Genomic DNA, 115,343 nt, shown 5'->3' with positions numbered 1-115,343 from the left:
CAAATATATATATAATTATAAGATGACAAGCTTTTCGTATTTTTCTGCCTTTTTATTTGTCAAATTAGATCTGACCGTAAGTTTATAAATATAAACACCCTTTCCTATCCGGTCTCCAAAATCATCTCTTCCGTCCCAGGTTATCTCTCTCGATAAAAAGCCTTCTGTAGTAATGACCTGGTTTTTTGTCCAGACTACTTTTCCTGTGATAGTCATTACCTGAACCTGAACATCTAATGGTTCATAAGGTCTGTTGTGGGAAAACCAAAATTGAGTATAGGTAGAAAAAGGATTAGGGTAATTAAGAACGTGAGTTAGTGTTAATGATTCATCTCCAACAACTACAAATTGTATTTCGCTTGTCACCGGATTGTTGTAAACATCCCATGCTGTAAAGCTTATAGTATGCATGCCCGGAGCTAAATTTCTTAAAGGGAAACGTAAATTTCCGTTAGTATAATCGTCTAATTTTGTTTGATAATAATCATTTAGAATATAGGGATTACTAACGTCTCCGTCCAGAATTGCTACAATGTCATGCCCGATTCCGCTTGCTGTATTTATTCCATTTTCATCCTCCAGAAACGCCAGTAAAAATGGCGATTCGTTTGTAGTCCCGCCAGATACAAAAGTTTCATCGTTCATATATAACTTAACTTTTGGATTTATATTGTCCTGAGGTGCATTTTCATTTATTCCTCCTATTTTAATGGTAGTATTGTAGCCGGTTTGGTTTTCTAAAGCCTGATTTTTTTTCGAATAAAAACTAATTCGCCCATAATCAACGGGAACCCTTATATCTCTTGGTACCACAAAGCTAAATTCGAACTGGCCATTGGTTACGGATGCATTTCCTCTAAAAATAGTTTCTCCCAGTATTTTAAATGACATTGCAGGGCTATAACCATCATTATTTAGGGTACTTGTTGTGATTAATTTGTCAAAAATTGCAGTGGCTAATTCACCATTATAGTTGCTTAGAAGATTGTTATTTTCATCGGTAATCTCTCCTGAAATTTTAATTTTTGCCAAAGATTTAAAGTCCGGAATTGATTGCGAAATCACAACATCATTGACTTTTGTTAAATTAATTCTCGGTTTTGGAATGGCTAATATTAAAGCAGGATCGCCAATATAAAAAATAACATTACTGGCTGAACTTGGATTCTCGTTTTTAGAAATTCGGAGCGCCTCGGCAATACTGGTGTACTGATTCGATCCGTACGAAAGCAGGTTTTTGCTTAGGCTGTCATTAAAATCTTCGGCATTAAATTGTCCTATGGCGCGAATGGTTGTCAGCATAGAAATTGCTCCTCCTTTAGGATTCCAGAAAGTGTATTCGCCTGCTGTTGGTCTTGTTGGGTCATCAAATCGTGAAAACTCACAAGTAATGGTTATAAATAAAGGATACTTATATTGATTGTTTAGATTTTGCCCATCTGATTTTTCCCAGATACGTTCGCTCGCCAGGCCATCTTCGCCACCGTGGCCTAAATAATTAAAAATTAAAGCGCCTTTTTCGAAAGCATTAAATAAATCGGTTCTGGCTTTAGGATATCTTGATCCGCCGGCAGAAGCTTCTTGCGTGTAGGCATCCAAAATGATTTTGTCGACATTCAAAAAAGGTTTCTGCGTAGAAATGTTGTCTGCCAGATTGTTTTGGTAAAACTGTAATGTTGCGTCTGAAGTTTGATCAGAATCATCACTCACCATAACAATATTATTGCGCCAATTTCCATAGGATTTGGTATCGTGGTATTCTAAAACTTTATTCACCATTTCACCTGCCTGAGCATTGTCAGATACCAGTATTCTGCCAACCGCAATATCAATTCCGCCAAAAGGCGAAACCACCACTCCTTCGTTGTTGTCCATTAAGCCATAAAAGTCATCAGATGCAAATGATGTTTCTCCGGTCGAATTGCTAATTACAGATTGATATATAGGTACAATATTGTTATTGTTGGTAATTCTGTCTTTATAGTCAAAAGAGGCATCCCCAAATAAATTCAGATATTTTATTTTTTTGTCTGGAGATGATGCATTGTCATAAATGTATCTGATGCAATTTCTAATGGCTGCGATATCTTGTTTTCCTGAAGAGAATTCCTGATAGATGTTTTCTAATGCAATTACCTTTACATTCAAATTAGAATATGTTCTATGAAAATTCGCTAGTTTTTCGGCTTGGGAAACTAAAAATCTGGGAGTAACAATTACGTAGTCGATATCCTGAAAACTGTTTTGAGTATTTTTAAATAATGTTCCTTTTAGGTTTTGATTGGCAATTTTTGATTGGTTTTCTTTTAAAGGAGTAAAATAATCCGCCGCATCAATTGCAATGTATTTTCTAATTTCTCCTAAGGATGCCTTGAAGCTAAAAGTTGCCTGATTGCTGTTTTCTATTTTTGATACATTATATAGGTCTGTAATGTCCCAAATTTGAGAAATTCCGGAAGCATTGCTGATGGTATAATTTACTATTCCACCGGTTGCGCCGGCTAAGTCGTATTGAAATTTAAATTGTTTGCCTGTGCCTGATAATTTTCTTTTTACGATTAAATTGATGTAATCCAGATAGCCTTTTGATCCTGGAACACCATTATTATTATAGGTAAGTTTTATTTTTATGTTTTCGGCACCGGTAAACGAAGTGTTCGAAGCTAATTTTTGAGTGTAAAACTTTAATTCAGAGTTCGAAACTAAAGCCTGGAAATTAATAGTGCCAATATTTTGACCATTGGCAGCAACTGCAAACGAGGTTGGGGTAAAAGCTGCCGAAGCGGTATTTACTTCTATTTTTACAGGTACTGAAGTTTCGATATTCGGGAAACTAAATTCGAATTCCTGTTCCTGATTAATATCAAATGATTCTCCAAACCATTGGCGACCCAAATGAGCAATGTTGGTTTTGTCGATTTCATGAAATTGATAGTCGTCAAAAGTGTTTAGTTCTAAAGTGCTGTTTCCTGTTGGCTGGTTGAAGTTAGGAATGCGTTTTCCTTCGCCGCCTGCCACCGTAACATAATAATAGGATTTTGTAGTATATAAATTAAGATTTGTTTGGCTTTCAGTATTCCAGTTTTCTACTCCTTCACCATAAAAAAGAATATAATCTTCATTGTTAAAAATGCCGTCGCTTTCTCCAATAATCTGTATCGCATTTTCTGTTAAATCCTCGGGATAGTAAGTGCTATTGGCTAATGGGAGCATTTTTCCTCCATTTCCATAGATCTTAATTCTTCGTGGATCTACTTTTGACGGATCAAATCCAAGGCTTTGTAGGAAAGATTTCGAAATTTTATATACGCCGGATTTTTCGATATAAAATCGGTACCAGTCTCCAGAGGCTAAAACTGAATTATAAACAGAATTTGATTTTTTAAAAGAAGATGAATTGCTGTTGCTTCCTGATGTTGAGTTGCTTGTTGAATAAGAAAAGGATCTCATTCGTTTAAAGCTATTTCCTTCCTTTATTATAGGTGATAACGACAGGAAAGTTTGTCTTTGATCTCTGGAAATAGTTGTTTTTAACGTTTCATTTGGTTTTTCCGGGATGTTTTCGAGTGATAAGTCGCCCAGCTCAGCAATTGAAACAGATTCATAAATAACGTTGGTAATTTGAACGGAATTATTGTTTGAGGAACCAGTTTCGCCTAGGTGAAGCAATAAGCTTATGTTTTTTTTAGTAGTATCGTACCTAAAACTGCCTCCTAAAAAGTAGGGGATTTTTATTTTTGATTCGCCAAAACTCATCTCTTTTTTGTTTTGCCAATCTAGCGTAAAGCTCCCATTTACCTGAGAAAATGAAAGGAACGGAATCAAAAAAAGATATAAGAATAAGGCTTGTTTCATTGGTAGATAAAACTGATTTGTGTTAAAAATATTTTAGTAAGTAAAAATATAGTATTTCATGTTATAGTAAATAATAAAAAGTATATTTTTGCGTTCGTAACTATAGGTTATTTTCTGGTAAAAAACAGCTAAATAAAATTATTAGAACAGATGTTGCTAATTAAATGTTAATTATTATATTGCAGCACCTAAATTTATCACCTAAGAATGAGTATGAAAGTAAACAAAATTGTAGTCTTGCAATTAATGATGTCAATGGTATTGATGTTGGGCACGGCTAGTTGTAGCAAAAAATCGAGTTCCAGTCACGCTTCCAGAGCAACTGGTTGGGATGTAGATAGTCAGAATGGAACTGCTGCTAGAAATGCAGGGAAAAAACAACAGGCTGGTCCTGGTTTAGTTTTTGTTGAGGGAGGTACATTTACTATGGGTAAAGTACAAGATGATGTTATGCACGATTGGAATAACACACCTACCCAACAGCACGTTCAGTCATTCTATATGGATGAAACCGAAGTTACGAATGGTATGTACTTAGAATACCTGGAGTGGTTAAAGAAAGTTTTCCCTCCAACAGAAGAAAATTACAAAAATATTTACGAAGGAGCATCTCCTGATACTTTAGTATGGAGAAATCGTTTAGGATACAACGAAACGATGACTAATAACTATTTGAGACATCCATCTTATGCAAACTACCCTGTAGTTGGTGTTAACTGGATCCAGGCTGTTGAATTTGCTAAATGGAGAACTGACCGTGTAAACGAAGCAGTTTTAGAGAAAAATGGTTACCTTAAAAAAGGAGCTAAAACACAAGATGTTAGTGCTGAAAGTATATTCAACACAGAAGCTTATGTTGCGTCTCCAAGTACTACTTACGGTGGTAATGAAGAACTTGTTTTAAAGAAAAATCCAAACGGAAAAAGACCTAAAGCAGGAAAAGACGGTGTAGTTCCGGAAGAAAAAAATGTTTACGCACAACGTTCTTCAGGAATCATCTTACCAGAATACAGACTACCTACAGAGGCAGAATGGGAATATGCTGCAGCAGCTGATGTTGGACAAAGAGAATACAATATATATAAAGGACAAAAGAAATATCCTTGGTCCGGAGATTATACACGTTCATCTAAACGTAAAAACAAAGGAGATCAATTGGCTAACTTTAAACAAGGAAACGGTGATTACGGTGGAATTGCAGGTTGGTCTGATGATGGTGCTGATATTACAAATGCTGTAAAAAGCTATGCGCCTAACGATTTTGGGTTATACGATATGGCTGGAAACGTAGCCGAATGGGTTGCCGATGTTTACAGACCTATTATTGATAACGAAGCGAATGATTTTAACTACTTTAGAGGAAATCAATACGCTAAAAACAAAATTGGTAAAGACGGTAAAATTGAAATTATCACTAAAGATAACATTCAATACAAAACTTTAAGTAACGGTAAAAAAGTTGCAACAAACTTACCAGGAGAAATTGCTCAGGTTCCGGTTGACGAAAATGAAACTTACCTAAGACAGAACTTCAGTACAAGCGATAACATCAACTATAGAGATGGTGATAAACAATCATCTAAATATTTTGACTTTGGAGATCCTGAAGGAGGAACAAAAGCGGATCAGTCAATGTATAATTCTCCTAAGCACAATGTAACAACAGACAGTTTAGGTCAAATGGTTAGAAAATATGACAACTCTAGTAAACGTACTACATTAATCGATGATAATGTTAGAGTTTACAAAGGTGGTTCTTGGAGAGACAGAGCATACTGGTTAGATCCGGCTCAAAGAAGATATTTTCCTCAGGATATGGCAACAGATTACATCGGATTTAGATGTGCTATGTCTAGGGTAGGTGCAAAAGCTGAAAAAAGAAAATCGCCTAGAAACTAAATTCTAGAAAATTCAATAAAAAAAATTCCAAATTCCAACTGAATTACTCAGCTTTTGGAATTTGGATTTTTTTTATTGCTTATTTTTATAAATGTAAATAATCCTATAAATGAATATTCAGGACATTCATAACTTGTTTTTGCAATGTAAATCGGTTTCAATTGATACAAGAAAAATTGAAAAAGATTCTATGTTTTTTGCTATCAAAGGTGAAAATTTTGATGCGAATATCTTTGCTGCCAAAGCACTGGAATTAGGTGCTTTATTTGTTGTTGTCGATAATGCATCTTATGTTATCGATGAGCGAACAATTCTTGTCGAAAACAGCTTAGAAACCTTGCAGGAACTGGCAAAATTTCATCGTACTTATCTTAAATTGCCTATAATAGCCTTAACGGGGAGTAATGGTAAAACGACGACCAAAGAACTTATTAATGTTGTTATTTCTAAAAAATACAAAACCAAAGCTACAATAGGTAATCTAAACAATCATATTGGTGTTCCTTTGACTTTGTTGTCTTTTAATAAAGAAACAGAAATAGGTATAGTTGAAATGGGAGCCAATCATAAAAAAGAAATTGAGTTTTTATGTGAAATTGTGCAGCCTGATTACGGTTATATTACCAATTTCGGAAAAGCTCATCTTGAAGGTTTTGGCGGAGTTCAGGGTGTAATTGAAGGTAAGAGCGAGATGTATGAGTATCTTGCAAAAAGTGATAAACTGGTTTTTGTAAATCTTGAAGATCCTATCCAGATTGAAAGATCTGCCGGAATAAAATCATTTACTTTTGGAATAAATAACGATACTGCTGATTTAAAAATCAAAAGTATTAAAGCCAATCCTTTTGTTGCTATAGAGTACGATAATTTTAGTGTCGAATCGCATTTAATTGGGCTTTATAATGCTAATAATATTAATGCGGCTATTGCCATGGGATATTATTTTAAGGTCGACGAAAAGGATATGAAACAGGCAATTGAAACCTACATACCTGAAAATAACAGATCACAATTATTAAGAATCGATTCGAATCAGATTATACTGGATGCTTACAATGCAAATCCTAGTAGTATGGCTGTCGCAATAACTAATTTTCTGCAACTGGAAAATCAAAACAAAGTGATGATTTTGGGTGATATGTTTGAGTTGGGAGATGAGAGTTCGCAGGAGCATAAGCTAATTGTAGATTCCTTATTAAATCAAAATGAATCAGAGTGTTATTTGATTGGTAAGTCATTTTATGAGCATAAGGTTGCTAAAGATAACATTCAGTTTTTTGAGACTTTTGATGCTTTTGTTGATTATCTTAAAACAAGACATTTTAGCGAAAATACAATTCTCGTAAAAGGATCCAGAGGAATGGCGTTAGAGCGCACACTGGAATATATTAAATAACAAAAATCCATCAGTGGCGGCTGATGGATTTTTTGTTTTAGATACTCATTAAGAAACCAATTAAATTTTCCTTTTTATTTAAACCGAGTTTTTTTCGTAATCGATAACGTGCCAGTTCGACACCGCCGGTAGAAATATTCATAATTTCGGCGATCTCTTTTGTCGACATATTCATTAATAAATAAGTAGAAAGATCGAGTTCTCGTGGCGAAATTGTCGGGTATTTTTCTTTTAACCTTTTCAAAAATTCAAAATGAACGTTTTTGATGTGTTTTTCTAAATCTTTCCAGCTTTTGTCGGTGTTTACTTCTTTTACAATGCTTTTGTTCAATTTACTCACCTGGAATTTTGTCGAATCGTCAAGGGCATCAACGTCGATTTCTTTAAGTTTATGAATAATTCCGTTCAGGATTTTATTTTTCTTCACGACCTGCAAAGAATTGTTTACTAACTCTTTGTCTTTTGCTAATATTTTTATCTGAAGCTTATCGTTTTTAAGTTTCTCGATTTCTTTTTCAAGATCAAATTGTTCCTGTCTTATTTTAGATTCTTTTTCAAGATAAAGTCTTCTCTGTTCAATCGTTTCGTAATATTTATTTTTTCGAATTTTCATTTTTACCCTGGCCGAAATTAAATATACTGCTACCATAATTAATACAAAATAAAACATGAAGGCTAGAAAGTGTCTGTACCACGGAGGAGACACCATAAAAGAAAGTGTCGAAGGTTCAGATTGAATCCCGTAACTGTTTCTGACTTTTACCTTCATGGTATATTCGCCTTCTCTTAAATTGGTATATTCTTTAATAGAAATCGTAGACCAGTTACTCCATTTATCATCAAAAGGTTCTAATTGATAAGAGAATTCGACATTTTCAAGGTTTTCATATATAGGAGATGAAAATGTAAAGCGTACATGATTTGAAGAGTAGGGAATACGAATATTTTCTATTTTATGCTGATTGTTTCCCAAAACGATCGTGTCTCCGGGAAATGAAAAACTTCGTATAAATGCCTTGGGCTTGGTTACAAAATTATTGAGCAGCTCAGAATCGTAATGAGCTAATCCGTCTGTTAATCCGATAAAAATATTTTTTGAATCGATTGTATTTACAGACAAATAACTATTTACCAGATTACCTGTTAAGTTCGAGAAAGGTGCAACGACATTTTTGTATTGATCATTCTGTTTCATTAATACCCCTAAAGATTCATCAAAGGCATACCACAAATTCGATTGTGAGTCTTCGCTTAAAGCGTTTATAATGGGAATATTTTTGAATAATGCCGACAGTTTTTTGTCTTCATAAAACAAATCCTGCTCTTTTGAGAATTTGTAAAAGTGATTGTTGGTCTGAAAGTAGATTTTTCCATCAATTTTCTGGAGGCTGCCAATGTTTTTGTATTGCGGAGATAAATGATTTATTTTTTTGATAGAGATAAATCTTGTCAGATCGCTGCTAAGCTGCATTTTGTAGATAGACTCATCTTTTTTAAGCCATAAGTAAGATTCGTCAAGCTCAAAACTATTGGAAGATTTGTCAAAACCTGAAATTTGATTTTTGAATATCAGGCCATTTCCTGTTTTTTGAAAAATAGCAAATCCGTCGTAATTGGAACCAATAAAAAAGCCGGGATGATTGGGCATACTTTTAAAACCGAAATATCCTTTAGAATCTATAATATGCGTTACTTTTCCTCCTTGTATGGCCAGTGCTCCTCTATTATTAGAACAAATAAGCTGATTTTCTATTACCTGAACATTCCATGACTGCGCAGTCGTTCCTTCTACAAGTTTAAAAACATCTTCCTTAAAACTATTATTCCAGGCATGATAAAAAACACCCTGATTGGTTGCAACGTATAGGTTGCCCTGATGAATTACCGAGGCATAGACGGTACTAATGTCGTAGCTGAATCCGAAGTAGGTAAATGGAGAACTTTCGTTTAAAAAAGCGATACCGTTGTCTAATCCAAGCCACAAGTTGTTCTTGTTGTCAATAAATGAGGTTAGGACAGTATTGTTTTGTAAGCCTTTTTTTCTGTTAAGATGTTGAATTATTTTACCATTAAAATCACAAATGATAACACCGTCCAAAACAGAGTTTAAAACAATGAAGTTTTTATTTATTATAGCGCCTCCTAATGAGTTGTTTTTTCTAACAAAATTATTTGCTTCAGTTTCCCACGGTGTGATGGTATTGTTTTCGTAAATGAATAATCCTTTTTCAAGCGTTATTATAAGTGTCTTGCCTTTTGATAAAGAATACATGCCCCATATTTCGGTATTATTCAGGGCTGTGGTATTGAGTAATGGATATAATCCGTCATTTCGATATTCTAAGATTCCTTTTTCGACATCCTGAAAGTAAAGTTTGTTATTTACTACAAATGAAAATTGAAATCTTTTAGGAGCTTTTAAGATCGATAATTTTCCGTTTTTTAAAATATAGGCCCGTGCGAAGGATTGAAAAATGGTCTCATTATTTAAAGAGTGAATTTTCCAGATAAAATCGATGATTTTGATTTTGTTTTTATCCACCTTTTTGGACAGAGAAGTATATTCCAGTTTTCCCTTATTGTCAGGTTTAAAAAATCCAAATTCATTATAACCGCCAACAAAGATTTTTCCCGAGTCATCTATTTTTAAACATCGCACAGAAGTTAGATTGGGTAATGGATATTTTCGCCATGAAGATCCGTCGAATTGTAAAAGACCATTATTATTGGCAAAATATAAATTTCCGTTTTTATCCTGATCAATATTCCAGTTTTGTGTTCCTCCTTTATATTCATTTCGCTTGTAATTTCTTACCTCAGGAAGTCCGATGCTTTTAACTTGCCCAAAAAGTGTAATTGAGAATAATGTAAAAAAAATTATAATAAAATATGATTTTATCAATTGCATGGGGTTTTGATTTTTTTTAATTTTTTAATAGTTAACTATTTCTTTTGTAGTGGTTTAAGTTTATTTTTTCTCTACTATCACGATATAGGAAGCTGTTTTTTTTATAAAAATAAGCATTATCATACTAGTGTAGTGTTTATTTTTATAATTAACATTTTCATAACATCTTAAATTTTAATTTTAATTAATTGATAATTAATATTTTATATGAAATTTGATGTGTTTTTGTAATGTAATAAAATTTGATTTGATGTGTTTTTGTAGTGAAAATTAGTTGCGAGTAGTGAAAAATTAACATTATTATTGCATCAAATTACTAATTAATTAACCAAAATTTTTAGAAAAATGAAATTAACAAAATTACTTATTTTTTGTGTTTCGTCTTTGTTATTCTCGGTTATAGCTGCGGCCCAGGATGTCACAGTAAGTGGAATAATAAATGATGAAAGTGGAATGCCAGTTCCAGGCGCAACAATTCTATTAAAAGGTACTACAAAGTCTACTGCATCTGATTTTGATGGAAAATTCCAATTACAAGTTCCTTCAAACGGAGTTTTGACGGTTACTTTTATAGGTTATGCTACAGTTACTGAAGCTTTAAACGGAAGAACAAAACTGTCGATTCAATTAAAGCCGGAATCACAATCTTTAAATGAAGTGGTTGTTGTAGGATATGGTACTCAAAAGAAGACGGTTGTAACAGGAGCTATTTCTAAAGTAAGAGCTCAGGATATCGAAAATTTACCTATAACAAGAGTGGAGCAAACTTTGCAAGGAAGGGTTTCAGGGGTTACAGTTGCAGCAAGTTCAGGGCAACCTGGAGCTTCATCTACCATTCGTGTGCGTGGTATAACTACATTAGGAAACAACGATCCGTTATGGGTTATAGATGGTGTAGTAGTTGATGCGGGAGGAATAGGTTACTTGAACCAGTCTGATATTGCCTCTATGGAGGTATTAAAAGATGCGGCTTCTCAAGCTATTTATGGTGCAAGAGCAGCAGCTGGGGTAATTATCGTTACGACTAAAAAAGGAAAATCAGGTAAAATGAGTGTAAGCTATAATGGTTATACTGGTTTTTCTGGTCCGGCAAGAAAATTGGATCTTTTAAATGCTACTCAATACGCAACTTTAAGAAATGAAAAGTATGCAAACGGATATGTTAAAAAATCTCCAACAGATACTTTTCAATTACCTTTTGCAAACCCTAGTTCATATGGAACGGGAACAAATTGGCAATCAGAGATTTTTAATAACAGTGCAGCACGTATTGGACAAGAGTTAAGCTTATCAGGAGGAAATGATGTTTCTACTTTTTATGTTTCTTTCGGTCTTTTAGATCAGGAAGGTATTGTAACAACAGATATTTCTCACTACAACAGAAAAAACATTCGTTTAAACTCTACTCATAAAATAACTAAATGGATGACTTTTGGTCAGACTTTAGGTTTTTCCAGAGAGAAAACAGTAGGATTAGGAAATACAAACAGTGAATTTGGAGGACCATTAAGTTCTGCAATTAACTTAGATCCAATTACTCCTGCTATTGTAACAGATCCTAATATGGCTGGAAATGCGCCTTATTCTGTAGGTATTGATGGTAAAGGTAAAGGAATTTTAAGAGATGCTAACGGAAATCCTTATGGTGTTTCTACTATGGTGACTCAGGAAATGTCTAATCCTTTAGCTTATACACAAACAAGATTAGGAAATTACAACTGGGCAGACAACTTTGTTGGAAATGCTTATTTGGAAATTGAGCCAATAAAAGGATTAAAATTTAGAACTACTGTAGGAGGTAAATTAGCGTATTGGGGTTATGAAAACTTCACACCAGTTTCTTATTTGAACTCGACAAATATTACACAGGTTAATAACCTTTCAAGAAATACCAATCAAGGTTTCGGATGGAATATTGAGAATGTTGCTTCTTATACAAGAAGTATAGGTGATCATAACTTTAGTGTTTTAGTAGGTCAGGGTGCGTATGTAGACAATAGAAATAGTGGTACTACAATTACGTATACTAACTTACCAGTAGATAGTTATACAGATGCATCTTTTAACTTTGACCTTCCAAAAGATCAAATTAATGCTACCGCTAGTACAGGAAATGAGCATAGAGTAACTTCATTATTCTCAAGATTAACTTACGATTTCAAAGAAAAATACTTATTAACGGGTATTATTCGTAGAGACGGATCTTCAAGATTTGGTTCAAACAATAAATACGGAACATTCCCTTCGTTCTCGTTAGGTTGGGTTCCTTCAAAAGAAGCATTTTGGATTGAAAATAAAGTAGTAAACCAATTAAAATTCAGAGGAGGTTACGGTGTAACGGGTAATGATAATATTGGAGATTTCAAATATTTGGCAACTATTGGAGACGGTCGTAACTATACAATTGGTACATCTGGATCTGTAACTATTGGTAACAGCCCGAATGCACCTTCAAATCCAGATTTGAAATGGGAAGAAACAAGCCAAACTAACATTGGATTTGATGCTACAATTTTCTCTGATTTTAATGTATCTTTTGACTGGTACGTTAAGAAAACTAAAGGAATTCTACAGGAAATTGCATTGCCAGGTTATGTTGGTTCAGGAAACCCAACAGGAAACGTTGCTGACATGCAAAATAAAGGTATCGATTTAGAATTAGGATGGCGTAAAAAATTAGGGCAGGTAAATCTTGGTTTAAGTGGAAATGTATCTTACCTGAAAAATGAAGTAACGTTTTTAGGACGTGGAGTTGGTTTCCTTGCAACAGGAGAACAATTTAAAGCGATGACTTATGATATTACAAGAACACAAGTAGGACAACCTTACGGATCTTTTTACGGATTTCAAACAGCAGGTATTTTCCAAAACCAAGCTGAAATTAATGCGTATAGAAATGCTTCAGGAGGATTAATTCAACCAGATGCTAAACCGGGAGATTTCCGTTGGACAGATGTTAACGGTGATGGTCAGATTACTGCAGATGACAGAAAATTTCTGGGCAGCCCAATACCAAAATATACTTTTGGATTTACAGTTAATGTAGATTACAAAAATTTCGACTTAATGATCTTTACTCAGGGAGCTGCAGGAAACAAAATCTTCCAGGGGTTACGTAGGTTAGATATTGAAAACTCTAATTACCAAACTAAAGCTTTAGGTCGTTGGACAGGAGAAGGTACATCAAATACTTATCCAAGATTAACATCTGATGATACAAACAAAAACTTTAATAATCCATCTGATTTTTATCTTGAAAAAGGAGATTACGTAAGAATCAAAACAATTCAGCTTGGTTATTCATTGCCAATTAAAACGATCAGTCAAATTGGTTTAGACAAAACAAGAGTGTATTTAACTGGAGAGAACCTATTCACTTTTACTAAGTATACTGGGTATGATCCTGAAATTGGAGCAAATAGTGCATCAGGAAACGTTATGGGTATAGACAGAGGTATTTATCCTCAGGCTAGAACTGTAATGTTGGGAGTTAATTTACAATTTTAATAAAAAACAAGAATCATGAAACTAAAAAATATAAAATATTCACTTGTTGTTTGCGGAGCATTATTTACTGCCCTTTCATGCAGTGAGGATTTTTTAACTGTAGAGCCGAAAGGAACTTCACTAGAGGCTAATTATTACAAAAATGAAAGCCAGGCTTATGCAGGATTAGTGGCTGTCTATGATATAATTGGTAAGCAGTCTAAAGGATTTGAAAATATGATCTGTATGTTAAATGCAGGTTCAGATGATTTTAATGCAGCTGGTGGTGGTGCAACAGACGGTGCCGGAATACATGCATTTGCAGATTATTCACTTAGCCAGTCTACAATTCCGGGTAGTTTTTGGGGAGATTTTTATCAGGGAATTTTTAGAGCAAACGTATTGCTTCAAAAATTACCGGCAGTACCAATGGATGAAGCTAAAAAAGGAAGATTTGCTGCTGAAACCAAAGCATTACGCGCTTATTATTATTTTGAATTAGTGCGTACTTTCAGAAATATCCCATTGATATTAGAGCCAATTAAAACAGCGGATATATTTAATGTAGTTCAGGCGACTCCGGAAGCAATATACGCACAAATAGAAAAAGATTTAAAAGAAGCGATTCCGGGTTTACCTGTTAAAATTACAAATATGACAGAGGAAGCGGGTCGTTTATCTCAGGGAGCAGCAAAAGCATTGTTAGGAAAAGTCTATTTATACGAAGGAAAAAACGCATTATCAGCAGCAGAATTTGCTGATGTAAATGGTACTCCTGGAGGAACAAGTATGTATGGATATAAATTGGTAGAGAAATTCGCTGATTTATGGAAGGTAAGTAACAAATTTAACTCAGAAGCTATTATCGAAATTGTTCATACAGATAAAAGTAATGCCGATTGGGGCTTTTGGGGTGGAGGAAAAGATGAAGGAAACTCTGTTTGTATTATGGTAGGACCTAGAGGATATAACAGATCTACTAATTCAACTGCACCGGATTTTGTTTCAGGATGGAGTTTCAATACCGTAAGACAAAGTTTGTATGATGTTCTAAAAGGAGATCCTCGTTTTGATGCTACGATTCTTGACATGAAAGCATTGAAAGATGCTGGACAAGCAGATTGGGCTCCAAACTACGATGATACAGGATATTTCCTTAGAAAATTCATGCCTTTAAACTCAGATACTTCTACAGGTAGTGGAGCAACAGCTTTAAATTATAAGCAAGATGTTTATGCAATTCGTTTGGCAGATACTTATTTGATGGAAGCTGAAGCATTAGGAGGTACAGGAGCAAGAGCACAAGCGTTACTTGATGCTGTAAGAGCACGTGTAGGGTTAGGGTCAACTCCGGTTTCTTTAGATGCAATTGCATTAGAAAGAAGAAAAGAATTAGCAGGAGAAGGACACCGTTGGTTCGATTTAGTGAGAACAGGAAAAGCGGCTGCTGCATTGGCATCTAAAGGATTCCAGGCTGGCAAAAACGAAATTTGGCCAATTCCTTTCAAAGAATTAGAAAACACTAAAATTGTTCAAAACCCTAACTATAACAATTAAATAAAAATCATATGAGTTTAAATATAATTTTTAAAAAGAGTATATACCTAATGTTGGCTTTGGCAACATTAGGTACCATAATAGTAAGTTGTGAGCCTGATACAGCAGGTGCTGGCAACGGACTTGAAGATCCAAATGTTGATGCTTCATTTACAATTATTCCTGTAGTAGGAAAAGTAAATACATACTTACTGGAACCAGTTAAAAAGAATGTTCTGACTTCTTACTGGAAAGTAGGTAAAGTTGAATATTACGGGAAAATGGAATTGGAAATTTCTTTACCGGATAAAGGAACATATAAAATAGTGCATACGGCTGTAGGTCGTGGTGGAAAAACTAATGCTACTACTCAGGATCTTGTTGTTGCAGCAAATGATCCTGAAAAAGGAAATTTAGTAAAAGGAAGTAGTTTCTTAGACGCTGCTGACCAGGCACAATGGACAAATTTACACCTTAATACTAATGGATTGGCTTCATGGACATTTACACCTGGATTTGCAACGATAAATGCAAGTGGAACTACATGGAATCAAGAAGGAATCTATCAGGCAATTGATGTTGTAAAAGATAAAGAATACACAATAGATATGTTTGTAGCTGCAACAAGCGGATCTCCAGACTTTTGGTTTGAAGTATATGCTGGAAAAACAGTTCCAACTTCAGGAGTTGAATATGGAGACAACAAAGTTATGGGATTAAGTTCTGGAGATGGCTGTGGAAAAGCAGCATTTGAAGGAAAACTATCGCTTGTAGGATGTGTGAAAAATACTGCTGCAGGAAAAGTAAGTAATGTTGTGAAATTTTCAGAAACGGGTAAAGTCTATTTAGTAATCAGAAGTGGTGGTAACGGATTTACGCCAACAGGAATTAAAATTACTGAAGTAGAATTCAGAGGAAAATAAGTTTAAGTTAAGTTTAAGTTTGGTTGTAAATAGCCCATAATCAGTATGAGTATGGGCTATTTTTTAAGTCCGTAAGCTGGCGGAAACTTTTTTAGTGAAGACGAGTTCACAAAAAGTTTCAATTTAGAATTTAAAAAAAATTAGAAAAGAATGAAAAAAAATAGTTTAAAAGCGCTATGTTTTTTGTTTTCGTTAGCGGCCTTTGCCCAACAACCTAAAACAAAAAAAGAGTTTACAACCAATGGAAAAAAGATAACGGTTTATACCACAGCTGAAAATTCAAATTTAAGATTAACCTCTACAGATCATCTTACTTTTACAGCTGCTAAGCAACCTCTCGAAGTAGAAACAGCTGTTTTTGTGCAACCCGCAAAAAAGTTTCAGACTTTTCTAGGAATTGGAGGGGCTATTACAGATGCAAGTGCCGAAATATTTGCTAAACTTTCAAAAGAAAAACAAACAGAATTTTTAAACGCCTACTATGATAAACAAAAAGGTATAGGCTATTCATTGCTAAGAACCACGATACAAAGTTCTGATTTTAGCAGTGGAAGCTATTCTTATATCGAAGAAGGAGATAAAGAGTTAAAAACGTTTACTATTGATCACGATAGACAATTTCGCATTCCGTTGATTAAGCAAGCCATCCAGACAGCAGGTGGTAAATTAATGACCTATGCTGCACCATGGTCTCCAAATGCTTTTATGAAAAGCAACGGAAATGTTCTGAAAGGCGGAACACTACTACCGGAATATTATCAAACCTGGGCAAACTTTTATGCCAAATTTATAAAAGCTTATGAGAAAGAAGGAATTCCTATTTGGGGTACTTCTACTCAAAATGAACCAATGGCCGTTCAAACTTGGGAATCTTGTATTTACACAGCAGAAGCCGAAAGAGATTTTATTAAAAATTTCCTTGGTCCAACATTGAAAAAAGAAAAATTAGGCGATGTAAAAATTATCGCCTGGGATCATAATCGTGATTTAATGAATTACAGAGCCAATGTAATTTACTCTGATCCGGAAGCTTCAAAGTATGTTTGGGGAATGGGATTTCACTGGTATGAAAACTGGTCAGGAGGATCATCAATGTTTGAAAATGTTGCAAAAGTTAACGAAGCATATCCAGACAAAGGTTTAATGTTTACAGAAGGATGCGTTGAAAAATTTGATGCTGCAAAATATCAATTTTGGGGTAACGGAGAAAGATACGGAATCTCTATGATTAATGATTTTAATAACGGAACTGCCGGATGGACAGACTGGAACATTCTTCTGGATCAAAACGGAGGACCTAATCATGTTGGTAATTTTTGTTTCGCGCCAATTCATGCTGATACAAGAACAGGAGAATTAATTTATACTCCGTCATACTATTATATTGGGCATTTTTCAAAATTCATTCGCCTAAATGCAAAAAGAGTAAGTTCAGCAGTAAGCAGAAGTGCTTTATTAAGTACATCATTTTTGAATGCTGATGGTACAATGGCTACAATTGTCATGAACCAAACAGATAAAGCAATAGACTATAAGTTGATTATAGGAGCTGAACAGGCAGTAGTTAAAATTCCTGCACATGCAATACAAACGCTTGTGTATTAATGTTTTGTTAGTAGAAAGAGGGTTAATTTGAATCATCCAAATTAGCCCTCAATTTTTAATTTAAATTAAATCGTTTTTTGAAAATACTATGAAAATCATCAATAGAATTTTAATAGCTCCAATAGCAGTTCTACAATTAATTTGTTCTTCATCAAAGGTTGTTGGGCAAAATGCTCATACATCCTCAAAAAATAAAAAAATAGAGGTTTATACTACTGCAGAAAACACAAATTTGAGATTATCATTATCTAATAATTTAATTTCAAAACCAACTTTAAAACAAACAAATTCAACAGTTTCTATACAATTAGATATTAATAAGACAGACCAGACTTTTCTGGGAATTGGTGGGGCTATAACAGATGCAAGTGCTGAAGTTTTTGCCAGACTATCACCAAAAAAACAACAAGAATTTCTTACTGCTTATTACAATAAGAATAAAGGAATAGGTTATTCCCTTGCAAGAACAAATATTCACAGTTGCGATTTTAGCAGCGACAGTTATACTTATGTCCAGGAAGGTGACAAAGATTTAAAAACCTTCAATATCGATCACGATAGAAAATACAGAATTCCACTCATTAAAAAAGCAATTGAAACAGCCGGCGGGAAATTAACTTTATTTGTTAGCCCATGGAGTCCCCCAGCTTTCATGAAAGACAATAATGATATTTTGCACGGCGGCGTTTTATTGCCTGAGTTTGCCCAATCGTGGGCAAATTATTATGCTAAATTTATAAAAGCTTACGAAAAAGAAGGAATTCCGGTTTGGGGATTAACGATCCAGAACGAGCCAATGGCCAAACAACGTTGGGAATCGTGCATCTATACTCCCGAAGCGGAAAGAGATTTCCTAAAAAACTTTCTGGGACCAACTTTAGAAAAAGAAGGACTTGGCGATAAAAAAGTGATCATTTGGGATCATAACCGCGGTGATATGCTAACTACAAGAGCCAATTTGGTTTTCTCTGATCCTGAAGTATCAAAATATGCCTGGGGAATTGGATTTCACTGGTACGAAACCTGGAACGGTGGTACTCCAAAATTTGAATCGGTAGGCGAGGTTCACAAAGCATTTCCGGATAAAAATTTAATTTTTACAGAAGGCTGTATAGAAAAATTCGATGCGACTAAATTTCAGTTCTGGGGAAATGCAGAACGATACGGACTTAATATGATCAACGATTTCAATAACGGAACCGTTGCCTGGACAGACTGGAACATTCTTTTAGACCAGAACGGGGGACCTAATCATGTGGGGAATTTTTGTTTTGCACCCATTCATGCCGATACTACAAAAGATGAGCTAATCTACACACCAATGTATTATTATATTGGACATCTTTCGAAATTTATTCGCCCGGGAGCAAAAAGAATTATTCAAACCATAAGCGATAAGAATTTAATAAGCACTTCCTTTAAAAACTCTGATGACAAAATAATTACAGTTGTCATGAACCAATCAGACAAGGAGATTGTTTATACCGTAATCAACCACGATTTGCAAAATACTATAACTATCCCGGCCCATGCTATGCAAACTATTGTATACTAATGGCTGACCTAAAAACTATAAAATGAAATTAAACTTTAAAAACACGATAAAAGTATTGTTCTTAGCACTCGCAGTATTTGCTCAGGCAAAATGCTCTTCGTCTAATGATGCCGTCGATCCCGTGGTGCCCCCCCCAGTAGTAAACCCTCCTGTTGTGGTAACCAACGATGTCGACTTTTGGCTGACAAAAGGAGACCAAAGTGCATTATTAGCAAAACAAACCGGAATTTTAGGATTTGGTACTGTGAGTAATTCATATGCAAATATTGAAGTAAATGCTGCTCAGAAATACCAAACCGTAGACGGTTTTGGATACACTTTAACCGGCGGAAGTGCTGATGTAATTTATAAATTAACAGCAGCCAAAAGAACTGCACTTTTGCAGGAATTGTTTGGTTCGGGAGAGAATTCTATTAGCGTAAGTTATATCAGAATCAGTATTGGAGCTTCTGATTTGAATGCATCACCTTTTACTTATGATGATCTTCCAACCGGAAGTACTGATTTAGATTTAGCGAAATTTAGTTTAGATAAAGATAAAACAGGAGTAATTGCTCTTTTAAAAGAAATTCTAGCCATTAATCCTAAGATTTTAATTTTAGCAACGCCCTGGTCAGCTCCACTTTGGATGAAAGACAAAGACAGTTTTATTGGAGGAAGATTACAAACTCAGTACTATGATGTGTACGCCAAATATTTTGTAAAATACATTCAGCAAATGAAAGCGGAAGGAATTGTTATTGATGCTGTAACACCTCAAAACGAGCCTCTTCATGGCGGAAATAATCCAAGTATGGAAATGTCGGCATTAGAGCAAACCAATTTCATTAAAAACAACTTAGGCCCTGCATTTAAAGCCGCCAATATTACGACAAAAATTATTTCATACGATCACAATTGTGATAAGCCAGAGTACCCAAAAGCAATTTTAGCAGATCCTGCAGCAAATCCTTTTGTTGATGGTTCAGCATTTCACTTATATGCCGGAGATATCAGTGCACTTTCAAATGTTTATAATGCATATCCGGATAAAAATATTTATTTCACAGAACAATGGACTTCTTCTACAGGAGAATTTGGAGGAGATTTAAAATGGCATCTTAAAAATGTAATAATAGGTTCAATGCGCAATTGGAGCAGGAATGCACTAGAGTGGAATTTGGCCAATAACGGATCTTTCGAACCTCACACAGCAGGCGGATGTAACACTTGCAAAGGAGCATTAACAGTAACGTCAAACGAAGCTTTTCAGCGTAATGTAGCCTATTATATTATAGCGCACGCTTCTAAATTTATTCCGGCCGGATCAGTACGAATTGCAAGTAATATAAGCGGGAATTTGCAAAATGTAGCTTTTATTACGCCATCAGGATCGAAAGTTTTAATTGTTGAAAATGACGGACAAGCGGCTGAAATATTTAATATTAAATTCAATGATAAATGGGTAACCACTTCTTTGCAAGCAGGATCTGTAGCTACTTATACCTGGAAATAATTTAAAATCTTTAAAGTTTATCTGGAAACAGAAAACCGGAATTAATTGTGTAAGAATTTTAAACTAAAAAAATATTTTAAGCAAACTAAGATGATATATTTAATATTAACTATTCTCACGTACATAATTAACATAACTTTTAAATAGGTTTTTTTCTTTAAGGCTATATAAACATTAGCTTTACCGATTAAAATTTTTTAAACATGAAAAAGATAAACAAAGTTATTTTAGTATTATTCCTACTTTTTGTAAGTGGATCATTTTATGGTCAAAATTTAAAAATCATGACCTATAATATTCGTTTAGATGTTGCTTCTGACGGAGAAAATGCATGGCCAAATCGAAAAGATTATTTTACTTCTCAAATACAGTTTTACAATCCGGATGTTTTTGGAGTGCAGGAAGCAACGCCAAATCAGGTAACTGATATCGCATTGGCTTTGCCCAATTATAACAAATTTGGAGTAGGAAGAGAAGAAGGAGGAACAGGCGAGGCGTGTACGATTTATTATAAAAAAGATCGCTTTAAAGTAGAGCAATCAAATACATTTTGGTTATCAGAAACTCCAAATGTAGTTTCAAGAGGCTGGGATGCAGCCTGTAACAGAGTTTGCACGTACGGACTTTTTAAAGATTTAAAAACTAAAAAAACATTTTGGGTTTTTAATCTTCATCTTGATCACATGGGCGAAGAAGCAAGGGTAAAAGGTGTACAGCTTGCTTTGAAAAAAATAAGCGAATTGAATACAAAGAAATATCCAGCCTTTTTAATGGGAGATTTCAATTCAGAACCTGATACAAAACAAATTGCAGAAATTAAAAAAGTAATGGATGATACCAAAGATGTTTCAAAAGAAAAACCTTTTGGGCCATCGGGAACGTTTAACGATTTCAAGCACAACGAACCTGTAACATTATTACTGGATTATATTTTTGTTTCAAAAAACAGTGGATTAAAAATTCAAAAACATGCAGTTTTAAGTGATTCTAAAGATTTAAAATATCCATCGGATCATTTACCTGTTTTAATAGAAATAGATTAAAATGAAAAACATCAACAAAAAACTTCAAATTTTACTTTTACTGCCACTTATTGCAGTTCAGATAAAATGCGGAACTTCAAAAAATGCAGCAGCCACTTCTAATAAAGCAGAATCGTGGATCACTACAACCGATGAGTCTTTAAAACTTCAAAAGCAAAATGATTTGGTTTTTAATACAGAAACGAATTCAAACCAGACTATTGAGGTAAATCCTTCTCAAAAATTTCAAACCATCGAAGGTTTTGGATTTTCTTTGACAGGAGGAAGCGCTCAGGCAATCCTGAAATTGGATAAAGCAAAAAAAGAAGCCCTGCTTCAGGAATTGTTTTCCAGAAAAAATGATGCCATTGGTTTAAGTTACCTTCGTATTAGTATTGGAGCTTCTGATTTGAATGAAAAAGTTTTTTCGTATGATGATTTACCAGAAGGTGAAACCGATTTAAAACTGGAAAAATTTGATTTAGGTCCTGATTTAAATGATGTTGTTCCTTTATTAAAAGAAATTTTAGCCATCAATCCAAACATAAAAATTATGGGTTCACCGTGGTCACCTCCAGTTTGGATGAAAGACAACGGAAGCTCAAAAGGCGGAAGTTTACAACCAAAATACTATCAGGTTTATGCTGAGTATTTTGTAAAATACATTCAGGCAATGAAATCGCACGGAATCGTTATTGATGCGATTACACCTCAAAATGAGCCATTGCATCCGGGAAACAATCCAAGTTTGTTAATGCTTGCTGAACAACAAGCAGATTTTATTGGCAATCATTTAGGTCCCGCTTTCGCGAAAGCTAAAATCAAAACCAAAATCGTGATTTATGATCATAATTGCAACAAACCCGAATATCCTTTGACGATTTTAAAAGATGCAAAAGCGAATCCTTTTGTAGCAGGTTCTGCTTTTCATTTATACGAAGGAGATATCAGCGCATTATCTGCGGTTCATGATGCATATCCAAACAAAGATTTGTATTTTACCGAACAATATACAGGATCAAAAAGCAGTTTCGAATCTGATCTAAAATGGAGTGTAAAAAATGTTGTAATTGGTTCTATGCGTAACTGGAGTGTAAATGCACTTTCGTGGGGATTAGCAAATGATGAGTATTACAAACCATTTACACCAGGCGGATGTTCGACTTGTAAAGGAGCATTAATGATCGATCAGGCTCAGAATATAAAAAGAGAAGTAGGGTATTATATTATAGGTCACGCATCAAAATTTGTTCCTGAAGGATCAGTAAGAATTGGAAGTAATATTAGCGGAAATTTAAACAATGTCGCTTTTAAAACGCCATCAGGACAAACGGTTTTAATTGTAGAAAACGACGGGACTACAACAGAAACATTTAATATAAAATACAATCAAAAACAATTTTCAACTACCTTAAACGCAGGTGCTGTGGCTACTTATGTTTGGTAATCAAAATTAAATTCATGAAGAAATTAACCACATTTGCCTTGTTGATGGTATCGGTTTTTGCGATGGCACAACAAGAAACAATAGATCAGAAAGTAAATGCTCTATTGAAAAAAATGACCATCGAAGAAAAAATAGGTCAGCTTAATCAATATACGGGAGATAATTCTGCAACAGGACCAATCACAATTAATCCGAACAAACAAGCCGAAATTAAATCCGGAATTGTAGGATCTATGTTAAATATTGTGGGTACAAAATACACCAGACAATATCAGGAACTGGCAATGCAATCACGTCTTAAAATTCCGTTGTTGTTTGGTCAGGACGTTATTCACGGGTACAAAACTACTTTCCCGCTTCCGTTGGCCGAGGCTGCAAGTTGGGATTTACAAGCAATTGAATTAGCAGCAAGAGTTGCAGCGACAGAAGCTGCTGCAAGCGGAATTCACTGGACATTTGCACCCATGGTAGACATTAGCCGTGATCCTCGTTGGGGACGTGTTATGGAAGGTGCAGGAGAGGATACTTATCTGGGATCTAAAATTGCTTACGCGAGAGTAAAAGGTTTTCAGGGAAATAAACTGGGAGATTTAAACTCTGTTATGGCTTGTGTAAAACACTTTGCAGCTTATGGTGCAGCAGTGGGCGGAAGAGATTACAACTCAGTAGACATGAGTGAAAGAATGTTGTGGGAAACCTATTTACCGCCATTCAAAGCAGCTCTTGATGCAGGAGCAGCTACTTTTATGAATTCATTCAATGACCTTAACGGAATTCCTGCTACAGGAAATGCACATTTACAACGCGATATCTTAAAAGGAAAATGGAACTTTCAGGGATTCGTAGTTTCTGACTGGGGTTCAATTGGCGAAATGGTAGCACACGGATATTCGAAAGATCTTAAAGCCGCAGCACGTTCTGCAATTACTGCCGGAAGCGATATGGATATGGAAAGTAATGCTTACAGATATCATTTAGCCGATTTGGTTAAAGAAGGAAAAGTACCTGTTGAATTAATTGATGATGCAGTAAAAAGAATTCTTCGCAAGAAATTCGAATTAGGATTATTTGATGATCCGTACAAATATTCAGATCAAAAAAGAGCTGATAAAGCTTTGAACAATCCTGAACACAGAAAAGCAGCTCTTGATGTAGCTCAAAAAAGTATCGTTTTATTAAAAAATGAAAATGAAACTTTGCCACTTTCTAAAAACCTGAAAACGATAGCTTTTATCGGGCCAATGGTAAAAGAGTACAAAGAAAACATGGGATTCTGGTCTGTAGAATTACCTGAGGTTGATTATAATAAATGGATCGTTTCGCAATGGGATGGTTTACAAAATAAAGTAGGTAAAAATACCAAGTTGCTTTATGCCAAAGGCTGTGAAGTCGACGGAGACAACAAAGATGGTTTTGCAGAAGCTGTTGCCACTGCCAAACAAGCCGATGTTGTTATTTTGAGTATAGGAGAAAGACGCGACATGAGCGGTGAAGCAAAAAGCCGAAGCGATATTCATTTGCCAGGCGTTCAGGAAGATTTAGTAAAAGCAATTCAGGCTACCGGAAAACCGGTTGTAGTTTTGGTAAATGCAGGAAGACCTCTTATTTTTAACTGGACTGCAGATAACGTTCCTGCAATTGTATACACCTGGTGGTTAGGAACTGAGGCTGGAAATGCAATCGCTAATGTTTTGTTTGGAGATTATAATCCGTCTGGGAAATTGCCAATGACTTTCCCGAGAGAAGTAGGGCAGATTCCAATTTACTACAATCACTACAGTACAGGAAGACCAGCGAAAGACGAAGATTCGAAAAATTATGTTTCGGCTTATATCGATCTTAAAAACTCACCTAAATTTCCTTTTGGATATGGTTTGAGTTATACCAAATTCAATTATTCTGATTTGAAATTATCTTCGACTAAAATGAAAAATAATGAAACCATTAAAGTTTCATTTCAATTATCGAATGTAGGGAAAGTAGCCGGAGAAGAAGTAGTACAATTGTACTTAAAAGATAAATTTGGATCAGTTGTAAGACCTGTTTTAGAACTAAGAGATTTTCAAAAAGTAAAATTAAATGCAGGGGAATCTAAAACAATAGAATTTACAATCGACAAAGAGAAACTTTCTTTCTACAATGATAAATTAGAATTTGTTGCAGAACCGGGAGATTTCGAAGTAATGATTGGAGCTTCATCAGCAGATATCAAATTAAAATCTAATTTTGAATTGCTTTAAGAAATTCATTCACAAATAAAAAGGGCTTCATTTGAAGCCCTTTTTGTTATAATTATTTTACCAGTTTTTTGAAATTAAACTTCATCAAATTCATAAAACCTTGTTCTATGATGTCAATTCCCAGTCCAAAATTGCTGTCTGCAACCTCGTGATGCGCATTTCTGAATTCTTCAAAATCTGCCGGCGGAATTTCTAAATTCACCAATGGCGTAAAATCAATATTTATGGTAGCGCCATTTTTTGTGATTTTTTTACGGCTAGTATAATCAAAATACGGATTTTTAATCGTGCTTTCCTGCACCGTAAATTTCTCTTCTACATCTATTCTTTGATCCGTATAAAGATTGATTTCGTATTTTTCGTTGTCAAAATTATGCCAGAAAGCAATATCAGTATGCAAGAAGTCACGGGCATTATTTTTAATCACATTTCGATCAAAATACATTAAGAAACGATTCTTTTGTGCATCTGTATAATACGGATCTTCAACATTGGCCTTGTACTGGATAGTATATTCGTTCAGTTTTTTATCATCGCTCAACGTTTCAATTGTAGCGTCTTTGAATATATTTCGAACATCAGTTCCGTTTCGGTCATTGTTATAGTTCAAAGTATAAAAGAAGAAATTATTCCAGCTGTCAATGATTTCTCTTTTATTAGTATTTTTAAAATACTTGCGCATATAATTGGCGCGGTTTCCTTTGTAAGTTGTGGTTAACGAAAGCTGCCCAATATTATTTTGAACATTAAAATCAGCTTTTTCATTAATACCATAATAAGGGAATTTATGCGATTTTTTTATTTGTAAATCCTGATTTGGCTTTACCTCCAAATAATGCATGAAGTAAATAAAACCGCGATTTTCAATCAATCCAAATTCATCACGACTTGTAGCATCAATAAAATACGTTTCACCTTTATAATCGATTTTTACAATGACATGATTAAAAGTCAATAAAGATGGCAAGTAATATTTCAGGTAATGATCTGTATTAAAATTAACCAAAACCACAGACGAATCAACCTTGATATAATCTAAAATTACTTTTAGTAAAACACATTTTGCCTTACAATCTCCTTGTTTGTTTTGATACGTGATAGAAGGTTCCTGAGGTTTGTGACCGTTCATTTCATCTGCATTAAAAACATAGTAAACATGATTTTGCACATAGTCTATCGCAAACTGCAATTGTTCATCTTTGTTGGTAATGGCATCCAGTTTTTCGACCAGATTAGGAGCAAATTCCTGTAGAGAAGATTTAGCATAAACCTCTTCATATAAAGGAGAAATATAATTCGATAAGTCGATCCAGTTACTATCAGTAGCAAAATCGATAAAAGGAGCAATTTCACGATTGGTATCTACAAAATTGATGTAGTTTTCTTTTTCGATAGTAAATCTTTGACCTTTTTCTAAGTAGTTAATTTCCGGAGCCAATACATTTCCGTCTTCATCTCTAAAGAATGTTTTTTTGTAGGCAATTCTTTTCTTGCGATCATTGATGAAAGAAAAATTATAGCTTCCGTAAGCCCAATAAGTACTTGGACTAACCCAAACAAACTTAGAAAATTCTTTGCGTAAAAAGTCACGTTCTGTAAAGACTTTTATCCTTGAATCTTCCATGATCAGAACATCATAAAGGCGTAAATCTTTTATGGTAATATTAATTTTTTTATTGCTGCTTAAAACACCCCCGTCACTTTGGTTTTCGCTGTCCAGTACTTTAATTTTTGTGTCAGGTATTTTATCTACCAAAACTCCTTCTCTTAAAACGCTAATTCTGTGTATAATGTAAGTTTCGTTTTCTTCGACTACAACATCCATTACCGAGGCATTTTCAAGATTAGCAGGTTCGTTCAGCGTATAAGCTACACAAGCATATTCACTATTTTCCTCATCACTGGTATAATAAATTTTATCTAAAAAATAGCAATAATCACGTCCTTCATCTATTTGTTTACTTGCAAAATCTGATTCTTTAATGTATTCAATAAGTTGATTGTCATTAATATTAGTAGCCCATTCTGCTGGCTTTTGAATTTTGTAATTCTCTGATTGAATAAGATTTTCCATCGATGTGTTTTTAATATTTCTAATAATTAATATAAGTATAACTCCTTTTCGTGAAGTCACAAAAAGTGGGAATTTGAGAATACTTGACGATTGTTAAAATTAATTAATTTAATTTTTCTTAATAAAATTGCGTCATTTTATTGACATTGACAATTGAAATCGAAAAAAAATATCTTTTTTTATTACTACTAAACTTAAAATTAAAATAAAAAAAAGCCTCAGGGCAATGTAATATTATATTGTAGAGGACTTTGTAGAAATGAAAAAACCTCGCTTGTAGCAAGGTTCATGTTTATTAGATTATTCATCTTAAAAGCATCATATGTCAAAAAAGAATCTTCTCAATGTTTCAGGAATCAGGATTTATTTTAAAACAGTATTTATAAAATCCATAGCACCAATTCCTTTATAAGATGCAAATAATGCTTTGTCAAAAGCTTCGCGTTTTGCTTTTTTATTTTTTGCATCAGTTTCAACAATCATTTGGTTGAAGATTTTTTCCTGCTCTTCGCTATACTTTATAGAAGCTTCTAAAAGATCATTTTTTGATACTAATCCAAAAGAAGAATAGATCTTCTTCATAAATTTTTTGTTGAGTTTTTCTAAATCAGGAATGCTCATATTCTAATCATTAATGGTTCTATACTTAAATAGATTTTGTATTGTGACTTGCTGTGAAAATTACAATATTAAAACTGATAATTAATAAGTTATAACTTTTTTTAGGCATTTATTAGTTGAAAAAACAACAAAATAAATGTGTAATGTGTTATTATGACGCAATGTACTTATTTTTTTAATTTGTTGTTTGTTTTTAATTAAAAAATTGTGATTTTAACACTTCTTTCCGGCGACAGTTTTTTTCAGATTTATTAAGGCTGAATTGGATAAAAATGTTTCGGTTTTATAAAAATGATTTAAATTGCAGAGCCAATCTAAAACGAAAGTTGTAATTAATAAAAGTTAAATGTTAAAAGACATTATAGAAAATAATCAAAATTATCAACCCGGACTTTCGATAGATTGTGTGATTTTTGGTTTTCATGACAATCAGCTTAAAGTTTTATTGATTAAGATTCCGCATAGCAATAAGTGGTCATTACCTGGCGGTTTTATCCCAATCGATCAGGATATAGATACCGCAGCGGTGACTGTTTTAAATGAAAGAACCGGAGTAGAAGGTATATTTTTGAGACAATTTGCCACTTTTGGAAAAATAAAACGCAACGATCAGCATTTTAGCAAAGAAGTTTTAGAATATTTAAAGATCGAAGAAGCAAAAGGAAAATGGCTCACGCAGCGTTTTGTTACAATTGGCTATTACGCTCTTGTCGATTTTTTAAAAACGATTCCAAAATCTGTCAATAAAGAAGAAATTATAGAATGGATTGACCATAAAGAAGTGCCTGAACTTATTTTAGATCATGCAGCAATTCTCGATAAAGCATTAAATACGCTTAGAATCGAATTGAACCTAATGCCGGTAGGGTACAATTTATTGCCCGAAAAATTCACAATTCCAGAGCTGCAAAAATTATATGAAACCATTTTGGATAAAAAACTGGACAGAAGGAACTTTCTACGTAAAATAAACAACATGGGAATCCTTAATAAACTCGACGAAAAGAAAAGTAACGTAGCACACAAAGCGCCAAACCTTTATACTTTTGATAAAGATAAATACGAAGAAGTCCTTAAAAACGGATTGAATCAGGGTTGGTAAAAAAAACACGAATTTTTTTTTACCATTAAGACATTAAGATTCATTAAGTCTAAAAGCTTAATTTTCCTTAATCTCTTAAGGGTTCAATTAATTTTTATTGTGAAACAATAGTTCTAAACGTCAAATTTATACGAGGTTTTGATGTTGTTTTGGTTGGCGGCAATCGATGCAGCCAATGGGTTTGTGTCTCGTCTTTCATAACTAATAAACTGCCGTGCTCTAAGATTAACGAAACCGTTTCTTTTGTTTCTTTATGTTTGAAAGCAAACTTTCTTTCAGCACCAAAACTTACCGAACCAATAGCGCCATTCTTTTTCAAATCCTTTTCGGCATCGCTGTGCCACGCCATTCCTTCATCGCCGGAATGATATAAATTCAATAAACAAGAGTTGAAAGTTTCTCCTGTTTCCTGTTCAATAATAGCTTTTAATTCCAATAGTTCCTGTGTCCACGGAAGTGCTTTTTTAGTGGTATTCGAATAGGTATATTCAAACCCGGAATCTCCGTACCAGGCAACTTTTCGCTTCGTAAGAATTAATTTCCCGAAGATAATGGCTTCATCATTTTTCCATTCGATGGTATTCAAAAGGACATCCAAATAGTGATTAGATGCTTCTCTCGAAAATAATTTGCCATAATAATTTACGGTTCCGTTTTTAGGAAGTAAGTTAGTCGTTTCGTCAGTTTCGGGATTAAATAAGTCCATTTTTCCAGTTTTGATATTCGGTTTTCATGCAATGTCCGCAAGGTCTGAATCCATTTTGACTGGCGTCATTTTCAGATAAAAAGAAAACCCGGTTTTCTCGTTTCATTCTTTTTCCTGACGAACATTTTAAAGTGCCGTAGATTTTTAGTTTTCGGTTTCCTCCAAAGCAAATTTCCGTATTTTTAATTTTATTCCGGAGATCTGAATCAGAAATTTTGTCGTGTTGTACCATTTTTCTGGAGATATTTTTTATCGTAGAGACGCACTGCATTGCGTCTAACAGGTTGTGTGAATTTTTGCCACAGATTAGAGGATTAAAATGATTTTAAGATCTGCTAGATCTGCGTGAAAATTTATCGTGTTGAATTATATATAACCATTTTTTATTGTACAGACGCACTGCAGTGTGTCTAACATTTTGCAGTTTTTTCGCCACGAATTCACAAATAACACTAATTCTATTCGCATAGATTTTAAAACTAATTCGTGAATTCGTGGCGAAAAAAAATATTCACGAAAGGGCATCATGAAAAATAATTCCCAATGTATGTCGTTCACCGAAATGAATTTCGCTAACACCATGTTTCATATTTACACGATAATATCCTTTTGTACCTTTTACGGGTCTGAAATTAGTCGTAAAAATCAATACATCACCTTTCTTAGGTTTTAAAACAATTACTTTCGATTGCGCTCTGGGAGTTTGTTGGGTTAAAACAAATTCACCGCCGGTAAAATCTTCATTGGGTTTATTGAGGAAAAGCACAATCTGAATAGGGAAATAAACATCACCATACAAATCCTGATGTAAGGTATTAAAACCACTTTTACCATATTTTAAAATCAAAACAGTTGCTTTAAGTTGATTATTGGCGTGACATTGTTCCAGTAATTTTTCATGCGTTTCAGGAAAAATGGTGTTTATATTCAATGCTTTCATCCAGGCATTTGCAATTGGTGCGAGTTTAGGATAAATAGATGTCCGAATCGTTTGAATCAAGTCCGGCAATGGATAATTAAAATATTTGTATTCGCCCAAACCAAATCGATAACGTTCCATAACGACCGTTTTTCGGTATAAAGCTGGATTGTCATAATCGAATTTTAAATCTTCGCATTGTTCGTTATCGAGTACATTTGGAATAATGGCGAACCCATTTTCGTGCATAGATTCGGTGATGCTTTCCCAATTAAGGGAAGCAATTTTTGATTGTATATTTTGCATAATAATTTGAGATGAAGTAAAGTTTCCAGTGATGATTAGTCATTGGAATTTGGAATTTTGAAAATTGCGATTTTACAATTATTATGGATTTACCTTGGCGCCTTCCCAACCAACAATAGCGGTTTTACGGGTATTCCCCCACATATAACCACCAAAGCTTCCTGAGGATTGAATCACACGATGACACGGAATTAAAAAGGCAACAGGATTACTGCCAATCGCAGTTCCTACAGCTCTTGAAGCATTTGGTTTCTCAATTTGTTGTGCAATCGTTCCATAAGTAGAAAGTTGTCCCATCGGGATTTTTAGCAGCGTTTCCCAGACTTTCAATTGAAAATCGGTTCCTTTTAAATGCAGCTTGATTTCAGATAATTTACTCCAGTCGTTTTGAAAAATAAACAAAGCATTTTGTTGCGACAAATCCAGTTTTCGGGAGAATGCTGCATTTGGGAATTTGTGTTTTAAATTTTCGAATCCGGTTTGTTCATCTTCTGCGAAAGCCATAAAACAAACACCTTTATTGGTCGAAGCAACAATGATATTCCCAAACGGACTTTCGGCAAAACTGAAGTTGATTTCTAAGTTTTTACCGCCATTTTTGTATTCGGCAGGAGTCATTCCTTCGATGTTGACAAACAAATCATGCAAACGGCTGGTTCCTGATAATCCGGTATCAAAAGCAGCATCAGATAAAGTGACTTTATTATTTTCTTTCAGGATTTTCTTGGCGTGCTCAACACTAATATATTGCAAAAACTTTTTTGGACTTGTTCCTGCCCATTCGGTAAACAAGCGTTGAAAGTGAAACGGACTTAAATGCACTTTTTCGGCAACCTCATCTAAGTTAGGCTGATCCTTAAAGTTGACTTTGATATAATCGATCGCATCGGCAATTCGATTATAATTGATGTTTTCCTGTGTGTTCATTTTCGTTCAATTTTATAATGCAAATATCGATTGGTTTTTGCGGGTATAAAATCCGAAACTTGCGGTGTTTTTGTTTTTATTGTTTAAAGTTTCAGGTTCTGTAGCAACCTGAAACCTGAAACAATTATTTTGTTACTTCAAACTTTTCTCCATTTTGTAATTGATAAGCTCAACACCTAATCGGATATTTTTTTGTTTGGTTTTTACGATAAATCCCTTTTTCTCAAAAAATGGTTTTGCAGTAATGCTTACGTCGGCTGTGATGATTTCTGAGTTTTCCTTTTTAGCTTCATTTTCTAATTGATTGAATACTTTATCGGCAATTCCTTGTCGTTGGAAATCTTTATGAACACAGAAAAAGTCGATGTAATTGCCATCTTTTAGCGTCCCGTAACCTACAATTTTATCATCAATAAGAGCCAATAAAACAAATTGCGCATGAATAACTTTTAGCCAGCGTTCTACATTGTTTAATCCGGAAACCCAAGCATCAATCTCTAAAGGGCTGTAATCGTTTTTGCAAACCCATTTTATGGTTTCGATATACATTTCCTGCATTTCTGTCAAATCTGAAATTGTAGCTTTTTTGAAATCCATTGTTTTATTTTTAAAATGACTAAGTTGAAAATTGATAAAAAAGGTATCATTTTTTTAAGAACTGAAGCAACCTGAAACCTGAAACTTGAAACAATTTATTATTATAGATTTAATGCGCCGTAGTTTTAGAAAAAACATTTATAACCACAACACCAACCATAATCAATGCCAATCCTATAATGGCAGGTAAATCCGGGATTTGCTTAAAGAAAACTGCTCCAATAATAGTAATCAGGACAATCCCAACTCCGGACCAAATAGCATACGCAATACCAACCGGGATGGTTCTAATAGCAAAACTTAAAAAGTAGAATGCAGCAAAATACCCTACAATTGTTATGATACTTGGAATAATCTGTGTAAACTGCTCTGATTTTTTTAAAGCAGAAGTGGCAATGATCTCAAATATAATAGCGATTCCTAAAAAGAAGAAGTTTTTCATAGCACGTTTTTCACAAAGTTAACCTTTGTGTTGATGTGAAAAGAGGAATAGGTAAGATAATATACTTTTTACGGATTAATTCGAGTTTAAATTATGGCAATTCAATGTCCATTAGTTTAAAAAGAACTTTTTTGGTTGATTTATCTGTCTCGATATTAATTACCAATTTCCAGTTTGTATTTGGTTTTTCGTCAAAATAGTAAGTAAACAAGTTATTGTTGCTCATACTGCCATTTCGTTCTATTTTCTTGCCGGTTGCGTCTTCAAAAAATAAATCGACAAATTTAGCTTTATCGCCATTTACATAAAAGTAAACTTTATTAGAGTCATCAGTCTCGTCAGAGCTAAAAAGGCCGTCGAAAGCACCTACCAAGCCTTCGGCAAGCTGTCTTGCAGCTTCGGGTAGTTTTTTAAGCTCTTCTGCTTTTTTGTCTTTATTCTCTTTGACATATTTTGCGTAAGATTCTTTTGTCAGATAAAGGATTTGAATGTCGGATTTGCCAGGTACAAGATTTACATTGGTTTTACTCTGATAATTAGCAATTTTAATTTCACTCCCATTTGCTACATTAGGATTGTATAGACTTACTTCTCCGCTCAGTTCTTTAATGGTTTTTGCTTTTCGGGATGGAACTTTGGTTTCCAGTTTGATTTTAGCGGTCTGATCTATTTTAATATAATCGGAATTAGTCCTGTCTTCATTGATCAGGTCAAGTCCCTGGTCATCGATTGCCTTAGTGATTTTACTGATTTTAACAAATTTGTATTTTCGAATTTCATCTCCCCATATTTTGAGTTCAATTTCGCATTCGTTGTAAAACGAATTCTCTGATGTGGATCTTTTTTCATTTATTTCACTAACGGATATTTTTTGAGAGAAAGTGACAGAAGTAAGAAGAAGGAATAAACTTGTGATGAGTAATTTTACATTCATTTTTAAGGTCTAAATTAGTAAGGTTTTGATTGTTTGTTTTTATATTTTTTTGCTAATGTATGATCTGTTTGATAAACTGTATTAGGACGTTTATTTATTGAAATCATAAGGGTAATTTATTTCCTTTAAATCTTCTTCTAATAATCCCCAATCTTCGATTTCGTCAACAATAGATAAAACCATTTCTTTGGTTAATATCTTGCCTTGATAAATTTCGGTTACTGTTTTTAATGGTATTCCGGTTTCTTTATAAGAATCTTCAAAATATTCGCTTGCCCAGTCAATGTAAGTCTGAGGATTTCCGTCAAAAATAGCGAGTAATTCAGCTGAATTGTCATTATAATCTTCAATCATTCCTACTTGCCAATTTCCGGTTTCATTTGTCCATAAACAAAATGTAGTTCCGAGAGAGGCGACGGGTTCCCCAAATATAAATTCATTATAAATTTCAGGTAAATTTTTAGTCAGATCACTTTTTTTGTTATGCTGAAATTCGTGTGCAAAACCATTTATTACACAATGATTTTCAAGAAAAAGAATGTTCATTAAATCGCCGGATCCATCTCTCATTTCGCAAAATTCTTCGCCTTCTCCCCATTTAGAATTATACGAATAATATCGATATTCCCATTCCTGGCAAATAATAGCATCCAAAACCGAGATTACTTTACAGATATTTTGTAATGCATTTTTATGGGGTAATAATGTAAAGTTTTTTGTAGAAATCATGTTTATTTATCTTAGATGAATCTCTGTTTCCTTGTTTTTTGCCTCATCAAAACAATCAGCACATAATATTTTAAAATCGGCATTAGTTTGAAAAACGTCTGTCCATTCTTCACCGTTATCCAGCAGCCATTGTTCACATGCTCCGCACCAGGCAATTTGTGGGAGATCTTCTTCGGCTTCAGAATAGAAGAAACCTACTTTTTCTTTTTGGTCTATTGCCATTGAAATATGAATACAGGAGAAAGACATGTCTTTTGTGCCGTGCGTTTCGCATACAACTTTTTCGATCATAGTGCTATTTTTTCTTGTCTTGCTTTTCTTTTTGTTTTTTCGCCTTTTCCTCTTCCTTTACTCTTTTTTCTTCTTCTTTGGCCTTTTTTTCTTCTTCGTGCTTTTTCTCTAATTCTTCTTTTTTGATTTTATCAGCTTGTATCTGGTTTTGTAAATCTTGAATTTTAGTCGAACTCTTTTCGATATCTGTTTTCGATTTGCTTATTTTTTCTTCAGACTTGGCGATTTCTTTTTTAGACTTTTCGATATCTTTTAGAATGTCAGAATTATTGCTTTTCTCGGAGTTGATTTCAAGAGTTTTTAGTGCGTCGTTTTTTGTCTTTAAATCGGCTTCTCTTTGTTTTGATTTTTCCTGAAGTTTTTTAAGTTTTTTTTCTTCTTTGGCTAGTTTGGTTTCTTTTGTTTCGATGTTGTTCATCATGCTTGCCATAGCACGTTGTTGCTGTTGTTGCTGCAGAAACATTTGGTTTTGCTGTCTCACCATTGCGTTCGAAGCCTGCATTTGTCTTTGCATACTAGATTGGGCATTGGTAAAAAAAGGCAACAATATTATTAGGATTAAAAAAAGGCGTGTTCTCATAATTAGGTTTTAGATATTGGGGATTTGAAGTTCAAATGTAAAGTTTAAATTTAAAAACCGTCTAAAATATCTGATTAAATTAATGTTCTTGGTTTACGTGAGCGGGAGGGGATCGCAGTGAGCTACCGAAGTAGCACGGATAGCCTGACACCATCCTGATAAGAGGGCGTATACACGTACAGTATTTTGGCGCTCTTATCAGGATGGTGGCACGCCCTGATAATTATTTTTGATTTTCTGATTTTAGATTGAAGAATCGTAAATGTCTAATTTACTGTTGCTATGGATTGAATGATAATCCGACACTAAAAAACAATCTCACTTTGTCGATATTATTGATCCAGGAAGTATCAAAATGAATAGGGCCTAAAATGGATTGATAAGAAATAGCGGCTCCTCCGGATATTACAAGGCTAGGGTCGAAGCCATCATCCCAATTTCCTTTTGGACTAAAGGCTTTGTTAATGTATTTATCAAAAGATTCAAACCCAACAGTAGAGATATTAAAATGGGGAGTTAAATAGATTTTTCCCATAAGGTTTATTTGAGAAGCTAGTTTTAAGCCCATATATTGTGAAACATTCAGTTCGTCTTCGTGTAGGCCGGGAAATGAAAAACGATTACTACCGGAACTGGGTATATTTCCTCCTAAGAAATATTTTGAAGCATAACCAAAATCCGAAAATGGGATTTGGCTGTCTTTGAGTTTATCCTCAAAAATAAAATAAGAATCAAACCCAATGATTCCGGTAATTTTCTTTTTTAAGAGGGTTCTCTTTTCAAAGCTGAAACCAAATTTTGTATAACCATTGGTTGCACCGGATATACTTGTTCGATCCGGGGCGTTAAAAGAGGTGTAGACATCTGATAACAATGATCGGGTTACATTTGCTTTTATAATTTTTCCGTTTTCAGCAAAGAAAACTTTATCCATATCATTGTAGGAATAATGCATGTTGAGTTCGATGCTGTTTAAGGAATAATTCGTGATATCGATGGAATTTGGATTGTATTCTCTGTCGTATTTTGGTTTTAAATTGGCGTATTGATAATTTAAACCATAGCCAAAATAACTTTTTAGTGAATTTAAATTTCTGTTGATCTCATTACTGAATTCTACAGCATTATAAAGTACATTATCTGAAGCTTTGCCGTTAAAATAAATCTCTTGCCTTAAAAAAGCTCCATAAAGTTCAGATGACCACCACCAGTCTCGGTTTTTTCCAAAATTTTTCTGATAATTGATTCGTGCTTTTGGCTGTTCTGCAATATCGACTGTTAAAAGAAGCCGGGATGCTCTGGCAAGAACATTTCTGGCAGTGTAATTAAAAATGATTCCAACGCCCCGGTAAGTGTCATAATGTACTGATGTGTTCAGTTGGTTTTTGGCACGTTCATGTCCAAATATCGTTACTCCTAGTTTATTGTCATCTTTGATAAAATAGCTGTATGTAATTTCATCAAAAAGATTCGTGCCCATTGCGCGGTTGATACCTGCTATTAAATCTTTGGTGGTATATTTTACATGTGTTTTAAGATTTATTCTTCCTAATACCAGCGCAAGGTTTTCAGGACTGATTTTTTTGTACACAATAGTGTCAAGAATAAATTCTGCGGGTATGTTTGGTAATTCGTGAGTTCGTTGTGTGTATGCTTTTAGTTTTTCTGATAATACAATCAAGGCGGGAAGATTTTCGTTTGTGGCAATTTTCCCGTCTTTATAGATTTCTTCGCTATCTGCAAAATCAGCAGTAGAAAAACGTAAGTTAGGCAGGTGATCTACTAAGATATTGCAAAGTTTTCGGTTTGCCGGATTCTTAATATTACTTGGGAACATACTGGTTTGAGTCAATATAGTTATAAGATTGTTCAGTTTGGCTATTGGTTCCAATCCGCCACCCACATCACTGCCAATAATAAAGTCGGCACCCATTTCTTTGGCGACATCTGTGGGAAAATTATTCAGTACCCCTCCGTCGACTAATACCGTTTTTTCGTATGTCATAGGCTTAAAAATACCTGGCAATGACATACTCGCTCTCATGGCATAAGCAAGATTGCCTTTGCTTAAAATAACCTCTTTTCCTTCGGCCAAATCAGTAGCCATGGCTCTAAACGGTATTGGCAGGCTGTCAAAATCTTTAATATTATATACCGGATAGGTTAATTCTGCGAGATATTCTCTTAAGTTTTGATCATTTAAAAGGGAGCCAACGCTGTTTAGTTTTTTATCTTTAATTCCTATTCCCACTAAATATCTCTGGAATTCTCTTTTTTCCTCTACGCTTACAGATCGTAAGGACTGGCCTCCGCCAAATAGTTTATCCCAATTAATATCTTTGGTTAATTTCTCGATACTATCACCAGAATAGCCCATCGCATACAAACCTCCTATAATGCTGCCCATACTGTTCCCAACAATAAGATCAGGTACAATGTGCAAAGAATCTAGTTTTTGTAAAAGCGGAATATGTGCAATACCTTTTGCGCCACCACCACTTAAGACCAAAACGACTTTGGGTTTCTTTTCCTGAGAAAAAATAGTGTGCGGGAGGCTAAGTAAAAATAAGAAGACGAACAAATAAGATGTTTTTTTCAAGATTATAACATTTATGTATTTGATAAATAGATACTTATTTTATTTTTAAAATTAAGGACTTATTTTTTAAAAATATAATTTTTTGTAAGAAATGTGTTTAAGGATAAAAAACAATTTACTTATAAAGGAAAGGATTTTGAAATAAAAAACCCTCACATTTCTGCAAGGGTTCTAATATTTAGTAATTTCAAGAATCTAATCCCGAAGTTTCGGAACTAAAATCTAAAATCTATTTAGTATCTGTAGTACTCTGGTTTGAAAGGACCTTCAACCGGAACACCAATATAAGCAGCCTGATCGTCACGTAAAGTTTCCAATTCAACTCCTAATTTAGCAAGGTGCAAAGCAGCAACTTTTTCATCTAAATGTTTTGGTAACATATAAACGTCATTGTTGTAAGCAGCGCTGTTTTTCCATAATTCGATTTGAGCAAGAGTTTGGTTGGTAAATGAGTTACTCATCACAAAACTTGGGTGACCTGTAGCACAACCAAGGTTTACCAAACGACCTTCAGCAAGAATGATGATATCTTTTCCAGCGATAGTGTATTTGTCAACTTGTGGTTTGATTTCGATTTTCGATGCACCGTGGTTTTTGTTCAACCAAGCCATATCAATTTCGTTGTCAAAGTGACCAATGTTACAAACAACAGTTTTGTCTTTCATTTGTTCGAAGTGCTCTCCAAGAACGATATCTTTATTTCCTGTAGTTGTAATGATGATATCAGCAGTAGCAATTACAGTATTTAATTTTTTAACTTCGTAACCGTCCATTGCAGCTTGTAAAGCACAAATTGGATCGATTTCAGTAACCGTTACAATAGATCCGGCACCTCTAAAAGAAGCAGCAGTTCCTTTTCCAACATCACCGTATCCGCAAACAATAACTCTTTTTCCAGCCAACATTAAGTCAGTAGCACGACGTACAGCATCTACAGCAGATTCTTTACAACCGTATTTGTTATCAAATTTAGATTTAGTAACAGAGTCATTAATGTTGATTGCAGGCATTGGTAAAGTTCCGGCTTTTACTCTTTCGTAGAGTCTGTGGACTCCAGTTGTAGTTTCTTCAGATAATCCTTTGATTCCAGGAACCAATTCCGGGAAACGATCAATAACCATGTTAGTTAAATCTCCACCGTCATCAAGGATCATGTTCAAAGGTTTTCTGTCTTCGCCAAAGAATAAAGTTTGCTCAATACACCAGTCAAATGATTGCTCATCTAAACCTTTCCATGCATAAACCTGAATTCCTGCAGCAGCAATAGCAGCAGCAGCCTGATCCTGAGTAGAGAAAATGTTACAAGAAGACCATGTAACCTCTGCACCAAGAGCAATTAAAGTTTCGATTAAAACTGCAGTCTGGATCGTCATGTGTAAACATCCAGCGATACGAGCACCTGCAAGAGGTTGTTCGTCTTTATATTCAGCGCGAAGAGCCATTAAACCTGGCATTTCAGCTTCAGCCAATTCAATTTCTTTTCTTCCCCAAGCCGCTAGAGAGATGTCTTTTACTTTGAAAGCCACAAAAGGCGTAGTTGTAGTACTCATTATATAGTATATTTGTATATTGTAAAATTTTTGCAAATTTACGGAATAGGTTTTTAATTTTACCTACTTTCTATAAGATTTGTGAAATGTTTAATTTCTTAATCTTTTGAACTTTAGCTAAATAATTTACTTGTTGTAAGATGATTTTGAAAATAAGGAGCTATTTCCTGCTGTCCACTATATCTTTTGTGGTGAACCCCACCACAAAAGGATGCCGTTTCCATCAGGTCTAAAAAGACGAGACATTAAATAAGAAGTTCAGTTTTCAAATCCGGAAAATAATTCATAACTTAAAACTCATAATTCATAATTAAAAAAGAATGCCTTTATTCGAAACCATACAATTCAACGAAACTACCAAAATCTTAATTTGGCACATAACCGAATCTTTTGAGGAGTTATTGAGCAAGGTAGTCTTAAAAGATAAAACGCAGCAAAGACTAAACGGAATGAAGTCGCAAATGCATCAGCGTGCTTTTTTGAGCGTTCGTATGCTAATACAGGAAATGGGTTTTACAGATCACGAAATGCATTATGACGAATTTGGGAAACCTTATTTTAATTGTCACAATCATATCTCAATTACACATTCGCACGATTTTGCCGCTATTATCATTAGCGACGAAACCGTAGGCATCGACATGGAATTACAACGCGAAAAAATCCTAAGAATCGCTGATAAATTTGTAGATAGTGAAACCAGTTACTTAAACACTCAAAATACACCCGATTATATCAAGGAACTTACCGTAATTTGGGGCGCAAAAGAAGCGATTTTTAAAATCAGAAACGAAAAGGGAATCAGTTTCAAAGATCATATCAGGGTAAATGCTTTTTCATTAAACGAAAACCTAACAGAGGCCAGCCTGCATTTTAATGATCTTGTAGTAGATTTTGATGTGCATTATAAAGAGATCAAGTCAAGTACTTCAGGGCAGGACTTTACTTTGGTTTATGCTTTTGAAAAATAAATTTGGGATGAAATTCCAATACTGGCGATAATCTTGTCATTTCGATTTCGATAATAAAATCAAAAATTAAAAAGAGTTCCGGAGGAACGAAGCATATTGTAGGGATGGATTTTAATCCATCTTCGAAATGTAACCACAATCGTGTCCTTGCGAGGAACGAAGCAATCTCATTTTCTAAATCAATTGTTAGTGTGATTGCTTGGTTCCTCGCAAGGACAAAAAATGCGTTTAATTTAAATGCTCTAAAGAAGCTTCACTCATCTTCTTACGATGCTCAAAGATACTCATAAACAAAAAAGTTCCCATTTTTCTGGCGCGTCTTTTTAGCGTATCGGCATTTTCGCCTTCAAAATGCTCGTCTATGGTTTGAAACCAATAGTTAAGCCAAATACCAAATTCGTTCGAAGTGATTTTGCTTTCAAAATGAGCATCAACTTCGTTGTGTACAGCATGCGGATTTCCTTTGTATTTTTTTACAGCAAACAAATTCGTTTCCCAAAAATCAATCAGCTTTTCCAGATGCGAATCCCAATCTTTAATCATCGTATTAAAATAAAAGCCGATTTCTTCATCGGCTCTTATTTTAGCATAAAACTGATGTACTAAACAAGAGATATCAACCCTGTTTTCTATTGGTTTTCTCATAGGATAAAATTGTTCAGGATGATAAGTAAAACACTTAAAATAGCACTTGTAATGATAAAGTTAAAAACCACTTTGTGTTTCATTTGTGCAAGTATAGAAGTGTTGGCAAGAATACAAGCTAATACAATAATTCCTAATTGTATCATTTGACCAATAGAGGTTCCGTGAGAAAGAATATACATCGCTGCAGCGGCGCCTAAACAGCTTTGACCAATTACAGCCATTGCTGCAGAACCCATATAATTTTTATTGAAATTTTCGAATGTTGTTTGATAAAGTGTCATAATATTTGTTTTTAGAGTAACAAAGGTACAAGCACTTTACACCTCGTATTTATGATTAAAATCATAAAACAAGAACTTTTTTATCGGTATACTTTTCTGTTTATGATCTTCAGAACACCTTTTTTCTCAAGAGCTTTTATGGTTCTAATTACGGTTTCGACGCGCAAACCGGTTAAATCTCCAATCTGTTGTCTGGTAAAATTGATGAGGTAACCGTTTTCATCTTTTTGAAAATTAAAATAAGCGATTCCGTGATCGATTAATTTAAGGACACGGTGTTCAGGTTCCTGCGTAGACATCTCTGCCGCCATAACCGATTTATAATACAATCGCTGCGCTAAATTCTCGATGATTTTAATACTCACGTTGGCATTTTCTTCGAGCAATTTCATAAAACTGCTTTTAGGCAGCACAAGAACTTCTGCATCTTGGGCAGCGATTGCATTGGCAGGATAATTTTGGTTTAAAAATAAAGGCGGTTCTCCAAAAGATTGCTCTTTATAGAAAATACCCTGAATAAATTCTCGGCCGTCATCATTGTAATTGCTCATTTTTACCTCGCCGGAAATGATCTGATAGTAATGCGTTGGAAGATTGCCTTCTTCAAAAATAATTTGGTTTTTATCGAAAGATTTCTTCAATGCGCCATATTTCTCCAACAGATCAATTGCAATCATAATTTTGTTTTAGCTATAACACAAATATAATTCATTCAAAATAGTTCTTCTACATTAAAAAACTTTTACTTTTACGCCCGTTATGAGACAAAAAATACCCAATATACGCCAGCAAATTCTGGAAGCTAAAAGTAACAGACAAAAATTACTCGCCATACTTTTAGATCCTGATAAAATTGTTTGGGAAAATTTAGATCATTTGCTGCTTAAAATCAATCAATCGCCTGCAACACATATTTTTGTGGGAGGAAGTATTGTAGAATCTACAATCTTAGAGGATTTAATTGCAGCATTAAAACAAAAAACAAATTTGCCCGTTGTAATATTTCCGGGTAATCCGTCGCAAATTTCACCTCAGGCCGATGCTATTTTGTTCTTGTCTTTATTATCCGGAAGAAATCCGGATTATTTGATAGAATATCAGGTTCAGGCAGCACCAATTCTTAAAAAAACGAACCTTGAAGTTATTTCTACAGGTTATATTTTGATCGAAAGCGGTAATGAAACTGCCGTAGCACGAGTAAGCAAAACAAAGCCATTAAACAGAGAAAATTTTGATTTGGTTCTGGCCACTGCACAGGCCGGAGAAATGTTAGGCAATCAATTGATTTATCTGGAGGCGGGAAGTGGAGCAAAGAAACCGGTTCCGCTGGAAATGATACAGTTAATTGCTCAAAATGTCAATATTCCTATTATTGTTGGAGGAGGAATTGTAGATTTGCAAGGAATTCAAAATGCCTATACTGCCGGTGCAGATCTGGTCGTTATAGGGACTGCTTTCGAAAACGACAGTCATTTTTTTGAATCATAATTAAGAACCACCAAAAACAACCAGCCCAATGATAGATTTTTTTCTTGAAAGTTACAAAAACGCTCCACTTTGGCATATTGCCCTGGAATTTTTAGTTTTTGTTTGTGGGATTTTAAGTGTTTGGTTTGCGAAGAAAGAAAATATCTGGGTATACCCAACAGGACTAATTGCGACCGTTATTTCGGTGTATTTGTTATACGTTGCAGGTTATATTGGCGATATGATTATTAATGGTTATTTCTCTATAATGAGTATTTACGGTTGGTATGTTTGGGCAAAAGGCGGAACCGTAGAAGATAATTTGCCAATTACGAGAACAAATGTTAATGAAAAAATAATTGGAGTTATACTGTTTTTTGTAACTGTTTTTGTAGTTTTCGGAATTTATAAATATTTTGATTACGAGATCAAAAATGACAATTATGTCGACATGATTTCGTCTGGAATATTTTTTGCAGGAATGTGGTACATGGCCAGGAAAAAGATCGAAAACTGGACACTTTGGATCATTGGCGACATTATTGTAGTACCTCTTTATGCCTATCGCGGTTTAGGGATGTTGTCGCTACAATATTTAATTTTTACAATTTTGGCTATTTCAGCTTATTTAGAATGGAGAAAAATCTTAGACAGCAAAAAACAGCTATCATAAAAATTGCCTTATTTGGTCCTGAAAGTACGGGCAAAACTACATTGGCAAAACAACTTGCAGAATATTACGAAACCGAATGGGTTCCTGAGTTTGCACGTGATTATTTGCAGGAAAAATGGGAAGAGAACCAACACATTTGTGTTGCCGATGATATGCTGCCTATTGCGTATGGACAGGTTGCATTAGAAAATAAAAAATTGGCCTCGGCAAAAAAGTATTTGTTTTCTGATACTAATTTGATGGTGACCAAAGTTTTCTCTGAAATGTATTATGGTTTTTGTGATCCGCTTTTAAACGAAGCGGCATTAGAACATGATTACGATTTATTTTTCCTTACAGATATAGATGTTCCCTGGGAGAAAGACGACATTAGAGATACTCCTGATGGGAGGGAATCTGTATTCTCTGTTTTTAAACAAACCCTAATTGATACCAAAAAGCCCTTTATAACACTATCCGGTGATAAAGAAAGCCGTTTGGCAAAAGCAACTGCAATTATTGATAATTTGTCTGTGGCAAAACAACATGGTTTTTCATCAGCAGATTTTGTGCAGATATACAATCACGGAATCCCTTTTGATAAAATTCTAAAACAGCTTGAAATTTTTAAGAACGGCATTTTAAAAAGCAACTTAATAAGCCCGGCAACGATCAATAACGGGATTTTAAGTCTCTCAGAAGCTGAATTTGAAGAAAGGGCTCATTTTTTTGATCTTCAAAAAGAGACATTAAAACTAAAAAAGTTTGTTCCGGCATCAGGCGCGGCAAGCAGAATGTTTAAATTTTTAAGCGCTTTTTTGAATGATTTTGATATTAAAAAAGAAACGATAAACGCTTATATCAACAGAAAAAAAGAAAGTGATTTGTCTATTTTTATTGTGGCAATGGATAAGTTTCCGTTCTTTAAATCAGTAGACCAAAAGCTTAAAGAGGTTTATCCTGATTTTGAAACTTTAGACCGCGATTATAAAAATTATTATTTCGTAAAGATATTACTAGATTCTGATTACTTTGATTTTGCAAACAAACCAAAAGCAGTTTTGCCATTTCATCATTATAAAACACATATAGCAAACCCAATAGAAGAACATTTGAACGAATGTGTACATTATGCAACTTCAAATCAGGTTTCTAATTTGCATTTTACGGTTTCTGAAATTCATCAGGCTTTATTTGAAAACGAAGTTGAGGTACTAAAAGAAAAAGTAGAACAGGATTCGAAAATTAAAATTGATATTGGTTATTCGTACCAAAACAAAAGCACCGATTCTATTTGTGTCGATGCAAAAAATAATCCTATCAGGGACAAAGACAATCATTTGGTTTTTAGACCAGGAGGACATGGCGCATTAATAGAAAATTTAAAAGAACTCGATTCGGATATTATTTTTATAAAAAACATTGACAATGTAATTCAAAATCATATTGATAAAATTGCATTGTATAAAAAGGCTTTGGCCGGTGTTTTAATAAAAGTGCAGCAAAAAGTTTTCGGTTATTTAAATGCAATTGAAAAGCAGGAAATAAAAGAAGAAAACATCGAAGAAATTGTTGCTTTTTTAATGCAGAAACTCAATATTGAGTTAAGTAATGATTTTAATAAATTCACTTTCGAGAATAAAGTCAATAAAATAAAAGAATTGCTGGACAGGCCTATTCGCGTTTGCGGAATGGTAAAAAATGAAGGAGAACCGGGTGGAGGACCATTTTGGGTGAGAAATGATAAAGGAGCTGTTTCGTTGCAAATTGTAGAAACGTCGCAAGTAGATTTGGCGAACAAAAAACAAACGGAAATTCTTGCCGAAGCAACTCATTTTAATCCGGTTGATCTGGTTTGCGGAATTAAAAACTATAAAAATGAAAAGTTTGATTTACTGCAATTTGTAGATCACAAAGCAGGTTTTATAGTCGAGAAAAGTGTCGAGGGAAAAATAGTTAAGAGCTACGAATTACCGGGCTTATGGAATGGCGCAATGGCAAACTGGTTGACTATTTTTGTGGCAGTACCCTTGATTACTTTTAATCCGGTAAAAACAGTAAACGATTTATTAAAAGCAGCACATCAGCCACAATAATGGATATCGAAAAAATCATATCAGAGTTAACTTTTAAAGCGGTCAGAAGTAGTGGCGCTGGGGGACAAAACGTAAACAAAGTATCATCGAAAGTAGTTTTGACTTTTTACTTGAATACTTCTCAGGCTTTATCTGAAGAAGAGAAGCTGCTTTTGCTAACGAATATTGCACCACGTTTAACCGCAGAAAATATCTTAATTTTAAATTGTGATGAAGACAGAAGTCAGCTTAAAAACAAAGATATTGTCATTAAACGTTTTTTGGAAATCATCAAAAAAGGATTGTTTGTACCTAAAGTTCGTAAAGCCACCAAAATCCCAAAATCGGTAATTAAAAAACGAATCAAAGACAAAAAGAATATTTCTGAAAGAAAACAATCTCGAAGAAAACCAGATTTAGAATAAAATTCCAAATTTTAAAATTCCAAATTCCAAAAAGCTCACTTATGTAGTTTTCAATTGGAATTTGGAATTTCAGTTTTTTGGGATTTATTGTTTTTTGGAATTTAATTTATTGTAATTGATTTTTGCCATTGTCTTTTGACTTTTGAAATTTTTAACACTACATTTGCACTGTCTCAAAGGGGTGCTCTAAATAACGAGCTGAGATCATACCCAACGAACCTGAGCGAGTAATGTCGCTAAGGGAAATAAACGACAATTTTGGCGTGCACACTATATTTTGTCGTGAAACATTTATTAATTTAACAAAGAATAATTCCCCCTTTTATTCGTAATTCTTTACGAATGAAAACATTTTTTTTAGGTGCTAAGGTACTAAGTGGTAAAGGTTCTAAGGCTCAAAAAGTGAGCAGAACCAAATTTATTTTCTTTACTCTATTTTCTTTATTCTATTCTCTTTACTCTTTCGCACAAGTACAAGATTCAACCAAAGTCAATAAGCTTGACGATGTGTTAGTTTCGGCAGTTCGTGTTACGACAAAAACTCCGGTTACGTTTAGTAATATGGATAAAAAAGAAATTAAATTTAGAAACTTAGGACAGGATATTCCAGTTTTAATGAACTATCTTCCATCTGTTGTTACCACTTCTGATGCAGGAGGCGGAATAGGCTATACCGGAATCAGAGTCCGCGGAAGCGATGCTACAAGGGTAAACGTAACCATCAACGGAATTCCGTATAACGATTCTGAAAGCCAGGGAACTTTCTGGGTAAATATGCCCGATTTTGCCTCTTCTGTAGAAAGTCTTCAGTTACAGCGCGGGGTAGGAACTTCTACCAATGGTTCAGGAGCTTTTGGCGCGAGCTTAAACATGCTTACAGATAATTATGCTTCAAAGCCAACGGGAGAAATTTCGAGTTCTTACGGAAGTTTCAATTCAAATAAAAATACGGTAAAATTCAGTACAGGTTTATTAAACGATCATTTTGAGTTGGCCGGGCGTTTGTCTACCATTAAATCTGATGGTTATGTAGATCGTGCTACTTCTGATCTGAAATCTTATTTTCTGCAAGGAACTTATGTTGGAAAAACGACTTTAATTAAAGCGTTAGTTTTTGGTGGAACCGAAAAAACATACCAATCCTGGAACGGAATTGATGCTGAAACTTTAAATTCAGATCGTACTTACAACTCTGCAGGAAAATATAAAGATGAGGCAGGAAATGTTCATTTCTACGATAATGAAACTGATAATTACAAACAAAACCATTATCAGTTACATTGGAGTGAATCATGGACTGATAAATGGAGCAGCAACTTAGCTGTTCATTATACTAAAGGGCTAGGGTTTTATGAAAATTATAAATACAACGAACCAATTGCTGGATACGGACCAATTCAGCCTACCAAAATGGTTGAAAATGACTTGGGAGAATTAGTTCCGGGAACAGATTTAATTCGTCAGAAATGGTTAGACAATGATTTTTACGGAACAACTTTTTCTGTAAAATACAAAGAAGAAAAACTGGATGTTATTCTTGGCGGAGGCTGGAACAAATACGAAGGAGATCATTACGGAAAAGTAATTTGGGCGCGAAACTCTGGACAGTCAGAATTGGCAGATCATTATTATGATGATTATTCAACAAAAACGGATGGAAATGTTTTCGCGAAAGCCAATTATCAGTTTACAGAAAAATTGAGTTTCTACGGAGATTTACAATATAGAAGAGTTCAGTACAAAGCAAATTCAAAAGAAACAGGAATAGTCGATGATACTTTTGATTTCTTCAATCCAAAAGCAGGATTAAACTACGAAATCAATGAAAAGAATACACTTTACTTTTCGTACGCGCGTGCTAATCGTGAACCTAACAGAACCGATTATGAAGGTGGAAATGTAAAACCTGAAAAATTAAATGATTTTGAATTAGGATGGAGATTCAATTCAGAGAAATTCCAGCTGAATTCTAATTTCTACTATATGGGTTATAAAGATCAGTTGATCTTAACGGGAAGATTAGATGATGTTGGAGCGCCAATTCGTGCCAATACTGAAAAAAGTTACCGTTTAGGATTTGAAGTAGATGCAACAATAAAGCTTTCAGAGAAATTCCTTCTTAGACCAAACTTTACTTTAAGCAGCAATAAAAACGTTGACTTAGCAGTTGAAGGACAATATTACGGAACAACAGATATTGCTTATTCGCCAAATGTAATTGCGGGAAATATTATTGTGTACAGCCCGATGGAGAGTTTACACATTTCATTATTGCAAAAATTTGTTGGAGAGCAATACATGAACAATATCGAATTGCCTGAAGCGAAGCTGGCAGACTATTTTGTAAACGATTTGAATGTGTCTTATGAGATAAAACCAAAATCAGTTTTTAAATCGATTATGATTACCGGTTTAGTAAATAATATTCTGGATAAAAAATATGTTTCAAACGGAGCCATGTGGGATATCTACCCATACTATTATCCTCAGGCGGGGATTAATTTCCTGGCCGGACTGACATTGAAATTCTAAAAAGCCTAAAAAACAAAAAAGCCTGAAAGTTTAAATTTTCAGGCTTTTTTTTATATTAATTGTAAACGTGAATTACGCTTCCGCCTACTTCAACACGATATTGTTTTAATGGATATTCTTTTCCTCCAAGTCCGGTAAATAAACTGTACTCCGTTTTATCGCAGGAACAAACAGCATTGATACCGTTAATTGTCATCGCAATGCATGAATTCACAGCTTGATTAGGACAAGCCGCATCAAATGCGTTATAGCCGCTTCCGGTATTAAAAATAATAATTCCTTTTGCTCCGTAATTCGGAACGATAACAGCGTTACTTGCAAATTTAAGATTAGAATACGCCGGTAAATTCATGTCAACTGTCAGGTTAACAGGATAATTTGGTATGTTTGGGTTTTTGTTACTTACGCCATTATCACTGCAAGAGATAAGTACAGAAACAAACACGATTAATAGCCAGAATTTTTTCATTATTTTAATAAGAATTAGTGAAACAAAAATAATTTATTTAGATTTGATTTTTATATGATTAACATATAATTATGTACTATAAAAAATAATAGTATATTTGTAATACAAAATCCCGTCCCGATGGGATTTTTTGTATTTATATAAACGACGAAGTTATGAGTAAAGTATCTTATTATACAGCAGAAGGATTAAAAAAATTAAAAGATGAGTTGGAGCATTTAAAAAGTGTAATGCGTCCAAAGGCATCTCAAGATATAGCAGAAGCAAGAGACAAAGGTGATTTATCTGAAAACGCCGAATATGATGCCGCAAAAGAAGCACAAGGATTGTTAGAAATGAGAATTTCTAAATTGGAAGAAGTGTATTCTAACGCAAGATTAATAGATGAATCTCAATTGGATGTTTCGAAAGCATTGGTACTTTCTAATGTAAAAATTAAGAACCAGGGCAACGGAATGGAAATGAAATATACCCTTGTTGCTGAAAGTGAAGCCGATTTGAAAACAGGAAAAATCTCTGTAACATCTCCTATAGGGAAAGGCTTACTGGGGAAATCTGTTGGAGAAGTAGCAGAAATTACAGTGCCAAACGGAGTTTTGAAATTTGAAATTCTTGAAATTACAAGAGACTAAAGTCATTGCCAGGAATGACCTGTTCGCCGGGGCGAAAGCAATCTCACTATAATGCTTTTTAAAAAATTAAATGATGAGTACAATATTTACCAAAATAGTAAACGGAGAAATTCCTGCATATAAAATTGCTGAAGATGATAATTATTTGGCTTTTTTAGATGTAAATCCAAATGCAAAAGGACATACGCTTTGCATTCCGAAACAAGAAATCGATAAGATTTTTGATATGGATGATGAGTTGTATTTAGGTCTAATGGAGTTTTCTAAGAAAATTGCAACCGCTTTAGAGAAAACCGTTCCCTGCAAAAGAGTTGGGATAGCCGTTGTAGGATTAGAAGTGCCTCATGCACACGTTCATTTAATTCCATTAAACCATATGGATGAAATGCGTTTTCATGATAAAGTATCACTTTCTAAAGAAGAATTTGAAGCTTTGGCTAAAAGTATTCAGGTAAATTTGTAAATAAAATATTAAGTTTTTTTAAAAAGAAATCACAATTTTTATTGTGATTTTTTTTTAAGCAAAAATTTTAATCATGAAAAGATATATAGTATTAGTAATCACATTTTATTCTATCATAGCCTCAGGGCAAGTTAAAAATAATTATGAAGTTGTAGATAAGCAAATTTCTAAAATTGACGCTGGTTCAGGTAAATCAACCCAGAATATTGCTAATTATATAAAAGATAATTTTAAAACAGATGAAGACAAAATACGAGCTGTGTTTTATTGGACAGCCTCGAATATTAGTTATGATGTAGAAAATATGTTTGCAGTAAACTTTAACGAAAGTAAAGAAGATAAAATAAATAAAGCACTTAAAAACAAAAAAGGAGTTTGTATTAATTATGCTGAGGTTTTTAATGATATCGCCAACAAGGCAGGAATAGAATCTGTAGTTATAGAAGGATACACAAAACAAAACGGTTTTACCGATTATATATCACACGCCTGGTGTGGGGCAAAAATAGACGGTAAATGGTTTGTTTTTGATCCAACCTGGGGATCAGGCTCTATTGCGGCAGGTAAATTTGTTAAGAAGATAAATAATTATTATTTTAAAACAGATCCGTCAAAAATCATTACATCGCACATGTCTTTTGATTATTTGTGGCAATTTTTAGATTATCCAATAACAAATGAAGAGTTTTATAAAGGTAATTTTGCAGTAAATAAATCGAAAGTAAAATTTGATTATGATAGTGAAATTGAAAAATACAATTCTTTATCTGAGATTGAAAAATTAGTAAGCTCAGCAGATCGAATAGAGAAAAACGGAGTTAAAAATGCAATGATTTTTGATAGACTGGCTTATAAAAGAAATGAAGTTGAATTTTTAAAAGTGAATAAAATTGTAAGTCTTTATAATGAAGGTATCGGTGAGTTCAATACATTTGTCACCTTTAGAAATAATCAATTTAAGCCGAATGTTTCTGATGATGAACTAAAAAAAATGATTACTTCACCTAAAGACAAGCTTTTAAAAAGTAAAGAATTATTAGATAACTTAGGTACTGTTTCTAAAAGCAATCAAGCTAGTATAACTTCTTTATTAACTGGAATAAATCAGGCTATTAGCCAATCCGAAGAACATTTTTTATTTGTTGAGAAATATTTAGGCAAGTCAAAATTGGCTCGAAAAACAATGTTTACAAAAGTAAGTTGGTTTGGTATTCCGTTAAATTAAACCATTTTATTTAGAGAAATCTGAAATGTAGTTCCTTTTCCAATTTCAGAATGGAGGACTTTTATTTTTCCGCCATGATATTCTTCAACGATTCTTTTGGTAAGGGAAAGCCCTAGTCCCCAACCACGTTTTTTTGTGGTGAATCCTGGTTCGAAAATGGTTTTAAATTGATTCTTAGCAATCCCGGTTCCGGAATCTTTTACGTTTATTTTGACATGATGCGCATCTTGTTCAATTCGAAGATCCAGGCTTCCTTTTCCTTTCATAGCATCAATGGCATTTTTGACTAAATTTTCAATCGTCCAGCTGTGCAGCGTTGGGTTTATCATAACCAAAACAGGATCTTTTGGAGTATTGTAAGAGAAAGTAACTTGTTTAGAAAAACGTGATTGCAAGTATTCGTAAGTATGTAATGTCTCTGCAATAATATCATGCTTTTCTAAAACAGGAACCGATCCAATTTTAGAAAAACGATCCGTAATAGTTTGCAGTCTCTCAATGTCTTTTTCTATTTCTGTAGTTATCGACTGATCTATTTCTTCTGTTTTTAATATTTCAACCCAGCCAATTAATGAAGATAAAGGTGTCCCGATTTGATGCGCGGTTTCCTTTGCCATTCCGGCCCAAAGTTTATTTTGAGTGGCCATCTTGTTACTTCTGTAAAAGTTATAAATAAGAGCGCCAAATAAAAAGATGATCAGCAATAATGCAACGGGATAATATTTGAGTTTATTAAGTAATGCCGAGTTTCCGTAATATACCTCCTGGTGTTTTCCTGGTGCATATTCGATAATTATGGGTTCATTTTCACTTTTTAAGTTCTTTAAATACGACATTGATTTCTTTTTGTCGGCAAGAACTTCTTCAGGAACATTTACAGAGCTGATTACTTTATTGTACATCGTAAGCATAACAGGAACCGATGTATTGTTATTTAAAATGTTAAGAGGTAAATCGAGGTCGGTATTTTCATCGGCGTTTACCAGTGTTTTTTGTGCATTGGCCCAAAGATTCATTTTTAGTCTCTCTTCATTTTTGAAAATTTGGAAAAAAGTATAAGTGTTCCAGAGAATCAAAGAAATGATTAAAAAGGAAATGAAAATAATAATCCAACGAGTTGTATTTCTTCTTTCAGAAAAAGACATAAATTATTTTTTGAGGTATAAATATAACGAAATAAACACATTTAATATTTTATAAACGGCTAAAGATTTTTTGTTTTTAAGTCTAAAACTATTTCTTTGGGATAAACGATTTATCTACTTTTGCAGTAACCGAAATGAGATTTGGTCAAAAAGAAAAATCTATGATTAGCATCGATCCAAAAGAAATACCAACGGCAAAACTGCAGGGTTATTTGCAAAGCGCTGTGGGGCCAAGGCCTATTGCATTTGCAAGTACTATTAGTGCCAAAGGAATCCCGAATTTGTCGCCATTTAGTTTCTTTAACGTGTTCAGTGCCAATCCGCCAATTTTAGTTTTTTCGCCGGCACGTCGTGTACGTGATAATACTGTAAAACATACGTTGATCAATGCAGAGGCAACTCGTGAAGTGGTGATTAATGTAGTTAATTATGATATTGTGCAGCAAGCCTCATTGGCCAGTACTGAATATGGAGAAGGTGTCAACGAATTTATCAAGGCCGGACTAACCCAAATTCCGTCAGATTTTGTTAAACCGTATCGTGTAAAAGAGTCGCCGGTGCAGTTTGAGTGCAAAGTTACGCAGATTATTCCGCTAGGAGACCAGGGCGGAGCAGGCAATTTGATTCTTTGCGAAGTCGTAAAAATTCATATTCATGAAGCTGTTTTAGATGAAAACGGAGCCATCGATCAGCATAAAATTGATCTGGTTTCGAGATTGGGAAGTAACTGGTATTCAAGATCGAACCAAGGGCTTTTTGAAGTGCCAAAACCTCTGACAACATTAGGCGTTGGCGTAGATGTGATCCCTAATTATATCAGGGAAAGCCCCGTTTTTAACGGAAATGATCTTGGAAAATTAGGTAACATTGAAGCCTTGCCTACAACGGAAGAAGTTAGTATATTTGTGAAAGAAAACTTTTCGGTGAAAGGAGTATTAAGTTCCGATGATCAGGAAAAGGTACATCTAGAAGCCAAAAAATATTTGAATAACGATGATATTTCATCGGCATGGAAAGTGCTTTTAGCAAAAAAATAAGAAAAGAAACAATAATTAATATAGAAAGAAGATGGAAGTTACAGGAAAAGTAAAAGTGGTGAACCCAGAGCAACAAGTGAGTGCTGCATTCAAAAAAAGAGAGTTGGTTGTTACCACAGATGAGCAGTATCCACAGCATATTCTGATCGAGTTTACACAAGATAAATGCGATTTATTAAGTAGCTACAAACAAGGTGAGGCCGTAAAAGTTTCTATCAATTTAAGAGGAAGAGAATGGGTTAATCCACAAGGAGAAACCAGATATTTCAATAGTATTCAAGGTTGGAGAATCGAAAGATTAGCGCCAGAAGGTCCTGGTCAAACTCCGGCAATGCCTGCTGCAGAAGCTTTTGCTCCGGCAACTAATTTAAACGAAGACGAACCGGACGATTTACCTTTCTAAAAGTTTAAATCTCAAAAAATAAATTCCAAATTCCAATTCATGAAATATGCAATTGGGGTTTGGAATTTTGTTTTTTTTACACAATAATAGCGTGTGTCATTGCTTTGTTCCCCGCAAGGACAATATTGTGTTGAGAATTGGAATTTGGAATTTAAAAATTTTGGAATTTAAAAAATGTACTACGTATTCAACGATTTATTTTTTCCTCCCGTTTCAGAGTCTGATGAAGAAGGAATTCTTGCCATAGGCGGTGATTTAGATCCGGAGCGCTTGAAATTGGCTTACAAAAGCGGAATTTTCCCTTGGTTTAATGAAGGAGATCCAATTCTTTGGTGGTCGCCAGATCCAAGAATGGTTTTGTTTCTGGATGAATTGATTGTGTCTAAAAGCATGCGTAATATCCTGAACAGGAATCAGTTTAAAGTTACTTTGAATAAAAACTTCAAAGACGTTATTTCGAATTGCCAGAACATAAAACGCGACGGACAAAACGGAACCTGGATTTCAAACGAAATGATCGATGCGTATTGCAAATTGAATGAACAGGGAATTGCAAAATCTGTTGAGGTTTGGCAGGATGAGGTTTTGGTTGGAGGATTATATGGTATCGATTTAGGCCATGTTTTTTGTGGTGAAAGTATGTTTTCAAAAGTATCAAATGCGTCAAAAGTCGCTTTTATTGCTTTGGTAAATTATTTAAAAAAAGAGAATTATAAGCTTTTAGATTGTCAGGTTTATAATCCTCATTTAGAGAGTTTAGGTTGCCGCGAAATCGATCGTGAAGAATTTATGTCTATTATAGAAAATAAGGAATAATGAGTGCAGTTTACAGTGTAAAAGAAATTTATATTTATCCGATAAAAAGCTTAGCGGGAATTAGTTGCCAAACAGCTTTAGCCGAAGAAATGGGATTCGAAAATGACCGCAGATGGATGTTGATTGATGCAGATAATCAAATGATAACGCAGAGGGAACATCGTATTATGAGTCAGTTTTATCCACAGATTTCAGGCGGAAAAATCAGCATTACATTTCAGGATCAAAAGCATGAATTTTCTATTGATGAACATTTAGAGAATTCGATAGCGGTGAATGTTTGGGATGATAAAAGTGAAGTTATAGAAGTGAACGAATCAACTTCTAAATGGTTCACTGAACATTTGGGTTTTCAATGTAAACTGGTTAAAATCATTAAACCCGGAGATCGTAAACATGAAAGTTCCCGACTAAAAGAAACTTTCAATGTAAGTCTTGCCGATGGTTATCCTTATTTAATGATAGGAAGTCAGAGTTTGGATTTTCTAAATGAAAAATTAACAGATAAAATCACCATTTTAAGATTTCGCCCCAATATTGTAATCAGTACCCAAACGTCTCATGAAGAAGATGATTTTACGACTTTCAAAATTGGAACAGTACAATTTAAAAACATAAAACCCTGCGGAAGGTGTATTATGGTGAATAATGATCCAGAAAATGGTAAATTAAAAAAAGAACCTCTCAAAACCTTAAGTAAATATCGAGTGGTGGATAATTCTGTTTTATTTGGGACTAATATTGTAAGTCTGAATTCAGGAACTATTAGTGTTGGAGATGACATTGTATTCTAGAAATTCAGTTTTGTAAAGTTCCAATTGATTGTATTAAAGAGTACCAATTCATTTTTTAAAGTAGGCAATTCTAAAATTAATTTAAGGGTTTCGTGCGCCATCATAGTTCCTATTATTCCGGGTAAAGTTCCTAAAACACCATTCAAATCACAATTTGGAACATCTTTTGGATCCGGCATTTCAGGGAATAAATCACGTAAATTTTTACTTCCGTTGTGATTGAAAACAGCGACTTGTCCTTCGAATTTTAGAATACTTCCGTAAACCAATGGTTTTTGTAAAGCAACACAAGTGTCATTTACCAGATAACGCGTTGTAAAATTATCTGAACCATCTACCACAATATCATATTGTTGAATGATTTTTTCGGCATTTTCAATAGTCAGTTTTTCTCTGATCGCAATTACTTCGATTAAAGGATTGAGTTCCGAAACCACTTTTTTCGCAACAAGAGCTTTTTGTTGACCAATTTCACTTTCGGTATATAAAATCTGGCGGTGTAAGTTGTGAATTTCGATCGTATCAAAATCCATAATGCCTATAAGACCTACGCCAGCAGTCGCAATATATTGCAGAATCGGACAGCCTAGACCTCCGGCACCAATGACCAAAACTTTTACTTTTTTTAGTTTTTCCTGACCTTGGTCACCAATTTCAGGAAGAATGGTTTGTCTGTTATAACGGAGGAATTCTTGTATAATACTCATCTTTAGATTTTAGAGTGTTGATTTTAGATTTTAGATTGTTGGAATTGGGAATTTGTAGTTTGAAATTTCCTTACCCGTAACATTTATCCCAATCTTTCCAAACTGGTTCGTAACCTGAATTTGTTATGATTTGTGCGATTTCTTTTGCTGAGCGTTCATCGCTGATTTCAAATTGTTCTAAAGATTGCGGATCAACCACATAACCACCCGGATTGGTTTTAGATCCGGCGCTCATACTTGTCACTCCAATAGGGATAATGTTGTTTCTGAATTTTTCATTTTCTCTGGTCGAAATCGAGATTTCAAGATCTTCATTCCATAAGCGATACGCACAAATAAGTTGTGTTAGATCCTTATCGTCCATAATAAAATTGGGTTCGATAATGCCTTCGGCAGGACGTAATCTGGGGAAAGAAACAGAGTATTTAGTCTGCCAGTATTTCTTCTGAAGATAATCCAGATGCAGAGCGTTAAAGAAGCTATCTGTTCGCCATTCTTCCAAACCTAATAAAACGCCTAAACCTATTTTGTGAATTCCCGCCGTTCCAATTCTGTCAGGGGTTTCTAATCTATAATCGAAATTTGATTTTTTGCCTTTGGTATGGTATTTTTTATAGACCTCCTGATGATACGTTTCCTGATATACCAAAACAGAATAGACGCCTGCTTTGTGCAAACGCTCGTAATCTTCGGTAGAAAGTGGCTGAACTTCAACTGAAATAATCGAAAATTCTTTTCGTATCAAAGCAATGGCATTCAGGAAGTAATTGATATTTACGGTATAATTGGCTTCTCCGGTTACTAGTAAAACATGATCGAAACCAACATTTTTCAAAGCTTCGACTTCGATTTTAATCTCAGCATCAGAAAGGGTTTTACGTTTGATTTTATTGTCTAAACTAAAACCGCAATAGGTACAAATGTTTTGGCATTCATTGCTTAAATAAAGCGGTGCATACATTTGAATCGTCTTACCAAAACGTTTTTTGGTGATTTCATGACATTCCTGTGCCATTTGCTCCAGATAATTTTGTGCAACGGGAGAAATCAGAACTAGGAAATCATCGAGATTTCGTTTGGTTTTGGCCAAGGAGCGTTCTACATCTTTTGATGTGGTTTGGTATATTTTTGATTGAATAGTATTCCAGTCGTATTGTTCAAAAACAGATTTGAATGTTTTCATTTGGATTGTGGTTTTTTACCGCAAAGAGCGCTAAGGTTTACGCAAAGTTTGATAAGCTTTGGGTTTCCTTATTTTTGACGAAGAGTTCGCAAAGCTTAGCGAACTTTGCGGTTAAATACATTAGTCATATAAAAAAGATGTTAAAGGACTAGAAGCTACAGCATAATTCTGCTGATGAGCAATTTTAGCCTCAAAAGCCTTTCTGCCTGCAATAACCGCTTCCTTAAAAGCTTCCGCCATTAGTTTTGGATTTCCGGCTACGGCGATTGCGGTGTTTACTAAAACAGCATCAGCGCCAATTTCCATTGCTTTTGCAGCGTCAGATGGTGATCCAATTCCGGCGTCTACGATTACGGGAACGTTGCTTTGTTCGATTATAATTTCGAGAAAATCTATTGTTTTAAGGCCTTTGTTACTGCCAATTGTTGAACCTAAAGGCATCACAGCGGTTGTTCCTGCGTTTTCTAAATGTTTGCACAAAACAGGATCAGCATGGATGTACGGCAAAACGAAGAAACCAAGTTTAGCCAGTTCTTCTGTTGCTCTTAAAGTTTCTATGGGATCCGGCATTAAGTATTTAGGATCGGGGTGAATTTCTAGCTTTAACCAGTTTGTTTCTAAAGCTTCTCTGGCCAATTGTGCAGCGAAAACAGCTTCTTTGGCATTTCTCGCGCCGGAAGTATTGGGTAATAAATGAATATTAGGATGTTGTAAATGCGATAAAATAGCATCGGTTTCTGTTTCTAAATCGATGCGTTTTAGGGCAACGGTAACCAATTCACTTTCAGAAGCTAAAATAGCTTCTTCCATTTCAAGGTTCGAACCAAATTTCCCCGTTCCTAAAAATAGGCGGGAGGTTAAGGTTTTGTCTCCAATTTTAAACAATGACGTTTGCATATAACTTTTCGTTTAGTTGTTGAATTAATTTCTTCTTTTGATCACTATTGGTAATCATTCCTGAAACTGCAATACCATGAATTCCGGTTTCCATTAAAGGATTTATATCTTCTAAAGTGATGCCGCCAATGGCATAAACCGGAGTTTTAAGATTCCTGTTTTTCATCTTTTCAATAATGGAAACATAGCCTGATAAGCCTAAAATTGGACTTAATTTCTCTTTTGTACTGGTAAATCGAAATGGACCTAATCCAATATAATCACAGCCGTTTTTTACGTGATTTTCAATATCTTCAAAAGTATTTGCTGTTCCTCCAATAATTTTGGTATTGCCTAAAATAGCTCGCGCTTCATCAATTTTCATGTCTGATAAACCTAGATGAACTCCGTCAGCGGCAATTTGCTGAGCGAGATAGAGATTGTCATTTACAATGAAATTGGCGAGATATTCTTCGCATAAAAACTTTACTGCTTCCGCTAAAGCAAAAGTATCTTTGGTAGTTTGGTTTTTAAATCGCATTTGCACCCAATCGCATCCGGCGTCCAGCGCCTGATGAATATTGTACAATTGTTTTTCGATTGTGTTTCCTTGTGAGATGTATTGCAATTTATGGTACATAGTGATATCCGATTAGATTTGAAGTTGAACTCAGGTATTTTTCAATGTAGGTTTTAGCATTTTTGCACGATTTGATTAGGGGGTAATTCAAAGCTAAATGTGCTGTAATTGCAGATGATAATACACAGCCGGAACCGTGTTTTTCAAAGCATTTTTTATTAGATGGAAGTAAATCAATAACTTCATCTTTCAGCAATAAACGATCTGTTCCAATTTCAGAAGGATTGTGCCCGCCTTTTAGTAAAACAGAAGTTGGGATTTCATTTTTAAGCGAAAGCTGATTCGAAATAAAACCTGGAAATAAAATTTGGGCTTCGTTATAATTGGGTGTAATCAAATCAATTTTTGATAGAATTTTATATAAATCCAGTTGATCATCCATATTTATGAATTCGAACGCTGTAGTTGATTTTAAAACCGGATCCCAAACAATTTGTGTAGTTGGGGACACTAATTTTATTGCTGAAAGAATTTGGTTTAAATAATCTAATGAAGGTACAATTCCAATTTTTACCGCTTTGATTTTATAGTTTTGAAATAAAGTTTCAATAGATCGAATAACAAAACTTAAATCAGTCCATTCAATTTCAAAAAACTCATTTTCAGTCTGAATGGTATTCCCCGTTGTAATGGCAAATCCGGTAACCTGATGTTGCTCAAATGTTTTGATGTCAGCCAAAACACCAGCGCCAGCAGTGGGGTCAAAACCAGCTATACTAAGTACGATTGGGCGATTTGTTGACATAATTTGAATTGTTTTATCGGGTTTTCATTATTCCAGATGGTTCCTAAAAGAGCGACATTAGCAAAACCGTTTTCAAGAGTTTTTGCAATGTTTTCAGCATCAATTCCGCCTAAAGCGATCACTTTTGTTTTGTGATTTGTTCTTCGTTTTAAAGCTTCAAAAAGGTTTTCTTTTGGATGATAATCTGCTTTAGAAATACTTTTGAAAACAGGGCTTAAAAAGGCATAATCAAAATCATTTTCTAAAGAATTGAAATCTTCAATAGAATGCGTTGATGTTGATAATATCTTTTCATCCTGACGAATTGAAAAACTATTTTTCCTGTCTTTTTGTGAAAAATGAATTCGCTTTATTCCAAAATCTTCGGCTAATTGATGATGATTGTGCAAAACCAGATTAGAACGAAACTCCAGTTTTATCTGATGAATCAAACGAGCCATTTCGATCGCAGAAAAATCAGGTTTCCGGATATGAAGCAAAGACAATCCTTCTTCCAGTAAAGAATCAATAATGCTGATTTCATTTGCAATAGCAGAAGGATTTGTAATTACAATCATAGTCTTTCCTCTTTATTCTATTCTCTTTGTTCTATCCTTTTCCTTAGATATAAATCTCTTTCCCTTGCTCAATAAATTCCTCTGATTTCTCCTGCATTCCTTTTTCAGCAGCAGCTACATCACGAATTTCCTGAGATATTTTCATCGAGCAGAATTTTGGTCCGCACATCGAACAGAAATGAGCGACTTTCGCACCATCTGCAGGAAGTGTTTCATCGTGAAATTCTCGTGCTGTATCCGGATCTAATGATAAATTAAACTGATCTTCCCAACGAAATTCGAAACGGGCTTTACTCAAGGCATTGTCACGGTATTGTGCTCCCGGATGACCTTTGGCTAAATCGGCAGCATGAGCGGATATTTTATAGGTGATTACACCGTCTTTCACGTCTTTTTTGTTAGGTAAACCAAGATGTTCTTTTGGTGTAACATAGCACAGCATCGCGCAACCGTACCAGCCAATCATTGCGGCTCCAATTGCCGATGTGATGTGATCGTAACCCGGTGCAATATCTGTCGTTAAAGGTCCTAATGTATAAAATGGCGCTTCATGGCAATGTTCTAATTGTTTGTCCATATTTTCCTTAATCATGTGCATTGGTACGTGACCTGGACCTTCTATGAAAACCTGAACATCATGTTTCCAGGCGATTTTGGTTAGTTCACCAAGTGTTTCCAATTCGGCGAATTGTGCAGCGTCGTTAGCATCTGCAATAGATCCCGGACGTAAACCATCTCCTAAAGAAAAAGCTACATCATATTGTTTCATGATTTCGCAAATTTCCTCGAAGTGGGTGTATAAAAAGTTTTCTTTATGATGAAATAAACACCATTTTGCCATAATCGATCCGCCACGGGAAACGATTCCGGTAACGCGATCAGCGGTTAAATGAATGTAACGTAACAAAACTCCGGCGTGAATGGTGAAATACGAAACCCCTTGTTCAGCCTGTTCGATTAAGGTATCACGGAAAACTTCCCAGGTTAAATCTTCGGCGATTCCTTTTACTTTTTCCAATGCCTGATAAATAGGAACTGTCCCTATTGGTACTGGCGAATTACGAATAATCCATTCTCTGGTTTCGTGAATGTTTTTTCCGGTAGATAAATCCATAATGGTGTCAGCTCCCCAACGGCAAGCCCAAACGGCTTTTTCTACTTCTTCCTCGATGCTTGACGTTACTGCGCTGTTTCCAATATTGGCATTTATTTTTACTAAAAAGTTACGCCCTACAATCATGGGTTCGCTTTCGGGATGGTTGATGTTGTTTGGGATAATGGCTCTTCCGCAAGCGACTTCGCTGCGAACAAATTCCGGGGTGATTTTACTTTTTGGTGTGTTGGCTCCAAAACTATGTCCGCTGTGCTGACATTTCATGGCTTTGGTTTGTTCGTTCAAAAGTTCGATGCGTTGGTTTTCGCGAATCGCTATATATTCCATTTCCGGTGTTATGATACCTTGTTTGGCGTAATACAATTGTGTTACGTTTACTCCTTTTTTGGCTCGTTTTGGCTGATGCAAATATTCGAAACGAAGGTGATTTAAACTTTCGTCTTTCAATCGGGTTTGTCCGTAATCTGATGTGATTTCGCTTAGTATTTCGACATCATTTCGGTTTAAGATCCATTCTTCTCGTAATCTTGGTAATCCTTTACGAATGTCAATTTCGATATTAGGATCTGTGTATGGGCCTGATGTGTCGTAAATTGTTACAGGTGGATTTTTTTCGATTCCGCCATTAGAAAGTTTGGTGTCGCTTAGGATTACTTCGCGCATTGCCACTTCTATGGGGTGAATTTCGCCTTTTACATATACTTTCTTGGAGTTTGGAAAAGGGGTTCTGGAGATTTGTTCTTCTGTAGTCATAGGAAAAGAAGTTATAAGTTATGGGTTATGGGTTATGTAGAAACGCACAGCAGTGCGTCTACGACTTGTATGTCAATTGGAATTTGGAATTTAATTTTTGGAATTTGTTCTTTCTGCCAGGGATAGAAGAGGAAAGCCTCTAAAGGAGAAAACTGTAAAAAATAAGGATTAGGAAAGCGACCAGCGGAAGCTTTACTAAGACTATATTTTTTTTGGTTGACGACTGCGGACTTGCAAAGGATAGCCCGTTTAGGCAGCTGTATTACCCTCCTTGTGTTGCTGAAATAATTAGAATTTCGTCGGTTTCGCGCACGAGATGTTGGTTCCAGTTTATTTTTGGAACAACGGTATTGTTAATGGCAACGGCGATTCCGTTTTGTTTGTGGGGAATTTCGAGATCGAGCAATGATTGAATGCTTAGCCATTCAGTATTGAATTGTTTGATTTGTTGATTGATTTTTAGTTCCATTCCTTTTGAATTTAGTATATAGTTATACTTTAGGAATGGCTACAATTGTGCATAAAAATGCGCGCAGAAGTCATCTTACTTTTCCCTACGCTAGTATGAACTAGATCAGGTTCAGAGGGTAAAATCTCAGCCTACTTATTAGTAGACACCCCTAAAGTGTGAAGCAAATATATGTATTTTTTGTTTGGAAGTTTAAAAAAATTTCAAGTTTCAGGTTTGAGGTTGTGAAAAAAACTGAAAACCGAGACTGTGACTGAGACTAAAAACTGCGACTACTTCCCCTTGCGGGTAAAGCAGTCTTCGATATGATCATTGACCATTCCGGTGGCTTGCATGTGGGCGTAAATCACGGTTGAACCTACAAATTTAAAGCCTCTTTTTTTTAGATCTTTACTAATTTCGTCTGAAAGTGGAGTAGTGGCAGGGACGTCTTTTAAGGTTTTTGGATTGTTATTGATGGGTTTTCCGTTGATGAATTTCCAGATATAATCAGAGAAACTTCCAAATTCTTCCTGCACTTTTATAAAGGCTTGTGCGTTTGTAACTGTTGAGAGGATTTTAAGTTTGTTGCGAATGATTCCGGTATCTTGTAACAGGGATTCTATTTTCTCTTCGGGATATTGGGCTATTTTTTTATAATCGAAATGATCAAAAGCGACTCTGAAATTTTCTCTTTTGTTTAAAATAGTGATCCAGCTTAAACCGGCCTGAAAAGTTTCGAGGATTAGGAATTCGAATAAAGATGGGTCGTCGTAAACGGGAACGCCCCATTCTTCGTCATGGTATTTTTTGTATAAATCGCTGGCAGAACACCAACCACATCTTATTTTATTTTCGTTATCCATTATTTTCCTATTTGCCAGCTATATCCTTTTACACCCGGAATATAAGCAGAACGGCCAATTATGACCAATTCGTTATAGATTTTTTTGTCGTATTTGATGCCTATTGCAGTTCCTGAAGTGTATAGTTTATTGGCTTTGAAAGTAATTTTCATTAAACCGTCTTTGAATTTGGCATCAGATACCTTTTCTACAAACCATGTAGAACGCCATTTTACGGCAATTTCATCTTCATCTGTTTTTGTAATGCTTTTTACAAGTTTAACGGCTTCTTCAGGAATTTCGAATTTTTGAGTGAGTTGTTCCTGAGTTAAGGTTTGTCCAATCTTACTGCCGGAAAGTATTTTGCGTAAATTAACAAAGGTCATTAAGGTTTTATTTGCCTCTTCGCTAAAGTCTAAAGTGTTAGTAGTTTCTGTTTTTTCGTTTTGAATTTGCGGCTTTAAGTCATTTTCTTCTTTTACAGCAAATATATTCTTTGTGTCGGTACTATATTTTTTTTTGGAATTAGGAAGAACTGCCGCTTTTGGAGCTGCTTTCTTAAAGATTTTTGTCGAAGCAGGTTGTAGTTTATTTACAGGATAAGCTTTTTCTTGTTTAGATAGTTTTTTTGCGTCGTTACCACAGCCTATAAAAAAATAGGCTATTGAAAAAAGTAAGATGGCAATTGTCTTTTTCATACTACAAGGTAATCTTATTCTTTGTTAGTAGGGTCTTCTTCTAAATATTTTTTTATCAAATGGTGCCCCAGATAAATCAATGGGGTTAGCAAAACAGCAACCGAAAGTTTAAAAATATAACCTGTTAGTCCAGAGGATATAAAAGTTTCGAAATTGATTTTTCCTGGCAGCCAAAAAGCAATTCCCAGTACAATAAAGGAGTCAAATAGTTGTGAAATTACAGTTGATCCGGTTGCTCTTAGCCATATCTTTTTTTCTCCGGTTCGTTTTTTAAAGAACCAAAATATCCATACATCGATTAACTGAGATGCCATAAAGGCGATTAAACTACCTACGATTATCCACATACTTTGTCCGAAAACAGCCTGGAATTGTTCGTCGTTTACAGGACTAATTCCTTTTGCGGCAGGTATCACGATAGCCATAAACAATATTAGAAAGGCATAAGCAATTAAACATGCTGTTATAAACGATAGTTTTTTTACGCCCTTTTCGCCAAAATATTCATTGATTAAATCTGTTGTTAAAAAAACGATTGGCCATGGCAGGATACCAATACTCATTACAAATGGTCCAATTTGAATTAATTTTCCTCCAATAAGTTCTGCTACAACGGCATTGGTTATAAAAATGCCTGCAAGGACTACAAAAACAATTTCTTTTCGGGTTTTAAACATGTGATATGGTAAAATGATGTGCCAAATTTAAACTATTTCTTTATAATTGAGAATGGATAATTATGAAATAAAATGTAATGTGATGTAAATCTGAAAGTTAAAATTTTACTTCGAATGCTGATTTTTGGTTACATTTGAAACAATAACATGTTTTATTTTATTTTAAATCAAATTAATGATAATGAAAAAATTAATGACAATTTTTCTCATGGGAACAACTTTATTTACAGCCACTGCGCAAAACAATTCAGATAATCCATTGTTGAAAAAATGGACAGGGCCTTACGGAGGAGTTCCTGCTTTTAATGAGTACAAGGTTTCAGATTTTAAACCTGCACTTCAATTTGCGATTCAGGAAAAACTAAACGAGGTTGATGCTATTGCAAATAATCCAAAAGCACCAACTTTTGATAATACCATTGCAGCTTTAGAGCGTTCAGGTAAAACAATATCCCGAATTTATACTGTTTACGGAATTTACGGTTCTACTTTAAGTACTCCGGAATTTGACGCTGTTGAAACAGAAATGTCTCCTAAACTGTCTGCTTTTAATGACAAGGTCTTACAGAATAAAAAATTATTCACCAGAATAGAAACGTTGTACAACTCAAAGGAAAGTAAAAAGCTAACCAGTGAACAACAACGTTTAATTTGGTTGTATTATACTGATTTTGTTCGTGAAGGGGCAAAACTGAATGAAAAAGACAAAGAGAAAGTTGCTAAAATTAATCAGGAACTGGCAAGTCTTTATACTAAATTTAGTCAAAATTTATTGGCAGAAGAGCACAATCAATATGTAGCATTAAAAACAGAAAGTGATTTTGACGGTTTGCCGGCTGAAGTAAAAAATGCTGCAATCGCGGAAGCAAAAAGCAGAAAGCTGGATGTTATGGGGTGTGTTGCCAATACACGTTCGTCTATAGAGCCGTTTTTAACGTTCTCTACTCGTAGAGATTTAAGAGAAAAAGCATTTGAAATTTTTGTAAAACGTGGCGATAATGGCAATGCAAATGACAACAACGCAACGCTTGTTTCTATTTTGCAATTTCGTACTCAAAAAGCTAATTTGTTAGGTTTCCCTACTTTTGCTGACTGGAGTTTGTCTAACAAAATGGCAAAAGATCCTAAGAAAACAATAGATTTGATGATGTCGGTTTGGGAGCCAGCTGTAGAAAAGGTACATCAGGATGTTGCTGAGATGCAGAAAATTGTTGATGCCGAAGGTGGTAAATTTAAAATTCAGCCTTGGGATTACCGTTATTATGCTGAGAAAGTTAGAAAAGCAAAATACGATTTAGATCAAAATGAGGTTAAGCCTTACTTGCAATTAGAAAACTTACGTGAAGGTATGTTTTGGGTTGCTGGAGAATTATTTAACTTAAGTTTCAAACAAATTACCAATGTTCCTGTTTACCACCCTGATGTTCGTGTTTGGGAAGTAAGTAATAAGTTAACTGGTAAAGTTGTAGGATTATGGTATTTTGATCCTTATGCACGTGCAGGAAAACGTTCTGGTGCGTGGATGAATGCTTACCGTGATCAACAAAAAATGGATGGAGAAGTTCTTACAATTGTTTCTAATAATTGTAATTTTATAAAAGGAACTGGAAACGATCCGGTTTTAATTTCTTGGGAAGATGCTACAACTTTGTTTCATGAATTTGGACATGCACTTCACGGATTATGTTCTAATGTAACGTATCCAAGTTTAGCAGGAACATCTGTTGCGAGAGATTACGTAGAGTTCCCATCTCAATTATTAGAGCACTGGTTGGCTACTCCTGAAGTATTGAATAAATTTGCTTTACATTATAAAACAAATCAACCATTACCACAATCATTGGTAGACAGAATTGAAAAAGCATCTAATTTTGGTGAAGGATTCTCTACTGTAGAAACGATTTCAAGCTCGTTGATCGATATGAAGCTGCATTTGACGACTACGCCTATTGATCCTCACAAATTTGAAAAAGAAACGTTAGAAGCGCTTCATATGCCTTCAGAAATTGTAATGCGTCACAGAATTCCTCAATTTGGACATATTTTCTCAGGAGATGGATATTCGGCTGGGTATTATAGTTATTTATGGGCTGATGTAATCAATGCAGATGCTTATGAAGCTTTTACAGAAGGTAAAGGACCCTATGATAAAGAAGTGGCTAAACGTCTTTATGATAGTGTTTTCAGTGTAGGAAATACTATTGATCAGGAGAAAGCTTATGAGAACTTCAGAGGAAGAGCTCCTAAGTCTGATGCTTTAATGCGTGCGAGAAATTTCCCGATTATAGATAAAAAATAATAAGATTAAATTCTTTGTTGAAATCCCCGGATAATATAATTATTCGGGGATTTTTTTATGAAGTTTGAAGGTGGGTTTTTGGGAGACAGATTTTAAGGATTGAAAAGATTTTAGCAGCAAGTTTATCGGGTTTGTTAAACTTTAAAACCAAGAGTGTGAGGAACTTTTGTGAAAGCCCAATTTAATTTCTATCTTCAAATATAGCCCGTGGTTTCAACCACGGGAGCACAATACGGGGCTTGATAATATTGCAACCCGTGGATGAAACCGCGGGCAATGTCTGACAAGTTTACAAGTAAAAAAAACTTTGACAAAGTTGTCCTTTTCTGATGTAAACTTTAAATTACAACCTCTTGATTAATCTTATAAATCAAAGTGAAGACAAGAATTATTAAAACAAAAAAAAGCCCTGAATAAATAAATATTCAGGGCTTTTTATATTGAAATAATATATTAACCTAAAGTAACTCTTTTGAAACCTGTGATTTCAACGTTGAATCCTTTAACGTAATCACCAACTTTTTTACTATCATCTTTGATAAAGTTTTGATCTAACAAAGCTTTCTCTTGATCTAAAGTAGTATTGTCAGAGATAAAACGCTGAACTTTTCCTGGGATAATTTTGTCCCAAATTTGTTCTGGTTTACCTTCAGCTTTTAATTCAGCTTTAGCATCTTCTTCAGCTTGTTTTAAAACTTCTTCAGTCAATTGAGAGAAAGAGATGTATTTAGGAACATTTTTTAAAGTTTTTCCTAAACGTTTTGCTTCTTCATTATCTTTTTCGATTACAGCAATACGTGCAGCAAGTTCAGATTCAACGAAAGCAGGATCAAAATCTTTGTAAGATAATGTATCAGCTCCCATAGAAGCAACTTGCATAGAAACATCTTTAGTTAAAACTTCAGCGTTAGGAATTGCAGCAGAAATTGCAGTTAATGCAGCAATTTTGTTAACGTGAACATAAGATCCAACGAAAGCACCTTCTAAAATTTCAAAACCACCGATTTCGATTTTTTCTCCGATAACTCCAGTTTGCTCGATTAATTTTTCAGCAACAGTAATTCCGTTGAAATCTGAAGCTAAAAATTCTTCTTTAGAAGAGAAGTTAATAGCTTTTTCAACTAATTCTTTAGCTAAAGTTACGAAAGCCTCATTTTTACCTACGAAATCAGTTTCGCAGTTTAAAGTGATGATAGCTCCTTTAGTATTGTCAGCATTGATAAAAGAAACAGCAGCTCCTTCAGAAGACTCACGGTCAGAACGGTTAGCAGCAACTTTTTGTCCTTTTTCTCTAAGGACTTGTATAGCTTTATCGAAATCTCCATCAGCCTCAACTAAAGCTTTTTTACAGTCCATCATTCCGGCACCTGTAGATTGTCTTAATTTATTTACGTCTGCAGCAGTAATTGTTGCCATAATATTTTGAATTTTAATGTTAAAAGTAAAAATTCCATCTTTTAAATTCTAAACTCCAATTTTATTAAATTATCAACATAACGTTTTTAATTTGTCTTTGGATTTTAGAATTTAAAATTTGGAATTTAAATTTGATTTATTCTTCAGTTGCAGGAGCAGCAGCTTCAACAGCTGGCGCAGCTTCAACAGCAGGAGCAGCAGTAGCTTCTTCTGTTGCAGCTTCAGTTTCTTTGTCAGAACCTCTGTCAGAAAGACCGTCGATTACAGCAGCAGTAACTAAAGATAAAATTTTGTCAATTGATTTAGAAGCATCATCATTTGCAGGAATAACGTAATCAACCTCTCTTGGGTCAGAATTCGTATCAACCATTGCGAAAACTGGAATGTTTAATTTTTGTGCTTCTTTTATTGCGATATGTTCAGCTTTGATATCTACTACGAACAATGCAGCTGGTAGTCTAGACATGTCAGCAATTGAACCTAAGTTTTTCTCTAGTTTCGCACGTAGACGATCAACTTGCAAACGCTCTTTTTTAGATAACGTCATGAAAGTACCATCTTTCTTCATTTTATCAATAGAAGACATTTTTTTAACTGCCTTTCTGATAGTTACAAAGTTAGTTAGCATTCCACCAGGCCATCTTTCAGTGATGTAAGGCATGTTTGCAGCTTTTGCTTTTTCAGCAACGATGTCTTTTGCTTGTTTTTTGGTAGCTACGAATAAGATTTTTCTACCTGATGCAGCGATTTTTTTCAAAGCTTCATTAGCTTCTTCAATTTTAGCTGCAGTTTTATATAGATTGATAATGTGAATACCATTACGCTCCATATAAATGTAAGGGGCCATATTTGGGTCCCATTTTCTAGTCATGTGTCCAAAGTGAACACCTGCTTCTAGTAAGTCTTTTACTTCTATTTTGTTTGCCATTTTTGTACTAGTTTACGTTCTGTTGATTAGCAATGTATAAATGGCGGTTTCCCAGGCTTTATACATTTAGATGCTAAACTATTTCCTACCTCGATAGGAGAGCAACAACAACTGTGTTTTTTAATTTCAATAAATAATTGATCATGTCTTGTCCTAATTGAACAAGACAGGTAATATTAACGTTTAGAGAATTGGAATCTCTTACGAGCTTTCTTCTGACCGAATTTCTTACGTTCAACCATTCTTGGATCTCTTGTTAATAAACCTTCTGGTTTAAGGATACCTCTGTTTTCAGCATTTACTTCACACATAACGCGTGCTAATGCCATTCTTACAGCTTCTGCCTGACCAGTTGAACCACCTCCGTAAACGTTTACTTTTACATCAAAGTTGTTTACATTTTCTGTCATAGACAATGGTTGTAAAACTTTGTATTGTAAAGTTGCAGTTGGAAAGTAAGTTGCGAATTCTTTTTTGTTTACAGTGATTTTACCTGTTCCTTCAGAAACATATACACGTGCAACAGCGGTTTTTCTTCTACCGATTTTGTGAATAACTCCCATTACTTAAGATCGTTTAGGTTAACAGTTCTAGGTTTTTGAGCTCCTTGTTTGTGCTCAGATCCTACAACAACATTTAGATTTCTAAAAAGTTCAGCACCTAATTTGTTTTTAGGTAACATTCCTTTTACAGCTTTTTCTACTAATAATGCAGGGTTTTTAGATTGCAATACTTTAGCAGTTAAAGTTCTTTGTCCTCCTGGGTAACCTGTATGACGCATGTAAATTTTGTCATTCATTTTTGTACCTGTAAGGTTAATTTTTTCTGAGTTGATAACAATTACGTTATCTCCACAGTCAACGTGCGGTGTGTAACTTGGTTTGTACTTACCTCTTAAGATCATAGCAACCTTTGAAGCAAGACGACCTAAGTTATGACCTTCAGCATCTACAACAATCCACTCTTTAGTAACAGTGGCTTTGCTTGCTGAAATTGTCTTGTAGCTTAATGCGTCCATAATATTATTTTAATTAAACATTCCATCCCCAATAAAGGGGATGCAAAAGTACAATTAATTATTTTAAAACCAAATACCTGAAAAGAATATTTTATCTGCTGAAAATCAGGGCATCAGTTTTATATTTAAAACAATAAAAAAAAACCACCTTCACAATAACGCGAAGGTGGTTCAATATTTAGAATTGTTTTTGCTAAACAATAAATAAATTGGCAATGTCAACAACTTGTTGTGTCGTAAGTGGCTCATCATAAGCTTCTGATCCAGCGGCAGCTCCAAATGCCGCGGCAGTGTTAAATCCTGCTTGCACCGTAACTCCTTCGCCGGCGTAAACGCCTTGCGTGGCTGCTGGCATTCCTGCGCCTCTTTCATCATTAGAAATCCATCCTTTTAATCCGCGTAGTCGTCTTACTTCAGAGGCATGACGTGCCTCTACAGAGTGAATTTGTAGTGCAGCAGTCAATAAATCAGGTGTAGAAATTAAATTTCCTGCCTGTCCTTTGTATGCTCTTACTCCTGTATCTTCAAAAGCTTGCGCCAATGCTAAAAAGGTTTGATAGTTGCCAAACGGGTCAAATGTTCCGCCCACAGTAAAATCAAAAGTAGGTTTAGCAACGAAGTTTGCACTTCCTGGTCCTCCCAGTCCTGCAATTAAAAATTTAACATGATTAGACTCGTGTGCGGCTATTTGTTGAAAAACTTTTAAATCACGTCCGCCGTTTTCTGATGCCGGAATTACTCCAGAATCTAAAGCCATAGCATAAAATTCGTTTTCCAGGTATTCTAAGGTTAAGGCAAATTGCAAAGCTCCAATAGGTGTTGCCGGTGTTGCAGTAATATCTTTTGCTAATGCTTTATTGGCCATAGCTGATAGTCCAAAAGGGATCGATGCATATGCCAGTGTTTTTCCTATGTTTCCAAACTGATTAAAACTATCTCTTCTAGAGCCAGTGCTTCTCATTAAGCTGTCATCAGTAAACGTTTCTATAAATTTTAAAATATTCATAATTTCTAAGTTTTAGCTAGTTAAGATTAAGGTAAATATTTGGCAGTAAATTTTGTAGTAATGAAGCCTCCTGCAATTGGTAAAATTTTAGAAGGATCTTTAGCAACATCTAAACCAGTAGATGTACTTATAATATCATCACCAGCAAAATCCTTAGAGTTAGGATTAATTAAACTTCTAATAGCGGCTGCATGTCGGGCTTCTACCGAAACAATTTTCCCTGCTAATAGTAAATAATCAGCGCTTTTAATTAGTTTTCCGGCTCCGTTATAAGCAGCAACTCCTGTATCTTCCAGCGCTTTGGCTGTTGCAAGAACTTCGGTACGGCTATTAAAATTCAGAGAACCATAATTAAAAGCAAGAGTAGGAAGCAATTGTGAACTCGGATCAGGAAGCGCTCCGGATAAAGCAGCTTTAAAAAAATCTCTGTGAATTACTTCATGATGATACAAGTCGGTTAGAACCTGACGTTCGGTATCATTAAATGCACTGTTAAAGCTTGTAGAATTTACAACTTTAGTATAAAAGTCGGCTTCTAGTTGTTCAAGAGCATAAGCATACGTTAATACTCCAAAATCTCCAGAGCCTAAATCAAAGACACCATTTTTTACTCCTGGTAACGATGTATCTTCCATATCGTTATCATTATCATTGTCGCTGCACCCAGCTAAAACCAAACCTGCAGTAACTAATGTTAGTCCGCTGAGCTTAAGGAAGCTCCTTCTGTTATTCAATGAAGGGTCAACTTCATGAATTTTAACTTCGTTTTTCATAATCTAGGTTTTTTAAAAAGGTTAATAACATGTATTAAGTTATTAACGTAATTTTAAGACAGGCGGTTTTGAAAAATCGCAGTATTTTAAAATTATTTTAAAAAGACCTTACAAATTCAAATACTGGTAGGTGTTTTTTGTTTTATTTTAGGTAATTCTACTATATTTGTATTAATTACATAAAATTATTTTTAAATGAAAGCTAAAGCAACTCTAAAACAAATTGCGAAAGAACTAGGTGTTTCTGTGTCTACGGTTTCTAAGGCGTTAAATGACAGTCCGGAAATTAGTGAGCAAACGAAGGTGAAGATTAAGGAGTATGCCAAACTCAAAAATTATAAACCGAATGTTATTGGTCTGAATTTAAAGAATCGTAAGACGAAAACGATTGGTGTAATTATACCTAATATATTAAACTCCTTTTTTGCTAAGGTGTTTAGCGGTATCGAAAAAGTGGCCGATAAAAAAGGATATAATGTAATTACGTGTATTTCGAATGAATCTTTAGAGAAAGAAATTCATACACTTGAAATGTTGAGCAACGGAACAATTGACGGATTCATTTTGTCAGTTTCTCAAGAAGCTCAAAAACTTCAGGATTATAGTCATTTCTCTGCTATTATAAACGACGGAACTCCAATCGTAATGTTTGACCGTATTGCAGATGAAGTAGAATGTGATAAAGTTGTGGTTGATGATTTCGATTCAGCTTTAAACTCAACTCAGCATTTAATTAATTTAGGATGTAAAAATATTGCCTTGATTTCTTCTGTCGATAATTTAAGTGTTGGAAAATTAAGAGCTGATGGATATTTGAAAGCTTTGGCTGATAATAATATTCCGGTAAACGAGAAAATTATTCTTCGTACAGATTCTGAAGATGATATGAAAGCCAGAATTGATGCCATTTTTGATAATAAAGTTGATGCCATTTTTGCTTTGGATGAAAATGATTCAGTTGCCGCATTGCGTGTGAGTTTGAAAAAAGGATATAGAGTTCCTGAAGATATTTCGATTATAGGTTTTGCCGATGGAATTTTAGCTTCAAGACGTTTATCGCCAAGTTTGACAACTGTAAGTCAACACGGAATTGAAATTGGAGAAGTTGCTGCTAAGCAATTGATCAAACGTTTAGAAGAGTCTGAAGAAGAAACTTCTGATTACGAAACTATCGTTATTAAGACGAAGTTGAAAGAAAGAGAATCGACTAGAAAAAAATAAGTATACTAATATATAGGTTATAAAAAAAAGGACTGTTCTTTTGAATAGTCCTTTTTTTATATATTATTTGTGAATTTCGCCATTTTTATCATTTCGACGAAGGAGAAATCTTCGCGAGAAGCTCGATAAAGATTGGATTCTCGTTGCGGAGTTACTTGGGAAGATTTGCTTCGCCTGTTCGCTATCGCTCGGGTCTTCTTTGTCGAAATGACAAGATCGGCTGTTTCTTGATGAATAATTGTTTACTGATTCAGAAAATCTAAAATCTACAATCAAAAAATCTAAAATTATTAATGCGCTTCCAACCAGTCTTTACCCAAACCAAGTTCAACATCTAAAGGAACACTCATCATAAAAGCATTTTCCATTTCGTGTTTGATCATAGGCTGAATTTTCTCGAGTTCATCGTTGTGAACATCGAACACAAGCTCATCATGAACCTGAAGTAGCATTCTTGATTTCCAGTTTTCTTCTTTTAGTTTTTTATGAATGTTGATCATAGCTATTTTAATGACATCGGCAGCACTTCCCTGAATTGGTGCGTTTACGGCATTTCTTTCGGCAGCACTTCTCACTACTGCATTTGCTGAGTTGATATCTTTTAAATATCGGCGACGGCCTAAGATCGTTTGTACGTAACCATTTTCGCGGGCAAATTCAATTTGTTCATTAATATAAGATCTTAATCTCGGGTATGTTTTATAATACGCTTCGATCAATGCAGCACTTTCGCTACGCGATAATGAAGTCTGGTTGCTTAATCCGAAAGCAGAAACACCATATATAATACCAAAGTTTACGGTTTTGGCATTACTTCTTTGTTCGCGTGAAACTTCGTCTAACGGCACATCAAATACTTTTGCAGCCGTAGCTTTATGAATGTCTTCTCCGTTCTGGAAAGCGGCAATCATATTTTCTTCGCCACTTAAGGCAGCAATAATTCTTAATTCTATTTGCGAGTAATCGGCAGAGATTAAAGTATGGTTTTCATCGCGGGCAACAAAAGCTTTACGAATCTGACGGCCTCTTTCGGTACGAATTGGGATGTTCTGTAAGTTCGGATTATTAGAACTTAAACGTCCTGTTGCTGCAACAGTTTGCATATAATCGGTATGAACGCGTAAGGTCTTTTTGTCTACTTGTTCCGGCAAAGCCAAAATATAAGTGCTTTGTAGTTTTACCATCTGGCGCCAATCCAGAATTTGTTTTACAATTGGATTGTCGTTGGCTAAATACGTTAAGACTTCTTCGCCGGTCGCATATTGACCGGTTTTGGTTTTCTTTTGTTTTGCTCCGCCAATTTTTAATTTATCAAATAAGATATCTCCTAATTGTTTTGGAGAGGCAAGGTTGAATTTTTCTCCTGCGGTTTCGTATATTTTTTCTTCCAGAGATTTAATCTCAATGTCCATTTCTTTAGACATTATGCTTAAAAACTCCACATCTAAACGAATTCCTTCTGTTTCCATATCGGCCAGAACACTTACTAACGGAATCTCGATTTCGTCGAATAACTTTTTAGTTTCGGTTTTGTCTAATTCGGCAGTAAAAAGTTCTTTTAGTTGTAATGTAATATCAGCATCTTCGGCAGCGTATTCTTTGATTTCTTCAAGAGCTACGTCTCGCATCGTAATTTGATTTTTTCCTTTTTTACCAATTAAAGTTTCAATTGATTTTGGAGAGTATTTCAAATACGTTTCTGCTAGAATATCCATATTATGACGCATATCCGGATTGATCAGATAATGCGCAATCATGGTGTCGAAAAGTTTTCCTTTTACAACAACGCCATAATTAGAAAGAATCTTTAAGTCGTATTTTAAGTTTTGACCAATTTTTTCGATGTTTTCGTTCTCGAAAAATGGCTTGAATTTATCTACTAAAGTCTGAGCTTCTTCCTGACTTTCCGGAAACGGAACGTAAAATGCTTTTCCTTTTTCATAAGCAAAAGACATTCCGACCAATTCAGCATGCAAAGCATCTAAACCAGTAGTTTCGGTATCAAAACAAACAGCAGTCTGTTTTTGTAAATTTTGGATCAATAATTTAATTCCTAAATCGCCTTCTACAGCTTGATAGGAGTGAGGTGTGTTTTCTAAAGTATTGTAAAATGAAGTTCTTTCTTCTGTAATTTCATCTGTAGTGGCACCACCTCCAAAAAGATCAAACTGATCCTCATTTTTAGGTTGTGGTTTTTTATACAATTTAGCATCCGATGGCTGACCTGCATTTGCCAGTTCGTTTCCGCCGCCTACTTTAAATAAATTATCAAATTGTTCGGCCATTCTTCTAAATTCCAATTCCTGAAAAATAGCGTCAGTTCTTTCAATATCAGGACGTGAAAGTTCGTAGTCGTTTTCATTAAAAACAACATCGCAGTCACATATAATAGTAGCTAGTTTTTTAGATAAAATTCCTTTTTCTTTATTGGCCTCGATATTCTCTTTCATTTTACCTTTCAGTAAATGTGTATTTTCAAGAAGGTTTTCCATCGACCCAAATTCTTTCAGGAACTTTTTGGCAGTTACTTCACCAACTCCTGGCAATCCCGGAATGTTATCGACAGCATCTCCCATCATTCCCAGAAAATCGATTACCTGTTCCGGTTTTTCGATTTCAAATTTTGCCAAAACTTCAGGAACTCCCCAAATTTCGATACCATTCCCCATACGGGCTGGTTTGTACATGAATATATTTTCAGAAACTAATTGTGCGAAATCCTTATCAGGAGTCACCATAAAAACTTTGTAGTTTTCTTTTTCGGCTTGTTTGGCAATTGTTCCAATCAAATCATCGGCCTCACAGCCTTCTATTTCTATAATAGGAATATGCATTGCTCTTAATAAATCCTGAATATAAGGTATCGCAATTTTTATCGCTTCCGGAGTAGCATCGCGATTGGCTTTATATTCGGTAAACATTTCAGTTCTTACATGACTTCCGCCTTTATCAAAAGCAACGGCCAAATGATCTGGTTTTTCACGTTTAATAACATCCAAAAGCGAATTCATGAAACCCATAATCGCTGATGTATCCATTCCTTTTGAGTTGATTCGCGGATTCTTTATAAAGGCATAATAACCACGAAATATTAAAGCGTAAGCATCGAGAAGAAAAAGACGTTTTTGAGTTGACATAAAAAAAATATTAGTGTGTAAAAATAAACAATTGGGTCTCAAAAATTAATCAAAAAAGAAATTTTTTACCATATAAGTGATATAAGTTCATTTTACCAGCGTACGCTGCGTAAAGATGCAAAGCATTGCAGAGACGCACAGCAGCGTGTCTAACATTTCGGTGATAAAATTAAATGAGCTTATATCACTTATATGGTAGAAAAACCCCAAATAGTTAATGTCAAGTTAAAATAATTATGATCAGGGATTTCTTCATTTTGTCTTCATATTACAGGGGTACATTTGATCTGTAAAATAAAAGGTATTAATTTTTAAATAGTAGAAATCATGAGAAATTTATTGATGTTATTAGTAGCAGTTTTAGGAACAACTGCAATGGTAAGTGCTCAAACAGCTCCAACTCAGGCAGCCCCTGCAAAAGAAGTTAAAGCTACAAAACACCACAAAAACAAAGCTGATAAAAAAGCAAAAGCAGAAGCTCCTAAAGCAGAGACAGCTAAGGTGAAATAATAAAAGTTGTTTTTGTTTTGCTTTCAAAGAATTGTAAAGGAGGCAAAACAGAAGTAATGATTATGAGAATGCAGATGGAGAAAGCTGGTAAAGAAATTTATCAGCTTTTTTTGATTCGTTAATTTTTTAATAATGCGCAATAATGTTTTTTAGAATTGCTTAAATTTATTTGCGCTTAAACGCTGTATTATGAATATTCTAATTGTTGAAGATAATAAGGAACTTGCGGTCGAAGTTTATGATTTTTTGTGCAACGTAGGTTACGTATGCAAGATTGCTCATAATTGCAGCGATGCTCTCGAAGAAGTAAATAGTAACGATTATGATGCGATGCTTCTTGATCTTGGTTTGCCTGATGGAGATGGATTTGAGGTTTTGCAAACGGTTCGAAAAACAAAATCGAAAATAGCTGTTATTGTACTTACGGCCAGGGGCGAGTTAGATGACAGAATAAATGGCCTGCATTTAGGAGCCGATGATTATTTGACTAAACCTTTTGCCTTGACAGAACTTAGCGCGAGATTATTTGCTGTAATTCGCAGAATTCATGGTTTTACTGTAAACAGTTTAAGTATTCACGGTTTTTTGCTGCAGCTTCAGGATTATAAAGTGAGTTACGATAATGTTCCTATCAGTCTTACTAAAAAAGAATTTGATATTTTTCAGTATTTAGTATTGAATAAAAATCGCGTAATTACCAGATTACAACTTACAGAACATATTTGGGGAGACATCCTGGAGGTCAATTCAGATTCTAATTTTATTGATGTTCATGTTCGAAATCTTCGAAAAAAACTCGACAAACATACTGCTATCGATTGGTTCGAAACTGTTAGAAATGTTGGCTATCGTATTAATGAGTAAATAAAATATTGTGAAGATAAAGCATCAATTGGCTATTTTTAATGCGCTAACAAGATTGTTGGTGATTTTAGTTTTGTGGCTAATGTTGCCCATCCTGGTCGAAAATGTTGTTTACAGGCATATTAATAACGGGTTGCTGGAGAAAAAACAAAAATTCATACAGCATTTAGATCAAAATGAGATAAATGATTTTATCGAAAACTCAGATGATTCTACCGAAACCTATTCGCAATTTTCTACCTTACATAGTGAGTTTTTGGTGCTTTCGAAATCGCCGGTAAAAATTGCCAAAAAGAAAGCTGTTTTTACTAATGAATATCGCGTTATAGAAGGTGAGGAGAATGAATATAGAATTTTACAATATCATTTTACTTTTGGCAATCAGGGGTATAATTTAGAAATAGGGAGCAGTCTTGCAGAAATAAATGACCTTACATTTATTATTCGGTTTTTTATTATAATTGTCTTTGTAGTTATCCTGCTGATTACTTTTTTGGCAGATACTTTTTATATCGAATATTTACTGAAGCCCTTCTATAAAATTATTGATACCAAGATAAGGCGTGTCAACGAACCTGAAGCTTTTGATCATACGCCAATAAAAGCGAGATCGAGGGATTTTAGGGAACTCGATTTTGTTTTAAACCAGATGATGGATCGTATTGCGGAGCTTTTTAAAAAAGAAAAACAATTCATTTCGAATGTCTCTCATGAGTTGCTTACGCCTATTGCTTTGCTTAAAAATAAGTTCGAGAATTTGCTTCAAAATGATTCTCTTGATGATAATGCTTTCGATAAAATCGCGGGTTCTTTAAGAACTTTAGATATGCTAAAAAAAATCATCAATAACTTATTGTTGATTTCGCGAATCGAAAACAATCAGTACGAGGCAAATGAAGATGTAAATTTTCATGAGATCATTGCAGATCTTCAGGAGGATTTACAAGATCGAATTGATGATAGGGAAATTCAGTTTCTAAACAAGATGGAACATGATTTTTTCTTTACAGGAAATAAAACACTGATTCATATTTTGATTTATAATCTGGTAACCAATGCAATAAAATACAATAAACCCAACGGAAGCATTATAGTTACAGATGGTTTTTTAGAAAATCGTTATTTTATTTCGATTGCAGATTCCGGTATCGGGATGAATATGGTTCAAATCGAAAATATATTCAACAGGTTTGCCAGAATTAGTTCAGATCAGGAAGGTCAGGGGTTAGGGCTTGCAATTGCTGATAGTATTGCTTCTTTTCATCATATCGAGATAAAAGTTTCTTCTGCTCTAAATGAAGGTACAACCTTTATGTTGTTGTTTCCGGAAGTTTTAAAACATAATTAAACGTTAATTTTTTCAAAGTCGTTCAATCTTCATTTTGTCTTCATTTAGCGTATATATCTTTGAGGCATAATAAATGAAAATAATAATAATCATAAAAACTTCAATCATGAAAAAATTAGTAATGTTAGCAGTAGCTGTTTTAGGAACAACTGCAATGGTAAGTGCTCAAACAACTCCAGCGCAAACAACTCCGGCAAAAGAAGCAAAAGCTCCTAAAAAAGAGAAAAAAGCAGACAAAAAAGCAAAAAAAGCGGAAGTAAAAGCAGAGGCAGCAAAGCCAGAAGCTAAAAAATAAAACAATACTGGTTTGATGTAAACCGTGTTGTGGATTATAAAGGTTTTAAAAAATTTGGTAGAGAAAAAGCTGGTAGAGAAATCTATCAGCTTTTTGTTATTTGAGTTAAATTTTTGATAATAAAAAGCAATAGAAATTTCATTCTTTGTTACTTTGCTTAAAACTATTAATAATGATCATTCGTTTTATAATTCTATGTGCTCTTTTTTTATTTATTGAGTTCTATTCTTATCAGGCCTTTCGTACTTTAGTTAAACTAAGATGGGTTTTGATTAGTTATCAAATTATAAGTTTACTGCTTTTAATTTTTATCATTTACTCTTTTTCGCAATTTGATCGTTCTGTTGGGCAAACCAAGCAAACCATGTTTACAATGGGGTTGATGTTATTGGTTTATGTGCCAAAAATAGTTTTGACACTTGTGATGTTTGGAGAAGATATTTTGAGAATAGGGGCAAGCATCCTGAATTATTTCATGTATAACACACCTCGTTCGGAGATGATGCCAAACAGGCGAAAGTTTGTTAGTCAGATAGCATTAGGTTTGGCTGCCGTTCCTTTTTTATCGCTGATTTACGGAATTTTTGAAGGTAAATATAATTTTAAGGTTTTCAGGCAGACGATTTATTTTCCTGATTTGCCGGATGCTTTTGATGGATTTAAAATTACTCAGATTTCAGATGTTCACAGCGGAAGTTTTGATAATCCGGATAAAATAAATTATGCTATTGATTTGATTAATGAGCAGGAAGCGGATATGATTTTATTTACCGGAGATATTGTAAATACTCATGCTAAAGAAATGCATCCGTGGTTAGGGACTTTCAACAGAATAAAAGAGTATAAATATGGGAAGTTTTCAGTTTTAGGGAATCATGATTACGGAGAATATGTAACCTGGCCTTCTGAAAAAGAAAAAGATGAAAACTTTAAAGAAATTAAGAATCTTTACGGACAAATAGGATTTGAACTTTTGCTTAACGAGCATACTTATATTCAAAAAGGCGATGATAAAATTGCACTTATTGGAGTAGAGAATTGGGGGCATAATTTTAAAAAGGCAGGAGATTTAAACAAAGCGTCTCAAAACGTACATCAGGACGATTTTAAAGTATTAATGAGTCATGATCCGAGTCATTGGGAATATGAGATTAAAAATCATCCTAAAAACTTTCATTTGACTTTGGCAGGCCATACACATGGTATGCAGTTTGGAATTGAGATTCCGGGATATTTTAAATGGAGTCTGGCGCAGTACATCTATAAACAATGGGCAGGATTATACGAAAACCTTGGCCGATACGTTTATGTAAATCGCGGATTTGGTTTTCATGCTTATCCGGGACGAGTAGGTATCATGCCTGAAATAACAGTGATTGAACTAAAAAAAGGGAACAATGTGGCTTAATTCGTTAAAAATGCTACATTTGTATATAATTATCTCTTTTTAACAGAATAAAAAAGAATTAAATTTTTGGTTTTATGTCAAAATTTGGAGAACTTATAAATGCTCAGGTTCCGGTGTTAATTGATTTTTACACCGATTGGAACGAATCATCTGTATCGATGCATCCTGTTATTAAGGATGTTGCGGCTGCACTAGGCGATAAAGCCAAAGTGATTAAAATTGATGTAGATAAAAATCAGGAATTAGCAGAAGCCTTACGTATAAAAGGATTACCTACTTTAATGATTTATAAAGAAGGGCAAATGATCTGGAGACAATCAGGCGAACTTGATGCAAATACCATTATCGGAATTGTCCAGGAACAATTCAATCAATAAAATACTACTTTTTGTTTGATGTTATTTAGTGAATAATATCAAATGTATAGCCGTTTTCCTTTAAAAAGTGTAACGTTTTAGGTAGGGCAAATTTTAAATTAGGCGAAGCTTTTATGCTGTCGTGAAATACAATTACACTTCCTGATTTTACATTTTTAGTAACGTTTTCAAGGCATTTTTCAGGAGTAATGCTCTGGTCAAAATCAGCGCTCAAAACGTCCCACATAATAATCTTGTAGCCCAGTTTTCTTAGAATTTTAGATTGTGCTTTTTTAATCTTCCCGTAAGGCGGGCGAAATATCATGTTGCATGTTTTTTCTTCTTCTAAAACAGCAGCACAATTCTTAACGTTTTCAATATAATCGTCATTGTTGCTTTTCCATCCATTTACATGGTTCATGGTGTGGTTTCCTATAGCATGTCCGTCTGTGAGTAGTTTTTCAAATAAAGCTAAATTGGCTTTTATGTTTTTTCCTATGCAAAAGAAAGTAGCCTTTGCATCAAACTTTTTCAATTCAGATAAAACCCAGTCCGTAATCTCCGGAGTTGGGCCATCATCAAAGGTGAGGTATATTTTCTTTTCGTTGTTTGGAATGTCCCAACAGTACTTAGAAAATACCCTTTTTATGAATGAATTTGTTTTTACCCAATAAAAGCTCATTTTAATTTGTTTTACAGATATGTAAAAATAAAAAATGCAGCGCTATTTATCAAATCGCGCTGCATTTTTTTAATTGCTATGTTTTTCGTATATTATTATTCTTTTTCTCTTCCAAAACGTTCAAAAACATTTACATAAGTATTAAATGTTACTTTGTGTTTCTCATAGAAAGCAAGATCTTTATTTTCTTTCATCACTTGTAATAAGCTTCTGTAACGCTCAATATCTGTAATGATATCAATAGCTAGGTCAGTTTGGTCGTTAGGTGTTAAGGTGGCATAATAGTTTAGTTCTTCTTTGTATTTCTGAACTAGTTTATTAAGCAAATCATGTGCTTTTGCCGTTTCGCCCACTTTATAATATCCTCCTGCAAATGGTTCGACTAATGAGTAATATCCAAATTTATCCAACGGCATTTTTGTTATTGCCAGGTTGATAATGTTTTTTGCTTTATCAATTTTGCCTTCTGCAATAAGTTGGTTCATCAAACGTGACAAGTTTGTACGGTATGTAATACTGTTTCTTCTGGTTTCAGGATCATGGTAAATGTTACCATTGCTATTTCCCCAATCCCATTTCATTACAATGTCGTACATTTTATCAGCGTCGATTTGTCCCATATCCATTGGTCCGCCATCTTTCGAAGGTTTGTTTCTAATAGGAACTAATTTGTACACCATTCCGTCTAGTTGCAGATAATCTTTGAGCCATAAATAATCTTCATCGTCAAAAGCACCTCCACTAAAATAAATTGGTCTTTTCCAGTTGTTATTCGCTAAGATATCCAGCATCATTAAGCGGTTTTTGTATAAAGCACTTCCTTTAATGTCAATGTCCATGTAAGGAACGATTGAATCGTTGTATTTAGGATTGACAACTTTATTTTTGATGATGGCATCTTTATCAACGTTAATTCTGATTTTATTTGTTGGATAAAAATGAATTGTTTGTCCGTTTTGTAAACCTACAGTAGATTTTGGATTCTTGATAAAATCAATAAAATCAGTGATGTTCCAACGTGTTTCAATTTTAGGAATATGAGCAACATAATCTAAATTATCTCCTACATATTGATCGTGTGTGAAAGATATCGGTAAAGGATCAGACTCGTATGCTTTAGCTTTCATTTGATCAATATACCAATCTGTCATAAATAAACTCGTATTTACGATTTTCACATCGGTTCTAATGCCTTCAATTTCCTGTGCATACCATAACGGGAACGTGTCGTTGTCTCCAATAGTAAATAAAATAGCGTTTTTATCACAAGAATTCAAATAAGCTTTTGCCATTGCAACAGCAGTATATTTTCCTGATCTGTCGTGATCATCCCAGTTTTGAGCTGCCATTAAAACAGGAGCTGCTAATAAACTTGCGGCGATGATAACCGGGCCTGCAATTTTAGGAGCAATGTATTTTTGAATGGTTTCATAGAGTGAATAAACTCCAAAGCCTATCCAGATCGCAAATACATAAAAAGATCCTACAAGAGCATAATCTCTTTCTCGAGGTTCAAAAGGTCTTTCGTTCAGGTATATTTTTAATGCAATTCCTGTAAATAAGAATAACGCCAGAAGCACATAAAAACTCTTAAGGTCTTTGTTGGCATGATACATTAATCCAATAAGGCCTAAAATAAATGGTAAGAAGAAATAAACGTTTCTTCCTTTGTTGTTTAAAACGTCTGATGGTAAATTGTCTTGAGAACCAAGGTGTAAAGAATCAAGGGCTTTGATTCCGCTAATCCAGTTTCCGTCAAGATTGTCGTATTTCCCCTGAACATCACTTTGGCGCCCGACGAAATTCCACATTAAATATCTCCAGTACATATATCCAAATTGGTATTCGAACATGAAACTGAAGTTATCCACAGTAGTTGGTTTTTCGATAATTAAATAATCGCCATAGCTTTTTAAGAATTTAACGTAACCTTCGTTGTCAATTTGTTTTTGAGCATATGCATTTCTGAATTCAGAAATTGTTTTTTCAACTTCATTACGCAATTGTGCCGTAGCTTTATTGTATTCCTCTTCGCTTAATTGGCTTGCGTCAATTCCGTATTTTCCTAAATCCTGTTCGTAATCGTAGTTAGGATTTATTTTGAATTTAGGAGGATTTGTAAAACTGATATAGTTTTGAATGTGTCCTGTTTCAGTACTCCACATTCTTGGCAAAATCGCTTTTTGATTGTCGTCTGAATTTTGACTAGCGTTTTTATAATTATTGGTAATAATATATTTACCGGTTTTATAATCTCTTTCGTAGTTAGGTTTTTTGTCTGAGTACGGGTTTTTCGCATCAAGTCCTGCAAAAACTTCTGTGTATTGAGGTCCGTAAAATAAAGGATTTACACCATATTGTTCACGATTGTAGTATGCTAAAACTTCGGCAGCATCTGATGGTTTGTTCTCGTTAATTACAGGATTTGCATTAGCACGAACCGGTAACATCATCCAGGTTGAGAAACCTATAAAGATAAATAAGATGCAAAGAATTATAGTGTTGTAGAAAACTAATCCTTTTTGTTTGGTGTATTTTAATCCAAAATAAAAGAATGCAATTAAAACTAATGCTACAAATAAAGTTCCTGAGTTAAATGGTAATCCAATGCTGTTTACCATGAAAACCTCAGTATCTGCAAATGCTTCCATAGTTAATGGTAAAAGCAATTTGAAGATGAATAATAAAATACCAATTACCACTACATTGGCGATAAGAAAGTTTTTGATGGTAACTTTTTCGTAATGTTTAAAGTAGTAAAGAAAACCTATTGAAGGAATGGTTAGTAAAGCCATAAAGTGAACTCCAAATGAAAGTCCTACAACTAGTGATATCACTAACAACCATTTGTTTCCTTTTGGTTTATCCATGTCTTGCTCCCAACGAAGACCAAGCCAGAAAAGTAATGCAATCAATAAAGAAGCCATGGCATAAACTTCGGCTTCAACGGCATTAAACCAGAAACTATCAGAGAAAGTATAGGCTAGGGCTCCGACAAAAGAACTTCCTAATATTACAATAGAATTGTTTTGATTAATTTCTGAAAAGCGTTCTATAATCTTTTTTAAAATCATAGATGAAGACCAAAACATAAAAAGGATAGTGAAAGCACTTGAGAAAACAGACATCATATTTACCATTACAGCGACATGTTGTGCATCTATAGCAAACATGGCAAAAAATGCGCCCATCATCTGGAATAAAGGAGCCCCTGGTGGGTGACCAACTTCTAGTTTAGCTGCTGTGGCAATATATTCGCCACAATCCCAGAAGCTCATCGTTGGTTCAACAGTTAATGTATAGGTAGTTAAAGCGATTGCAAATGCAAACCAACCAATAATTGTATTCCATTTATTGAAATTGAATTGTGCCATATTTAGGTGTTATAATTATGTGTATTTTCTATCTTACAAAGAAAATGTTTTTTTGTTGAAAGAGAAGAGCATTAACATAAAATTCTACAAAAGTATTTGTTTGAAGTAATGCGTTGTTTGTGAAATACTTGTGAAATCATTATGAGTTGAAGAGAAAGAAAAATGAAAAAAAATGATTTTTTTTACTGAAAAAGTTTGTGCAAACTAAAAAAAGCTCTAAATTTGCACTCGCTTAACAGCAACGCTGGTCTATGGTGTAATGGTAACACAACTGTTTTTGGTGCAGTCTTTCAAGGTTCGAGTCCTTGTAGACCAACATAAAAAGCCTCTCAACCGAGAGGCTTTTTTATTCAAAAAAAAGTTGTGCAAACTAAAAAAAGCTTTAAATTTGCATTCGCGTAAGCATTCTTACTGGTCTATGGTGTAATGGTAACACAACTGTTTTTGGTGCAGTCTTTCAAGGTTCGAGTCCTTGTAGACCAACATAAAAGCCTCTCAATTGAGAGGCTTTTTTTATGGGATAAATTTTTTTAAAATCCCAATTTTTAAAATCCCAATTTTGAAAATTCCAAATCCTAAATTTCAAATTTCAAATTCTGGAATAGATAGGGAATAGGTAAATATTGTAAAATTGTGTTTTATCTGTAGTCTGAGGTTTTAAACTTGGAGACAAGGATTGTGATGGTTTCTAAATTCATACAGTGTGGAATTTGACCCGATAGCGATAGCGAACAGGCGAAGCATTTTTTAAATTTGGAATTTTATTTCAATTGTTATTTAGAAAATAAAGAAGACGGAACAATACCAAATTTCTTTTTAAATGAAAATGAAAAATGAGACAAGTCTTCAAAGCCTACTCCAATATAAACTTCGGATGGCGATTTCCCCTGGTTAATTAAATAATAAGCTTCTTGTAATCTTTTGTTGAGTAACCATTTTCCGGGTGTTTCCTGAAATACTTTTTGAAAATCTCTTTTAAAAGTAGCTAAACTTCTACCTGTGAGATAAGCAAAACGAGTAAGGTGTACATTAAAATGGAAGTTCTTGTTCATGAATGCTTCAAGATCAATTTTGCCGGGCTCATTAAAATCGAATAAAATATCTTTCAGTTCTGGATTTACTTTAAGCAAAAGATGTACGGCTTCTTTTATTTTTAAATTAAATAAAGCTTCATTTTTTTCCTGTTCAACTTCAAGATAAGAGATCAGGGACTTCATAAAAGATTTGTAAAGCGGATTTGGAGCTAATGAAAGCATGGCTTCAGAATCGGATCTTTTGTTTATTTTGAAATTGTATTCGGCACTTATTTCACGTAAGATTTCCTGATCTAAGAAAAGGGATATTGTTTTGAATTCTCCTCCTTCGGGCGGAATTTTGACGAATTTTGCTAAATGATTTCTTCTGCTAAAACGAAAATCACCTTCTTTTGAAATGTAATTATTCTTGCTATCGGAAGCGATCATTTCTCCTGAAATTTGGTAGCTAAATACATGTTCCGGTATAAAATTCTCTCCTTCTCGGCTACGCGAATAATAGCAGGAATAGAGTATTTGAGGTTTTGTAGTTGATTTTGCTGTCATAACGTAAAGTTAATAAAAGATCCGGAAATCTTTATCAAAGAAGATTTTCCGGATCCGGGATTATTTATCGAATTAATGCTTTTGGTTCAAGATAAGCCTCAAGGCCTATTGTTCCAAATTCCCTACCTATTCCGGATTGTTTAAATCCTCCAAACGGAGCCATAGGATCATGTCCGATTCCGTTTATTTGCACACGTCCGGCATTTATTTGTGAGGCAACTTTGTGCGCTCTTTTTTCATCTGAGGAGCTTACATAAGCTTGTAGTCCGTATGTCGTGTCATTCGCGATTTCTATTGCTTCTTCTTCGGTTTTGTATGTTATAATAGACAAAACAGGTCCGAAAATTTCTTCTCTTGCAATTCGCATTTGATTGTTTACGTTTACAAAAACAGTTGGTTTTACAAAGTTTCCTTTTTCTAATCCTTCAGGCTTTCCTAATCCTCCAATTAAAACTTCGGCACCTTCGTCAATACCTGTCTGAATGTAGTTTTGAACGCGTTCGTATTGTTTTGTGCTGACCATTGGTCCAACTGCTGTTGTTTTGTTTTTTGGATCACCAACAATGGTGTTAGAGAGTACTTCTTTTATTATTTTTTTGACATCTTCAAGGCGGTTTTCAGGAACTAATAATCTAGTTCCGGCAATACACGCTTGTCCGCTATTCATATAAGCGGAGATGATAGCAAGCGGAATTGCTTCTGAAAAATTAGCATCGTCGAGAATGATATTAGGAGATTTTCCGCCAAGCTCCAGTGTGACTCTTTTCATAGTGTTTACAGCTTCTTTTGCGATAATTTTTCCAACATTGGTGGATCCGGTAAATGAGATCTTGGAAATATCGGGATTGCGGCTTATTTCTGCTCCAACTATTTCGCCTAATCCGTTAACGATATTAAAAACCCCTTTTGGTAATCCTGCTTCGTGAAGACATTCTGTAATTAATTGTGTTTGCTGGGCGCTCATTTCGCTTGGTTTTATTACAGTCGTACATCCTGCTGCAATTGCGGTGGATAATTTGCTGCAGATAAAACCATTGCTCGAATTCCACGGAATAATGATACCAACAACGCCAAGAGGTGTCATTTGAACTTCAGATTTCCCCATTGTTTTGGTGAAATCATAGGTGTTTAATAAGTTGATTACGGACTCAAAACCTTTTAGTATATAATCATAGCTAATTGTTGCAAATTGTTTTGTTCCTCCGTACTCTTCAATCATTACGCTAATAAATTCTTCTTTTCTTTTTTCGATAGAAGTCTGAATGTTTTGTAAGTATTGAATTCTTTCTGCTGTTGTGGTTTTAGAAAAAGTCTTAAAAGCTTCTTTTGCTGCTGCTATAGCTTTTTGTGTGTCTTTTTGATTTCCCAAAAGTACTTTTCCCAGTTGTTCGTTTGTTGTAGGGCTTATTAAGTTAAAATATTCAGTCCCTTCCGGAGTAATAAATTCTCCGTTAATGTAAATCTTGTCTATTGTTTTCATGTTGTATTATTTATGATTTTTATTTGACAAAGATCTGGATTAAGAATGCTGTTGACTTTGTTGGAAAGCTCAAAGTAACTTTGTTTAAAAGCTCATAAAAAAAGTCGTTTTTATAAAGAATAGAAGTAGGTGCGCAAAAAAAAAGCCTCTCGATTTGAGAGGCTCCTGGGTGAGATATGTTAATTTTTAAATTTTAAATGTTATTACGGGTCTTACGGCGTGATTTACTAAGCCTTCGCTGATGCTTCCGTTAAAAAAGTGAGCGAAACCGGTTCTTCCGTGGGTGCACATTCCAATAATATCTGCGTTTATGCTGTTGGAGAAATTAATGATTCCTTTTTCGATATTGGTGTCGTTGTAAATATGTGTTTGATAATTGGTTAGGTTATATTCGGATGTAAAATCAGTCATGGCTTTTTCTGCTGCATGAGTTGGTTTAAAACTGTTGGGTGTGCAAATTGTAACCAGATGTATTTTTGCTTCAAAAAGTTTGCTCAGGTTTACGAATTTTTCAAAGGGTTTTTTGATTTCATGAGAAAAATCTGACGCGAAAACAATATTTGATGCATTAAAATTTGTGATGTCTTTTTTGATCACTAAAACCGGGATTTCTGAGTTACGAACTACTTTTTCGGTGTTAGAACCAATTAGTAATTCTTCAATTCCAGATGAGCCGTGCGATCCCATAACAATTAAATCTATGTCATAATCTTTGCTGACTTGTGAGATACCATGGATGGGTTTGTCCATTTTTACAATTTCGGTGATCGAAATGCCGTCTAAATACGGTCTTGATGAGACTTCGTCAAGCATTTCGTTGGCTTTTTTCATAAAAAGCATCGTTTCAGGAATACTTGCTCCTCCTAATACAGCATCGTTCATTTGGCTTGGCAGTTCAAGCATGTGTAAAACGATAATTTCAGAATTGTTTTTTTTGGCAATTTGTGCAGCGACTTTTAAGGCATTTTCTGCATGTTCAGAGAAGTCGGTAGGTACTAGAATTCGTTTCATAGTTTTTTGGGTTAAGTAATGTGAAATTCTGTTGTTTTAATGCTATAATAAAGATAAGAAATATTTTTAGAGCAATCTATTTATTTTGATTTATAAAAAAAACACTATATTTGCACCGTTATTTATTAAAATCTAAATAATGAGGGGACTAAGTGTCCCCTCTTTTTATAAAATTATGACATTTAAAGAAAAAGTAAACGGATTAATAGCAGAGGCTCTTTTAGAAAAGCCCTCAATCTTTTTGATTGATCTGGCTATCTCAGACTCTTTCAAGATTAGTGTAGGTTTAGACGGGGATAATGGAGTGGCGTTGCAGGATTGTATTGACATTAGTCGTGCAATCGAGAATAATCTGGATCGTGAAGAACAGGATTTTTCGCTTGAAGTAGCATCGGTTGGAGTAGGATCGCCATTGAAAATGACAAGACAATACATGAAAAATATTGGTAGAACATTGATTGTTACTACAAATAATGAAAAAATTGAAGCAGAATTAGTAGAAGCTAACGATGTTTTTATAATTTTGTCTTGGAAGGCAAGAGAACCGAAAAAAGTAGGAAAAGGAAAAGAAACAGTTCAAAAAGAGCAACAAATACCTTATACAGAAATTAAAGAGGCAATTGTTACAGTAACATTTTAATTAAAGAATTCGCATGGAAAATTTAGCATTAATCGATTCATTCTCAGAGTTTAAAGATAATAAACTTATTGATCGTGTAACGCTTATGGCAATTTTAGAGGACGTGTTTAGAAATGCATTAAAGAAAAAATACGGTTCTGATGATAACTTCGATATTATCATAAATCCTGATAAAGGAGATATGGAGATATGGAGACGAAGAGTAATTGTTGCTGACGAAGATCTTGATTTTGAGAACGAAGAAATTACTTTGACTGAAGCAAGAATGATCGAAGCGGATTTTGAAATTGGAGAAGAAGTTTCTGAAGAGGTTAAATTGATTGATTTAGGAAGAAGAGCTATTTTAGCTTTACGCCAAAATCTTATATCTAAAATTCACGAACACGATAATACTAATCTTTATAAACAATTTAAAGATATTATTGGTGATATTTATACTGCCGAAGTGCACCATGTTCGCCCAAGAGTTGTAATTTTGGTCGATGATGAAGGAAATGAAATTGTGCTTCCAAAAGAAAAACAAATTCCATCTGACTTTTTTCGTAAAGGAGATAACGTTCGTGGAATCATTGAAAGCGTTGAATTAAAAGGAAATAAACCTCAAATTATCATGTCGAGAACTTCTGAGAAGTTTTTGGAGAAATTATTTGAACAAGAAATTCCTGAAGTATTTGACGGTTTGATTACCGTTAAAAATGTAGTGCGTATTCCAGGTGAAAAGGCAAAAGTAGCGGTAGATTCTTATGATGATAGAATTGATCCTGTTGGAGCTTGTGTGGGTATGAAAGGATCTCGTATTCACGGAATTGTTCGTGAGTTAGGAAACGAAAATATCGACGTAATCAACTATACAAGTAATATTCAATTGTTTATTACAAGAGCATTAAGCCCTGCAAAAGTTTCTTCAATCAAAATTGATGAAGAAAATAAAAGAGCTGAAGTTTTCTTGAAATTAGAAGAAGTTTCTAAAGCAATTGGTAGAGGTGGTCATAATATAAAATTAGCGGGTCAGCTAACTGGCTACGAGCTAGATGTTATCAGAGAAGGTGATGTTGCTAGTGGCGAAGATGATGACGTTGAATTAACTGAGTTTTCAGATGAAATTGAAGGCTGGGTTATCGAAGAATTTGCAAAAATTGGTTTAGATACAGCTAGAAGTATCTTGAAGCAAGAAGTAGAAGATTTAGTAAGAAGAACAGATTTAGAAGAGGAAACGATTCTTGATGTTATGAAAATACTAAAAGAAGAGTTTGATAGCTAGTTATCTGCTCTAACAACACAACGAAAAAGGTAATAATAAAAAGGTTATATGTCTGAAGAGAGAGTAATAAGAATAAACAAGGTTTTAAGGGAATTAAATATTTCGTTAGAAAGAGCTGTTGATTATCTAAAAGATAAGGGGATTGCTATTGATGCAAATCCAAATGCGAAAATTTCTGATAGCGAATTTAATATCCTACAAAGCCAATTTGCGGGCGATAAGGGGAATAAAGAAGCTTCTAAAGAAGTTGGTGAAGAGAAAAGAAAAGAAAAAGAAGCTTTGCGTGTAGAACGTGAAAAGGAAATTGAAGACAAACGCAGACAAGACGAGGAACGCCAAAAGCAACAAGAGATTATAAAAGCGAGAGCTGTTGTAACCGGACCTGTGCAGGTTGGTAAAATTGATTTAAATCCGAAGAAACCTACTGTTGTTTCTCCTCCTGCTGAAGAACCAGTTAAGGTAGAAGAACCAAAAGTTGTTGTTGCTCCAACTCAACCAGAAAAACCTGTTCAGAAAGAAATTGTACAGCCTGAGCCAGTGGTTCCTGTTGTTTCTGAAGAGAAAAAGGTAGAAAAGCCTATTATTACAGAGAAAAAAGAAGTTAAAGAAGTGAAAGCAGAAACTTCAAAAGTAGCTCAGGAACCAGTTGTTTCAACTGACCCTGCAACTGCGGAGGAAACTATCACTACACAATATCAAAAATTATCTGGAACTACTCTTACAGGTCAGACAATTGATTTATCTCAATTTAATAAGCCTAAGAAAAAGAAAGAAGATCCAAAGATAACTCCTAATAAACCAGGAGCTCCGGGAGCCGGAAATAACGCTAATAAAAATAAGCGTAAAAGAATTGCTCCTAAACCGGGAACTCCGGGTGCGCCAAAACCTGCTACAGGTCATGCGCCGGGAACTCCAAATCCTAATAAAATTACACCAAATACTGGTGGTGGAGGTTTTAATGCAAACAGAAGTGCAAGACCAGGTTTTGTAAAAGGAAACCGTCCTGCAATTGTTGCTAAAGTTGAGCCTACTGAAGAGGAAGTAAAAAACCAAATTAGAGAGACTCTTGAAAAGCTTCAGGGTAAAGGTGGAAAATCAAAAGCTGCTAAATACAGAAGAGATAAAAGAGATACGCACCGTCAGAAATCTGATGAAGAGCAAAGAGCAATTGACGAAGGAAGTAAAACTATTAAAGTTACTGAGTTTGTTACTGTAGGTGAAATTGCGATCATGATGGATGTGCCGATTACTAAAGTAATTGGAACTTGTATGTCTCTTGGAATCATGGTTACCATGAACCAACGTTTAGATGCTGAAACATTAACTATTGTAGCAGATGAATTTGGTTACGAAGTTGAGTTTATTACAGTTGATATCGAAGATGCTATTGAAGTAATCGAAGATAAAGAAGAAGATTTAGTAGTTAGAGCACCGATTGTTACTGTAATGGGTCACGTCGATCACGGTAAAACATCTTTACTGGATTATATCCGTAAAGAAAATGTTATCGCAGGTGAGTCTGGAGGTATTACACAGCACATTGGAGCTTATGGAGTAACTTTAGACAATGGTCAAAAAATCGCATTCTTAGATACACCGGGTCACGAGGCGTTTACCGCGATGCGTGCACGTGGAGCTCAGGTTACCGATATTGCTATTATCGTTGTTGCTGCGGATGATGATATCATGCCACAAACAAAAGAAGCAATTTCTCACGCACAAGCTGCGGGAGTACCAATTATATTTGCTATCAATAAAATTGATAAACCAAATGCTAATGTTGAAAAAATTAAAGAGCGTTTGGCTAGTATGAATTTACTTGTTGAAGATTGGGGTGGAAAAATTCAGTCACATGATATTTCTGCAAAAGTAGGAACAGGAGTAAAAGAGTTATTAGAAAAAGTTTTATTAGAAGCTGAAATCTTAGACTTAAAAGCAAATCCAAATAAAGCGGCTCAGGGAACTGTAGTTGAGGCTTTCCTTGATAAAGGAAAAGGATATGTTTCTACAATTTTAGTTCAACAAGGAACATTGAAAATTGGAGATTATATGTTGGCGGGTAAACATCATGGTAAGATTAAAGCTATGCATGATGAAAGAGGGCATACTGTTCTTGAAGCAGGTCCTTCGACTCCGGTATCAGTGTTAGGTTTAGATGGTGCTGCAACTGCAGGTGATAAGTTCAATGTATTTGAAGATGAAAAAGAAGCAAAACAAATTGCATCGAAACGTTCTCAATTAATGCGTGAACAATCTGTACGTACACAACGTCATATTACACTTGATGAAATTGGTCGTCGTATTGCACTTGGTCAGTTTAAAGAATTAAACGTGATCCTTAAAGGAGACGTTGATGGATCTGTTGAAGCATTATCAGATTCGTTCTCTAAACTTTCTACAGAAGAAGTTCAAATTAATATTATCCATAAAGGTGTTGGAGCAATTACTGAAACTGACGTTATGTTGGCTTCTGCTTCTGATGCGATCATTATCGGATTTAACGTTCGTCCTGCTGGAAATGCCAGACAACTTGCAGATAAAGAAGAAATCGATATCCGTTACTACTCTATTATCTACGCTGCTATCGATGACTTGAAGGATGCGATGGAAGGAATGTTAGCTCCAGAGATGAAAGAAGAGATTTTAGGAACTGCTGAGATCCGTGAGATCTTCAAAATTTCTAAAGTAGGTTCAATCGCTGGTTGTATGGTGATGGATGGTAAAATCATGAGAAGTTCTAAAATTAGAGTTATCAGAGAAGGAGTAGTGGTGCATACAGGAGAGCTTGTTGCATTGAAACGTTTCAAAGATGATGTTAAAGAAGTTTCTAAAGGATACGATTGTGGTATTCAGATCAAAGGTTATAATGATATCGAAGAAAGAGATGTTATTGAAGCATACCATGAAGTTGCAATCAAAAAGAAATTGAAATAATATTCAATAATTATATTTTAAAGTCCCAATGAAAATTGGGACTTTTTTTGTGGTTGTTTTTTTTGTGAAATGATATTCCGGGTTAATTTATAATTAAAAAGAAGTGTTTGAATTGTTTCAAATTTTAATGTTATTTTTGATAAAACTATTTTTATATGAAACGATTATTGTACACTGTTGTTATTTTTATAAGTATTTCGAGTCAGTCTTTTTCTCAGGAAGCTGTAGAGAAAAAAGGACCGCCATCAGGTAATGCTGTAGTTGGGGATTATTATGGCGCTGATGTGTCTAAAATAGCTGAAGTAAAGGCGATTTCAGTTAAGGAATTAGAAGGTAAATTACAGCAAGAGAAAAAGGCGGAAAATGTTACTGTAAAAGGAATGGTGACCGATGTTTGCCCGAAAAAAGGATGTTGGGTGACTCTTAAAACAGAGGATGGGACTTCCTTTTTTGTAAAAATGAAAGATTACGCCTTTTTTGTGCCTACTGCATTAAAAGGAAAAAATGTTGTCTTAGAAGGTAATGCCGAGAAAGAAATAACGTCTGTAGAGGAGCTTAAGCATTATGCTAAAGATGCTAAAAAAGCGAAATCAGAGATAGATGCCATTACGGTTCCGAAAGAAGAAATAAGATTCTTGGCAAATGGAATAAAAGTGGTGAACTAGTCAGTTATATTTAAAGCTTCAATGAAAATTGGAGCTTTTTTTATTGGTAAAACTTGGGTTTAGAGAGCTTTTTTTTTAATTTTTGAACGTGAATTTACTAGATATCACAGCAAGGTTACCTGGGGTGTTTTAACTCGTGTGGGGAATATTTGAGTTAATTTTATCTATACAGTGTATGTAGAATATTTGCTTCAGTTTTTTTCTGATAAAAAGGTGTGTTTGTTTGCCATTAGGCAAATAAAAAAGCGAGATAAAATCTCGCTTTTTGTGTGTTTGATAATTGCTTTTTACTTGCCAGGTTTGATTAAAAAAACGCTTTTATATCTTTTTTTGATCTCTGCCAAATTGCGTTCTGCTTCTATTCGCGTTTTAAAATTCCCTACCATTACCTTATAATTTGGTGTATTGAAAATTATTGTTCCGTCTATAGTGTTAAATTCTCTTTTAAAATCCGATAACGTTTTCTTTGCTTCTTCGCTTTTGCCGCTAAAGATTTGAATTTTGTAAGTGTCATTTGTATTTATTGACGTGTTAATTTTTCTTTTATCACTCAATAATTGCTCAAATTTAGGATCTTGATTTACTATTAAATTTTGGTCTTGAGCATGAATATTATATGCTAAAGTGATCATTGTTAATGTTAAGAAAACTCTTTTTGAAGGGGTTAAAATTCTCATAATGTGATGGTTTTTATGCGAAATTACTATTTAAAGTTTGTATATAAAATTTTAATATTATTTAGAATTGATATAAATTGATATTTAAGAGTATTTTAAGGTTTTGAGAATAGTTCATAAGTCGTATTTTTGTGCAAGTTTTAAAAGAAGGTATTAGTTTTTCGTTGATTTGTTATAGAAAAAATCATACCAAAAATTAGTAGATAATTATTATACTATATGAAAAAGGTGGGTAACCATAATTCGATCTCAAGAAAATTATTACTTAGCTTATCGCTAACGTTAATTTTCTCCCTAACTTCATTTGCTCAAGAAGCTGCTGCTCCGGCGGCGCCTGAAGCTGCTGCTCCGGCTGCTGCTGCAGGTGGTGATCCAGTAAAAGGGAAAGAACTTTTTAATGCAAATTGCGCTGCATGTCACAAATTAGATGCTAAGTCAACAGGTCCGGCCCTAAGAGGGGTTGCTGCCAAACATGATATGGCATGGATTTACAAGTGGGTGCATAACAGCTCTGAAATGATTAAATCAGGGGATCCTGTTGCTGTTAAATTATTTGAAGAGCACAACAAGTCAGTAATGACTTCTTTTCCTCAATTATCAACAGGTGATATTGACAACATTATTGCTTATACTTCTGAAGTGAAAGCTGAGCCTGCTGCAGGTGCTCCTGGTGCGGCTACTCCTCCTGGAACTAATGTTGAAGGTGGCGGAATTTCAAATAACATTATTTTAGGAGCTCTTGCTCTTGTAATGGCTATCTTGGTAGTTATGTTGTTCATGGTGAACAAAGTGTTAACGAAAGTAGCAAGTAATAATGGTATTGTAGTTGCTCCAAAAGAAGCTAGGACTCCAATCTGGAAAGCTTTTGCTAAAAACCAATTCCTGGTTTTAGTTACTTCTATATTCTTGCTTTTGGCAAGTGGTTATTTTGTGTATGCGTACTTAATGCAAGTAGGTGTTGATCAAAATTATGAGCCAATTCAGCCAATTCACTATTCTCATAAAATTCACGCTGGTGATAACGAAATCAATTGTAAATATTGTCACTCTGCTGCTCGTGTGAGTAAAAGTGCTGGTATTCCATCTTTGAATGTTTGTATGAACTGTCATAAAAATATTTCTGAAGTTGCTGAAACTACTGCTACTCCTGAGTACAGCAAAGCATTTTACGATGCTCAAATCCAAAAATTATACGATGCTGTTGGCTGGGATAAAGCTAAACAGGAGTATACTGGAAAAACGCAGCCTGTAAAATGGGTTCGTATTCATAATCTTCCTGATTTTGTTTACTTCAACCACTCACAACACGTTAATGTTGCAGGAGTTGAATGTCAAACTTGTCACGGTCCAGTGCAGGAATTTGAGATCATGAAGCAATATTCTAAATTAACAATGGGATGGTGTATTGATTGCCATAGAAAAACTGATGTTAAGATGGAAGGTAATGCTTACTATGATAAAATTCATGCTGAACTTTCTAAAAAATACGGTGTAGAAAAATTGACTGCAGCGCAAATGGGAGGTTTAGAATGCGGTAAATGCCACTATTAATCGAATTATTAAGATTTTAATATTTATATACAATGTCATCAAACAAAAAATACTGGAAAAGTGTTGAAGAACTAGAGAATAGTTCTATTGTTGAGGCGCTTAGAAATAACGAATTTGTTGAAGAAATTCCTACTGAAGAATTCTTAGGAAATGCAGATGCTTTAGCTTCATCTGGAACTTCACGTCGTGACTTTTTAAAGTACGTAGGATTTAGTACTGCAGCGGTTACGCTTGCTGCCTGCGAAGGTCCTGTTCACAAGTCTATACCATATGTTTTACAACCAGAACAAATCATTCCTGGTGTTGCAGATTATTATGCAACTACTGTTTTTGATGGTTTTGATTTTGCTAACTTATTAGTAAAAACTCGTGAGGGTCGTCCAATTAAAATTGATAACAATACTATTTCTGGATCTAAGTTTTCAGCCAATGCTAGAATTCATGCGTCTATCCTGTCATTGTATGACAGTATGCGTTTGAAAGAGCCTAAATTGGACGGAAAAAATGGTAGCTGGTCTGCTGTTGATTTGAGAATAAAATCAAGTCTTGCTGAAGCAAAAGCAAAAGGCGGACAAGTGGTATTGTTGACAAATACTTTGGCGAGTCCATCTACTGAAAAATTAATTGGTGAATTCATTGCTAAAAATCCTAATGCAAAACATGTTGTTTATGATGCAGTTTCTTCATCAGAAGCGTTGGATGCATTCGAAACAGTTTACGGAGAAAGAGCGCTTGTTGATTATGATTTTTCAAAAGCTTCTTTAATCGTTTCTGTTGGTGCTGATTTCTTAGGAGACTGGCAAGGTGGTGGATATGATTCAGGATATGCTCAGGGAAGAATTCCTGCCGGGCCTACTGGATCTAAGAAAATGTCTCGTCACTTTCAGTTAGAATCAAACATGACATTGTCTGGAGCTGCTGCTGATAAGCGTATTCCTATGAGTAGTGCTGATCAAAAACAAGCTTTAGTTCAAATTTATAATATAATTACAGGATCTTCTGTAGCTAATTCTTTAGATGCTAAGTTTAAACCAGAAGTAGTTAAAGCTGCTCAACAGTTAAAACTTGCTGGTGCTAAAGGAGTATTAGTTTCAGGTCTTGAAGATAAAAATGCTCAATTATTAGTTTTAGCGATCAATCAGGTATTGGCGAGTGAAGCTTTTAATACTGCAGGTACAAGACAAATTAGAAAAGGATCTAATGCGGTTGTGACTCAATTGGTAAAAGATATGAATGCTGGAAGTGTTCATACTTTAATCATGAGCGGAATTAATCCGGTTTATACTTTAGCTGATTCAGCTTCTTTTGTATCTGGATTGAAAAAAGTAAAAACGTCAGTTGCGTTTTCTTTAAAAGAAGATGAAACTGCATCTATAACTACAATTGCTGCTCCGGCACCTCATTATTTAGAGGCTTGGGGAGATGTTGTAATTACAAAAGGAACTTATAGTTTGACTCAGCCAACTATTCGTCCTATCTTTAACACAAAACAATTTCAAGACGTTTTATTATCATTAAACGGAACTCCTGGAAATTTCTATGATTATATCAAAGCTAATTCAGCTTCAATTATCGTAGGTTCATCTTGGAACAAAGTTTTACATGATGGTGTTTTTGTTATTGGTTCATCTGCTTTATCTGCTGGATCTGTTGATTATGCTGCTGCTGCAAGTGCTGTTGCAAAATCAAAATCTGCTGGAGATTTCGAATTAGTATTGTATACTAAAACAGGTATGGGTGACGGTCAACAAGCAAACAATCCTTGGTTGCAAGAGTTTCCTGATCCAATCACAAGAGTTTCTTGGGATAACTATGTTACAGTTTCGAATGCTGATGCTAAAAAATATAACTTATCAAATGAAATTGTTGCAAACGGAGGTTTAAACGGAAGTTATGCTACAATTACTACTGCTGATGGTTTAAAATTAGAGAACGTTCCTGTAATTGTGCAGCCAGGACAAGCTGTTGGTACAGTTGGTTTAGCATTAGGTTACGGTCGTAAGGCTGCTTTAAAAGAAGAAATGGTAGTAGGTTTAAATGCTTACTCATTATATAAAAACTTCAATAGTGTTCAATCTGTTACTATTGCGAAAGCAAATGGTGTTCATGAGTTTGCTTGTGTTCAGGGACAGAAAACATTAATGGGTAGAGGAGATATTATTAAAGAAACTTCTCTTGAGATTTTTAATACTAAAGATGCTGAACACTGGAACGAACAACCAATGGTATCTTTAGATCACGAAGAAGTAAAAGCTACAACTGTTGATTTGTGGGAATCATTTGATCGTACTACAGGACATCACTTTAACCTTTCTATTGACTTAAACGCTTGTACAGGTTGTGGAGCATGTGTTATTGCTTGTCACGCGGAAAACAACGTGCCAGTTGTAGGTAAAGCAGAGGTAAGAAGAAGTCGTGATATGCACTGGTTGCGTATTGACAGATATTACTCTTCTGAAAGTACTTTTGAAGGAGATAACGAAAGAAAAGATAATATAGCTGGTTTATCTAGTTCATTGTCTACATTTAACGAAATGGAAAAACCTGGAGATAATCCACAAGTTTCTTTCCAACCAGTAATGTGTCAACACTGTAATCACGCACCATGTGAGACAGTTTGTCCGGTTGCTGCAACATCTCACGGTCGTGAAGGTCAAAACCACATGGCATACAACAGATGTGTTGGTACTCGTTATTGTGCAAACAACTGTCCGTATAAAGTACGTCGTTTCAACTGGTTCTTGTACAACAAAAACAGTGAATTCGATTACCACATGAATGATGATTTAGGTCGTATGGTATTAAACCCAGACGTAAACGTTCGTTCTCGTGGAGTTATGGAAAAATGTTCTATGTGTATTCAAATGACACAGGCGACTAAATTGAAAGCAAAAAATGAAGGTCGTCCGGTTGCTGATGGAGAATTCCAAACAGCTTGTTCAAATGCTTGTTCTTCTGGAGCAATGATATTTGGTGATGTTAATGATGCTGAAAGTAAAGTTGCTAAATTGGCGGCTGATGATAGATCATACCACTTATTAGAGCATGTTGGAACAAAACCTAATGTGGTTTACCATGTTAAAGTTAGAAATACTTAGAATAAATTATTAATTAAGAAACATATAAAGGATTATGTCGTCTCACTACGAAGCACCCATTAGAAAACCTTTAGTTATAGGTGATAAATCTTATCACGATGTAACTGTAGATGTAGCTGCCCCTGTTGAAGGGCCAGCAAACAAACATTGGTGGATTGTATTTTCAATCGCATTAATAGCCTTCCTTTGGGGGTTAGGTTGTATTATTTACACCGTATCTACCGGTATTGGAACATGGGGATTAAATAAAACAGTTGGTTGGGCCTGGGATATCACGAACTTCGTTTGGTGGGTTGGTATTGGTCACGCCGGAACATTAATTTCTGCGGTATTATTACTTTTCCGTCAACGTTGGAGAATGGCAATTAACCGTTCTGCAGAAGCTATGACTATCTTCTCGGTAGTTCAGGCAGGTTTATTTCCAATTATTCACATGGGACGTCCATGGTTAGCATACTGGGTTTTACCTATTCCAAATCAATTTGGATCATTATGGGTAAACTTTAACTCACCATTGCTTTGGGACGTTTTCGCGATTTCAACCTACCTTTCAGTATCATTGGTTTTCTGGTGGACTGGTTTATTACCTGACTTTGCAATGCTACGTGATAGAGCAATAACACCTTTTAATAAACGAGTATATTCTATCCTAAGTTTTGGATGGAGTGGTAGAGCTAAAGACTGGCAGCGTTTTGAAGAAGTATCTTTAGTATTAGCTGGTTTGGCTACTCCTCTTGTACTTTCTGTACACACGATTGTATCGATGGACTTTGCTACTTCTGTAATCCCGGGATGGCATACAACAATCTTCCCTCCGTACTTCGTTGCGGGAGCGGTATTCTCAGGATTTGCAATGGTAAATACCTTGTTGATCGTTATGAGAAAAGTTTCTAACCTTGAGGCGTATATTACACTACAACATATCGAGTTAATGAACATTGTAATTATGATTACAGGTTCTATCGTAGGGGTAGCATATATCACTGAGTTATTCGTAGCTTGGTATTCAGGTGTAGAATATGAGCAATATGCGTTCTTGAACAGAGCTACCGGACCTTACTGGTGGGCATATTGGTCGATGATGACTTGTAACGTTTTCTCTCCACAATTTATGTGGTTCAAGAAATTAAGAACAAGTATCATGTTTTCATTTATTATTTCGATTGTAGTAAACATCGGAATGTGGTTTGAAAGATTCGTAATTATTGTTACTTCTTTACATAGAGATTACCTTCCATCTTCTTGGACAATGTTCTCACCAACATTTGTTGATATTGGAATTTTCATCGGAACGATTGGTTTCTTCTTCGTATTGTTTTTATTATACTCTAGAACATTCCCTGTAATTGCTCAGGCAGAGGTTAAAACAATTTTGAAAGGAACAGGAGATAATTACATTAGAGAAAGAGCAAATAAAGATACACATCATGAGTAATAAAGTAATATACGCCATTTATAATGACGATGATATTTTGATGGATGCAGTAAAGAAAACCAGAGCTGCTCATCATCATATTGAAGAGGTTTTTACTCCATTCCCAGTTCACGGATTGGATAAAGCTATGGGTTTAGCACCAACAAGATTAGCAATTTGTGCTTTCTTATACGGATGTGTTGGTATTTCTGTTGCAACAACCATGATGAGTTATATCATGATTCATGACTGGCCACAAGATATTGGAGGTAAACCAAGTTTTAGCTTCATTCAGAACATGCCAGCATTTGTTCCGATTATGTTTGAAATGACAGTATTTTTTGCTGCTCACTTAATGGTTATTACTTTTTATATGAGAAGTAGATTATGGCCATTCAAACAAGCTGAGAATCCTGATGTAAGAACAACAGATGACCATTTTTTAATGGAAGTTGCCGTAAATGATAACGAAGCAGAACTAGTTTCTTTCTTTGAAGGTACAGGAGCTGTTGAAGTTAAAGTAATTGAAAAGAATTAATTGTAGCTATGAAAAGGATATATAAAATAACACTTTTAGTTGGTATAACTATTTTAGTTTCATCATGCCACAATACTTCGGCACCAAACTATCAGTATTTCCCTAATATGTATGAATCTTTGGCATATGAGCCATATTCGGAGGCAAAAATATTTAAGGGTGGAAAAGAAGGACAACTTCCTGCAGAAGGAAGTATCAATAGAGGTTTTGAGCCTTATGAATATGAAAATTCAACTGCTGGTTATGAATTGGCTAAAGCTAATTTAAAATCACCTTTGGATTCTATCGAAAGAAATTCCGGAAAAGGAAAAGAACTTTTCGAAATTTACTGTATCAGTTGTCATGGTGCAACTGGAAACGGTAAAGGTAAATTGGTTGAAAGAGAAAAATTTCTTGGAGTACCTAGCTATAAAGACAGAGAAATCACTGAAGGAAGTATCTTTCACGTTGAAACTTATGGTTTAAATGCAATGGGTTCACATGCAAATCAATTAAGTGCCCACGAACGTTGGTTAGTTGCTGACTATGTTCTAAAACTAAAAAGCCAATTATAATTGTTGAACAAACTGATCGTAATAGATATGTATACATTTTCAAGTAAATTAAAAACTTTTTCTATCATCCTAATGGCCCTTGGTATATTAGGAATTGGATATGGTTTTTTAACTGCTCCTAAAGATATTCAAGAAGTTGAGAAAATTCTAGCTGCAGACGCACATGGATCTCATGGTGCTGCACATGAAGCAACAGCAGAAACTTCACATCAAGAAGCCGGACATCACGAAGCTGCTGAAGCTTCACATGATTCGCACAAAGGTGGCGAGCATGCAAAGGTTAACGCTACTGATGAGCACGAAAAACATTTAACACATGTATTGCACCAATTGCAAAATAAGCCTTGGTCAGCTTTATATGTTGCATGTATTTTCTTCTTGCTTCTTTCTATGGGAACTTTAGCATTTTATGCTATTCAACAAGTTGCTCAGGCAGGTTGGTCTCCGGTTTTGTTTAGAGTTATGCAGGGAATAACAGCTTATTTACCAATAGGTTCTCTTATTTTCTTTATTATTTTAATTCTTTGTGGATTACACTTTAATCACATATTTGTATGGTTAGGTGAAGGTGTTACGGATCCAACAAGTGCAAACTATGATAAAATTATTGCAGGAAAAGCAGGTTATTTAAACTTTACTTTCTGGATTATTAGAGCTGCTATCTTTTTAGTAGGATGGAATTTGTACCGTTACCAATCTAGAAAAAATTGTTTAGCTCAGGATGAAGCAAATGATGATCTATACTACAAAAAGAACTTTAAGTTAACCGCTGGTTTTTTAGTATTCTTTATCGTTTCTGAGTCTATCATGTCTTGGGACTGGATTATGTCAATCGATCCACACTGGTTCAGTACTTTATTTGGATGGTATGTATTCGCATCTTTCTTTGTAAGTGGTATTACTGCAATCGCATTAGTTACTGTATATTTAAAATCTAAAGGATATTTAGAATATGTAAATACAAGCCATATTCACGATTTAGCAAAATTTATGTTTGGTATCAGTGTTTTCTGGACTTATTTATGGTTCTCTCAATTCATGTTAATATGGTATGCTAATATTCCTGAAGAGGTAACATATTTCGTAACAAGAATTCAATTATACAATCTGCCATTCTTTGGTGCTGTAGTTATGAACTTTGTGTTCCCATTATTAATATTAATCAATACAGACTTTAAACGTCTTAGCTGGGTAATTGTAATGGCTGGTGTTGTTATCTTACTAGGTCACTATGTAGATTTCTTTAATATGATTATGCCTGGTACAGTTGGCGATAAATGGTTTATTGGAGTTTCTGAAATTGCATCTATACTTTTCTTCTTAGGTTTGTTTATTTTTGTAGTGTTTACTGCATTAACTAAAGCTCCTTTGTTAGCAAAAAGAAATCCTTTCATTGAAGAAAGTAAACATTTTCATTATTAATATTTAAAGAAGTAAACAGATGACAAGTTTGTTGGTAATTATAGTTTTAGTTTTATTAGCAGTTGCATTATGGCAATTGACCAAGATATTTGATCTTACTCAAGTGGGATCTTCTTCGGACGATTCTCAAGTTGCATCAGATAATGATAATAATATTCAGGGATATGTTATGTTTGGCTTTTTGGCTTTCATATATATATTTACAATTTACGGTTTACTTAAATGGGGTAATTTAGCACTTCATACTCCTGCTTCTGAGCATGGGCTTTTGGTAGATAACTTAATGAATATTACCTGGGTTTTAATTTTTGTAGTGCAATTTATTACACAAGGTTTATTGTACTGGTTTTCTTTTAAAAATAGAGGACACAAAGATAAAAAAGCATTATTCTTTGCTGATAGTAATAAATTAGAGGCAATTTGGAGTATTATTCCATCTGTAGTTTTGGCTTGTTTAATTCTTTACGGATTATATGCTTGGAACAATATCATGTTCGTTGACAAAGATGAGGACGTAATCGAAATCGAATTATATGCACAACAGTTCAAATGGACTGCAAGATATGCCGGTAATGATAATGTTTTAGGAAAAGCTAACGTTCGTTTGATCGAAGGTATCAATACTTTAGGTGTTGATATGTCTGATAAAAACTCGGCTGATGATATTGTAGTTTCTGAATTGCATATTCCAAAAGGTAAAAAAGTACATTTCAAAATGCGTTCTCAAGACGTATTACACTCAGCTTACATGCCTCACTTTAGAGCGCAAATGAACTGTGTTCCTGGAATGGTTACTGAGTTTGCTTTTATTCCAACTTATACAACTGCTGAATACAGAGAGTTGCCTTTTATGGTGGAGAAAGTTGCAAACATCAACAAACTTAGAGCTGAAAAAAGCGTTGAGTTAGTTGCTAAAGGTGGTACAGCTTTAGATCCTTATACATTTGATTATTTATTATTATGTAATAAAATTTGTGGAGCTTCTCACTACAACATGCAAATGAAAGTGGTTGTTGATACTCCGGAAGATTATAAAAAATGGTTAAGCGAAAAAACTACTTTAGCTCAGGATATTAAAGCGGCAGCAGCTGCTAAAGCACCGGCTGAAGGAGCAAAAGCGACTACAGATAGTACCGCTAAAGATACTGTTAAAACGGTAATTGATACTGTTAAAGCAGCTATAGCTAAAGTTGCTATGAAATAATATTTATTAAGAAAATTTAAAGTACACATATATGTCAGCAGAAGCGCACGGTCACGATCACGGACACGATCACGAGCACGAACATCATCATAAAGAAACGTTCATTACTAAATATATTTTTAGTATTGATCATAAAATGATTGCTAAGCAATACTTAATAACCGGTATTATCATGGGTATTATTGGTATTGCAATGTCCTTGCTTTTTAGAATGCAATTAGCATGGCCAGAGGAGTCTTTTAAAATCTTTAATGTTTTATTAGGAGATAAATTTGCACCTGATGGTGTGATGGCAAATGATATTTATTTGGCTTTAGTTACAATTCACGGTACCATCATGGTATTCTTTGTACTAACGGCTGGTTTAAGTGGTACTTTTAGTAACTTACTTATTCCACTTCAAATTGGAGCAAGAGATATGGCCTCTGGATTCATGAACATGATTTCATACTGGTTGTTTTTCTTGTCTGCTGTAATTATGTTATCTTCTTTATTTGTTGAGGCTGGACCAGCTTCTGCGGGTTGGACAATTTATCCTCCATTAAGTGCTTTACCACAAGCGATTCCGGGTTCTGGAACAGGTATGACTTTATGGTTAGTTTCTATGGCTATCTTTATTGCATCTTCATTAATGGGATCTTTAAATTACATTGTAACTGTTATCAACTTAAGAACAAAAGGAATGTCTATGACTAGACTTCCACTTACAATCTGGACATTTTTCGTAACAGCTATTATTGGTGTTATTTCTTTCCCTGTATTGTTATCTGCAGCTTTATTATTGATTTTTGACAGAAGTTTTGGTACATCATTCTTCTTATCTGATATCTATATCGCAGGAGAAGTTTTACATTACCAAGGAGGTTCTCCAGTACTATTTGAACACTTATTCTGGTTCTTAGGACACCCTGAGGTTTATATCGTAATCTTACCAGCAATGGGTCTTGTTTCTGAAATTATGGCTACGAACTCTCGTAAACCAATCTTCGGATACAGAGCGATGATTATGTCAGTTCTTGCAATTGCATTTTTATCTACAATTGTTTGGGGTCACCACATGTTTATTTCAGGTATGAATCCTTTCTTAGGATCTGTATTTACCTTTACTACTTTATTGATTGCAATTCCATCTGCTGTAAAAGCGTTCAACTGGATTACAACTTTATGGAAAGGTAACCTACAATTCAACCCTGCAATGTTATTCTCTATCGGAATGGTTTCTACTTTCATCACTGGAGGTTTAACCGGAATCATCTTAGGAGATAGTACCTTAGATATTAACGTTCACGATACTTACTTTGTAATTGCTCACTTTCACTTAGTAATGGGTATCTCTGCACTTTACGGAATGTTTGCTGGTATTTACCACTGGTTCCCTAAAATGTACGGAAGAATGTTAAACAAAAACTTAGGTTATATTCACTTTTGGGTAACAGCAGTTTGTGCTTACGGAGTTTTCTTTCCAATGCACTTTATCGGATTAGCTGGTTTACCAAGACGTTATTATACAAACACAAACTTCCCATTATTTGATGATTTACAAAATGTGAATGTTTTAATTACGACATTTGCTCTTGTAGGAGGTGCGTTCCAATTAGTATTCTTGTACAACTTCTTTAGTAGTATTTTCTATGGTAAGAAAGCAGTTCAGAATCCATGGAAATCGACAACATTAGAGTGGACTACTCCGGTAGAACATATTCACGGTAACTGGCCAGGTGAAATTCCTCACGTATACCGTTGGCCATATGACTACAGTAACCCAAATCACGATGTAGATTTTGTTCCTCAAAATGTACCAATGAAAGAAGGTGAAGAAGTTTTACACCACTAAAAATATTTAAAAAAAGACCATCTGAAAAGATGGTCTTTTTTATTTTTATAAATTCCAATATTTTAAATTCCAAATTCCAATATTTTAAATTCCAAATTCCAAACGTGTTTAGCATTGTATTAGAGTTTGGGATTTTAATTGAATGATGTTGAAGTTTTTCTTCTCTATATTAACGGAAAAGTGTTTGTCATCATGTTGGAATTTGGAATTTAAAATATTGGAATTTGATCCCATAACGGTAGGGTTTTATTTGGGAGTTAATCTATTTTACAAACTGATTACTTTGTCTATCTTTGTAAAATGAATGAGAACCTAGATCCCACTACAAATGGGTACAATCCAGAAGAATTAGATCTTGAAAAAAGATTACGTCCGCTGTCATTTGATGATTTCGCCGGACAAGATCAAGTTTTAGAGAATTTAAAAGTTTTTGTTGCTGCAGCCAATCAACGTGGTGAAGCACTTGATCATACACTTTTTCATGGACCTCCCGGATTAGGTAAAACTACTTTGGCTAATATTTTGGCCAATGAACTTGAAGTAGGAATCAAAATTACCTCAGGTCCTGTTTTAGATAAGCCTGGTGATTTAGCAGGTCTTTTGACTAATCTTGATGAAAGAGATGTTCTGTTCATTGATGAAATTCATCGTTTAAGTCCAATTGTCGAAGAATATTTATATTCGGCAATGGAAGATTTTAAAATTGATATTATGATCGAGTCTGGCCCAAATGCCAGAACGGTACAAATCAATTTGAATCCTTTTACTTTAATTGGTGCTACAACTCGTTCAGGATTATTAACTGCGCCAATGCGTGCCCGTTTCGGGATTTCATCACGATTACAATATTATACTACAGAACTTTTGACCAGTATTGTCGAAAGAAGTTCTTCTATACTTAGAATGCCAATCTCCTTAGATGCTGCTATAGAAATAGCCGGTAGAAGTCGTGGAACTCCTCGTATAGCCAATGCATTGTTGCGTAGAGTACGTGATTTTGCACAAATAAAAGGAAACGGAACTATCGATCTTGAAATTGCACGTTATGCTTTGAAAGCGCTTAATGTTGATGCTCACGGATTGGATGAAATGGATAATAAGATCTTATTGACCATCATTAATAAATTTAAAGGTGGACCTGTTGGACTTTCAACTCTGGCAACAGCCGTATCTGAAAGTAGTGAAACTATTGAAGAGGTTTATGAACCGTTCCTGATTCAGGAAGGATTTATCATGCGTACACCACGTGGTCGTGAAGTAACAGATAAAGCCTATAAGCATTTAGGGAAATTAAACACTAACATTCAGGGCGGATTGTTTTAATTATAATCAAAATGTCTGAAAATAGAAAATATAATTACCCGAACAGGCTTTCGATATTGAGATTCTTTCTGGATGTAGAAGGAGTGCGTAAAAATCCAATTCCTTTTCATAAAAGATATTTTGATCAGTTTGGAGATTCCTTTTCTCTTAAAATTGGTATTTCTAAACATATCATCTTGTCAAGAGATAATGTGATTGCTGAATATATTTTACAGAAGAATCAAAAGAATTATCATAAATCTAAATTTCAATCGGTATACCTTTCAAAGTATTTAGGAAAGGGACTTTTGACTGTTGATGGAGATTTTTGGCTGAAGCAAAGAAGGCTAATTCAACCTGCTTTTCATAAGCAGAAGATGAATCAGTTGGTTGAAAACATGAATCAGACTATTGCTTCAGAATTAAAAGATTTAGTGGAAGACAAATCAATTGATCTTTTTCCTGTAATGAGTCAGTTAGCTTTTAATGTGGTAGCGAAGTCATTGTTCCAGCTTTCAATTTCAGAAGAAAAATTAAATAGAATAAAATTTATTATCGAAGAAGTCCAGAATTTTTTAATAAAAGAAATTAGACTTCCGCATAAAGCATGGTGGTTTTCGTTAAGCGGCCAAGTAAAAAAACATCTGGAACTTGCTGAAGAAAATAATAGCATAATTAAGGAAATTATTGAGCAAAGAATGACTTCGAAAGAAGAAATTAATGACTTGCTCAATATGCTGCTTGAAACCCGATATGAAGATACAGGCGAAGGAATGAGCGTGAGTCAGTTAGTCGATGAAATTAAAGTTTTGTTTATTGCCGGACATGAAACCACAGCAAATGCCTTGACTTTTACGCTGCATCTTTTAGCGAGAAATCCTGACATACAGCAAAAAGTTTTTGATGAGATTAGCGAAATAGAATCTCAAACAAATGATCTTGTTGAGCAGTTACAGAAAATGACGTATACTAATGCCGTTTTAAACGAATCAATGCGTTTGTATCCGCCTGCATGGATTACCGATCGACAAAATGTTACCGATGATACACTTGCCGGTTATCATATAAAAAAAGAAACTTTAATTGGAGTTTCTTTCTACGAACTGCATCGAAATCCAAAATACTGGACAAATCCGGAAGAGTTTGATCCGGAACGATTTCTTGGAGAGCAGAAAAAACTTTCCATGCAATATTTTTACCCGTTTGGTGCCGGACCCAGAATGTGTATCGGAGCGGGATTTGCTATTTATGAAATGTGTTTGACTATTGCTCAAATTGTAAAAAAATATGAGATTAAATCCAATACAGATACCCTTCAGTTTAATCCTTTAATTACATTAAAACCAGTTGGAGTAGAAGTTTCATTCTCGAAAAGATGAGCATTAATGCAAAAGAGACATATTCGAATTTTATAAAATCAGAAGCAAAACGCCTCGGTTTTCTTTCTTGCGGAATTTCCAAAGCCGGATTTCTGGAAGAAGAAGCACCACGTCTCGAAAAATGGCTCAATAATAATCATCATGGCCAAATGTCCTATATGGAGAATTATTTTGACAAGCGTTTAGATCCAACTTTGTTAGTAGATGATGCAAAAAGCGTGGTATCGCTTTTGCTAAATTATTATCCCGAAGAAACCCAAAGTCAGGATAGTTTTAAAATCTCGAAGTATGCTTATGGTCAGGATTATCATTTTGTAATCAAAGAAAAACTAAAAGAATTTTTACATTCTATTCAGGAAAATATAGGTGATGTTTCCGGTCGTGCTTTTGTGGATTCGGCGCCTGTTTTAGATCGTGCCTGGGCGGCTAAAAGTGGCTTGGGATGGATTGGTAAAAGTGGTAATCTGCTGACTCAAAAAGTAGGTTCTTTTTATTTTATTGCAGAACTTATTCTCGATTTAGATTTAGAATATGATCATGCTACTACAGATCATTGCGGTTCTTGTACTGCCTGTATTGATGCTTGTCCTACACAAGCCATCGTTGCTCCTCATGTAGTTGACGGAAGCAAATGCATCTCTTATTACACGATCGAACTCAAAGAAAATATTCCTTATGAAATGAAAGGAAAATTTGACGAATGGATGTTTGGTTGTGATACTTGCCAGGATGTTTGCCCCTGGAATCGGTTCTCAAAACCTCATTCAGAACCTTTATTTAATCCAAATCCGGAACTACTTTCTTTTTCCAAAAAAGACTGGATTGAGATCACGGAAGAGACCTTTCGTGCCGTTTTCAAAAACTCCCCAATCAAAAGAACCAAGTTTGATGGCTTGAAACGAAATGTAAGATTTTTAGAGTGATTTTAGAAAAGGAATATGCATTTTTCTTTCTTTTAAGCGCAATATTATTTTTTGTTTTTTCTAAAATTTGTAAGATTTTTACGTTTTTATCTTGAATTTCTTTAAAAACCGACAATACGTCAAAAAATTAAGAAATTTCACCTGTTTTATTATCGAATAGTTAAGTTTTCCGCGCTTCAAGGTTAATTTTTGTCGACAAAAAGTGTAATTCAACGTTTATCTGTGTAGTTTGTCGACTAAAGTAGTTAGTAATTAGGTGTTTGCATACTTTCGCGCCTCCAAAACTACTAATTTAACCTAAAGACATTTTTTGTGTCTTGAACGACATACATTTATGGTGCAAAAACTACTTTATTTTTGTGAATATCCTGAAAATACTTTTCTAGGATTTTCAAAATCCATTTCCTTTATTTTATCGTATCTGCTTCAAATGCTGAAAACCGAATTTGGTTCTTCTGCTTTCAATATTTCTATTCTTAAATTCACAGTTGTCTATGCGTAACTTTACTCTTAGTCAGTCTAAACTTCTTAGACTAATTTCTCTTGTTTTATTATTATCATCTATATCTTCGTTTGCACAGGTTTGTGGAACACCGGGTGTTGATGGTCCTGTTACGGTAAAAAGTTCTATAAATACTTATTATCCTATCAATGGAGATATTACTTTAAATTCTGGAGCTCAGGCAATTTCGTTGGCTGCATCACCAGGATCTGATGGCAAAGGAAATAATTTTGGTACTATTCCGATTTCAGCTGGTGATTTAATTTTGATTATCCAGATGCAAGATGCTACAATCAATTACACTAATAGTACCAGTTACGGTTCAGGAACTACAAATAGTGGTACTGATGGTAAAGGAGGAACGGGATTTACCGATATTGGTAATACAGGTATTTTTGAATATGTTATTGCAACAAATAATGTTCCGCTGACAGGAGGTAATTTGACTTTTAAAGGTGCAAATTCAAATGGAGGTGTTGTTAATAGTTTTTATAATGCAAAAGCAATTACATCTAGAGGAAAGAGAACATTTCAAATAGTTAGAGTACCTCAGTATTCTAATTTGACTCTAAATTCAGATATAACCACTCCTCCTTTTAATGGTGTTGCCGGGGGTGTTATTGCTTTTAACGTTTCGGGCACTTTTAATTTTAATTCGTTTACGATCAATGGAACAGCAAGAGGTTTTAGAGGTGGATATAGTCCGATCGCTAATTCTGATGTCAATAATTCTACTTATTACGTAGGCCCGTCAACAGACAGTAGGATTTCCGGAAAAGGAGAAGGTATGGCGGGGACACCTCGATTCATGTGGGATGGTTTTAATCAGGTTGATAATGGAGTTGGTAATGAAGGATTGCCTGGGGGGTCTTCTGGAAGAGGAGCGCCTGCTAATGCTGGAGGGGGTGGTAATGACCACAATACCGGCGGGGGGGGCGGTGGAAATGGAGGAAATGGAGGCTTAGGTGGCGCAGGATGGCAAGGCGGTGGCGGTGATCTTCTCTCAGCTAATTTGACAGGTGGAGGAAGACCAGGTTATAAATCATATGTTACAACATCACTTTTTCCAAGACTCGTTATGGGTGGTGGTGGTGGTGCCGGTGATGCAAATAATGCCTCTTCTGGGGTAAAAGGCGGAGTTGGAGGAGCTATTATACTTATAAATGCAGGTAGTGTTCAAGGAATTGGAATAATAAATGCAAACGGTGGGGATGGTGCGCCAGGATCGTATTCTGGATCTCCGGATGGAGCTGGTGGCGGTGGTGCAGGAGGAACGGTACTTTTAAATATTTCAAGTAGTAGTACAGCTACAGCTAATATAACTATAAATGCAAAAGGTGGAAGAGGTGGAAATACAGAGAATGATAACAATAATTCTCACGGTCCAGGTGGAGGTGGAGGTGGCGGAATTATAAGTCATAACCTTCCTAGCAACGTAACCTTAACAACCAATGTAAATGCTGGATCATCAGGTAGATCTAATGCTGGTGCTGGTATTACTAATGAAGCTAAAGATGGAGAACCAGGTTATATTACAAAATTTTCAAGTACAGACGTACCTCCTAATCTTCAGGTAAATGCAAGTTGTTTTCCTGTTCTTGAGACTACTGTAAAATCGTTGTCTACTGCAAAAGCTTGTAATTCGATTGGAGAAAAAGTTTCTTATGAAATTCAGATAAAAAATACAGGAGCTGGAAATGCAGCAGGTGTCTTTTTAGATTTTAGCTTTCCAGCAGGCATTCAGTTTGACTCAGCAACAGCTACTTATTCAATTGGAACAACAGGACCTTCTGGGGCTCTGACGAATACAAGTTCAGTTAATAATCCTTTATTTGGAGGATTTAATATTGCGCAGAATGGTGTAGTTACAATAACACTAGTAGGAAAAGTTGGATCATCTATGGCTGCCGGAGTATATAGTTCTAATGCACAGGCATTATATCTTGATCCGACACGTACGGCTTCGAATACTAGAACAATAACAGCAGCTGTAAATGCTTATGGCACCGTAAATAAAAAATATGAGGGAAATAATCAAGCAGATGTTCCTGGAGTAAACTTTACAGGTACTGGTACAGCGGTCGATGATATAACGATTTTGGCTTTGCCAGCAGTTCCGACTTTTACACCAGTACAACCAACTTGTGCTACGCCAACAGGAACAATAACAGTAAATACTCCTGCCAATGGCACAGGAATAAAATATACACTAACAGGTACAAATCCGGTAACGGCGCCAGTAGATAGCACAACAGGTATTTTTTCAGGATTAGTAGCAGGTAAATATAAAGTTACTACAACTAATTCAGAGGGGTGTACTTCACTACCTACTGCAGATATTACTATTAATGCACTTGCAGGTGCACCAACTACAACAGGAGTTTCAATTTGTCAAGGTGATACTACTGGCGCAGCATTAGTAGTTACTTCTGCCTGTTCTTCTGGTACTATAGAGTGGTTTACAGTTGCCTCTGAAGGTACAGCAATTGCTACAGGATCTTCTTTTAATCCAGTAGTAGTTGCTGGATCAGGTTTAACAGATACAAATACAGCAAAGACTGTAATTTATTATGCTTCATGTTCCGGTTCTTGTAGAACAGCTACAAGTTTTGTTATTAAGCCGAAACCAACAATAACAGCAACAACACCAAATTCAAGATGTGATGCAGGAACCGTTACTTTGGGAGCTACAGCTTCATCAGGTACAATTAACTGGTATGCAGCATCAACGGGCGGTCCATCATTAGGAACAGGCTCAAGTTTTACTACACCAAGTTTATCAACAACAACTGACTATTATGTTGATGCAACAGATAATGGATGTACAACGGTAAGTAGAACACTTGTTAAAGCAACAGTAAATGCTTCACCAACAATAAACTCAACAACAGAAGGAGCTCGTTGTGATGTAGGAACAGTAACATTAAACGCTACAGCGTCTACAGGAGCTACGATCAATTGGTATGCTAATCCAACAGGAGGTGCTTCATTAGGATCAGGAGGTGCTTTTACCACACCATCTTTATCGACAACTACGACATATTATGTAGGTGCTACTACAGCTGAAGGTTGTACTACAGCATCAAGAATTGCAGTTGCTGCGGTTATAAATACTGCTTCTACTATTACATTTACTAGTGGTACACAAAACCCAACTGTATGTACAGGAATAATAATTCCTACTGCGGTTTATACTTTTGGAGGAAGTGCGATTAATGCTACTGCATCAAATTTACCAACTGGAGTAACAAGTACTGTAGATAGTGATGCAAAAACAATAACTATTTCAGGGACCCCAACAGTAAGTGGTCCTTATAAATATACGATAACAACGGTTGGGCATACATCGCCTTGTAGTGCTGTTACAATAGATGGAACTATAACAGTAAATGCACTTCCTTCTACACCAACAATTACTACAACAGCAGCTACATGTTCAGCTGATGCCAGTTCCGTAATTAATAATTATGTTTCAGGATTAACTTATACTTTTAGCCCTTCTGGTCCAACTGTATCTTCAACAGGGGCTATCAGTGGAATGACAGTTGGAACGAGTTATACTGTAATATCAAGAAATGCTAATAATTGTAATTCATCTGTAAGCGCTTCATTCAGCAATGCTGTAATGCTTGCTAAGCCTTCTACACCAACAATTACTACAACAGCAGCTACATGTTCTGCTGATGCCAGTTCCGTAATTGATAATTATGTTTCAGG

At 34.8% G+C, this 115,343-nt stretch carries 93 protein-coding genes, 2 tRNA genes, 1 pseudogene and 2 riboswitches; of the genes and pseudogenes, 51 read left to right on the top strand and 45 right to left on the bottom strand.

The features are described 5' to 3' along the window. Positions 1–15: 15 nt before the first annotated feature. Positions 16–3,855, bottom strand: a complete 3,840-nt coding sequence (gene porU, locus GIY83_RS17090) for a type IX secretion system sortase PorU (protein WP_208682611.1) — start codon at positions 3,853–3,855, stop codon at positions 16–18. A 213-nt stretch (positions 3,856–4,068) separates the two neighbouring features. Here porU and gldJ point away from each other — a divergent pair, with 213 nt between their 5' ends. Next, on the top strand, positions 4,069–5,754 hold the full coding sequence (gene gldJ, locus GIY83_RS17085; protein WP_194615993.1) for a gliding motility lipoprotein GldJ: 1,686 nt from the start codon (positions 4,069–4,071) through the stop codon (positions 5,752–5,754). A 109-nt stretch (positions 5,755–5,863) separates the two neighbouring features. Then, positions 5,864–7,150, top strand: coding sequence for a UDP-N-acetylmuramoyl-tripeptide--D-alanyl-D-alanine ligase (gene murF, locus GIY83_RS17080; RefSeq protein ID WP_208682609.1), 1,287 nt, complete (start codon positions 5,864–5,866; stop codon positions 7,148–7,150). 37 nt (positions 7,151–7,187) lie between these two features. Here murF and GIY83_RS17075 read toward each other — a convergent pair whose 3' ends face one another. After that, positions 7,188–10,058 carry a triple tyrosine motif-containing protein gene (locus GIY83_RS17075; RefSeq protein ID WP_208682607.1) on the bottom strand — a complete coding sequence of 957 codons (2,871 nt, stop codon included), beginning with the start codon at positions 10,056–10,058 and terminating at the stop codon, positions 7,188–7,190. Positions 10,059–10,403: 345 nt separating this feature from the next. Here GIY83_RS17075 and GIY83_RS17070 point away from each other — a divergent pair, with 345 nt between their 5' ends. The 9 genes from GIY83_RS17070 to GIY83_RS17030 all read left to right on the top strand — a co-directional run bounded on the left by GIY83_RS17070 (position 10,404) and on the right by GIY83_RS17030 (position 25,367). Then, on the top strand, positions 10,404–13,565 hold the full coding sequence (locus tag GIY83_RS17070) for a TonB-dependent receptor (protein ID WP_194615996.1): 3,162 nt from the start codon (positions 10,404–10,406) through the stop codon (positions 13,563–13,565). A 15-nt stretch (positions 13,566–13,580) separates the two neighbouring features. Beyond that, positions 13,581–15,101 carry a RagB/SusD family nutrient uptake outer membrane protein gene (locus GIY83_RS17065; protein WP_194615997.1) on the top strand — a complete coding sequence of 507 codons (1,521 nt, stop codon included), beginning with the start codon at positions 13,581–13,583 and terminating at the stop codon, positions 15,099–15,101. Between the two features lie 11 nt (positions 15,102–15,112). Further along, on the top strand, positions 15,113–16,003 hold the full coding sequence (locus GIY83_RS17060) for a hypothetical protein (protein WP_194615998.1): 891 nt from the start codon (positions 15,113–15,115) through the stop codon (positions 16,001–16,003). Between the two features lie 150 nt (positions 16,004–16,153). Further along, positions 16,154–17,608 (top strand): glycoside hydrolase family 30 beta sandwich domain-containing protein, encoded by a 1,455-nt coding sequence (locus GIY83_RS17055; RefSeq protein ID WP_194615999.1) that lies wholly within the window; start codon positions 16,154–16,156, stop codon positions 17,606–17,608. Between the two features lie 88 nt (positions 17,609–17,696). Then, entirely contained in the window at positions 17,697–19,163 is a 1,467-nt protein-coding gene (locus tag GIY83_RS17050) for a glycoside hydrolase family 30 beta sandwich domain-containing protein (RefSeq protein WP_208682605.1), read from the top strand. A gap of 22 nt (positions 19,164–19,185) precedes the next feature. Next, entirely contained in the window at positions 19,186–20,658 is a 1,473-nt protein-coding gene (locus tag GIY83_RS17045; protein ID WP_194616001.1) for a glycoside hydrolase family 30 beta sandwich domain-containing protein, read from the top strand. A gap of 203 nt (positions 20,659–20,861) precedes the next feature. Further along, complete coding sequence (locus GIY83_RS17040; protein ID WP_194616002.1) at positions 20,862–21,701, top strand: endonuclease/exonuclease/phosphatase family protein; 840 nt, start codon at positions 20,862–20,864, stop codon at positions 21,699–21,701. 1 nt (position 21,702) lies between these two features. Beyond that, a complete protein-coding gene (locus GIY83_RS17035; RefSeq protein ID WP_194616003.1) occupies positions 21,703–23,127 on the top strand; it encodes a glycoside hydrolase family 30 beta sandwich domain-containing protein in 1,425 nt (474 codons plus the stop codon). A 14-nt stretch (positions 23,128–23,141) separates the two neighbouring features. Next, positions 23,142–25,367: a glycoside hydrolase family 3 N-terminal domain-containing protein gene (locus GIY83_RS17030; protein ID WP_194616004.1), complete on the top strand. Its 2,226-nt coding sequence runs from the start codon at positions 23,142–23,144 to the stop codon at positions 25,365–25,367. A 52-nt stretch (positions 25,368–25,419) separates the two neighbouring features. Here GIY83_RS17030 and GIY83_RS17025 read toward each other — a convergent pair whose 3' ends face one another. Beyond that, the gene (locus GIY83_RS17025; RefSeq protein ID WP_208682603.1) at positions 25,420–27,441 is read right to left on the bottom strand and encodes a DUF3857 domain-containing protein; all 2,022 of its coding nucleotides are present in this window, start codon (positions 27,439–27,441) and stop codon (positions 25,420–25,422) included. A gap of 363 nt (positions 27,442–27,804) precedes the next feature. After that, positions 27,805–28,023, bottom strand: coding sequence for a hypothetical protein (locus tag GIY83_RS17020; protein ID WP_228520404.1), 219 nt, complete (start codon positions 28,021–28,023; stop codon positions 27,805–27,807). A gap of 385 nt (positions 28,024–28,408) precedes the next feature. Here GIY83_RS17020 and GIY83_RS17015 point away from each other — a divergent pair, with 385 nt between their 5' ends. Further along, a complete protein-coding gene (locus GIY83_RS17015) occupies positions 28,409–29,164 on the top strand; it encodes an NUDIX domain-containing protein (protein WP_194616007.1) in 756 nt (251 codons plus the stop codon). Positions 29,165–29,258: 94 nt separating this feature from the next. Here the strand turns inward: GIY83_RS17015 and GIY83_RS17010 are convergent, their stop codons facing one another. The 12 genes from GIY83_RS17010 to ahcY all read right to left on the bottom strand — a co-directional run bounded on the left by GIY83_RS17010 (position 29,259) and on the right by ahcY (position 39,744). Further along, on the bottom strand, positions 29,259–29,870 hold the full coding sequence (locus GIY83_RS17010; protein WP_208682601.1) for an alpha-ketoglutarate-dependent dioxygenase AlkB: 612 nt from the start codon (positions 29,868–29,870) through the stop codon (positions 29,259–29,261). Beyond that, positions 29,857–30,102 (bottom strand): Ada metal-binding domain-containing protein, encoded by a 246-nt coding sequence (locus GIY83_RS17005; protein WP_194616009.1) that lies wholly within the window; start codon positions 30,100–30,102, stop codon positions 29,857–29,859. The genes GIY83_RS17010 and GIY83_RS17005 overlap by 14 nt, the downstream gene beginning before the upstream one ends. A 279-nt stretch (positions 30,103–30,381) precedes the next feature. Beyond that, on the bottom strand, positions 30,382–31,095 hold the full coding sequence (locus tag GIY83_RS17000; RefSeq protein ID WP_194616010.1) for a 2OG-Fe(II) oxygenase: 714 nt from the start codon (positions 31,093–31,095) through the stop codon (positions 30,382–30,384). 81 nt (positions 31,096–31,176) lie between these two features. Further along, positions 31,177–32,022, bottom strand: a complete 846-nt coding sequence (locus tag GIY83_RS16995) for a methylated-DNA--[protein]-cysteine S-methyltransferase (protein WP_194616011.1) — start codon at positions 32,020–32,022, stop codon at positions 31,177–31,179. 132 nt (positions 32,023–32,154) lie between these two features. Then, the gene (locus GIY83_RS16990) at positions 32,155–32,619 is read right to left on the bottom strand and encodes a GNAT family N-acetyltransferase (protein ID WP_194616012.1); all 465 of its coding nucleotides are present in this window, start codon (positions 32,617–32,619) and stop codon (positions 32,155–32,157) included. A 109-nt stretch (positions 32,620–32,728) separates the two neighbouring features. Beyond that, positions 32,729–33,061 (bottom strand): multidrug efflux SMR transporter, encoded by a 333-nt coding sequence (locus tag GIY83_RS16985; RefSeq protein ID WP_194616013.1) that lies wholly within the window; start codon positions 33,059–33,061, stop codon positions 32,729–32,731. 91 nt (positions 33,062–33,152) lie between these two features. After that, on the bottom strand, positions 33,153–33,995 hold the full coding sequence (locus GIY83_RS16980; protein ID WP_194616014.1) for a hypothetical protein: 843 nt from the start codon (positions 33,993–33,995) through the stop codon (positions 33,153–33,155). Between the two features lie 90 nt (positions 33,996–34,085). After that, a complete protein-coding gene (locus tag GIY83_RS16975) occupies positions 34,086–34,724 on the bottom strand; it encodes a hypothetical protein (protein WP_194616015.1) in 639 nt (212 codons plus the stop codon). A gap of 6 nt (positions 34,725–34,730) precedes the next feature. Beyond that, positions 34,731–35,015: a hypothetical protein gene (locus GIY83_RS16970; protein WP_194616016.1), complete on the bottom strand. Its 285-nt coding sequence runs from the start codon at positions 35,013–35,015 to the stop codon at positions 34,731–34,733. Positions 35,016–35,019: 4 nt separating this feature from the next. Further along, positions 35,020–35,595: a hypothetical protein gene (locus tag GIY83_RS16965; protein ID WP_194616017.1), complete on the bottom strand. Its 576-nt coding sequence runs from the start codon at positions 35,593–35,595 to the stop codon at positions 35,020–35,022. Positions 35,596–35,875: 280 nt separating this feature from the next. Beyond that, a complete protein-coding gene (locus tag GIY83_RS16960; RefSeq protein WP_194616018.1) occupies positions 35,876–38,194 on the bottom strand; it encodes a patatin-like phospholipase family protein in 2,319 nt (772 codons plus the stop codon). Between the two features lie 233 nt (positions 38,195–38,427). Continuing rightward, entirely contained in the window at positions 38,428–39,744 is a 1,317-nt protein-coding gene (gene ahcY / locus GIY83_RS16955) for an adenosylhomocysteinase (protein ID WP_065448069.1), read from the bottom strand. Positions 39,745–40,064: 320 nt separating this feature from the next. Between ahcY and GIY83_RS16950 the strand changes: the two genes are divergently transcribed. Continuing rightward, a complete protein-coding gene (locus GIY83_RS16950) occupies positions 40,065–40,715 on the top strand; it encodes a 4'-phosphopantetheinyl transferase superfamily protein (RefSeq protein WP_208682599.1) in 651 nt (216 codons plus the stop codon). A gap of 228 nt (positions 40,716–40,943) precedes the next feature. Here GIY83_RS16950 and GIY83_RS16945 read toward each other — a convergent pair whose 3' ends face one another. From GIY83_RS16945 to GIY83_RS16935, 3 genes are all read right to left on the bottom strand, one after another. Next, on the bottom strand, positions 40,944–41,360 hold the full coding sequence (locus GIY83_RS16945) for a group III truncated hemoglobin (RefSeq protein WP_208682596.1): 417 nt from the start codon (positions 41,358–41,360) through the stop codon (positions 40,944–40,946). Further along, positions 41,357–41,644 carry a hypothetical protein gene (locus GIY83_RS16940; RefSeq protein WP_194616021.1) on the bottom strand — a complete coding sequence of 96 codons (288 nt, stop codon included), beginning with the start codon at positions 41,642–41,644 and terminating at the stop codon, positions 41,357–41,359. The genes GIY83_RS16945 and GIY83_RS16940 overlap by 4 nt, the downstream gene beginning before the upstream one ends. Positions 41,645–41,724: 80 nt before the next feature. After that, positions 41,725–42,321 (bottom strand): Crp/Fnr family transcriptional regulator, encoded by a 597-nt coding sequence (locus GIY83_RS16935; RefSeq protein WP_208682594.1) that lies wholly within the window; start codon positions 42,319–42,321, stop codon positions 41,725–41,727. Positions 42,322–42,403: 82 nt separating this feature from the next. On the opposite strand from GIY83_RS16935, the gene GIY83_RS16930 reads away from it, so the two are divergent. The 5 genes from GIY83_RS16930 (at position 42,404) to GIY83_RS16910 (ending at position 48,795) form a co-directional block, all read left to right on the top strand. After that, the gene (locus tag GIY83_RS16930; protein WP_208682592.1) at positions 42,404–43,132 is read left to right on the top strand and encodes a geranylgeranylglyceryl/heptaprenylglyceryl phosphate synthase; all 729 of its coding nucleotides are present in this window, start codon (positions 42,404–42,406) and stop codon (positions 43,130–43,132) included. A 28-nt stretch (positions 43,133–43,160) separates the two neighbouring features. Beyond that, entirely contained in the window at positions 43,161–43,784 is a 624-nt protein-coding gene (pnuC, locus tag GIY83_RS16925; RefSeq protein ID WP_208682590.1) for a nicotinamide riboside transporter PnuC, read from the top strand. After that, positions 43,745–45,859 carry a DUF4301 family protein gene (locus GIY83_RS16920; protein WP_208682588.1) on the top strand — a complete coding sequence of 705 codons (2,115 nt, stop codon included), beginning with the start codon at positions 43,745–43,747 and terminating at the stop codon, positions 45,857–45,859. Before pnuC ends, GIY83_RS16920 begins: the two co-directional genes overlap by 40 nt. Beyond that, positions 45,859–46,263, top strand: coding sequence for an alternative ribosome rescue aminoacyl-tRNA hydrolase ArfB (gene arfB / locus GIY83_RS16915; RefSeq protein ID WP_194616026.1), 405 nt, complete (start codon positions 45,859–45,861; stop codon positions 46,261–46,263). The genes GIY83_RS16920 and arfB overlap by 1 nt, the downstream gene beginning before the upstream one ends. A gap of 167 nt (positions 46,264–46,430) precedes the next feature. Next, positions 46,431–46,525: riboswitch (TPP riboswitch) on the top strand. An 80-nt stretch (positions 46,526–46,605) separates the two neighbouring features. Then, entirely contained in the window at positions 46,606–48,795 is a 2,190-nt protein-coding gene (locus GIY83_RS16910) for a TonB-dependent receptor (protein ID WP_208682586.1), read from the top strand. 55 nt (positions 48,796–48,850) lie between these two features. On the opposite strand, the gene GIY83_RS16905 is transcribed toward GIY83_RS16910, so the two are convergent. Then, positions 48,851–49,264, bottom strand: coding sequence for a hypothetical protein (locus GIY83_RS16905; RefSeq protein ID WP_208682584.1), 414 nt, complete (start codon positions 49,262–49,264; stop codon positions 48,851–48,853). A gap of 155 nt (positions 49,265–49,419) precedes the next feature. Between GIY83_RS16905 and greA the strand changes: the two genes are divergently transcribed. From greA to GIY83_RS16890, 3 genes are all read left to right on the top strand, one after another. After that, on the top strand, positions 49,420–49,896 hold the full coding sequence (gene greA, locus GIY83_RS16900; protein WP_065448058.1) for a transcription elongation factor GreA: 477 nt from the start codon (positions 49,420–49,422) through the stop codon (positions 49,894–49,896). A gap of 73 nt (positions 49,897–49,969) precedes the next feature. After that, complete coding sequence (locus GIY83_RS16895) at positions 49,970–50,359, top strand: HIT family protein (protein WP_208682582.1); 390 nt, start codon at positions 49,970–49,972, stop codon at positions 50,357–50,359. 73 nt (positions 50,360–50,432) lie between these two features. Beyond that, entirely contained in the window at positions 50,433–51,584 is a 1,152-nt protein-coding gene (locus tag GIY83_RS16890) for a transglutaminase domain-containing protein (RefSeq protein ID WP_208682580.1), read from the top strand. On the opposite strand, the gene GIY83_RS16885 is transcribed toward GIY83_RS16890, so the two are convergent. After that, positions 51,581–52,729, bottom strand: a complete 1,149-nt coding sequence (locus GIY83_RS16885) for a PAS domain-containing sensor histidine kinase (protein WP_208682578.1) — start codon at positions 52,727–52,729, stop codon at positions 51,581–51,583. The genes GIY83_RS16890 and GIY83_RS16885 overlap by 4 nt on opposite strands. Positions 52,730–52,890: 161 nt before the next feature. Here GIY83_RS16885 and GIY83_RS16880 point away from each other — a divergent pair, with 161 nt between their 5' ends. The 4 genes from GIY83_RS16880 to GIY83_RS16865 all read left to right on the top strand — a co-directional run bounded on the left by GIY83_RS16880 (position 52,891) and on the right by GIY83_RS16865 (position 55,779). Next, positions 52,891–53,766 (top strand): flavin reductase family protein, encoded by an 876-nt coding sequence (locus tag GIY83_RS16880; RefSeq protein WP_208682576.1) that lies wholly within the window; start codon positions 52,891–52,893, stop codon positions 53,764–53,766. A gap of 31 nt (positions 53,767–53,797) precedes the next feature. After that, positions 53,798–54,169, top strand: coding sequence for a DUF3127 domain-containing protein (locus GIY83_RS16875; RefSeq protein ID WP_121322382.1), 372 nt, complete (start codon positions 53,798–53,800; stop codon positions 54,167–54,169). Positions 54,170–54,343: 174 nt separating this feature from the next. Then, positions 54,344–54,985, top strand: a complete 642-nt coding sequence (gene aat / locus GIY83_RS16870; protein ID WP_194616033.1) for a leucyl/phenylalanyl-tRNA--protein transferase — start codon at positions 54,344–54,346, stop codon at positions 54,983–54,985. Next, complete coding sequence (locus tag GIY83_RS16865; RefSeq protein ID WP_194616034.1) at positions 54,985–55,779, top strand: MOSC domain-containing protein; 795 nt, start codon at positions 54,985–54,987, stop codon at positions 55,777–55,779. Before aat ends, GIY83_RS16865 begins: the two co-directional genes overlap by 1 nt. Here GIY83_RS16865 and GIY83_RS16860 read toward each other — a convergent pair. The 11 genes from GIY83_RS16860 to GIY83_RS16810 form a co-directional block, all read right to left on the bottom strand. Beyond that, positions 55,776–56,486, bottom strand: coding sequence for a HesA/MoeB/ThiF family protein (locus GIY83_RS16860; protein WP_194616035.1), 711 nt, complete (start codon positions 56,484–56,486; stop codon positions 55,776–55,778). The genes GIY83_RS16865 and GIY83_RS16860 overlap by 4 nt on opposite strands. Before the next feature lie 70 nt (positions 56,487–56,556). Next, a complete protein-coding gene (gene thiH / locus GIY83_RS16855; protein ID WP_194616036.1) occupies positions 56,557–57,669 on the bottom strand; it encodes a 2-iminoacetate synthase ThiH in 1,113 nt (370 codons plus the stop codon). Positions 57,670–57,789: 120 nt separating this feature from the next. After that, positions 57,790–58,566, bottom strand: a complete 777-nt coding sequence (locus GIY83_RS16850) for a thiazole synthase (RefSeq protein WP_305038386.1) — start codon at positions 58,564–58,566, stop codon at positions 57,790–57,792. Then, the gene (locus tag GIY83_RS16845) at positions 58,547–59,185 is read right to left on the bottom strand and encodes a thiamine phosphate synthase (protein WP_208682574.1); all 639 of its coding nucleotides are present in this window, start codon (positions 59,183–59,185) and stop codon (positions 58,547–58,549) included. The genes GIY83_RS16850 and GIY83_RS16845 overlap by 20 nt, the downstream gene beginning before the upstream one ends. After that, positions 59,175–59,930 carry a hydroxymethylpyrimidine/phosphomethylpyrimidine kinase gene (locus GIY83_RS16840; RefSeq protein WP_208682573.1) on the bottom strand — a complete coding sequence of 252 codons (756 nt, stop codon included), beginning with the start codon at positions 59,928–59,930 and terminating at the stop codon, positions 59,175–59,177. Before GIY83_RS16840 ends, GIY83_RS16845 begins: the two co-directional genes overlap by 11 nt. Then, positions 59,897–60,487, bottom strand: coding sequence for a thiamine phosphate synthase (locus GIY83_RS16835; RefSeq protein ID WP_208682571.1), 591 nt, complete (start codon positions 60,485–60,487; stop codon positions 59,897–59,899). Before GIY83_RS16835 ends, GIY83_RS16840 begins: the two co-directional genes overlap by 34 nt. Positions 60,488–60,530: 43 nt before the next feature. Then, the gene (gene thiC / locus GIY83_RS16830; protein ID WP_194616040.1) at positions 60,531–62,354 is read right to left on the bottom strand and encodes a phosphomethylpyrimidine synthase ThiC; all 1,824 of its coding nucleotides are present in this window, start codon (positions 62,352–62,354) and stop codon (positions 60,531–60,533) included. 262 nt (positions 62,355–62,616) lie between these two features. After that, positions 62,617–62,823, bottom strand: a complete 207-nt coding sequence (gene thiS, locus GIY83_RS16825) for a sulfur carrier protein ThiS (protein ID WP_208682569.1) — start codon at positions 62,821–62,823, stop codon at positions 62,617–62,619. Positions 62,824–62,888: 65 nt separating this feature from the next. Further along, a riboswitch (TPP riboswitch) is annotated at positions 62,889–62,986 on the bottom strand. 109 nt (positions 62,987–63,095) lie between these two features. Further along, positions 63,096–63,668 carry a DNA-3-methyladenine glycosylase I gene (locus GIY83_RS16820; RefSeq protein ID WP_208682567.1) on the bottom strand — a complete coding sequence of 191 codons (573 nt, stop codon included), beginning with the start codon at positions 63,666–63,668 and terminating at the stop codon, positions 63,096–63,098. After that, positions 63,668–64,345, bottom strand: coding sequence for a hypothetical protein (locus GIY83_RS16815; RefSeq protein WP_208682566.1), 678 nt, complete (start codon positions 64,343–64,345; stop codon positions 63,668–63,670). The genes GIY83_RS16820 and GIY83_RS16815 overlap by 1 nt, the downstream gene beginning before the upstream one ends. Before the next feature lie 14 nt (positions 64,346–64,359). Beyond that, complete coding sequence (locus GIY83_RS16810; RefSeq protein WP_208682565.1) at positions 64,360–65,022, bottom strand: queuosine precursor transporter; 663 nt, start codon at positions 65,020–65,022, stop codon at positions 64,360–64,362. A 181-nt stretch (positions 65,023–65,203) separates the two neighbouring features. On the opposite strand from GIY83_RS16810, the gene GIY83_RS16805 reads away from it, so the two are divergent. Continuing rightward, entirely contained in the window at positions 65,204–67,321 is a 2,118-nt protein-coding gene (locus GIY83_RS16805; RefSeq protein WP_194616044.1) for a M3 family metallopeptidase, read from the top strand. A 453-nt stretch (positions 67,322–67,774) separates the two neighbouring features. Here GIY83_RS16805 and tsf read toward each other — a convergent pair whose 3' ends face one another. The 6 genes from tsf to GIY83_RS16775 form a co-directional block, all read right to left on the bottom strand. Further along, positions 67,775–68,737, bottom strand: coding sequence for a translation elongation factor Ts (tsf, locus tag GIY83_RS16800; protein ID WP_173964136.1), 963 nt, complete (start codon positions 68,735–68,737; stop codon positions 67,775–67,777). 136 nt (positions 68,738–68,873) lie between these two features. Next, a complete protein-coding gene (gene rpsB / locus GIY83_RS16795) occupies positions 68,874–69,665 on the bottom strand; it encodes a 30S ribosomal protein S2 (protein ID WP_194616045.1) in 792 nt (263 codons plus the stop codon). Between the two features lie 176 nt (positions 69,666–69,841). Further along, the gene (rpsI, locus tag GIY83_RS16790) at positions 69,842–70,228 is read right to left on the bottom strand and encodes a 30S ribosomal protein S9 (RefSeq protein WP_099710716.1); all 387 of its coding nucleotides are present in this window, start codon (positions 70,226–70,228) and stop codon (positions 69,842–69,844) included. After that, positions 70,228–70,683 carry a 50S ribosomal protein L13 gene (gene rplM / locus GIY83_RS16785; RefSeq protein WP_007808911.1) on the bottom strand — a complete coding sequence of 152 codons (456 nt, stop codon included), beginning with the start codon at positions 70,681–70,683 and terminating at the stop codon, positions 70,228–70,230. The genes rpsI and rplM overlap by 1 nt, the downstream gene beginning before the upstream one ends. Positions 70,684–70,876: 193 nt before the next feature. After that, a complete protein-coding gene (locus tag GIY83_RS16780) occupies positions 70,877–71,689 on the bottom strand; it encodes a ferritin-like domain-containing protein (RefSeq protein ID WP_208682564.1) in 813 nt (270 codons plus the stop codon). 26 nt (positions 71,690–71,715) lie between these two features. Beyond that, a complete protein-coding gene (locus tag GIY83_RS16775) occupies positions 71,716–72,462 on the bottom strand; it encodes a ferritin-like domain-containing protein (RefSeq protein ID WP_194616047.1) in 747 nt (248 codons plus the stop codon). Between the two features lie 195 nt (positions 72,463–72,657). On the opposite strand from GIY83_RS16775, the gene GIY83_RS16770 reads away from it, so the two are divergent. Then, the gene (locus tag GIY83_RS16770) at positions 72,658–73,683 is read left to right on the top strand and encodes a LacI family DNA-binding transcriptional regulator (protein ID WP_194616048.1); all 1,026 of its coding nucleotides are present in this window, start codon (positions 72,658–72,660) and stop codon (positions 73,681–73,683) included. Positions 73,684–73,973: 290 nt separating this feature from the next. Here GIY83_RS16770 and polA read toward each other — a convergent pair whose 3' ends face one another. Further along, a complete protein-coding gene (gene polA, locus GIY83_RS16765) occupies positions 73,974–76,820 on the bottom strand; it encodes a DNA polymerase I (RefSeq protein WP_194616049.1) in 2,847 nt (948 codons plus the stop codon). Between the two features lie 327 nt (positions 76,821–77,147). Here polA and GIY83_RS16760 point away from each other — a divergent pair, with 327 nt between their 5' ends. From GIY83_RS16760 to GIY83_RS16735, 6 genes are all read left to right on the top strand, one after another. Next, positions 77,148–77,330 (top strand): hypothetical protein, encoded by a 183-nt coding sequence (locus GIY83_RS16760; protein ID WP_208682563.1) that lies wholly within the window; start codon positions 77,148–77,150, stop codon positions 77,328–77,330. A gap of 189 nt (positions 77,331–77,519) precedes the next feature. Continuing rightward, positions 77,520–78,194 carry a response regulator transcription factor gene (locus GIY83_RS16755; RefSeq protein WP_194616052.1) on the top strand — a complete coding sequence of 225 codons (675 nt, stop codon included), beginning with the start codon at positions 77,520–77,522 and terminating at the stop codon, positions 78,192–78,194. 10 nt (positions 78,195–78,204) lie between these two features. Then, a complete protein-coding gene (locus GIY83_RS16750) occupies positions 78,205–79,542 on the top strand; it encodes a cell wall metabolism sensor histidine kinase WalK (protein WP_229029125.1) in 1,338 nt (445 codons plus the stop codon). A 106-nt stretch (positions 79,543–79,648) separates the two neighbouring features. Further along, entirely contained in the window at positions 79,649–79,837 is a 189-nt protein-coding gene (locus GIY83_RS16745) for a hypothetical protein (RefSeq protein ID WP_065448131.1), read from the top strand. 172 nt (positions 79,838–80,009) lie between these two features. Continuing rightward, complete coding sequence (locus GIY83_RS16740; RefSeq protein ID WP_208682562.1) at positions 80,010–81,245, top strand: metallophosphoesterase; 1,236 nt, start codon at positions 80,010–80,012, stop codon at positions 81,243–81,245. Between the two features lie 74 nt (positions 81,246–81,319). Then, a complete protein-coding gene (locus tag GIY83_RS16735; protein ID WP_026728605.1) occupies positions 81,320–81,622 on the top strand; it encodes a co-chaperone YbbN in 303 nt (100 codons plus the stop codon). A 25-nt stretch (positions 81,623–81,647) separates the two neighbouring features. On the opposite strand, the gene GIY83_RS16730 is transcribed toward GIY83_RS16735, so the two are convergent. Together GIY83_RS16730 and GIY83_RS16725 are read right to left on the bottom strand one after the other, a co-directional pair. After that, a complete protein-coding gene (locus tag GIY83_RS16730) occupies positions 81,648–82,283 on the bottom strand; it encodes a polysaccharide deacetylase family protein (RefSeq protein WP_194616054.1) in 636 nt (211 codons plus the stop codon). A gap of 95 nt (positions 82,284–82,378) precedes the next feature. Further along, on the bottom strand, positions 82,379–85,657 hold the full coding sequence (locus GIY83_RS16725) for a DUF2723 domain-containing protein (protein ID WP_194616055.1): 3,279 nt from the start codon (positions 85,655–85,657) through the stop codon (positions 82,379–82,381). Positions 85,658–85,902: 245 nt separating this feature from the next. Here GIY83_RS16725 and GIY83_RS16720 point away from each other — a divergent pair. Both GIY83_RS16720 and GIY83_RS16715 read left to right on the top strand, forming a co-directional pair. Next, positions 85,903–85,973, top strand: a tRNA-Gln gene (locus GIY83_RS16720). 96 nt (positions 85,974–86,069) lie between these two features. After that, positions 86,070–86,140, top strand: a tRNA-Gln gene (locus GIY83_RS16715). Between the two features lie 290 nt (positions 86,141–86,430). Here GIY83_RS16715 and GIY83_RS16710 read toward each other — a convergent pair. The 3 genes from GIY83_RS16710 to GIY83_RS16700 form a co-directional block, all read right to left on the bottom strand. Then, complete coding sequence (locus tag GIY83_RS16710; RefSeq protein WP_194616056.1) at positions 86,431–87,237, bottom strand: AraC family transcriptional regulator; 807 nt, start codon at positions 87,235–87,237, stop codon at positions 86,431–86,433. A 64-nt stretch (positions 87,238–87,301) separates the two neighbouring features. Then, a complete protein-coding gene (locus GIY83_RS16705) occupies positions 87,302–88,717 on the bottom strand; it encodes an aldehyde dehydrogenase family protein (protein ID WP_208682561.1) in 1,416 nt (471 codons plus the stop codon). A 186-nt stretch (positions 88,718–88,903) separates the two neighbouring features. Further along, complete coding sequence (locus GIY83_RS16700) at positions 88,904–89,728, bottom strand: universal stress protein (RefSeq protein ID WP_194616058.1); 825 nt, start codon at positions 89,726–89,728, stop codon at positions 88,904–88,906. A 175-nt stretch (positions 89,729–89,903) separates the two neighbouring features. Here GIY83_RS16700 and rimP point away from each other — a divergent pair, with 175 nt between their 5' ends. From rimP to GIY83_RS16680, 4 genes are all read left to right on the top strand, one after another. Then, a complete protein-coding gene (gene rimP / locus GIY83_RS16695; protein WP_194616059.1) occupies positions 89,904–90,368 on the top strand; it encodes a ribosome assembly cofactor RimP in 465 nt (154 codons plus the stop codon). Between the two features lie 13 nt (positions 90,369–90,381). Then, positions 90,382–91,629: a transcription termination factor NusA gene (gene nusA / locus GIY83_RS16690; RefSeq protein WP_041516381.1), complete on the top strand. Its 1,248-nt coding sequence runs from the start codon at positions 90,382–90,384 to the stop codon at positions 91,627–91,629. 48 nt (positions 91,630–91,677) lie between these two features. Further along, entirely contained in the window at positions 91,678–94,563 is a 2,886-nt protein-coding gene (gene infB / locus GIY83_RS16685) for a translation initiation factor IF-2 (protein WP_194616060.1), read from the top strand. Positions 94,564–94,718: 155 nt separating this feature from the next. Next, entirely contained in the window at positions 94,719–95,228 is a 510-nt protein-coding gene (locus GIY83_RS16680) for a DUF4920 domain-containing protein (protein ID WP_194616061.1), read from the top strand. Positions 95,229–95,515: 287 nt separating this feature from the next. Here GIY83_RS16680 and GIY83_RS16675 read toward each other — a convergent pair whose 3' ends face one another. Continuing rightward, complete coding sequence (locus GIY83_RS16675) at positions 95,516–95,905, bottom strand: SPOR domain-containing protein (protein ID WP_194616062.1); 390 nt, start codon at positions 95,903–95,905, stop codon at positions 95,516–95,518. Positions 95,906–96,124: 219 nt separating this feature from the next. On the opposite strand from GIY83_RS16675, the gene GIY83_RS16670 reads away from it, so the two are divergent. The 12 genes and pseudogenes from GIY83_RS16670 to GIY83_RS16615 all read left to right on the top strand — a co-directional run. Next, the gene (locus GIY83_RS16670) at positions 96,125–97,456 is read left to right on the top strand and encodes a c-type cytochrome (RefSeq protein ID WP_194616063.1); all 1,332 of its coding nucleotides are present in this window, start codon (positions 96,125–96,127) and stop codon (positions 97,454–97,456) included. 32 nt (positions 97,457–97,488) lie between these two features. After that, positions 97,489–100,554 (top strand): TAT-variant-translocated molybdopterin oxidoreductase, encoded by a 3,066-nt coding sequence (locus tag GIY83_RS16665; RefSeq protein ID WP_208682559.1) that lies wholly within the window; start codon positions 97,489–97,491, stop codon positions 100,552–100,554. Positions 100,555–100,588: 34 nt separating this feature from the next. After that, the gene (gene nrfD / locus GIY83_RS16660; RefSeq protein WP_055096849.1) at positions 100,589–101,989 is read left to right on the top strand and encodes an NrfD/PsrC family molybdoenzyme membrane anchor subunit; all 1,401 of its coding nucleotides are present in this window, start codon (positions 100,589–100,591) and stop codon (positions 101,987–101,989) included. After that, positions 101,982–102,506: a DUF3341 domain-containing protein gene (locus tag GIY83_RS16655; RefSeq protein WP_056245298.1), complete on the top strand. Its 525-nt coding sequence runs from the start codon at positions 101,982–101,984 to the stop codon at positions 102,504–102,506. The genes nrfD and GIY83_RS16655 overlap by 8 nt, the downstream gene beginning before the upstream one ends. An 8-nt stretch (positions 102,507–102,514) precedes the next feature. Then, positions 102,515–103,060: a cytochrome c gene (locus GIY83_RS16650; RefSeq protein ID WP_065448004.1), complete on the top strand. Its 546-nt coding sequence runs from the start codon at positions 102,515–102,517 to the stop codon at positions 103,058–103,060. 27 nt (positions 103,061–103,087) lie between these two features. Then, positions 103,088–104,482, top strand: coding sequence for a quinol:cytochrome C oxidoreductase (locus GIY83_RS16645; RefSeq protein WP_194616065.1), 1,395 nt, complete (start codon positions 103,088–103,090; stop codon positions 104,480–104,482). Positions 104,483–104,501: 19 nt separating this feature from the next. Beyond that, positions 104,502–105,686 (top strand): cytochrome c oxidase subunit II, encoded by a 1,185-nt coding sequence (locus GIY83_RS16640; protein WP_208682557.1) that lies wholly within the window; start codon positions 104,502–104,504, stop codon positions 105,684–105,686. Between the two features lie 31 nt (positions 105,687–105,717). Then, positions 105,718–107,520, top strand: coding sequence for a cbb3-type cytochrome c oxidase subunit I (locus GIY83_RS16635; RefSeq protein ID WP_065448000.1), 1,803 nt, complete (start codon positions 105,718–105,720; stop codon positions 107,518–107,520). 300 nt (positions 107,521–107,820) lie between these two features. Beyond that, a complete protein-coding gene (gene ruvB / locus GIY83_RS16630; RefSeq protein WP_065447998.1) occupies positions 107,821–108,843 on the top strand; it encodes a Holliday junction branch migration DNA helicase RuvB in 1,023 nt (340 codons plus the stop codon). 11 nt (positions 108,844–108,854) lie between these two features. After that, positions 108,855–110,201 (top strand): cytochrome P450, encoded by a 1,347-nt coding sequence (locus GIY83_RS16625; RefSeq protein ID WP_208682556.1) that lies wholly within the window; start codon positions 108,855–108,857, stop codon positions 110,199–110,201. Further along, positions 110,198–111,124, top strand: a complete 927-nt coding sequence (gene queG / locus GIY83_RS16620; protein ID WP_194616068.1) for a tRNA epoxyqueuosine(34) reductase QueG — start codon at positions 110,198–110,200, stop codon at positions 111,122–111,124. Before GIY83_RS16625 ends, queG begins: the two co-directional genes overlap by 4 nt. 494 nt (positions 111,125–111,618) lie before the next feature. Continuing rightward, positions 111,619–115,343: pseudogene (locus GIY83_RS16615) on the top strand (hypothetical protein); the annotation flags it as partial.

The sequence above is a fragment of the Flavobacterium sp. SLB02 genome (genome assembly GCF_009664855.1).
In the GTDB taxonomy this organism is placed as follows: domain Bacteria; phylum Bacteroidota; class Bacteroidia; order Flavobacteriales; family Flavobacteriaceae; genus Flavobacterium.
The sequence above is the reverse complement of the archived record's forward strand: the minus strand, read 5'-3'. Positions and strand labels throughout refer to the sequence as shown.

Bases quoted from the DNA above. Each gene is read 5' to 3' on its own strand.
- porU (WP_208682611.1), bottom strand. From the start codon at position 3,855: ATGAAACAAGCCTTATTCTTATATCTTTTTTTGATTCCGTTCCTTTCA.
- gldJ (WP_194615993.1), top strand. From the start codon at position 4,069: ATGAAAGTAAACAAAATTGTAGTCTTGCAATTAATGATGTCAATGGTA.
- murF (WP_208682609.1), top strand. From the start codon at position 5,864: ATGAATATTCAGGACATTCATAACTTGTTTTTGCAATGTAAATCGGTT.
- GIY83_RS17075 (WP_208682607.1), bottom strand. From the start codon at position 10,058: ATGCAATTGATAAAATCATATTTTATTATAATTTTTTTTACATTATTC.
- GIY83_RS17070 (WP_194615996.1), top strand. From the start codon at position 10,404: ATGAAATTAACAAAATTACTTATTTTTTGTGTTTCGTCTTTGTTATTC.
- GIY83_RS17065 (WP_194615997.1), top strand. From the start codon at position 13,581: ATGAAACTAAAAAATATAAAATATTCACTTGTTGTTTGCGGAGCATTA.
- GIY83_RS17060 (WP_194615998.1), top strand. From the start codon at position 15,113: ATGAGTTTAAATATAATTTTTAAAAAGAGTATATACCTAATGTTGGCT.
- GIY83_RS17055 (WP_194615999.1), top strand. From the start codon at position 16,154: ATGAAAAAAAATAGTTTAAAAGCGCTATGTTTTTTGTTTTCGTTAGCG.
- GIY83_RS17050 (WP_208682605.1), top strand. From the start codon at position 17,697: ATGAAAATCATCAATAGAATTTTAATAGCTCCAATAGCAGTTCTACAA.
- GIY83_RS17045 (WP_194616001.1), top strand. From the start codon at position 19,186: ATGAAATTAAACTTTAAAAACACGATAAAAGTATTGTTCTTAGCACTC.
- GIY83_RS17040 (WP_194616002.1), top strand. From the start codon at position 20,862: ATGAAAAAGATAAACAAAGTTATTTTAGTATTATTCCTACTTTTTGTA.
- GIY83_RS17035 (WP_194616003.1), top strand. From the start codon at position 21,703: ATGAAAAACATCAACAAAAAACTTCAAATTTTACTTTTACTGCCACTT.
- GIY83_RS17030 (WP_194616004.1), top strand. From the start codon at position 23,142: ATGAAGAAATTAACCACATTTGCCTTGTTGATGGTATCGGTTTTTGCG.
- GIY83_RS17025 (WP_208682603.1), bottom strand. From the start codon at position 27,441: ATGGAAAATCTTATTCAATCAGAGAATTACAAAATTCAAAAGCCAGCA.
- GIY83_RS17020 (WP_228520404.1), bottom strand. From the start codon at position 28,023: ATGAAGAAGATCTATTCTTCTTTTGGATTAGTATCAAAAAATGATCTT.
- GIY83_RS17015 (WP_194616007.1), top strand. From the start codon at position 28,409: ATGTTAAAAGACATTATAGAAAATAATCAAAATTATCAACCCGGACTT.
- GIY83_RS17010 (WP_208682601.1), bottom strand. From the start codon at position 29,870: ATGGACTTATTTAATCCCGAAACTGACGAAACGACTAACTTACTTCCT.
- GIY83_RS17005 (WP_194616009.1), bottom strand. From the start codon at position 30,102: ATGGTACAACACGACAAAATTTCTGATTCAGATCTCCGGAATAAAATT.
- GIY83_RS17000 (WP_194616010.1), bottom strand. From the start codon at position 31,095: ATGCAAAATATACAATCAAAAATTGCTTCCCTTAATTGGGAAAGCATC.
- GIY83_RS16995 (WP_194616011.1), bottom strand. From the start codon at position 32,022: ATGAACACACAGGAAAACATCAATTATAATCGAATTGCCGATGCGATC.
- GIY83_RS16990 (WP_194616012.1), bottom strand. From the start codon at position 32,619: ATGGATTTCAAAAAAGCTACAATTTCAGATTTGACAGAAATGCAGGAA.
- GIY83_RS16985 (WP_194616013.1), bottom strand. From the start codon at position 33,061: ATGAAAAACTTCTTCTTTTTAGGAATCGCTATTATATTTGAGATCATT.
- GIY83_RS16980 (WP_194616014.1), bottom strand. From the start codon at position 33,995: ATGAATGTAAAATTACTCATCACAAGTTTATTCCTTCTTCTTACTTCT.
- GIY83_RS16975 (WP_194616015.1), bottom strand. From the start codon at position 34,724: ATGATTTCTACAAAAAACTTTACATTATTACCCCATAAAAATGCATTA.
- GIY83_RS16970 (WP_194616016.1), bottom strand. From the start codon at position 35,015: ATGATCGAAAAAGTTGTATGCGAAACGCACGGCACAAAAGACATGTCT.
- GIY83_RS16965 (WP_194616017.1), bottom strand. From the start codon at position 35,595: ATGAGAACACGCCTTTTTTTAATCCTAATAATATTGTTGCCTTTTTTT.
- ahcY (WP_065448069.1), bottom strand. From the start codon at position 39,744: ATGAGTACTACAACTACGCCTTTTGTGGCTTTCAAAGTAAAAGACATC.
- GIY83_RS16950 (WP_208682599.1), top strand. From the start codon at position 40,065: ATGCCTTTATTCGAAACCATACAATTCAACGAAACTACCAAAATCTTA.
- GIY83_RS16945 (WP_208682596.1), bottom strand. From the start codon at position 41,360: ATGAGAAAACCAATAGAAAACAGGGTTGATATCTCTTGTTTAGTACAT.
- GIY83_RS16940 (WP_194616021.1), bottom strand. From the start codon at position 41,644: ATGACACTTTATCAAACAACATTCGAAAATTTCAATAAAAATTATATG.
- GIY83_RS16935 (WP_208682594.1), bottom strand. From the start codon at position 42,321: ATGATTGCAATTGATCTGTTGGAGAAATATGGCGCATTGAAGAAATCT.
- GIY83_RS16930 (WP_208682592.1), top strand. From the start codon at position 42,404: ATGAGACAAAAAATACCCAATATACGCCAGCAAATTCTGGAAGCTAAA.
- pnuC (WP_208682590.1), top strand. From the start codon at position 43,161: ATGATAGATTTTTTTCTTGAAAGTTACAAAAACGCTCCACTTTGGCAT.
- GIY83_RS16920 (WP_208682588.1), top strand. From the start codon at position 43,745: ATGGAGAAAAATCTTAGACAGCAAAAAACAGCTATCATAAAAATTGCC.
- arfB (WP_194616026.1), top strand. From the start codon at position 45,859: ATGGATATCGAAAAAATCATATCAGAGTTAACTTTTAAAGCGGTCAGA.
- GIY83_RS16910 (WP_208682586.1), top strand. From the start codon at position 46,606: ATGAAAACATTTTTTTTAGGTGCTAAGGTACTAAGTGGTAAAGGTTCT.
- GIY83_RS16905 (WP_208682584.1), bottom strand. From the start codon at position 49,264: ATGAAAAAATTCTGGCTATTAATCGTGTTTGTTTCTGTACTTATCTCT.
- greA (WP_065448058.1), top strand. From the start codon at position 49,420: ATGAGTAAAGTATCTTATTATACAGCAGAAGGATTAAAAAAATTAAAA.
- GIY83_RS16895 (WP_208682582.1), top strand. From the start codon at position 49,970: ATGAGTACAATATTTACCAAAATAGTAAACGGAGAAATTCCTGCATAT.
- GIY83_RS16890 (WP_208682580.1), top strand. From the start codon at position 50,433: ATGAAAAGATATATAGTATTAGTAATCACATTTTATTCTATCATAGCC.
- GIY83_RS16885 (WP_208682578.1), bottom strand. From the start codon at position 52,729: ATGTCTTTTTCTGAAAGAAGAAATACAACTCGTTGGATTATTATTTTC.
- GIY83_RS16880 (WP_208682576.1), top strand. From the start codon at position 52,891: ATGATTAGCATCGATCCAAAAGAAATACCAACGGCAAAACTGCAGGGT.
- GIY83_RS16875 (WP_121322382.1), top strand. From the start codon at position 53,798: ATGGAAGTTACAGGAAAAGTAAAAGTGGTGAACCCAGAGCAACAAGTG.
- aat (WP_194616033.1), top strand. From the start codon at position 54,344: ATGTACTACGTATTCAACGATTTATTTTTTCCTCCCGTTTCAGAGTCT.
- GIY83_RS16865 (WP_194616034.1), top strand. From the start codon at position 54,985: ATGAGTGCAGTTTACAGTGTAAAAGAAATTTATATTTATCCGATAAAA.
- GIY83_RS16860 (WP_194616035.1), bottom strand. From the start codon at position 56,486: ATGAGTATTATACAAGAATTCCTCCGTTATAACAGACAAACCATTCTT.
- thiH (WP_194616036.1), bottom strand. From the start codon at position 57,669: ATGAAAACATTCAAATCTGTTTTTGAACAATACGACTGGAATACTATT.
- GIY83_RS16850 (WP_305038386.1), bottom strand. From the start codon at position 58,566: ATGCAAACGTCATTGTTTAAAATTGGAGACAAAACCTTAACCTCCCGC.
- GIY83_RS16845 (WP_208682574.1), bottom strand. From the start codon at position 59,185: ATGTACCATAAATTGCAATACATCTCACAAGGAAACACAATCGAAAAA.
- GIY83_RS16840 (WP_208682573.1), bottom strand. From the start codon at position 59,930: ATGTCAACAAATCGCCCAATCGTACTTAGTATAGCTGGTTTTGACCCC.
- GIY83_RS16835 (WP_208682571.1), bottom strand. From the start codon at position 60,487: ATGATTGTAATTACAAATCCTTCTGCTATTGCAAATGAAATCAGCATT.
- thiC (WP_194616040.1), bottom strand. From the start codon at position 62,354: ATGACTACAGAAGAACAAATCTCCAGAACCCCTTTTCCAAACTCCAAG.
- thiS (WP_208682569.1), bottom strand. From the start codon at position 62,823: ATGGAACTAAAAATCAATCAACAAATCAAACAATTCAATACTGAATGG.
- GIY83_RS16820 (WP_208682567.1), bottom strand. From the start codon at position 63,668: ATGGATAACGAAAATAAAATAAGATGTGGTTGGTGTTCTGCCAGCGAT.
- GIY83_RS16815 (WP_208682566.1), bottom strand. From the start codon at position 64,345: ATGAAAAAGACAATTGCCATCTTACTTTTTTCAATAGCCTATTTTTTT.
- GIY83_RS16810 (WP_208682565.1), bottom strand. From the start codon at position 65,022: ATGTTTAAAACCCGAAAAGAAATTGTTTTTGTAGTCCTTGCAGGCATT.
- GIY83_RS16805 (WP_194616044.1), top strand. From the start codon at position 65,204: ATGAAAAAATTAATGACAATTTTTCTCATGGGAACAACTTTATTTACA.
- tsf (WP_173964136.1), bottom strand. From the start codon at position 68,737: ATGGCAACAATTACTGCTGCAGACGTAAATAAATTAAGACAATCTACA.
- rpsB (WP_194616045.1), bottom strand. From the start codon at position 69,665: ATGGCAAACAAAATAGAAGTAAAAGACTTACTAGAAGCAGGTGTTCAC.
- rpsI (WP_099710716.1), bottom strand. From the start codon at position 70,228: ATGGGAGTTATTCACAAAATCGGTAGAAGAAAAACCGCTGTTGCACGT.
- rplM (WP_007808911.1), bottom strand. From the start codon at position 70,683: ATGGACGCATTAAGCTACAAGACAATTTCAGCAAGCAAAGCCACTGTT.
- GIY83_RS16780 (WP_208682564.1), bottom strand. From the start codon at position 71,689: ATGAATATTTTAAAATTTATAGAAACGTTTACTGATGACAGCTTAATG.
- GIY83_RS16775 (WP_194616047.1), bottom strand. From the start codon at position 72,462: ATGAAAAACGAAGTTAAAATTCATGAAGTTGACCCTTCATTGAATAAC.
- GIY83_RS16770 (WP_194616048.1), top strand. From the start codon at position 72,658: ATGAAAGCTAAAGCAACTCTAAAACAAATTGCGAAAGAACTAGGTGTT.
- polA (WP_194616049.1), bottom strand. From the start codon at position 76,820: ATGTCAACTCAAAAACGTCTTTTTCTTCTCGATGCTTACGCTTTAATA.
- GIY83_RS16760 (WP_208682563.1), top strand. From the start codon at position 77,148: ATGAGAAATTTATTGATGTTATTAGTAGCAGTTTTAGGAACAACTGCA.
- GIY83_RS16755 (WP_194616052.1), top strand. From the start codon at position 77,520: ATGAATATTCTAATTGTTGAAGATAATAAGGAACTTGCGGTCGAAGTT.
- GIY83_RS16745 (WP_065448131.1), top strand. From the start codon at position 79,649: ATGAAAAAATTAGTAATGTTAGCAGTAGCTGTTTTAGGAACAACTGCA.
- GIY83_RS16740 (WP_208682562.1), top strand. From the start codon at position 80,010: ATGATCATTCGTTTTATAATTCTATGTGCTCTTTTTTTATTTATTGAG.
- GIY83_RS16735 (WP_026728605.1), top strand. From the start codon at position 81,320: ATGTCAAAATTTGGAGAACTTATAAATGCTCAGGTTCCGGTGTTAATT.
- GIY83_RS16730 (WP_194616054.1), bottom strand. From the start codon at position 82,283: ATGAGCTTTTATTGGGTAAAAACAAATTCATTCATAAAAAGGGTATTT.
- GIY83_RS16725 (WP_194616055.1), bottom strand. From the start codon at position 85,657: ATGGCACAATTCAATTTCAATAAATGGAATACAATTATTGGTTGGTTT.
- GIY83_RS16710 (WP_194616056.1), bottom strand. From the start codon at position 87,237: ATGACAGCAAAATCAACTACAAAACCTCAAATACTCTATTCCTGCTAT.
- GIY83_RS16705 (WP_208682561.1), bottom strand. From the start codon at position 88,717: ATGAAAACAATAGACAAGATTTACATTAACGGAGAATTTATTACTCCG.
- GIY83_RS16700 (WP_194616058.1), bottom strand. From the start codon at position 89,728: ATGAAACGAATTCTAGTACCTACCGACTTCTCTGAACATGCAGAAAAT.
- rimP (WP_194616059.1), top strand. From the start codon at position 89,904: ATGACATTTAAAGAAAAAGTAAACGGATTAATAGCAGAGGCTCTTTTA.
- nusA (WP_041516381.1), top strand. From the start codon at position 90,382: ATGGAAAATTTAGCATTAATCGATTCATTCTCAGAGTTTAAAGATAAT.
- infB (WP_194616060.1), top strand. From the start codon at position 91,678: ATGTCTGAAGAGAGAGTAATAAGAATAAACAAGGTTTTAAGGGAATTA.
- GIY83_RS16680 (WP_194616061.1), top strand. From the start codon at position 94,719: ATGAAACGATTATTGTACACTGTTGTTATTTTTATAAGTATTTCGAGT.
- GIY83_RS16675 (WP_194616062.1), bottom strand. From the start codon at position 95,905: ATGAGAATTTTAACCCCTTCAAAAAGAGTTTTCTTAACATTAACAATG.
- GIY83_RS16670 (WP_194616063.1), top strand. From the start codon at position 96,125: ATGAAAAAGGTGGGTAACCATAATTCGATCTCAAGAAAATTATTACTT.
- GIY83_RS16665 (WP_208682559.1), top strand. From the start codon at position 97,489: ATGTCATCAAACAAAAAATACTGGAAAAGTGTTGAAGAACTAGAGAAT.
- nrfD (WP_055096849.1), top strand. From the start codon at position 100,589: ATGTCGTCTCACTACGAAGCACCCATTAGAAAACCTTTAGTTATAGGT.
- GIY83_RS16655 (WP_056245298.1), top strand. From the start codon at position 101,982: ATGAGTAATAAAGTAATATACGCCATTTATAATGACGATGATATTTTG.
- GIY83_RS16650 (WP_065448004.1), top strand. From the start codon at position 102,515: ATGAAAAGGATATATAAAATAACACTTTTAGTTGGTATAACTATTTTA.
- GIY83_RS16645 (WP_194616065.1), top strand. From the start codon at position 103,088: ATGTATACATTTTCAAGTAAATTAAAAACTTTTTCTATCATCCTAATG.
- GIY83_RS16640 (WP_208682557.1), top strand. From the start codon at position 104,502: ATGACAAGTTTGTTGGTAATTATAGTTTTAGTTTTATTAGCAGTTGCA.
- GIY83_RS16635 (WP_065448000.1), top strand. From the start codon at position 105,718: ATGTCAGCAGAAGCGCACGGTCACGATCACGGACACGATCACGAGCAC.
- ruvB (WP_065447998.1), top strand. From the start codon at position 107,821: ATGAATGAGAACCTAGATCCCACTACAAATGGGTACAATCCAGAAGAA.
- GIY83_RS16625 (WP_208682556.1), top strand. From the start codon at position 108,855: ATGTCTGAAAATAGAAAATATAATTACCCGAACAGGCTTTCGATATTG.
- queG (WP_194616068.1), top strand. From the start codon at position 110,198: ATGAGCATTAATGCAAAAGAGACATATTCGAATTTTATAAAATCAGAA.